At 30.7% G+C, this 114,095-nt stretch carries 114 protein-coding genes, 2 tRNA genes and 3 rRNA genes (1 of these 119 only partly in view); 56 read left to right on the top strand and 63 right to left on the bottom strand.

Translation table 11 applies throughout. The annotated features are described in order from the left end of the window. Nucleotides 1-188: 188 nt before the first annotated feature. From ruvC to lpdA, 10 genes are all read left to right on the top strand, one after another. Entirely contained in the window at nucleotides 189-656 is a 468-nt protein-coding gene (gene ruvC, locus AEBR_RS15455) for a crossover junction endodeoxyribonuclease RuvC (RefSeq protein WP_129085904.1), read from the top strand. Nucleotides 657-710: 54 nt separating this feature from the next. Further along, nucleotides 711-1,286: a phosphoribosylglycinamide formyltransferase gene (gene purN, locus AEBR_RS15450; protein ID WP_129085903.1), complete on the top strand. Its 576-nt coding sequence runs from the start codon at nucleotides 711-713 to the stop codon at nucleotides 1,284-1,286. 8 nt (nucleotides 1,287-1,294) lie between these two features. Then, nucleotides 1,295-2,155, top strand: a complete 861-nt coding sequence (locus AEBR_RS15445) for a sensor histidine kinase (RefSeq protein WP_129085902.1) — start codon at nucleotides 1,295-1,297, stop codon at nucleotides 2,153-2,155. Continuing rightward, a complete protein-coding gene (locus AEBR_RS15440; protein ID WP_129085901.1) occupies nucleotides 2,148-2,825 on the top strand; it encodes a response regulator transcription factor in 678 nt (225 codons plus the stop codon). Before AEBR_RS15445 ends, AEBR_RS15440 begins: the two co-directional genes overlap by 8 nt. Before the next feature lie 94 nt (nucleotides 2,826-2,919). Next, nucleotides 2,920-3,990 carry a glycine cleavage system aminomethyltransferase GcvT gene (gcvT, locus tag AEBR_RS15435; RefSeq protein ID WP_129085900.1) on the top strand — a complete coding sequence of 357 codons (1,071 nt, stop codon included), beginning with the start codon at nucleotides 2,920-2,922 and terminating at the stop codon, nucleotides 3,988-3,990. A 20-nt stretch (nucleotides 3,991-4,010) separates the two neighbouring features. Then, entirely contained in the window at nucleotides 4,011-4,376 is a 366-nt protein-coding gene (gcvH, locus tag AEBR_RS15430; protein WP_129085899.1) for a glycine cleavage system protein GcvH, read from the top strand. Between the two features lie 9 nt (nucleotides 4,377-4,385). After that, nucleotides 4,386-5,729 (top strand): aminomethyl-transferring glycine dehydrogenase subunit GcvPA, encoded by a 1,344-nt coding sequence (gene gcvPA / locus AEBR_RS15425; protein WP_129085898.1) that lies wholly within the window; start codon nucleotides 4,386-4,388, stop codon nucleotides 5,727-5,729. Further along, nucleotides 5,726-7,174, top strand: a complete 1,449-nt coding sequence (gcvPB, locus tag AEBR_RS15420) for an aminomethyl-transferring glycine dehydrogenase subunit GcvPB (RefSeq protein WP_129085897.1) — start codon at nucleotides 5,726-5,728, stop codon at nucleotides 7,172-7,174. The genes gcvPA and gcvPB overlap by 4 nt, the downstream gene beginning before the upstream one ends. A gap of 25 nt (nucleotides 7,175-7,199) precedes the next feature. Continuing rightward, the gene (lipA, locus tag AEBR_RS15415) at nucleotides 7,200-8,078 is read left to right on the top strand and encodes a lipoyl synthase (RefSeq protein ID WP_228712107.1); all 879 of its coding nucleotides are present in this window, start codon (nucleotides 7,200-7,202) and stop codon (nucleotides 8,076-8,078) included. 13 nt (nucleotides 8,079-8,091) lie between these two features. Further along, on the top strand, nucleotides 8,092-9,441 hold the full coding sequence (lpdA, locus tag AEBR_RS15410) for a dihydrolipoyl dehydrogenase (protein ID WP_164969429.1): 1,350 nt from the start codon (nucleotides 8,092-8,094) through the stop codon (nucleotides 9,439-9,441). On the opposite strand, the gene AEBR_RS15405 is transcribed toward lpdA, so the two are convergent. The 12 genes from AEBR_RS15405 to AEBR_RS15620 form a co-directional block, all read right to left on the bottom strand. Further along, on the bottom strand, nucleotides 9,438-10,046 hold the full coding sequence (locus AEBR_RS15405) for a trimeric intracellular cation channel family protein (protein WP_129085895.1): 609 nt from the start codon (nucleotides 10,044-10,046) through the stop codon (nucleotides 9,438-9,440). The genes lpdA and AEBR_RS15405 overlap by 4 nt on opposite strands. 12 nt (nucleotides 10,047-10,058) lie before the next feature. After that, complete coding sequence (gene thyX / locus AEBR_RS15400; protein WP_129085894.1) at nucleotides 10,059-10,694, bottom strand: FAD-dependent thymidylate synthase; 636 nt, start codon at nucleotides 10,692-10,694, stop codon at nucleotides 10,059-10,061. Nucleotides 10,695-10,747: 53 nt separating this feature from the next. Continuing rightward, nucleotides 10,748-11,878, bottom strand: coding sequence for a glycosyltransferase (locus AEBR_RS15395; RefSeq protein WP_129085893.1), 1,131 nt, complete (start codon nucleotides 11,876-11,878; stop codon nucleotides 10,748-10,750). 2 nt (nucleotides 11,879-11,880) lie between these two features. Continuing rightward, the gene (locus tag AEBR_RS15390) at nucleotides 11,881-12,726 is read right to left on the bottom strand and encodes a hypothetical protein (protein WP_129085892.1); all 846 of its coding nucleotides are present in this window, start codon (nucleotides 12,724-12,726) and stop codon (nucleotides 11,881-11,883) included. 43 nt (nucleotides 12,727-12,769) lie between these two features. Beyond that, nucleotides 12,770-13,963, bottom strand: a complete 1,194-nt coding sequence (locus AEBR_RS15385) for an ArsS family sensor histidine kinase (RefSeq protein ID WP_129085891.1) — start codon at nucleotides 13,961-13,963, stop codon at nucleotides 12,770-12,772. 1 nt (nucleotide 13,964) lies between these two features. After that, nucleotides 13,965-14,633 carry a response regulator transcription factor gene (locus tag AEBR_RS15380; RefSeq protein WP_129085890.1) on the bottom strand — a complete coding sequence of 223 codons (669 nt, stop codon included), beginning with the start codon at nucleotides 14,631-14,633 and terminating at the stop codon, nucleotides 13,965-13,967. Next, complete coding sequence (locus AEBR_RS15375; RefSeq protein WP_129085889.1) at nucleotides 14,626-15,042, bottom strand: Spy/CpxP family protein refolding chaperone; 417 nt, start codon at nucleotides 15,040-15,042, stop codon at nucleotides 14,626-14,628. Before AEBR_RS15375 ends, AEBR_RS15380 begins: the two co-directional genes overlap by 8 nt. Then, complete coding sequence (locus tag AEBR_RS15370; protein WP_237682621.1) at nucleotides 15,008-15,331, bottom strand: diheme cytochrome c; 324 nt, start codon at nucleotides 15,329-15,331, stop codon at nucleotides 15,008-15,010. Before AEBR_RS15370 ends, AEBR_RS15375 begins: the two co-directional genes overlap by 35 nt. Before the next feature lie 19 nt (nucleotides 15,332-15,350). After that, on the bottom strand, nucleotides 15,351-16,121 hold the full coding sequence (locus AEBR_RS15365; protein ID WP_129085887.1) for a cytochrome b/b6 domain-containing protein: 771 nt from the start codon (nucleotides 16,119-16,121) through the stop codon (nucleotides 15,351-15,353). A gap of 9 nt (nucleotides 16,122-16,130) precedes the next feature. Further along, nucleotides 16,131-16,643 (bottom strand): diheme cytochrome c, encoded by a 513-nt coding sequence (locus tag AEBR_RS15360; protein ID WP_129085886.1) that lies wholly within the window; start codon nucleotides 16,641-16,643, stop codon nucleotides 16,131-16,133. 9 nt (nucleotides 16,644-16,652) lie between these two features. Next, nucleotides 16,653-17,054, bottom strand: coding sequence for a DUF1924 domain-containing protein (locus tag AEBR_RS15355; RefSeq protein WP_129085885.1), 402 nt, complete (start codon nucleotides 17,052-17,054; stop codon nucleotides 16,653-16,655). A 79-nt stretch (nucleotides 17,055-17,133) separates the two neighbouring features. Further along, entirely contained in the window at nucleotides 17,134-18,711 is a 1,578-nt protein-coding gene (locus AEBR_RS15620; RefSeq protein ID WP_129085884.1) for an HD-GYP domain-containing protein, read from the bottom strand. Between the two features lie 163 nt (nucleotides 18,712-18,874). Between AEBR_RS15620 and AEBR_RS15345 the strand changes: the two genes are divergently transcribed. Together AEBR_RS15345 and AEBR_RS15340 are read left to right on the top strand one after the other, a co-directional pair. Beyond that, entirely contained in the window at nucleotides 18,875-19,840 is a 966-nt protein-coding gene (locus AEBR_RS15345; protein ID WP_228712105.1) for a multidrug resistance efflux transporter family protein, read from the top strand. 89 nt (nucleotides 19,841-19,929) lie between these two features. Continuing rightward, nucleotides 19,930-20,328 (top strand): hypothetical protein, encoded by a 399-nt coding sequence (locus AEBR_RS15340; RefSeq protein ID WP_129085883.1) that lies wholly within the window; start codon nucleotides 19,930-19,932, stop codon nucleotides 20,326-20,328. A gap of 27 nt (nucleotides 20,329-20,355) precedes the next feature. On the opposite strand, the gene AEBR_RS15335 is transcribed toward AEBR_RS15340, so the two are convergent. The 9 genes from AEBR_RS15335 to AEBR_RS15295 are packed head-to-tail and all read right to left on the bottom strand — an operon-like array spanning nucleotide 20,356 to nucleotide 28,758. Further along, nucleotides 20,356-21,567, bottom strand: coding sequence for an AMP-binding protein (locus AEBR_RS15335; protein ID WP_129085882.1), 1,212 nt, complete (start codon nucleotides 21,565-21,567; stop codon nucleotides 20,356-20,358). Then, complete coding sequence (locus AEBR_RS15330) at nucleotides 21,564-23,657, bottom strand: MMPL family transporter (RefSeq protein WP_164969428.1); 2,094 nt, start codon at nucleotides 23,655-23,657, stop codon at nucleotides 21,564-21,566. The genes AEBR_RS15335 and AEBR_RS15330 overlap by 4 nt, the downstream gene beginning before the upstream one ends. Then, on the bottom strand, nucleotides 23,650-24,126 hold the full coding sequence (locus AEBR_RS15325; protein WP_129085880.1) for a hypothetical protein: 477 nt from the start codon (nucleotides 24,124-24,126) through the stop codon (nucleotides 23,650-23,652). Before AEBR_RS15325 ends, AEBR_RS15330 begins: the two co-directional genes overlap by 8 nt. Next, nucleotides 24,126-24,656 (bottom strand): hypothetical protein, encoded by a 531-nt coding sequence (locus AEBR_RS15320; protein WP_129085879.1) that lies wholly within the window; start codon nucleotides 24,654-24,656, stop codon nucleotides 24,126-24,128. The genes AEBR_RS15325 and AEBR_RS15320 overlap by 1 nt, the downstream gene beginning before the upstream one ends. After that, nucleotides 24,657-25,358: a 3-oxoacyl-ACP reductase FabG gene (gene fabG, locus AEBR_RS15315; protein WP_129085878.1), complete on the bottom strand. Its 702-nt coding sequence runs from the start codon at nucleotides 25,356-25,358 to the stop codon at nucleotides 24,657-24,659. A gap of 10 nt (nucleotides 25,359-25,368) precedes the next feature. Beyond that, nucleotides 25,369-26,889 (bottom strand): HAL/PAL/TAL family ammonia-lyase, encoded by a 1,521-nt coding sequence (locus tag AEBR_RS15310; RefSeq protein ID WP_129085877.1) that lies wholly within the window; start codon nucleotides 26,887-26,889, stop codon nucleotides 25,369-25,371. Between the two features lies 1 nt (nucleotide 26,890). Further along, complete coding sequence (locus AEBR_RS15305; protein WP_129085876.1) at nucleotides 26,891-27,748, bottom strand: LpxL/LpxP family acyltransferase; 858 nt, start codon at nucleotides 27,746-27,748, stop codon at nucleotides 26,891-26,893. 1 nt (nucleotide 27,749) lies between these two features. Then, nucleotides 27,750-28,460 (bottom strand): glycosyltransferase family 2 protein, encoded by a 711-nt coding sequence (locus AEBR_RS15300; RefSeq protein WP_129085875.1) that lies wholly within the window; start codon nucleotides 28,458-28,460, stop codon nucleotides 27,750-27,752. Continuing rightward, nucleotides 28,453-28,758 (bottom strand): ApeI family dehydratase, encoded by a 306-nt coding sequence (locus AEBR_RS15295; protein WP_129085874.1) that lies wholly within the window; start codon nucleotides 28,756-28,758, stop codon nucleotides 28,453-28,455. The genes AEBR_RS15300 and AEBR_RS15295 overlap by 8 nt, the downstream gene beginning before the upstream one ends. A gap of 155 nt (nucleotides 28,759-28,913) precedes the next feature. On the opposite strand from AEBR_RS15295, the gene AEBR_RS15290 reads away from it, so the two are divergent. Genes AEBR_RS15290 through AEBR_RS15270 form a run of 5 tightly spaced genes read left to right on the top strand, consistent with a single transcriptional unit; the run spans nucleotide 28,914 to nucleotide 32,351 of the window. Beyond that, nucleotides 28,914-29,168 (top strand): phosphopantetheine-binding protein, encoded by a 255-nt coding sequence (locus tag AEBR_RS15290; protein ID WP_129085873.1) that lies wholly within the window; start codon nucleotides 28,914-28,916, stop codon nucleotides 29,166-29,168. Beyond that, nucleotides 29,155-30,267 carry a beta-ketoacyl-[acyl-carrier-protein] synthase family protein gene (locus AEBR_RS15285; protein ID WP_129085872.1) on the top strand — a complete coding sequence of 371 codons (1,113 nt, stop codon included), beginning with the start codon at nucleotides 29,155-29,157 and terminating at the stop codon, nucleotides 30,265-30,267. The genes AEBR_RS15290 and AEBR_RS15285 overlap by 14 nt, the downstream gene beginning before the upstream one ends. Nucleotides 30,268-30,270: 3 nt before the next feature. Continuing rightward, the gene (locus tag AEBR_RS15280) at nucleotides 30,271-30,912 is read left to right on the top strand and encodes a beta-ketoacyl synthase chain length factor (RefSeq protein ID WP_129085871.1); all 642 of its coding nucleotides are present in this window, start codon (nucleotides 30,271-30,273) and stop codon (nucleotides 30,910-30,912) included. After that, nucleotides 30,909-31,262, top strand: coding sequence for a hypothetical protein (locus AEBR_RS15275; RefSeq protein WP_129085870.1), 354 nt, complete (start codon nucleotides 30,909-30,911; stop codon nucleotides 31,260-31,262). The genes AEBR_RS15280 and AEBR_RS15275 overlap by 4 nt, the downstream gene beginning before the upstream one ends. A gap of 12 nt (nucleotides 31,263-31,274) precedes the next feature. After that, nucleotides 31,275-32,351: a class I SAM-dependent methyltransferase gene (locus tag AEBR_RS15270; protein ID WP_129085869.1), complete on the top strand. Its 1,077-nt coding sequence runs from the start codon at nucleotides 31,275-31,277 to the stop codon at nucleotides 32,349-32,351. On the opposite strand, the gene AEBR_RS15265 is transcribed toward AEBR_RS15270, so the two are convergent. From AEBR_RS15265 to AEBR_RS15220, 10 genes are read right to left on the bottom strand one after another with little or no spacing between them, the layout of a single operon-like run. Continuing rightward, nucleotides 32,341-33,003: a cytochrome b/b6 domain-containing protein gene (locus tag AEBR_RS15265; protein WP_129085868.1), complete on the bottom strand. Its 663-nt coding sequence runs from the start codon at nucleotides 33,001-33,003 to the stop codon at nucleotides 32,341-32,343. The genes AEBR_RS15270 and AEBR_RS15265 overlap by 11 nt on opposite strands. Next, the gene (locus tag AEBR_RS15260; RefSeq protein ID WP_129085867.1) at nucleotides 32,996-34,360 is read right to left on the bottom strand and encodes a sensor histidine kinase; all 1,365 of its coding nucleotides are present in this window, start codon (nucleotides 34,358-34,360) and stop codon (nucleotides 32,996-32,998) included. Before AEBR_RS15260 ends, AEBR_RS15265 begins: the two co-directional genes overlap by 8 nt. Beyond that, entirely contained in the window at nucleotides 34,353-35,021 is a 669-nt protein-coding gene (locus tag AEBR_RS15255; RefSeq protein WP_128983280.1) for a response regulator, read from the bottom strand. The genes AEBR_RS15260 and AEBR_RS15255 overlap by 8 nt, the downstream gene beginning before the upstream one ends. 9 nt (nucleotides 35,022-35,030) lie before the next feature. Then, nucleotides 35,031-35,738, bottom strand: a complete 708-nt coding sequence (locus AEBR_RS15250; protein ID WP_228712104.1) for a metallophosphoesterase — start codon at nucleotides 35,736-35,738, stop codon at nucleotides 35,031-35,033. Beyond that, complete coding sequence (locus AEBR_RS15245) at nucleotides 35,735-36,187, bottom strand: hypothetical protein (protein WP_129085866.1); 453 nt, start codon at nucleotides 36,185-36,187, stop codon at nucleotides 35,735-35,737. The genes AEBR_RS15250 and AEBR_RS15245 overlap by 4 nt, the downstream gene beginning before the upstream one ends. Before the next feature lie 2 nt (nucleotides 36,188-36,189). After that, nucleotides 36,190-36,711, bottom strand: coding sequence for a YceI family protein (locus AEBR_RS15240; RefSeq protein WP_129085865.1), 522 nt, complete (start codon nucleotides 36,709-36,711; stop codon nucleotides 36,190-36,192). After that, nucleotides 36,699-37,676, bottom strand: a complete 978-nt coding sequence (locus AEBR_RS15235) for a hypothetical protein (RefSeq protein ID WP_129085864.1) — start codon at nucleotides 37,674-37,676, stop codon at nucleotides 36,699-36,701. The genes AEBR_RS15240 and AEBR_RS15235 overlap by 13 nt, the downstream gene beginning before the upstream one ends. Beyond that, on the bottom strand, nucleotides 37,664-39,235 hold the full coding sequence (locus AEBR_RS15230) for a heme-copper oxidase family protein (protein ID WP_129085863.1): 1,572 nt from the start codon (nucleotides 39,233-39,235) through the stop codon (nucleotides 37,664-37,666). The genes AEBR_RS15235 and AEBR_RS15230 overlap by 13 nt, the downstream gene beginning before the upstream one ends. Continuing rightward, entirely contained in the window at nucleotides 39,219-39,842 is a 624-nt protein-coding gene (locus tag AEBR_RS15225; RefSeq protein ID WP_129085862.1) for an ABC transporter ATP-binding protein, read from the bottom strand. The genes AEBR_RS15230 and AEBR_RS15225 overlap by 17 nt, the downstream gene beginning before the upstream one ends. Continuing rightward, a complete protein-coding gene (locus tag AEBR_RS15220; RefSeq protein ID WP_129085861.1) occupies nucleotides 39,839-40,921 on the bottom strand; it encodes an ABC transporter permease in 1,083 nt (360 codons plus the stop codon). The genes AEBR_RS15225 and AEBR_RS15220 overlap by 4 nt, the downstream gene beginning before the upstream one ends. Before the next feature lie 180 nt (nucleotides 40,922-41,101). Here AEBR_RS15220 and typA point away from each other — a divergent pair, with 180 nt between their 5' ends. The 7 genes from typA (at nucleotide 41,102) to AEBR_RS15185 (ending at nucleotide 50,483) form a co-directional block, all read left to right on the top strand. Further along, a complete protein-coding gene (typA, locus tag AEBR_RS15215) occupies nucleotides 41,102-42,919 on the top strand; it encodes a translational GTPase TypA (protein ID WP_128983294.1) in 1,818 nt (605 codons plus the stop codon). Nucleotides 42,920-43,233: 314 nt separating this feature from the next. Then, on the top strand, nucleotides 43,234-44,202 hold the full coding sequence (locus tag AEBR_RS15210; protein ID WP_129085860.1) for an ABC transporter substrate-binding protein: 969 nt from the start codon (nucleotides 43,234-43,236) through the stop codon (nucleotides 44,200-44,202). After that, complete coding sequence (locus tag AEBR_RS15205; protein ID WP_129085859.1) at nucleotides 44,199-46,244, top strand: ATP-binding protein; 2,046 nt, start codon at nucleotides 44,199-44,201, stop codon at nucleotides 46,242-46,244. Before AEBR_RS15210 ends, AEBR_RS15205 begins: the two co-directional genes overlap by 4 nt. Nucleotides 46,245-46,576: 332 nt before the next feature. Beyond that, nucleotides 46,577-47,941, top strand: coding sequence for a circularly permuted type 2 ATP-grasp protein (locus AEBR_RS15200; RefSeq protein ID WP_129085858.1), 1,365 nt, complete (start codon nucleotides 46,577-46,579; stop codon nucleotides 47,939-47,941). A gap of 1 nt (nucleotide 47,942) precedes the next feature. Then, nucleotides 47,943-48,611, top strand: coding sequence for an alpha-E domain-containing protein (locus tag AEBR_RS15195; protein WP_129085857.1), 669 nt, complete (start codon nucleotides 47,943-47,945; stop codon nucleotides 48,609-48,611). After that, complete coding sequence (locus AEBR_RS15190) at nucleotides 48,608-49,564, top strand: M14 family metallopeptidase (RefSeq protein WP_129085856.1); 957 nt, start codon at nucleotides 48,608-48,610, stop codon at nucleotides 49,562-49,564. The genes AEBR_RS15195 and AEBR_RS15190 overlap by 4 nt, the downstream gene beginning before the upstream one ends. Further along, nucleotides 49,512-50,483, top strand: a complete 972-nt coding sequence (locus tag AEBR_RS15185) for a M14 family metallopeptidase (protein ID WP_172658921.1) — start codon at nucleotides 49,512-49,514, stop codon at nucleotides 50,481-50,483. The genes AEBR_RS15190 and AEBR_RS15185 overlap by 53 nt, the downstream gene beginning before the upstream one ends. Here the strand turns inward: AEBR_RS15185 and AEBR_RS15180 are convergent, their stop codons facing one another. Genes AEBR_RS15180 through AEBR_RS15170 form a run of 3 tightly spaced genes read right to left on the bottom strand, consistent with a single transcriptional unit; the run spans nucleotide 50,484 to nucleotide 57,239 of the window. Continuing rightward, nucleotides 50,484-51,377 carry a transglutaminase family protein gene (locus AEBR_RS15180; RefSeq protein WP_129085854.1) on the bottom strand — a complete coding sequence of 298 codons (894 nt, stop codon included), beginning with the start codon at nucleotides 51,375-51,377 and terminating at the stop codon, nucleotides 50,484-50,486. Between the two features lie 3 nt (nucleotides 51,378-51,380). Continuing rightward, nucleotides 51,381-53,873 (bottom strand): circularly permuted type 2 ATP-grasp protein, encoded by a 2,493-nt coding sequence (locus AEBR_RS15175; RefSeq protein ID WP_129085853.1) that lies wholly within the window; start codon nucleotides 53,871-53,873, stop codon nucleotides 51,381-51,383. Next, a complete protein-coding gene (locus tag AEBR_RS15170) occupies nucleotides 53,874-57,239 on the bottom strand; it encodes a transglutaminase family protein (RefSeq protein WP_129085852.1) in 3,366 nt (1,121 codons plus the stop codon). Between the two features lie 294 nt (nucleotides 57,240-57,533). Here AEBR_RS15170 and AEBR_RS15165 point away from each other — a divergent pair, with 294 nt between their 5' ends. Then, the gene (locus AEBR_RS15165; protein WP_128983314.1) at nucleotides 57,534-57,947 is read left to right on the top strand and encodes an Hsp20/alpha crystallin family protein; all 414 of its coding nucleotides are present in this window, start codon (nucleotides 57,534-57,536) and stop codon (nucleotides 57,945-57,947) included. Nucleotides 57,948-58,326: 379 nt separating this feature from the next. Next, a complete protein-coding gene (locus AEBR_RS15160; RefSeq protein ID WP_129085851.1) occupies nucleotides 58,327-58,962 on the top strand; it encodes a Crp/Fnr family transcriptional regulator in 636 nt (211 codons plus the stop codon). On the opposite strand, the gene AEBR_RS15155 is transcribed toward AEBR_RS15160, so the two are convergent. The 11 genes from AEBR_RS15155 to AEBR_RS15105 form a co-directional block, all read right to left on the bottom strand. Next, the gene (locus AEBR_RS15155) at nucleotides 58,955-60,067 is read right to left on the bottom strand and encodes a metallophosphoesterase (protein ID WP_129085850.1); all 1,113 of its coding nucleotides are present in this window, start codon (nucleotides 60,065-60,067) and stop codon (nucleotides 58,955-58,957) included. The genes AEBR_RS15160 and AEBR_RS15155 overlap by 8 nt on opposite strands. An 88-nt stretch (nucleotides 60,068-60,155) precedes the next feature. Beyond that, a complete protein-coding gene (locus AEBR_RS15150; RefSeq protein ID WP_129085849.1) occupies nucleotides 60,156-61,970 on the bottom strand; it encodes a PhoX family protein in 1,815 nt (604 codons plus the stop codon). Between the two features lie 68 nt (nucleotides 61,971-62,038). Further along, nucleotides 62,039-63,343 carry an aminotransferase class V-fold PLP-dependent enzyme gene (locus AEBR_RS15145; RefSeq protein ID WP_129086227.1) on the bottom strand — a complete coding sequence of 435 codons (1,305 nt, stop codon included), beginning with the start codon at nucleotides 63,341-63,343 and terminating at the stop codon, nucleotides 62,039-62,041. Between the two features lie 64 nt (nucleotides 63,344-63,407). Further along, nucleotides 63,408-64,982 carry a nitrite/sulfite reductase gene (locus AEBR_RS15140; RefSeq protein ID WP_129085848.1) on the bottom strand — a complete coding sequence of 525 codons (1,575 nt, stop codon included), beginning with the start codon at nucleotides 64,980-64,982 and terminating at the stop codon, nucleotides 63,408-63,410. Nucleotides 64,983-64,991: 9 nt separating this feature from the next. Next, nucleotides 64,992-66,404 (bottom strand): sulfate adenylyltransferase subunit CysN, encoded by a 1,413-nt coding sequence (gene cysN / locus AEBR_RS15135; RefSeq protein WP_129085847.1) that lies wholly within the window; start codon nucleotides 66,402-66,404, stop codon nucleotides 64,992-64,994. 1 nt (nucleotide 66,405) lies between these two features. Continuing rightward, nucleotides 66,406-67,317 (bottom strand): sulfate adenylyltransferase subunit CysD, encoded by a 912-nt coding sequence (gene cysD, locus AEBR_RS15130; protein ID WP_172658920.1) that lies wholly within the window; start codon nucleotides 67,315-67,317, stop codon nucleotides 66,406-66,408. Between the two features lie 107 nt (nucleotides 67,318-67,424). Beyond that, on the bottom strand, nucleotides 67,425-68,120 hold the full coding sequence (locus AEBR_RS15125) for a phosphoadenylyl-sulfate reductase (protein ID WP_129085846.1): 696 nt from the start codon (nucleotides 68,118-68,120) through the stop codon (nucleotides 67,425-67,427). Nucleotides 68,121-68,132: 12 nt separating this feature from the next. Next, the gene (locus AEBR_RS15120; protein ID WP_128983136.1) at nucleotides 68,133-68,357 is read right to left on the bottom strand and encodes a DUF2061 domain-containing protein; all 225 of its coding nucleotides are present in this window, start codon (nucleotides 68,355-68,357) and stop codon (nucleotides 68,133-68,135) included. A 35-nt stretch (nucleotides 68,358-68,392) separates the two neighbouring features. Next, on the bottom strand, nucleotides 68,393-69,319 hold the full coding sequence (cysK, locus tag AEBR_RS15115) for a cysteine synthase A (RefSeq protein ID WP_129085845.1): 927 nt from the start codon (nucleotides 69,317-69,319) through the stop codon (nucleotides 68,393-68,395). A gap of 14 nt (nucleotides 69,320-69,333) precedes the next feature. Then, complete coding sequence (locus AEBR_RS15110) at nucleotides 69,334-69,747, bottom strand: RrF2 family transcriptional regulator (protein WP_129085844.1); 414 nt, start codon at nucleotides 69,745-69,747, stop codon at nucleotides 69,334-69,336. 8 nt (nucleotides 69,748-69,755) lie between these two features. Further along, complete coding sequence (locus AEBR_RS15105) at nucleotides 69,756-71,024, bottom strand: O-acetylhomoserine aminocarboxypropyltransferase/cysteine synthase family protein (RefSeq protein WP_129085843.1); 1,269 nt, start codon at nucleotides 71,022-71,024, stop codon at nucleotides 69,756-69,758. Between the two features lie 266 nt (nucleotides 71,025-71,290). On the opposite strand from AEBR_RS15105, the gene AEBR_RS15100 reads away from it, so the two are divergent. From AEBR_RS15100 to AEBR_RS15075, 6 genes are all read left to right on the top strand, one after another. Next, entirely contained in the window at nucleotides 71,291-72,442 is a 1,152-nt protein-coding gene (locus AEBR_RS15100) for a multidrug effflux MFS transporter (protein WP_129085842.1), read from the top strand. 8 nt (nucleotides 72,443-72,450) lie between these two features. Continuing rightward, the gene (gene nhaD / locus AEBR_RS15095) at nucleotides 72,451-73,818 is read left to right on the top strand and encodes a sodium:proton antiporter NhaD (protein ID WP_129085841.1); all 1,368 of its coding nucleotides are present in this window, start codon (nucleotides 72,451-72,453) and stop codon (nucleotides 73,816-73,818) included. A gap of 102 nt (nucleotides 73,819-73,920) precedes the next feature. Then, a complete protein-coding gene (locus AEBR_RS15090) occupies nucleotides 73,921-75,153 on the top strand; it encodes a BaiN/RdsA family NAD(P)/FAD-dependent oxidoreductase (protein WP_129085840.1) in 1,233 nt (410 codons plus the stop codon). A 123-nt stretch (nucleotides 75,154-75,276) separates the two neighbouring features. Continuing rightward, nucleotides 75,277-75,888 (top strand): hypothetical protein, encoded by a 612-nt coding sequence (locus AEBR_RS15085; RefSeq protein WP_129085839.1) that lies wholly within the window; start codon nucleotides 75,277-75,279, stop codon nucleotides 75,886-75,888. A gap of 250 nt (nucleotides 75,889-76,138) precedes the next feature. Beyond that, nucleotides 76,139-76,507 (top strand): RNA polymerase-binding protein DksA, encoded by a 369-nt coding sequence (gene dksA / locus AEBR_RS15080; protein ID WP_129085838.1) that lies wholly within the window; start codon nucleotides 76,139-76,141, stop codon nucleotides 76,505-76,507. 65 nt (nucleotides 76,508-76,572) lie between these two features. Next, nucleotides 76,573-77,619, top strand: coding sequence for a CNNM domain-containing protein (locus AEBR_RS15075; protein WP_129085837.1), 1,047 nt, complete (start codon nucleotides 76,573-76,575; stop codon nucleotides 77,617-77,619). Between the two features lie 28 nt (nucleotides 77,620-77,647). On the opposite strand, the gene AEBR_RS15070 is transcribed toward AEBR_RS15075, so the two are convergent. Then, nucleotides 77,648-78,163, bottom strand: a complete 516-nt coding sequence (locus AEBR_RS15070; protein WP_129085836.1) for a rhodanese-like domain-containing protein — start codon at nucleotides 78,161-78,163, stop codon at nucleotides 77,648-77,650. A 207-nt stretch (nucleotides 78,164-78,370) separates the two neighbouring features. On the opposite strand from AEBR_RS15070, the gene AEBR_RS15065 reads away from it, so the two are divergent. Next, a complete protein-coding gene (locus tag AEBR_RS15065; protein WP_172658919.1) occupies nucleotides 78,371-78,754 on the top strand; it encodes a hypothetical protein in 384 nt (127 codons plus the stop codon). Nucleotides 78,755-78,871: 117 nt separating this feature from the next. Further along, nucleotides 78,872-79,681, top strand: a complete 810-nt coding sequence (locus AEBR_RS15060) for a DUF4405 domain-containing protein (RefSeq protein WP_129085835.1) — start codon at nucleotides 78,872-78,874, stop codon at nucleotides 79,679-79,681. 13 nt (nucleotides 79,682-79,694) lie between these two features. Here the strand turns inward: AEBR_RS15060 and AEBR_RS15055 are convergent, their stop codons facing one another. From AEBR_RS15055 to AEBR_RS15035, 5 genes are read right to left on the bottom strand one after another with little or no spacing between them, the layout of a single operon-like run. Next, entirely contained in the window at nucleotides 79,695-80,345 is a 651-nt protein-coding gene (locus AEBR_RS15055; RefSeq protein ID WP_129085834.1) for an HAD family hydrolase, read from the bottom strand. 8 nt (nucleotides 80,346-80,353) lie between these two features. Further along, nucleotides 80,354-81,532: an MFS transporter gene (locus AEBR_RS15050; RefSeq protein ID WP_129085833.1), complete on the bottom strand. Its 1,179-nt coding sequence runs from the start codon at nucleotides 81,530-81,532 to the stop codon at nucleotides 80,354-80,356. Beyond that, on the bottom strand, nucleotides 81,533-82,141 hold the full coding sequence (locus AEBR_RS15045; RefSeq protein ID WP_164969427.1) for a TPM domain-containing protein: 609 nt from the start codon (nucleotides 82,139-82,141) through the stop codon (nucleotides 81,533-81,535). It abuts the gene before it with no gap. Next, the gene (locus AEBR_RS15040) at nucleotides 82,141-83,046 is read right to left on the bottom strand and encodes a TPM domain-containing protein (RefSeq protein WP_129085831.1); all 906 of its coding nucleotides are present in this window, start codon (nucleotides 83,044-83,046) and stop codon (nucleotides 82,141-82,143) included. The genes AEBR_RS15045 and AEBR_RS15040 overlap by 1 nt, the downstream gene beginning before the upstream one ends. Nucleotides 83,047-83,049: 3 nt before the next feature. Next, complete coding sequence (locus tag AEBR_RS15035; RefSeq protein ID WP_129085830.1) at nucleotides 83,050-83,640, bottom strand: LemA family protein; 591 nt, start codon at nucleotides 83,638-83,640, stop codon at nucleotides 83,050-83,052. A 73-nt stretch (nucleotides 83,641-83,713) separates the two neighbouring features. Between AEBR_RS15035 and ung the strand changes: the two genes are divergently transcribed. Together ung and AEBR_RS15025 are read left to right on the top strand one after the other, a co-directional pair. Further along, the gene (ung, locus tag AEBR_RS15030) at nucleotides 83,714-84,364 is read left to right on the top strand and encodes a uracil-DNA glycosylase (RefSeq protein WP_129085829.1); all 651 of its coding nucleotides are present in this window, start codon (nucleotides 83,714-83,716) and stop codon (nucleotides 84,362-84,364) included. A 9-nt stretch (nucleotides 84,365-84,373) separates the two neighbouring features. Next, nucleotides 84,374-84,775, top strand: coding sequence for a DUF695 domain-containing protein (locus AEBR_RS15025; protein WP_129085828.1), 402 nt, complete (start codon nucleotides 84,374-84,376; stop codon nucleotides 84,773-84,775). Here the strand turns inward: AEBR_RS15025 and AEBR_RS15020 are convergent. Next, nucleotides 84,772-85,170, bottom strand: coding sequence for a hypothetical protein (locus tag AEBR_RS15020; RefSeq protein ID WP_129085827.1), 399 nt, complete (start codon nucleotides 85,168-85,170; stop codon nucleotides 84,772-84,774). The two genes, AEBR_RS15025 and AEBR_RS15020, sit on opposite strands and share 4 nt — an antisense overlap. Nucleotides 85,171-85,307: 137 nt before the next feature. Here AEBR_RS15020 and AEBR_RS15015 point away from each other — a divergent pair, with 137 nt between their 5' ends. The 4 genes from AEBR_RS15015 (at nucleotide 85,308) to AEBR_RS15000 (ending at nucleotide 87,513) form a co-directional block, all read left to right on the top strand. Beyond that, nucleotides 85,308-85,541, top strand: coding sequence for a ComEA family DNA-binding protein (locus tag AEBR_RS15015; RefSeq protein WP_129085826.1), 234 nt, complete (start codon nucleotides 85,308-85,310; stop codon nucleotides 85,539-85,541). An 82-nt stretch (nucleotides 85,542-85,623) separates the two neighbouring features. After that, the gene (locus AEBR_RS15010; protein WP_129085825.1) at nucleotides 85,624-86,037 is read left to right on the top strand and encodes a YchJ family protein; all 414 of its coding nucleotides are present in this window, start codon (nucleotides 85,624-85,626) and stop codon (nucleotides 86,035-86,037) included. After that, nucleotides 86,021-86,683: a small multi-drug export protein gene (locus tag AEBR_RS15005; protein WP_172658918.1), complete on the top strand. Its 663-nt coding sequence runs from the start codon at nucleotides 86,021-86,023 to the stop codon at nucleotides 86,681-86,683. Before AEBR_RS15010 ends, AEBR_RS15005 begins: the two co-directional genes overlap by 17 nt. An 89-nt stretch (nucleotides 86,684-86,772) precedes the next feature. After that, on the top strand, nucleotides 86,773-87,513 hold the full coding sequence (locus AEBR_RS15000; RefSeq protein WP_129085823.1) for a YaaA family protein: 741 nt from the start codon (nucleotides 86,773-86,775) through the stop codon (nucleotides 87,511-87,513). 81 nt (nucleotides 87,514-87,594) lie between these two features. Here the strand turns inward: AEBR_RS15000 and tcuB are convergent, their stop codons facing one another. Further along, entirely contained in the window at nucleotides 87,595-88,710 is a 1,116-nt protein-coding gene (gene tcuB / locus AEBR_RS14995) for a tricarballylate utilization 4Fe-4S protein TcuB (RefSeq protein ID WP_129085822.1), read from the bottom strand. Beyond that, the gene (tcuA, locus tag AEBR_RS14990; RefSeq protein WP_129085821.1) at nucleotides 88,703-90,076 is read right to left on the bottom strand and encodes an FAD-dependent tricarballylate dehydrogenase TcuA; all 1,374 of its coding nucleotides are present in this window, start codon (nucleotides 90,074-90,076) and stop codon (nucleotides 88,703-88,705) included. The genes tcuB and tcuA overlap by 8 nt, the downstream gene beginning before the upstream one ends. Before the next feature lie 111 nt (nucleotides 90,077-90,187). Between tcuA and AEBR_RS14985 the strand changes: the two genes are divergently transcribed. The 4 genes from AEBR_RS14985 to AEBR_RS14970 all read left to right on the top strand — a co-directional run bounded on the left by AEBR_RS14985 (nucleotide 90,188) and on the right by AEBR_RS14970 (nucleotide 95,221). Then, complete coding sequence (locus tag AEBR_RS14985; RefSeq protein ID WP_129085820.1) at nucleotides 90,188-91,087, top strand: LysR family transcriptional regulator; 900 nt, start codon at nucleotides 90,188-90,190, stop codon at nucleotides 91,085-91,087. Nucleotides 91,088-91,344: 257 nt separating this feature from the next. Further along, entirely contained in the window at nucleotides 91,345-93,882 is a 2,538-nt protein-coding gene (locus tag AEBR_RS14980) for a molybdopterin-dependent oxidoreductase (protein ID WP_228712103.1), read from the top strand. Continuing rightward, complete coding sequence (locus AEBR_RS14975; RefSeq protein ID WP_129085819.1) at nucleotides 93,883-94,446, top strand: hypothetical protein; 564 nt, start codon at nucleotides 93,883-93,885, stop codon at nucleotides 94,444-94,446. 133 nt (nucleotides 94,447-94,579) lie between these two features. Then, nucleotides 94,580-95,221 carry a response regulator transcription factor gene (locus AEBR_RS14970; RefSeq protein ID WP_129085818.1) on the top strand — a complete coding sequence of 214 codons (642 nt, stop codon included), beginning with the start codon at nucleotides 94,580-94,582 and terminating at the stop codon, nucleotides 95,219-95,221. 36 nt (nucleotides 95,222-95,257) lie between these two features. On the opposite strand, the gene hcp is transcribed toward AEBR_RS14970, so the two are convergent. Beyond that, nucleotides 95,258-96,583, bottom strand: a complete 1,326-nt coding sequence (hcp, locus tag AEBR_RS14965; RefSeq protein ID WP_129085817.1) for a hydroxylamine reductase — start codon at nucleotides 96,581-96,583, stop codon at nucleotides 95,258-95,260. Nucleotides 96,584-96,750: 167 nt separating this feature from the next. Between hcp and AEBR_RS14960 the strand changes: the two genes are divergently transcribed. Further along, complete coding sequence (locus AEBR_RS14960; RefSeq protein WP_129085816.1) at nucleotides 96,751-98,013, top strand: response regulator; 1,263 nt, start codon at nucleotides 96,751-96,753, stop codon at nucleotides 98,011-98,013. A 76-nt stretch (nucleotides 98,014-98,089) separates the two neighbouring features. Next, the gene (locus AEBR_RS14955) at nucleotides 98,090-98,818 is read left to right on the top strand and encodes a dienelactone hydrolase family protein (protein ID WP_129085815.1); all 729 of its coding nucleotides are present in this window, start codon (nucleotides 98,090-98,092) and stop codon (nucleotides 98,816-98,818) included. A 20-nt stretch (nucleotides 98,819-98,838) separates the two neighbouring features. Here the strand turns inward: AEBR_RS14955 and AEBR_RS14950 are convergent, their stop codons facing one another. The 5 genes from AEBR_RS14950 to secG form a co-directional block, all read right to left on the bottom strand. Further along, nucleotides 98,839-99,930 (bottom strand): MFS transporter, encoded by a 1,092-nt coding sequence (locus tag AEBR_RS14950; RefSeq protein WP_129085814.1) that lies wholly within the window; start codon nucleotides 99,928-99,930, stop codon nucleotides 98,839-98,841. Beyond that, nucleotides 99,930-100,406 carry an RDD family protein gene (locus AEBR_RS14945; RefSeq protein WP_129085813.1) on the bottom strand — a complete coding sequence of 159 codons (477 nt, stop codon included), beginning with the start codon at nucleotides 100,404-100,406 and terminating at the stop codon, nucleotides 99,930-99,932. The genes AEBR_RS14950 and AEBR_RS14945 overlap by 1 nt, the downstream gene beginning before the upstream one ends. A 5-nt stretch (nucleotides 100,407-100,411) precedes the next feature. Continuing rightward, on the bottom strand, nucleotides 100,412-101,020 hold the full coding sequence (gene pyrE, locus AEBR_RS14940; RefSeq protein WP_129085812.1) for an orotate phosphoribosyltransferase: 609 nt from the start codon (nucleotides 101,018-101,020) through the stop codon (nucleotides 100,412-100,414). 2 nt (nucleotides 101,021-101,022) lie between these two features. Further along, on the bottom strand, nucleotides 101,023-101,580 hold the full coding sequence (gene frr / locus AEBR_RS14935) for a ribosome recycling factor (protein WP_129085811.1): 558 nt from the start codon (nucleotides 101,578-101,580) through the stop codon (nucleotides 101,023-101,025). 117 nt (nucleotides 101,581-101,697) lie between these two features. Beyond that, complete coding sequence (secG, locus tag AEBR_RS14930) at nucleotides 101,698-102,054, bottom strand: preprotein translocase subunit SecG (RefSeq protein ID WP_129085810.1); 357 nt, start codon at nucleotides 102,052-102,054, stop codon at nucleotides 101,698-101,700. Nucleotides 102,055-102,126: 72 nt separating this feature from the next. Here secG and AEBR_RS14925 point away from each other — a divergent pair, with 72 nt between their 5' ends. Next, on the top strand, nucleotides 102,127-102,819 hold the full coding sequence (locus AEBR_RS14925; RefSeq protein ID WP_129085809.1) for a methyltransferase: 693 nt from the start codon (nucleotides 102,127-102,129) through the stop codon (nucleotides 102,817-102,819). Here AEBR_RS14925 and AEBR_RS14920 read toward each other — a convergent pair. Beyond that, complete coding sequence (locus AEBR_RS14920) at nucleotides 102,771-103,178, bottom strand: thiamine-phosphate pyrophosphorylase (RefSeq protein ID WP_129085808.1); 408 nt, start codon at nucleotides 103,176-103,178, stop codon at nucleotides 102,771-102,773. The two genes, AEBR_RS14925 and AEBR_RS14920, sit on opposite strands and share 49 nt — an antisense overlap. 36 nt (nucleotides 103,179-103,214) lie before the next feature. Further along, nucleotides 103,215-103,910 carry a Bax inhibitor-1/YccA family protein gene (locus AEBR_RS14915; RefSeq protein ID WP_129085807.1) on the bottom strand — a complete coding sequence of 232 codons (696 nt, stop codon included), beginning with the start codon at nucleotides 103,908-103,910 and terminating at the stop codon, nucleotides 103,215-103,217. A gap of 446 nt (nucleotides 103,911-104,356) precedes the next feature. Here AEBR_RS14915 and AEBR_RS14910 point away from each other — a divergent pair. From AEBR_RS14910 to AEBR_RS14885, 6 genes are all read left to right on the top strand, one after another. After that, nucleotides 104,357-105,874, top strand: a 16S ribosomal RNA gene (locus tag AEBR_RS14910). A 144-nt stretch (nucleotides 105,875-106,018) separates the two neighbouring features. After that, nucleotides 106,019-106,095 (top strand) — tRNA-Ile (locus AEBR_RS14905). A gap of 36 nt (nucleotides 106,096-106,131) precedes the next feature. Continuing rightward, nucleotides 106,132-106,207 (top strand) — tRNA-Ala (locus AEBR_RS14900). Nucleotides 106,208-106,578: 371 nt separating this feature from the next. Next, a 23S ribosomal RNA gene (locus AEBR_RS14895) occupies nucleotides 106,579-109,463 on the top strand. Nucleotides 109,464-109,619: 156 nt separating this feature from the next. Beyond that, nucleotides 109,620-109,735: ribosomal RNA gene (gene rrf, locus AEBR_RS14890) — 5S ribosomal RNA — on the top strand. The 16S, 23S and 5S rRNA genes sit together here with 2 tRNA genes alongside, the layout of an rRNA operon. A gap of 330 nt (nucleotides 109,736-110,065) precedes the next feature. Beyond that, complete coding sequence (locus tag AEBR_RS14885) at nucleotides 110,066-111,505, top strand: SLC13 family permease (protein WP_129087185.1); 1,440 nt, start codon at nucleotides 110,066-110,068, stop codon at nucleotides 111,503-111,505. Here AEBR_RS14885 and AEBR_RS14880 read toward each other — a convergent pair. Further along, nucleotides 111,502-111,837 (bottom strand): hypothetical protein, encoded by a 336-nt coding sequence (locus AEBR_RS14880; RefSeq protein WP_129087184.1) that lies wholly within the window; start codon nucleotides 111,835-111,837, stop codon nucleotides 111,502-111,504. The two genes, AEBR_RS14885 and AEBR_RS14880, sit on opposite strands and share 4 nt — an antisense overlap. A gap of 212 nt (nucleotides 111,838-112,049) precedes the next feature. Between AEBR_RS14880 and AEBR_RS14875 the strand changes: the two genes are divergently transcribed. The 3 genes in view from AEBR_RS14875 to AEBR_RS14865 are tightly spaced (at most 38 nt apart) and all read left to right on the top strand, a layout consistent with a single transcriptional unit that may run on beyond the window. Next, a complete protein-coding gene (locus AEBR_RS14875) occupies nucleotides 112,050-113,024 on the top strand; it encodes a tripartite tricarboxylate transporter substrate binding protein (RefSeq protein WP_129087183.1) in 975 nt (324 codons plus the stop codon). Between the two features lie 38 nt (nucleotides 113,025-113,062). Next, nucleotides 113,063-113,743, top strand: coding sequence for a response regulator transcription factor (locus AEBR_RS14870; RefSeq protein ID WP_129087182.1), 681 nt, complete (start codon nucleotides 113,063-113,065; stop codon nucleotides 113,741-113,743). A 1-nt stretch (nucleotide 113,744) separates the two neighbouring features. After that, a protein-coding gene (locus tag AEBR_RS14865) for a cache domain-containing protein (RefSeq protein WP_129087181.1) crosses the window boundary here: on the top strand, nucleotides 113,745-114,095 show its beginning. 1,809 nt of this gene lie beyond the right edge of the window; only the first 351 of its 2,160 coding nucleotides appear in the window; it begins with the start codon at nucleotides 113,745-113,747; its stop codon lies off the right edge, out of view.

The following is a 114,095-nucleotide window of genomic DNA, read 5'->3' as shown; positions in this document are numbered from 1 at the left end:
TAAATACGCACTCTTTATATATAAATTGGTAGATTATAGCCAAATAAAGATTAAATGTTATTCACAGGTGAAAAAAAATTTTTTAATATGTGAAAAACTTTTTTCTCTTAAGTGAATATTTATGAAAACTTTACCATTATTTGGAAGTTTCATTAGGTGAATAACAAAAAATTAGGAAATGTGAAAAGTTGAAAATATTAGGAATAGACCCAGGAACAAGAAATTGTGGTTATGCTATTGTTGAAAAGACGGGGAATAGTGTGAAATTAGTTGAAGCTGGGTTGATTAAAATAAAAACAAAAATCCTTCAAGAGCAGATTGTTGAGATGTGTGAAGGGCTTGATATGATATTTAAAAAGTATAAAATAGATGAAGTTGCAATAGAAGATATGTTTTATGCTTTTAATCCAAAAACTGTAATAAAACTTGCACAATTTAGAGGAGCTATTTCACTAAAAGTTTTACAAGAGTTTGGAAACTTTTCTGAGTATACTCCACTTCAAGTAAAACAAGCAGTAACAGGAAATGGAAAAGCTCAAAAAGAGCAAGTAGCTTTTATGGTAAAAAGACTTTTAGGAATAAAAAAAGAGATAAAACCTTTGGATATTACTGATGCAATAGCAATTGCCATTACTCACTCCCAAAGACTAAAATAGTCTTTTTTGGCTAAAAATTGTTATAATTTCTTCCATAAAAATATAGGGAAAATGATGAAAAGAGTTGGAATATTGGCTTCACACAATGGAAGTGGTTTTGAAACCATTTATAAAGCTTGTGAAGAAAAAAGTTTAGATGCGCAAGTGGTACTTGTAATTTCAAATAATAGTGAGGCTAATGTTTTAGAAAAAGCTTTTCAAAAAAATATCCCAAACTATGTAATAAATGCAAAAAAATATCCAAATGAAAGCTTAGATGAGAGAATAACTCTTATGATGAAAGAGTTTAAAGTGGATTATATTTTTCTCTCTGGATATATGAAAAAATTAGAGACAAAACTAATAACAACTTATAAAAATAGAATTATAAATTCCCATCCTGCACTTTTGCCCAAATTTGGTGGAAAAGGGATGTATGGAACAAATGTGCATAAAGCTGTAATAGAGGCAAAAGAGAAGATTTCTGGATGTACTATTCATTTTGTAAATGAAAACTATGATGAGGGTGAATATATTTTGCAAAAGAAACTTACTCTTGATGAAAATGAGAGTGTTGAATCTTTGGAAAAAAGAATTAAAGAACTAGAATCTAAAGCTATCGTAGAAGCTTTACAAAAAGTGATAAACTAGACAAAAAAATGTTTGAACAGGCTTTAGAAAATCAGCAATATATTTTTCTTTTTCTGCTTATTACTTTAGCTTTACTATTTTTTATTCTCTCTAAAATCAGTTATAACAAAAGATTAGAAAAAGAGGTTAATAAACAGCTAAATGAACTAAGAGAGAAAGATAAACTTCTAATAGCCCAATCAAAACTAGCAGCCGTTGGTGAGACTTTAGCTCACATAGCACACCAATGGAAACAACCATTATCTCAAATAAACTCAGTTGTTGCAAATATTGAAGCAGATTTTGAGGATAAAAAGTTAGATGATAAAAGATTAGAAGAGCATCTAAATGAGATAGAAAAACTAACCTTTTATATGTCAGATACAATTGAGAGTTTTAATAACTATTTGCAACCAAATGAAGAAAAAGAAAGTTTCTCCATAAAAGATGCTTTTGACAACGCTTTTGCTTTGGTTTATAAACTACTTGAATCAAAACAGATTGAGTGTAAATTTGAAATAGAAAAAGATTTTAGAGTAATTGGAGTGAAAAAAGAGTTTGTTCAAGCAATTTTAGTAATTTTAAATAATGCAAAAGATGTTTTAGTTGATAATAATATTGAAAAACCAAAAATTAATATTTTTATAGGTGAAGTTGACAACAAGGCATATTTGGAAATAAGTGATAATGGGGGAGGAATACCTAGTGAGTTATTTGAAAAAATCTTTGATCCATATTTTACAACTAAACCACACTCCCAAGGTACAGGTCATGGACTTTGTATGGCTAAGATGATAGTTGAAAAGAGTATGCATGGAAAGTTAAAAGTTGAAAATATTGGGCCTGGTGCAAAGTTTTCTATTCTTTTATCAAAGGATAGTAATGAATAGTTTAACTCTTTTATATGCTGAAGATGAAGTTGAAACTAGGGAAAACTACGAAAGATATCTAAAAAGATATTTTAAAGAGGTTTATGTGGCTTCAAATGGTTTAGATGCTTTGCAAATTTATAAAAAACATAAACCAAATATTTTGCTTCTTGATATAAATATGCCAGGACTAAATGGTTTAGAGTTAACTAAACAAATAAGAGAGCAAGACAAAACAACAAGGATAATAATCCTAACAGCACATTTAGAGCAAGATAAACTTCTTTTTGCAGCTGAATTAAACCTAACAAAATATCTTCCAAAACCAATTTCCAGATTGCATCTAAAAGAGGCTTTGAATGAAGCAACAAAACAGTTTAAAGAGCTTAATAAGAGTGGTTCAAAAGTTGAATTTAAAAATGGACTTATTTGGGATAAAGATGAGAAAAAAATCTATGAAAATGAAAAAGAGATTAAACTTACAAAATATGAGATTCTGTTCTTTGAACTTTTAGTTTCTAAAAAAAATAGAGTTTTTTCAAGTGATGAGATAGCCCTATATCTCTGGGATGATATTATAGAGTTAGAACATAGCTCAAAACTAAAAGATATAATTAAACGACTTAGAAAAAAACTTCCAAAAGATACCATAGAGAATATTTATGGAGCTGGGTATAAATTAATCAACTAAATTCTAAACAAAAAACTTTTTGATACTTTTCTGCCCCTTTTCTTTTTTAAAATATAGTTATAAAAATTTTAAAAGAGGTATAAAAAGGATTGAGATGGAAAACCTACAAAGAACACCGCTTTTTGAGAAACAGCAAGAGCTAAAATGCAAAATGGTTCCCTTTGCTGGATGGGAGATGCCCATACAGTTTGATGGGATTATAGCTGAGCATGGATATTGCAGAGATGATGTGGCAGTTTTTGATACTTCCCATATGGGAGAGTTTTTTTTTAAAGGGGATATACAAACCTCAGGGATAAATGAATCAACCTCAATAGATATATTCTCCCTTAAAATTGGCAAATGCAAATATGGTTTTTTGTTAAATGAAGAGGGTGGGGTTATAGATGATTTGATAATCTATAGATTAAGTGATGATGAACTTATGATTGTAGTAAATGCTTCAAGGGCTGCAATAGATTTTAAAACCCTAACAAGCAGACTTAAAACTGGAAGTTTAGATGACAGATCAAAGGATATAGCAAAGCTTGATATCCAAGGTCCAAACTCAAAAAAAACCTTACAAAAATATTTTGATATCAACCTTGATGATTTAGCTTTTTTCTCTTTTGTAAACACAAAAATTTTTGATGAAGAGTGTACGCTAAGCCGTACAGGTTATACAGGGGAGCTAGGCTTTGAACTATATGTTAGTGATAAAACAGCTTTAAAAGTTTGGGATGCACTATTAGAAAATGGAGTTAAACCTGCAGGTCTTGGAGCTAGGGATGCTTTGAGACTTGAGATGGGATATAGCCTATATGGAAACGATTTAACTGAAAGTATAACTCCTTTGGAAGCAAATTTAGGTTTCTTTTTAAATCTAAGCAGGGATTTTGTTGGAGCTAAAGCTTTAAAACAACAAAAAGAAGAGGGCTTAAAAAGATTATTAATCCCTTTTAAAACAACTTCAAGAAGAAGTGCTAGAAAAGATTTTGAAGCTTATCAGGATGGTAAAAAAATTGGTTTTGTAACCTCTGCTGCTTTTTCTCCCATATTAAGTGTTGGTATTGGTTTGGTTATGGTTGAGCTTGATAAGTTTGATGAAGAAAAAGCATTTGAATTAAGAGACAGTAGAGGAGCAATAGAAGCAAATAAAGCATCTTTGCCATTTATAAAAAAATAAAAATATTAGAAGGAAAAAATATGAAGAAGTTTAGTGTTGAACATGAGTGGATTGAAGTTGATGGTGAGATTGGAACTGTTGGTATCTCAGCGTATGCAATTGAACAGTTAGGAGATATTACTTTTTTTGAATTGCCAGAGCTTGATAGTGAAGTAAGTGCTGAAGATAGTGTTGCTTTTATTGAATCAGTAAAAGCTGCAAGTGATATTTATACTCCTATGTCTGGAACCATCATTGAAGTAAATGAAGCCTTACTTGATAAGCCTGAACTTCTTAATCAAGATCCATATAAAAATTGGATTTATAAAATGACAATAACAGATGAGAGTGAACTAGAAAGCCTTATGGATGAAGAGGCTTATAATGAATATATCCAATCTCTTTAGGAGCTAAAGATGCCATATACTCCCCATACAAAAGATGAAATAGAGTTAATGCTTCAAACCATTGGAATAAAAAGCGAAGAGGAGCTTTTTAGTTCAGTTCCAAGTAACTTAAGGGTTGATAGCCTAGATATAGAAGATGGTTTAGATGAGTACACTACTTTTGAGAAGTTTAAAGCATTGGCTTCAAAAAATGTTACAGATAAAACAATATTTTTAGGTGGTGGTTATTATGACCATATAGTTCCTAGTGCTGTTGATGCCCTATCAAGTAGAGCAGAGTTTTATACAGCCTATACCCCCTATCAAGCGGAAGCCTCTCAAGGAACCTTGCAAGTTCTATATGAGTATCAAAGTTTGGTTTGCAAACTAACAGGGATGGATGTCTCAAATGCTTCCATGTATGATGGGGCAACAGCTTTGGCTGAAGCTGCTCTTATGGCTGTTAGAATTAGTAAAAAGAACAAAATCCTAATAGATGCAGGAGTAAATCCAACCTATATAAAAGTTGTACAAACCTACCTTAGCTTTAGAGAAATCGAAGTAGAAATTGTTGATTTAAAAGGAGATATTAGTGATTTTGAAACAATTGAGTCAAAAATAGATGATAGTGTAGCTGGATATCTTTTCCAAAATCCAAACTTCTTAGGTTCAATTGCTAGTTTTGAAAAAATCATTGAAAAACTACATGAAAAAGGTGCCTTAGCAGTTAGTTCAGTATATGCAGTATCTTTAGGGGTTTTAAAAGAGCCTTCGTCAATGGGAGTTGATATAGTAACAGCAGATGGACAGTGCTTAGGAAACTACCTTAGTTTTGGTGGGCCATCTTTTGGACTAATTGCTACAAAACAAGAGTATATAAGAGATTTGCCTGGAAGAATTATTGGTAAGACTGTTGATAGGGATGGCAAAGAGATGTTTGTTTTAACTATGCAAGCTAGAGAACAACATATTAGAAGACACAGAGCCACCTCAAATATTTGCTCAAATCAAAACCTATTGGCTTTAAGAAGTACAATCTACCTTTCACTTTTAGGGAAAGAGGGCTTTGTAGAGTTAGCAAACTCTTGCCATAGTAAAAGTGAATACCTAAAAGAAAATCTATCCAAGATAAAAGGGGTGGAAATTTTTAACAGCTCAACTACTTTTAGTGAGTTTGTTATAAAAACCCCTTGTGATGCAAGTGATATTTTAGAGGCTATGAGTAGCAGAGGAATATATGCAGGAATAAATCTAGGAAATCTTTTTGAAGGGTTTGAAAACGCTATTTTAGTAAGTGTTACTGAGAAAAGAACAAAAGAGCAAATGGATAACTATGTAGAGAATTTGATTGAAGTTTTAGGAGGTGAGGCATGAGTGTTTTAACAATCTTTGATAAAAGCCAAAATGGACGAAAAGGTATAGCTTTGCCTAAACTTGATGTTCCAAGGCTTGAAATTCCAAAAGAGTTTAAAAGGGAACAAAAAGCACAACTTCCAGAGCTTAGTGAATTTGATGTGGTAAGACACTTTACAAATTTGTCAAGTAAAAATTTTGCTATTGATAAAAACTTTTATCCCCTTGGCTCTTGTACTATGAAATACAACCCTAAAATAGCTGAAAAGGTAGCAGGACTTGATGGTTTTATATCTTTGCATCCCCACTTGGTTACAAATCAAATGGGTGAAGAGGTTCAAGGGACTTTAGAAGTTGTTGATTTATTGGAGCAAAAACTTTGTGCAGTTACAGGTATGAGTGCCTTTACAACCACTCCACAAGCTGGAGCCCATGGAGAGATGCTTGGAATTATGATGATTCACAAATATCATGAAAGCAGAAACGATAAAAGAAAATATGTAATAGTTCCAGACTCTTCTCATGGAACAAATCCAGCTACAGCAGCAATGGTTGGATATGAGGTAATTACCATAAAATCAGATGAAAATGGTGCTATGGATTTTGAAGAGTTTAAAGCAAAAATGAGTGATGAGGTTGCAGCTGTTATGCTAACTGTTCCAAATACTTTGGGAATATATAATAAAAAAATCAAAGAGATATGTACTTTAGCCCATGAATATGGTGCTATGATGTATTATGATGGGGCAAATATGAATGCAATTATGGGAGTTGCAAGACCTGGAGATATTGGTTTTGATGTAATACATATAAATGTTCATAAAACCTTTGCAACACCCCATGGTGGTGGTGGTCCAGGTTCAGGTCCAGTTGGAGTAAATGAGAAACTAAAACCATTTTTACCTGATTTAGGAGTAAAAAAAGTAGATGGAAAGTATGAGTTTACAAATGGTGGAAGCAATAGTATAGGAAAAATCTCACCATTTTTTGGAAACTATGGAATATCTTTACGAGCCTTGGTTTATATGACAGTCTTAGGTGGAAATGGGATGAAAAATGCAAGTTCTAAAGCTGTTCTAAATGCAAACTACATAAGAGTAAAACTAAAAGATTATTTTGATATGCCATTTGATACCATGTGTATGCATGAGTGTGTACTATCAGCTAAAACCTTAGCAAAAGAGCATAAGGTTACAGCTATGGATATTGCAAAATATCTTTTAGATTTTGGAATGCATGCCCCAACTGTTTATTTCCCACTTATTGTAAAAGAAGCAATAATGATTGAGCCAACAGAGACAGAAAACAAACAGACCATAGATGAGTTTTGCCAAAAAATGATTGATGCTGTTAATCTGGCAAAAGAGGATGCAGAAGCTTTCAGAGAGTATCCAAAAACTTTAGGGGTTAGCAGACCAGATGATACAAGGGCTATAAAAGAGTTAGATGTTTGTTTCAACTGTTAAAAGATGAGATTTAAAAGGATTAGTAATGACAATGCGTGAGAATATAAAAAATAGTGAAAATGGAAGAAAACCCCAATGGCTTAGAAAAAAGCTTCAATTTGGTGCACAAAAACAGATGGACCAACTTCTAAAAAATGTTGGTATTCACACTATTTGTCAAGAGGCAAAATGTCCAAATATTAGTGAGTGTTTCTCTAAAAAAAATGCAACTTTTTTAATTTTGGGTGCCATTTGTACTAGAAGATGTTCTTACTGTAATGTCGCAACTGGAAAACCTCTTGGAGTAAATGAAAAAGAGATAGAGCAAGTCACAACTTCTGTTAAAGCCTTGGAGCTTAAATATGTGGTTATTACAAGTCCAGCAAGGGATGATTTAAAAGATGGGGGCGCAAAACAGTTCTCTTTGGTAACAAAAAATATTTTAAAAGAGTTACCAAATACTAAAGTTGAACTATTAATCCCAGATTTTCAAGGAAACCTTGACTCTTTAAAACTTGTAGCAAATAGCGGGGCAACTGTATTAGGGCACAATATAGAGACCGTCCCAAGGCTTTATAAAATAAGAAAGGCTGCAAACTACAAAAGATCTCTACAAGTTCTAAAAAAGCTAAAAGCTTTGGCTCCAAAGGAGACTAAGACAAAAACTGCTTTGATGGTGGGACTTGGTGAGAGCCAAGAAGAGATGATAGAGGTTATGAAAGATTTAAGAGAGGTTGGTTGCGACTACTTAAGTATTGGGCAATATCTAGCCCCTTCAAATGAGTATGAAAAGGTAGTTGAGTATGTGAGACCCTCGCAGTTTGAAAAGTACAAACAAATAGCTCTAGATATGGGCTTTGAGTTTGTTCACTCAAGCCCATACACAAGAAGTTCATATTTAGCCCATGAGTATGTAGGTGAATAATTAGGAGTTTATGATGTATGATGTAGTAGTACTTGGTGCAGGACCAGCAGGTTATGAGATTGCCACCCTTTTAGGTGAGGGTGGAAAATCTGTATGTCTAATTGATAAAGATGAAGAGAGTTTAGGTGGCACTTGCCTAAACTGGGGCTGTATCCCTGCTAAGAATTTTTTGGAAAGTGCAATCTATTTAAAAAAAGCTTCATACTTTAAAGAGTGTGGTGTTGATTTTGAGTTTAATGGTTTTGATTTACAAAAACTTAAAAACAATACTTGTCAACTTATTTGCGATACAAAAAGTGGTATTTTTAAAAAACTTCAAAAGGCAAAAGTAGAGATAAAGTATGGGTTTGCCTCTTTTATAGATGAAAAAAGAGTTTTAGTAGGAAATGAAGAGATTAGTGGTGAAGAGTTTATTATTGCAACTGGCTCAAAGCATAGGGAACACCCTTTGCTGAAAATAGATGGGGATAAAATTATCTCTTCAAAAGAGGTATTTACTTTGGATAAACTCCCTTCGTCTATTTTAATTGTTGGAGGTGGAGCTATTGGGTGTGAGTTTGCAACATTTTTTAACTGCTTTGGGGTTAAAACCCATATTGTAGAGTTTACATCAAAGCTTCTTCCAATAGAGGATGATGATGTTGGAAAAACTATAAAAAGGGAGTTTGAAAGGGATGGAATAAGAGTTGATGTTAAAGCAAATATAGTTGACTATAAAATAAAAGATGACAAAGTAGAAGTAAAAATTGATTTAGGGAAAAAAGAGGAGATTTTAGAGTTTGATAAAGTTCTAATCTCAATAGGAAGAGTTCCAAATACAAAAGGTTTAAACCTAGAAAAAGCTAATATTAATGTTAACAAAGATTTTGTAGAAGTGGATACAAACTTACAATCACTTAGCAATAAAAAAGTATATGCAATAGGTGATGTGATACAATCCCCAGCCTTAGCCCATGTGGCATATTATGAGGCAAAAAGGGTTGCCCACAAACTTCTAAATCTAGAGGCACTTCCTTTAACTGCAATTTTCCCTTCGGTTACCTTTTGTTCACCTCAGGTTGCCTCTATTGGGCAGAGTGAAAACTCTTTAAAAGAGCAAGATATAAAATTTAAAACAAAAAAAGTGTTTTTTAAATCAAGTGCCAAATCAAAAATCAAAGGGGATGATAGTGGTTTTATCAAAATCATCTATAATGAGAGTACCCAAGCTATTTTAGGGGTTTCTATTGTTGGAAATGAAGCAACTGAGTTAATACATCAGTTCTTAATTGCAATAAATGCAAAACTAACATTGGATGATCTGTCTAAAATGATATTTGCTCACCCAACTCTTAGTGAATCTGTTTTAGAGGCTTTGTCTTAAGAGAGAGTTGGCAAATGCCACTTTTTATAATAAGCGAAGAGTCTAAGGGCTATACCAAAGGCAAAGGTTATTAAAAGGGCGATTTTATTTACTTGTCCAAAGTAGTCTAAAGCAATAATTATAAAGCCTATAATTATTGCAATTGCCCCATAAAAATCACTCATTAAAACTGCTGGAATCCTATTTATAATTATATCCCTTAGGGTTCCTCCTCCAATAGCTGTTAAAAGCGAAAGAAGGATAATACCAATAAAATTAAAATCAGCATTTATAGCAATAATAGCCCCACTTATAGCAAAAGATACAAGTCCAATGGTATCAGTTACCACAAAGGCTGTTTTACCCTCTAAATCAGTTATCTTATGAAGTTTGAAAACTATAGAGAAAATTAAAGTTGATATTACAAGTATTATTGGAAGATTATTAGTAAAAATATATGGGGTTTGGTTTGCAATTACATCCCTTACCATTCCTCCTCCAAAGGCAGTTAAAAAAGAAGAGATAAAGATACCTAAGATATCCATTTTCATATGCACTGCAATTAGAAAACCACTAATAGTAAAGGAGATTATCCCTATTATATCAGCTATTTCTAATGCAGTCATTTTTTAGTTTTCTTAGTGTTCTAAATCATCTTGAGCATTGTAAACACAAGACTCAAATAGATATTTATGATCTTCAGGAAGGGATTCAAAAATAGCATTTGCTAAATCTCTAATCTCCCATAGGGCAGATTTTGAGCTTCTTAAAGCTATAAAGTTTTGAAGACTTCTAGCGTTGATTGTCCAAGTAAGAGAGGTTTTATAACTCTCTGGCAGGCAATATTTAGCCACATCATTCCCTATTTTTGTTTGAAGAACTTCCCTTAAATTTTCTAAAGCTTTTATAGACATCTCATTTACTAAGTCACTGCTTGTCATCACTAGATATTTTTCTGCTCTTTGTTTATCATCTGTTGTAAATGGTTCTTCATCTTTTAACTCTTTTAGAGTATATCTTGTAGATTTTACAGATGGACTAGCCATTCTGTGTCTAGCTAATTCTTGAAGTAGGGCTCTACTAATTCCTTCAATAAAAAAGGTATAAGTTAAATGCTCTAAAGTAGAAGCGTGTTTAAATTTATTTCCAACTCTATCAATAAGTTCTAAATCTTTTGGTCCCCCACAATCACTTTTATCATAAGATTGCCAGCAGGTTCTAATCGCATGGGCACAAACTTCTAATGAGCTATTTTGCATAAGAGTTACAGTCATATTTTAGCCTTAATTTTTATTAGGATTATACTTTATTCCTATATAAAAATCTCTTAATTTCTCTTAGTCACCTTTTTGTGGGTTTTTATAAAATACTCAAAACTTTTTATAATATCAAAACGCTTTTTCTTCTTTTTTGCAGCCTTTGACAAAGAGGTTCTTAGCTCTTTTTTCTCATATAGTTTTAGTATTGCCTTTTTCCATTTTTCCTTATCTATTTTTTTAACCAAACCACTCTTTGGCTCTTTTTTTACTATCTCTTTTGGTCCTCCAATATTTGAAACTAAGCAAGGAAGTCCTACTATTTGAGCCTCAATTACAACTTGTCCTAAAGTATCCGTAATCGAAGGAAATAAAAAAACATCACATAAAGGATAGATTCCCAAAAGTTCATCTTTTTTTAGCTCCCCTAAGTAATAGCCATTTTTAAGAGGGTAGTTTAGATATTTTCCACCTCCAACCATAATTAATGCGGCATCCAAATCGTGCTCACTTAGAAGTTCATTCCAAGTATCTATTAGAAACTTTACATTTTTTTCATCGGTTAGTCTTCCCACATACAAAAATTTTATTTTTTGTCTAATATCTTGAATTTTTTCTAAGTGTTCACTTTGTTGTAGGTTTTTAAATTTTTGTAGATTTATTCCTATTGGAATTTTTTTTATTTTTTTCTTCTTTATTGCAATATCACTTTTCATTAGTTTTTTATTCTCTTTAGAGCGTGTGAATACCAGCGAGAAATCTTTGTAGAAGTTTGATAAGATTTTTTTTGAGAGGTTTTCTAAAAATTTTGATTGGGTATTTTCATAGATATATGAGGGGTGATTTGTATGGTAAGTCCCAGCTATTTTAATACCAAGTTTTTTTGCAGCCCTCCTTGCACAAAACCCCAAAGGCCCTGGAGTTGAGATGTGAATAATATCTGGCATCTCTTCCCTTAGGATTTTTTTCACTTGGAAGTAGTCGGGAAAAATAAGTGAAAACTGTGGATAAAAGGGCATAGGTATTTTTGCTACTCTTTTTATTCTAGCTACATTTGTATAAAGAGTTGAGGGGATTTTTTTATTTGAGTAAAATACCCTTAAATCAACCCCATATTCCAAACTCATCCTTGCTATATCTTCAATAAAAGTTGAAGTACCATTTGTATCATAAAATGTATCTGTAAAGAGAAAGATCTTCATATCTAAACCTTATAGAAATAAAATATAACTGTTACAAAAATAATTGAAACAATTAAAATAGCATCCTTTTTTATAACTTTTTTATCTAAAATCATGGCAGAGATTAGTTGGGAAACCCTTTTAAAAATAGCTATAAACTCAACTGCGATAAGAGAAGCCGCAAGAAAGAAAAGAAGATAAATAAATGGCCATAAAAAATATAAAAAGAACCTCTTAAGCTCAATACTTTTTTCCTCTTTTTTACTTAAAACTAAAAAGTTAAAACCTATTAAGATCTGAATAAAAGTGTAAACTAAAAAGCCATTGTAGGTTTGCACAGTTTTAACTGAGAAATACATGGTATTAAGTAAAATAAATAGTAATAAAATTAGAAGTTTTAGGTTTTTTATCTCTTTGTTTTTTATTTTCCCCACATAATAAATCAAAGTTAAAACAAAAAGAGTAATACTAAAAATAAGTGCCTCTAAAAAGGAGTCATACTTTACATCCAAAGAGCTATTAAAATTAAAAATTGGGTTATAAAAAAATGCCAATAATGGCATTAGATAAATAGTTGAAAATACAAACATATTTATCATGGTGTAGTTATTTGAGTTTTGGTGATAGTTCTCCCTATAGAGGTAAAATACTAATAGCTCCAAAAGGGATAGAAGATAAAACTTCCACTCATACAAAAATGAGAAATCATCTATATTAAAGCCATAGATAAATAGATACATTGTAAACAAAATAGGAGCTGAGATTAGAAACATCAAAGATGATTGAAAATTTCTATTTGTTTGTCTATTTATCTCTTTATATAAAAAATTCTCTAAAAAAGCTGATAAAAACATATATAAAAAACTCATAAGATATTATTCCTAAAATAGGATATTAAATGATTACAAAAAGCTATTTTGTACAAATTGCAAAGATATTTGTGCCATCTTCATAGCTATATTCTAAGACAAAATTGTGCTTTTTTAAAATCTTAGTTACAATGCTAAGACCAAGACCAAATCCATCTCTATTTGAGCTCTCTTGGGTAAAGGGTTTTAGGTAGTAAGATATCTCTTTAGAAAGTTTTTTCCCCATATTTTTTACTACAATTTTATTTTTGTAGCTCTCTATTTTTATTGGATATTTGTTTGCATATTTAAGGGCATTGTCAATTAGATTTTTTAAAGCAATTGCTAGATACTCCAAATCTGCTTCTATTTTAAAGTTATCAATAATATCAATCTCTATATTTGACTCCTCTTTTAGATAGAGTTTATTTAGAGCTTCTAAAATTAGGGTTTCACACGTGAAAGTTGATAGTTGAAGTTTTGAGGAGTTTAATCTCTCTAACTCTATTAACTCATTTGTTAAAGATTCTAAATCCAAAAATATTTTTTTTAAAAGCTCTTTGTTATTACTATCTTCAAACTTCTCTATTACAAACCTTCCCTTTGCTATTGGTGTTCTTAATTCATGGCCTATATCTCTAAGTAAATCCTCTCTAGTTTTTATTAACTCCTCAAGATTTTTTGCCATTGTATTAAAGGTATTTGCTAGCGCTCCCATCTCATCCTTTGAAGAGATATTTACTCTAGTTGAAAGATTACCCTTTGAAAAATCATCAATCTCTTTGGTAATCTTTTTTAAAGGGGAAAGAAGTTTTAAAATATATAAAAAGATAGCAACAAGTACAAAAATATCTAAAAAGACTAAGATATTTAGGGTTAGTTTCTCATTTAGACTCCTCTCATCTTCGCTTTTTAGAATATATTCATCATCTAAATATTTTATATGAATAATAAACTCATCCCTAAAAGAGCTTTGTAAAATTAGGATAAATCCAAAGGTGTGTTTTTTTTGATATATGGGTTTAAAGTTTTTATCTTGTAGTTTATCAAGTTTTTGAAGTCTATATTTTTTTAATATTTGTTCTATATTCTCTTTATCATCAATACTAAGAAATATCTCATTTGAGATTTTAAGATACTTGTCTTTTACTAAATTTTCTATTCTTTGTGAGTTGATTTTATCTATCCATAAACCTATGGTTATCATTAAAATAAGACTTATTACAAATAGAATTGATACTTTTCTTCGAATACTCATCTTAACCTACAAATTTGTAACCAATACCCCAAACAGACTTGATATACTTTGACTCTTTTGCCTCATCTCCTATTTTATATCTTATATTGGAGATATGCATATCAATTGTTCTGTTTTTTGTATTTTCATCTAAAGAGGTTGCGTGAAGTATCTGCTCTCTAGATGAGACTTTATTAAGGTTCTCAATCAAAAAAATAAAAATCTCAAACTCAATTTTTGTAAACTCAATGGGATAATTGTCAAGTTTGACCTCATGGTTTGCCTTATTAATTTCAAAATCTCCTATTTTTAGAGAATTTGAGCTGTTTTTTCTTAAAATAGAGTTTATTCTAAGCACAAGCTCCCTTGGCTCATAGGGCTTAGCTAGATAGTCATCAGCTCCAAGCTCAAAACCATGGATTTTATTTCCTATATCTCCTCTGGCTGAAGAGATAATAACAGGAATATCTCTAATCTTTTTTACTCTTTTAAAGAGATCAAATCCATCCATATTTGGAAGCATCAAATCTAAAATCACAATGTCATACTCTAAACTATTTTTTTCAAAATCCTTTAAAGCTTCTTTTGGGTCTGCAAACCCTTTGCACTCAAACTCATACTCTTTTAGATACTCAATAATAAAGCTTTGCATTTGGGTATCATCCTCTATTAAAAGAACACTTTTACTCAACTCTCCACTCCTTTAGATAGTATGAGAACTTTTCCCTTTGTTTAGGGCTTAAGACAGAGTGAATTTTTTTTAGCATTTTTGTCTCTAACTCTATCTCATCCTCTATAATCTCTTCCAAAGCCTCTTCATACTCTTTCTCATCGAAGCTATCTTTTTTAAAAAGCTCTTTTAAACTACTCTCTTTTCTAGCTCTTTTTTGTGCGTAATGAGCATACTTTTTCCTATATTTTATTAGAATATTTTTTATCTCTTCTGTTTGTTGTGATGATAACTGTAGGTAGTCTAGATTTTTGTAAATATGGGTGCTATTATGCTCCTCATACTCATGTTCATATTTATGGTCACTTGCGAAAAGTTGGGTTAGTAAAAATAGACTACATAAAACTACTAATATCTTTAATCTTTTCATCTTCAATTAAACCTTTTTCTATATCACTATGGCAAGCTTTGCAGTTTGCCTTACTCTTTACTTGTGGATGTTCAAAAACCTCTTTTTTGATATTTTTATGCTCATTTTTCCAAAAAGGTGTTTGGGTTATAGCAATTATATCTTTATTTTCAATAGAGTTCAAAACCTTTACACTAACCTCTTTTGTACTATTTTCAGCACTGTTTTCCAAAAGAAAATATAGAATATTTTTTCTATCCTCTTCTTCAAGTGAAGCATCATCACCAAAGTGGTTTTTTAAATCTGACATCAAAATTTCCCATGATTTTTTAGGCAAAGTATGTGGAGGGATACAGAGTGTGGCACGATGCACACTCACTTACAAAAAGCTCATTTTGCTTTTTGTAATCTATGGGTTCATATTTTGAAACCAAAAGAGTATTATTTTGATTTGTAAAACTGAAAATCAAAAAAGTGATAAAAATTATGAAAAAGAGAAGAGCTATGATTTTTTGATAAATATCTGTTTTTATCCCTTTTTCATTATCAACAACTTTGTATCCTGTAATAATTGAGTTTAGAGTTTGCGTTTTTTTATTTAAAACTCTATCACTTACAATACCACCAAGATGGGCAACAATTAATACAATAAGAAGTGTTGATAGAACTTCGTGGATCTCTTTAAAGACTTTCATCTCTTTAAAATAGGAGTTATTTAAAAAAGATAAAAGACCTTTTCCTTCTTGAATACCAAAGGTTAAAACACCACTTACTATGGTTAAAAAAGTAACTATCAACATTGCTATCATCACATATGAAGCTGCTGGATTGTGTCCCACATACTCTTTGTGTGAGGTGAAAATAGTTGAGATAAATTCTTTTACTCTTTTGATTCCAAAAGGAAAATCACTAAATTTTGAGTGTTTTGGTCCAATCATTCCCCATACAACCCGAAAAACAAGAAGGATAAAAATTGAATAACCAATAATAGCATGGTAGGTTAAAAGATTATCCTCATCTGTTACAAAAGCCAAAAGAATAAAAGTAGCAAAAAGCATATGGAATATTCTAGTTGGCAAACTCCAAATATAAGTTTTCATACTCTCTCCTTAATCATCCCATCTTCCATAATTTGGTATTAGAATATCTCTTTCTGAATAGATTCCTTTTTGTGCAGTAGTATGGCAAGCTATACAGTTAAATAGACCTTTTACACTCTCTTGTTCAATATACTTTTTTGGTATTCCTTTGTGCTCTTTTATAAAATATGGTGTTTTACTAATGGCAATAATAGTTCCGTCATCTCTCATGCTATTTGCAATTTTATAGCTTCTTTTATAAGCATATGCCTTCTCTGCACTATTTTGTTCCAAGTATTGCGAAATGGCAACAAAGTCTTCTTGTGCTAAAGTTGCATCTGCACCAAAATGGCTCTCTAAATTTGACATCATTTTTTTCCAAGAGTTGCTTGGAAGAAGTCCTGGTTGATAGGCAAAATGACAAGCTCCACACTCTTTTATATAAAGAGAATTATTTACAGGAGCAACTCCTGCAACTTTAGATTTGTATTCACTTGCAACAAGGCTTGAGATAAGAAGTATAAATATAAATATTGTTTTCATTTTTCTCTCCTATTTGCTCATAATAAAACTTAGGACATCACCTTTTTCTTTAGGTGTTCCTTCTCTATTATAAACATCATTGAAGTTTCTTTTTAACCATTTGTCAATCTCTTTTTTTTGAGTTAGTCTCTTTTTATTTGTATTTGGTGAAAGTGGTTCAATAACTTTAGCTGTAAAGAAATTCTCATGTGATTTTGTTAAATCTACTCCATGACAAGAGCTACAAGAGATCTCTTTGCCCTTTTTACCAATATGTTTTGAAGTGAAAATCTCTTCCCCTCTTTTTATATCAAAGCTTTTAAAATTTGGCTTTTCTTTTATAACTTCGTTTTTTAAATCTGTAAGATAATTTTCGATTACACTACCAAAAGATAGACTAGCTATTATTGCAGGTATAAGTAAGTTTTTCATCCCTTCTCCTTTTATATTTCATAATAGAAGTATAAAAGAAGAGTTTCAAGTATTGGTGAAATTGTTCTTGACAATTTCTTTACATTTTGTCTTTGAAAGTTTCTCTGATTTTTAAGAATTCATCTAAATGTTCAAAAAAGATATCTACAAGTTTTGGATCAAAGTGTTTTCCTCTCTCCTCTTTGAAAAGATTAAAAATTTTTTCATCATCCCAGGCTTTTTTATAACATCTATCGCTTCCTAATGCATCAAAAACATCGGCTAATGCAGTTATTCTTCCATAAATATGAATATCTTCACCCTTTAATCCTCTTGGATAACCTGTGCCATCCCACTTTTCATGATGTTCGTAAGCAACTGTTGCTGCACATTTTAAAAGAGATCTCTTTGAGTGTTTTAACATCTCATAACCTAATAGTGCATGGGTATTCATTATTCCTCTCTCTTTCTCATCAAATCTACCTGGTTTATTTAAAATTGAGTCAGGAATCGCAACTTTTCCTATATCGTGCATTGGGCTAGCTTGTTTTAACATTTCTGCCTCTTCTTTAGCTAATCCATAATATAAAGCAAAAACTTTTGAATATTCTGCAACTCTTTTTACATGATTCCCTGTTTCTTTACTTCTACTCTCACCAATTGCACCCATTGTAAAAACAACTTCTCTTTGGGTCTCTTCTATCTCATTATTTAAATGTTTTATTGTGCTTAATCCCTCTTGAACTTTTTGTTCTACTTGATTAAAACTAAGTGCAACATTTTTGTTTACTTTTATTGCCAATAAGATTATGATAAGAATAGTAACTAAAAGTAATAGGATCATAAAAGTAAAAGTATTTGTAATAAAAGATGAAGTGATAGCTTCTATTTCCGCTTCAATTTTAAGATTTAGTTCTTTATTCCTATTTATTATTTCATAGATATTATTTTGTAAAGATTCCTCTTCTATCTCTAAAACATTGAGTTTTATTACATAATCTCCAAGGGTTTTCACCGTATCTAAATATTTAGATAGTTTTTTATTATTATAAACTTCACTTAATGCTTGAATTTTTTCAATCCATGTATCCAAATATTTTTTTTCTTTATATTGGAAAAGAACCTCTTTACTATAATATTTAATATCTGAGAAATTTTTAATCAAAAATATATCTTCAGTTTTTAATATATCTTTTTCAATATTCTCTCTAAGAAGGTTCTCTTTAGGATAATTTTCAGAGAATAGAGATTTTAGTCTAATTTGTTGTGATTGTAGATTATGAATCTTTTCAAAACCCTCTTCTATCTCAACTTCTGATTTAGAGAGTAAAATTAAGTGCTTTAATATTTTTGGATTTTTATGAATATCTTTTATAAAAAAATCTAAAAAATCATCTTTGTCTCTTATCATTAAACTATTTTTTAACTCTTCAAAACTTTTTTCATATTTTGAAAACTCATTATTTATATATTTTAATCTCTCTTGGTTATTAGTTGTAGTTGTATCTTTTATTAAAAGGTTCATATTCTCTTGCATTAAAACAAGTTTTGAAATCTCTTTTCTTGAATCATTATTCTCTTTTAGTTTATTTAAAATTATTCCGTTTAAAAAAAAGGTTGCCAAAATAAGAACTACAATAGTTGTAAAGGTGTATTTAACTACTTTTTTTATATTCATAAGCTGCCTTATTGTATCCATTTTGGATAATTATACTTTAAAAATGTCAAATTCTTTGAATTTAATTTTACAAAATTGTTTAATGGATATATTTTAATAATATTAAATTATTGTTTAGTTAAATTTTATAGTATAATCCAAACTTTATTTAATAGGATATATTTTGAATGAGTTAAAAAATAGAATAGAAAAATTTCAATCAAACCCTTCTTTTTTACTAATAATTGGACTTTTAGCGGCCGCTTTTTTTTCTGCAACTTTTTTAATAAATAGAGCCATTTCTCTTGAGGGTGGACACTGGTATTGGAGTGCAGCACTTAGATTTGTATTCACAGTACTTTTTATAGGCTTTGGTTTTGTTCTTTTTAGAGGGCTTTCATATTTAAAATATGTTTTAAAAGAGTATATAGATAACTTTAGATTTTGGACAATATCAGGCACTATTGGGTTTGGATTTTTTTATTCACTTCTATGTTATGCAGCTGATTTTTCACCAGCTTGGGTTGTGGCAACAACTTGGCAGATGACAATTTTGGCTTCACTATTTGTTTTGGCTTTTTTTGGTAAAAAACTATCAAAAAAGATTTGGTTTTTCACCTTTATAATTTTTATAGGGGTATCTTTGGTAAATCTAAGCCATATAGATACAAATAACTTAGAAGCTCTATTTTTAGGATTTTTCCCAGTTTTGATTGCAGCTTTTTCGTACCCAACAGGAAACCAAATGGTTTGGGAACAAAAGGTAAAAAGGGAGCAAAATGGTGGAGATACAAAAATATTTAAAAATGCCTTTATAAAAGTATTTTTGCTCACCCTTGGAAGTTTCCCTTTTTGGGTTATTCTATTTTTTGTAACAAACCCAGGGGTTCCTAGCTCTGGGCAGTATATAAGTGTAGCTATGGTTTCTCTTTTATCAGGAGTAATTGCAACTTCACTATTTTTATATGCCAGACACCATGCAAACACAACAAGTAAACTAATACTTGTGGATGCAACCCAATCAGGAGAGGTGTTTTTTGCTCTATTTGGTGAAGTTCTATTTTTAGGAGCACTTTTACCAAACCTTTTAGGATGGCTTGGACTTCTTCTTACACTTTTTGGTTTATACTTTCTTACTAAGTTAAAATAATTTTTTTTAAAATGTGTGTGAGCACTAAAAAACAATTTAATAATATGTATGATAATATTATATAAATTATTTTTAGGAGAAGAATAAGAATGAAAAGTACATTCAAAGTTTTAGCAATTATTTCTGTTGCATTATTATTATTTACAGGTTGTAGAACTGCAGCTGTTTACAATGTTGTTGAGCAACCAACTCGAGTGAAAAATGATGTAACTAACGATAAAATCTTTAAAGCTATTAAAACAGCTGGGTTAAGTTTAGGATGGCAAGTAAGAAAAGTAAAAGATGGATTGGCTGAGGCTCAATTAAATATTAGAACTCATATGGCTTTGGTTGAAATTCCATATACACATGATAGTTTTTCAATTAACTATAAAAATAGTGCTAACTTAAACTATGATGCTACAAAAGGTACAATTCATAACAATTATAATGGATGGGTTCAAAACCTAAGAAATGCTATTACATTACAAATCTCTGCATTAGAGTAATATTTTAGTTAATTTAGTACTTTTGTACTAAATTAACAACTTTTTCCCTATACTAGAAACTTTTATTTTATCCACATACTTTAATTCAATTGCAAAGTTTTGATTTGTAAACTCTTTTTTTAGAATATTTTTTATCTCTTTTAAACTAAACTCTTTTTTAGCTTCTAAAGTTATACAAAGTAGCTCTTCTTTTAGATGGTTACTCTCTCTTTTTACATTTACTAGAGCTTTTTCAATCTCCTCTACTTCTTCTAGAATATTTTCAATTTGAATTGTAGAGTATCTTTTCCCTGCAATTTTTAGTATTTGAGAACTTCTTCCCAAAAGCCTAAATTTGCCATTTTCTATCTCTATGTAATCAAACATTTGTATTTGATGATTTGTTGTTTTAAAATCATTTTCATAGAGTAAATTTGAGATAAAAGGGGAGTCTACTTTTAACTCTTCCTTCTCATTTTTAGAGATTTCTACTTTTTGCATAGGAGTCCAAAAAGAGTCATCATTGTATTTATAAGCTACCCCTCCTGTCTCTGTTGAACCAAAAATTTGTATTATATCTGTATTAAATTTTTCATTAAACTCTTTTGCAATATCAGGCATTAAAGGGGCAGTTGAAGTTACAAAAATTGAACCACTTAAATCTTTGTTCTCTAAAACTCTATTTAATGATTTTATATATAGTGGAGTGGTTATAACCAAAGAGTCCTTTTCTATAATATCTAATAAATCATTTGGTAAAAAATGCTCTTTTATAATAATCTCAATGTTATTTAAAAGAGGATACAAAAGTCCAAAAAGTGTTCCATAAAGGTGCACAAAAGGTACTGTTACAATAACTCTTTTTATATTATATTGGTTTAAAAATTTTGTAGTTACTTCAATCTCTGAGAGTAAATTTTCTTTTGTTTTAAGAGCACCAACAGGAAATCCTGTTGAACCAGAGGTGAAATATAAAAAAGAGAAATCTTTGTCATTAAAGATATTTTCACTTCTATTATTATTATCAAACTCTGGAATATTTAGACTCTCCAATTTATTTTTTATGGCAAGGTTACTACTATCAAAAAGAATAGATTTTGCTTCACTAAAATAGGATTTAAAAAAATTAAGGGCATTAATCTCTTTTTTTGGTGAGCCTATATATGAGACTCTATGTTTTAAATCTTTATCATAAAAGAGTTCTTTTTCTATTTTGTGTCTATTTATAGAACCATCATCATTAAAAACATTAAATGTCATTTTTTACCTTTTTGAAATAGTATTAAAGTAACTATAGCACCAATACCAAGGGTTGCTACAATTCCCATAGAGAATAGTGAAGGTATATCTGAAAATACCAAAACAGCAAATCCAGCAAAGCTACTTAAAGCAGAAAAAAAGATGGCTTTTTTTGTAGATTCACTTTGATTTTTTGTAAAATATATTGCATAGTCTATACTAATTCCCACAATAATAAAACTCATAAATAGATGTAGAATATTTATCTGAATCATACTTAAATAAAGCATGATTACACATAGGGGGAAAAGTAAAAAGCTTAAGGTATAGATAAATTGTTTTTTTGCAAAAATAAGAAAAACAAAAAGAATTAAAAAGAGAGAAACCAGACCAAGATAAGTGGTTTTTTTCATATCTGTTTTTAACTGTTGTTCAAACATATCTTTTATACTTAAAGAGTGAACATACTCTTTTTTTAGTATCTCATCTCTTTTATCTTTTGAGATAAAAATATAGCTAATAAAACTATTATCAACTCTTTTTATATCAATTCCCATCTTTAGTAAAGTATTATAGGTATATATGGTTGGAGTTGTTTTATAGTTGTAACAATCTTCAAAATAGCCTTTTTTAAAACCAAGAATATTTGCCTCTATATTTAGCTCTTTTTGAATATCTTTTAATTTTATAGACTCTAAGAAGGCTAGTTTCTCTTTAAATTTTTTATGGCTTATAAGATTATCTAAAGGGGAGTTTGAACTTGTATCAACTCTTTTTATCTCTTCATTTTGTTCAAGAAGTTTCTCTATAGTATTTGCTTTTATTAAAACAACTGTTTTTTCTTCTATCAAAAGAGCTTTTCTAAAAAAATCCTCTTGTTTTTTTAGAGTTTTATTATCATAATCCAAAGCTTTTATATCAAAATTGAAGTTTAAAGAGTTAATAGAATAAGTAAAAACTACAATAGAAAAAACTAAAAAATATCTATAATCTATTGAAGGAAGTTTTAGTTTTAAACTCTTTACCTCTTTAAACTCAAAACCAATTTTTGGGAAAACAAAAGAGAAAATTAGGTACGAATAAAGAAGTGAAAGAATAGAAAAATATGAGATTTGAGTAAGCAGAGTAAAACCACTAAAACTTAAAATAAAAAATACAGTTATAGTTGTAAAAAATCCTAAAAAAACCTCTTTATTAAAAACTTTTTTTTCATTGTAGTTTTTGTGAAAGTAGTGATGAAACATATAATCAATGGCAATGGTGCTAATTGATATTCCAAAAACCAAAACAAAAATAGAGAGCTCTTTGAATATTGTCATTAAAACTATTGAGGCAAAAAAAGAAGAGGAAACTAAAACCAAAAGAGTATTAATTAGTAATTTGATATTTTTTAAGATGAGAAGATATAAAACAAGAAGTAAAGAAGTTGCAACTAAAGCTATTTTTGAAGCATCATTTTTTATATATTGAGAGTTTTCAACAAAATAAAAAATAGGAGAAAAACTTTTTAGTTCTTCATACTTCTCTTCAAGTTTTTTAATCTCTTTATATATCTTTTTATATTGGTCTAGTGAAGAGATATTTTTATTTAAAGTATAACTTAGAAGGTACCCATACTCTTTTTTATAAACTCGTGCATTTTTTAATTCAAGGTCAAAGTTTTGTTTTTTTACAATATTTAGGGGATCATTTTTATCAAAATTGCTTACTAAAAAAGAGTTTGTAAGCTCTTGGTAATACTCTGTAAGAGCTTTTTTTATATTAAGATTTAAAATTCTATTTTCATCAAACTCTTGGAAATATGTTTTGTACTCTTCTTTAAATTTCTCAAGCTCAATATTTTTTTTAAATTGAACTTTTTCTATAGAGTCTATTTTTTCTATTGACTCTTCAATTTTGCGGATCTCCTCTAAAGATAACTTTTTTTTGTCATCTAAAATAAAGTAGATTTTTTTATTTGCATTAAGCTCTAAAAACTCTTTTAAAAGCTCTTTATTTTGAGAGTTTGGAAGGATACTCTCCATATTTGTGGAAATTTTTTTGTTAAAATCAAAAGAGAAAAATACCAAAAAAAGTAAAATAAAAAAGAGGTAATTTAAATATCTAATCATCACTTTGCTCTATTGTTATGGTATCTTGGTTTTTCATAACTATAGTTATGAAATCTAACTTTTTACTCTTCTTAAACTCCACATACTCAATATAATCATTTAAAAGAGTTTTTGGAGTTAATCTATGGATGTTCTCTTTAAAATCATCAGTAAAAAACTCATCTAAAAGTGTAAAATTGTCTTTGTAAATAGTGTTTATTAAAAGAAAAACAACTTTAAGAATCTCTTTATTTGAAGAGTCTAGTTTTTGAATGGTTTTCCCCTCTTTTACAAAAAGTTCTCCCTCTTTTTCAATTAAACTTTTTTGGAAGTTATTGTATGAAAGAATAGTTTGATTCTCTAAAAATTCTATTTTGCCTTTTTTTAAAATTGTTTGACCTATGGCATCAATATATCTTTTCTCTTGGAAGTTTATGGTATTTGCATTCAAAAGAAGAATTGAGAAAAAAAGTAAAATAAAAACCTTCACTATATACCTTTAAAAAAAAGTTTTCTATGTAAAAACTGTAGAAATGCCGCAATAAAAAATAGGAAATACCAACCAATAGATGAGTAAAACATCCAGTAATTATCATTTTTTGTATATAAAATAATGTAGTGGCAAATACTATTTATTATAGAAAACAAAAACCAAAAAAGTGTTGATTTATGAATATATATTTTTTCATTTTCAGCTACTTCTATTTTAAGTTTTTTTAGAAAAATAAAGATAAATGACTCTTTTATCAAATAGCTATAGAGTATAAAAAAGCTAATTAGAAGAGAGAAGAGCAAAGGGGTCAGTTTTAGGCTAAAACTACTATTTAAAAAATAAGTAACAAGACCTATAATAAGGTATAAAACAGGAAAAACCAACTCTTTTTTTTCCGCTTTTTTTATTATAAAAACAAACCACAAAAAGGAGAAAAAAGAGATAAATAGAGCAGATTTCTTTATATCAAAATTGTTTAATAAATAGATTACAATAGGGGCATAAACAATTGAGATTAAAAGGTTCAACTATCTTACCATCCCACCACTAATATTTAAAACTTCACCGCTAATATATGTTGCATCAACTCCTAAAAAATATGCCGCTTTTGCAACCTCTTGAGATGTACCAAATCTATTTAAAGGGATACTTTTTTTTAACTCTTTTAGATTTGGAATATTTTCAACCATCTGTGAGTCTATAATACCTGGGGCTAAAGCATTTACTCTAATGTTGTATCTTCCAAGCTCTAAACATAAGGTTTTTGTAAAAGCAATTACACCACCTTTACTTGCACTATAGTTTGTTTGCCCGCTATTTCCACAAACCCCTGAGATTGAGGCTATATTTACAATACTACCTTTTTTGTTTTTTATCATTTCCCTTGAGATAGTTTTAGTAACATAATAAAGTCCAGTTAGGTTTGTATTAATAACATCTTCCCACTGCTCATCTTCCATAAAGAAAAACAGAGAATCTTTTATAATCCCAGCATTGTTTACAAGAACATCAACTTCAAGATTTTCCAAAGTAGATTTAATGCTTTGTTTATTTTTCATATCAAAGCTTATAAGTTCACCTTGGTTATTTATATCTTCTAAGATTTGTTTAGCTTTTTCTTGATTACTGTTATAGTGAATATATACAAAGAAACCATTTTTGGCAAACTCTTTTACTATTGCTTCACCAATATTCCCCGTTGCTCCTGTTACTAATACTTTTTTGTCCATTTTCTTCTCTTTATATAAACTTTTTCTTCTCTAATAAAGTTACAACTTTTTTTATCTCTTTATCCATTCTTCTATCTTTAAAAAGTGGTTCAACCTCTTCTCTTATATTACTATGGATATTTTTCAGATGGAGTGAAACCTCTTTTACTCCTCTAATATCAACTGCTTGAGCCATACCTATAAAGGCAATTCCTAACATATTGTTTAAATCTGGAATCATTTTTGCAAAATCGTTTGCAGCAGTTGTTCCCATAGATACTTTATCTTGATTTAAAGACTCAGTTGGTCTTGAGTGAATTGAAGCTGCTGTTGTATTTTTTATAACATCAGCGCTCAGTGAACTTAGAGTTATTTGCATAGCTTTAAAGCCGTGATAAAAAGGTTCTTTTGAGAGTTTTAAATTCTCTCCCAAACCTCGATTGAATTTATGGTCAACCAAAAGTGCAAACTCTTTATCTAACAGATCTGCCAAATTTGCCGCACATATTTTAAGAGTATCCATAGCATGAGCCACATAACCTCCATAGAAATTACCTGAAGTATAGATTTTCTCATTTTCACCATCAATTAGAGGATTATCATTTACAGAGTTTATCTCTGTCTCTACCCATTTTTTTGAGATAAGAAGGTTGTCCCTAACCACTCCTAAAACTTGTGGGGCACATCTCATAGAGTAGGTATCTTGAATATTTAAGTCATTATCTGCAAAGAATTTGTCATATCTATCATCTCTTCCATGGGTTAACTTAGAACCTTCTATTTTTTCTCTTATATTTTTTGCACACTCTATTTGTCCACTAAAAGGTTTTGAGTCATGTACAAAAGGTGCAACAGGAGTATCATCTCCTAAAAGGACTTCAAACATTCCTGCAACAAAAGACTCCATTGAATCTAAGATTGTCTCAAACTTCTCAATAGCATCTAATGCAATAGCACTCATTACAGTTGTACCATTCATTATTGCCAAAGCCTCTTTGGGTTTAAAAACATAGGCAGGTATTTTTAACTCCTCATAAACCTCTTTTGTCTCCTTTATTTCACCTTTAAAGTAAACTTCTCTATGACCAGCAATAACAGCTGCAATATATGAAAGAGGGGTTAAATCTCCACTTGCTCCAACAGAGCCTTGACTTGGAATCACAGGAATAATATCCTCTTGAATTAAAAGCTCAAGTCTTTTAAGTAGCTCAAAACTAACAGCAGATCTTGCTTTTGACAAAGAGATAGTTCTCATAATTACTGCATATCTACAAACTTCATAGGATAAATCTTTACCTACTCCACAACCATGAAAACTAAAAAGATTCTCTTGAAGTTTCATACTATCTTCATATGTTACATAGTTTTTCCCACTTGCTCCATATCCTGTAGTAATACCATAAATAGGTTTACCATCTCGTATTTGCTGCATTAAAAAAGTGTGTGTTTTTTCAATATGCTCAACAAAATCTTTAGCTTCAGAAATCTTTATTTTAGAGGCTTTTGAAATCTCCTCTAAACTTATATATCTTGTATCAACAATTAACTGCAATTTACTCTCTCCAAAAATTATAAAAATTAAACCATTGGTTTGGATTTTTCTTTAGTATTCTTTCAAATACTTGTACATACTCTTCCATAGCTTTAGTTATAGCCTCTTCCTCTTTTAAAGTCTTATCAAGTTCAAGTTTTAAATATTCAACTCTATACTTTTGTAAGCCTTCATTTATTACAAAAAAGAGAATAATAGGTTTAGCCATTTTATAGGCAATTTGAAATGGGTTTTTATTAAAAGAGGCACTTTTTTTAAAGAACTCCATACTCTTTGTATGTTTCTTATCATTTGCCCTGTCTGCCATCATTGCAACCACTTCTTCATTTAGTAAGGCATTAGCTATTTGTATTGAAGAGCTAAGGCCTCCTTCATTTAAGTCAATAATATTGATATTCTCTACTTCGTTGCTTATAGACTCTTCTATAGATTTTATCTCTTTTAATAAAACCTCTTTCATTACAATATTAAGCTTGTTTGCTACTTTTGCCGAATTTGATGAGGTTGCCCAACCTCCATAGTGAGATAGAAGCATTATTAAACCACTTCTTAAACTCTTTTCAAGCTCATCTCTTTTTTCAATTATAAAAGTATAAGAGTTAGGAGATACTTTTGAAATAAATCTATCCACCATACAAATGGCAAACATTCTTAAATGATTGAAATATATCCAGTTATTAAAGGGCAAAGAGAGGTTTGCATAGTAGATTCTTAGAGCATTTTTAACATTTCCTGCAAAGATAAAATAGAAAAAAGTTACGGGATACATAAGATAATATATAAACTTGTATCCAAATAGTCTATATAGATTATAGACTAATTTTATACTCCATCCGCTGCCTCTTTGTTTTGTATGCATTTTATCTTTGAAATGTGATTTTTTTGAAAATAGTTTTTAACCATTTAAAAGGCAACATTTGAACATGAACCCATACAATAGCCATTGTATCTCCAAACTTTTTAAAGTGGCTAACCCTCTCTTCAGGTTTTGGATAGTAACACTCTACAATAACCTCTTTTATCCTTTTTTTTGCCCAAGCATGTTTTACAAGAACTTCCATCTCCCAATCAAATCTAGAGGTTTTAATATCTAAGTTTAGTATTGAAGTAGGGTAGATTCTAAATCCTGACAGGGAGTCAGTAATTATTTGATCTGTATCCCAACAGGCCCATAAATTACTAAACCATCTACCAAACTTTGAGCCATTTGGAACATTTGAGATATCAAAATTTCTAGCGCCTATAATAATAGTATCTTCGCTATAGTTATCAACAAGTAACTTAATTTGATTGGCTAAGTGTTGACCATCTCCATCCATAGTAACTACATACTCATATCCCAACTCTTTTGCTTTTTGAACACCGGTTGTAATTGCGGCACCTTTTCCTCTATTTATCTCATGTCTTAGTAAAATGAGGTTTTCATCATTGGGTAAAATCTCTTTTAAATTAGTAGATGAACCATCATCTACAACAATAGCTAAATAACCAAATTTTAAAATATCTTTTATAACATCATTAATAGTATTAAAGTTGTTATATGTTGGCACAACAACGGCAATTTTATTCATAAATAAACTCTGACACCTTTTTAGAATTTTTTATTAGTTCGACTCTTTTTTTCTCTTTATATAGATTTATTACTACGCTATCATTAGGCAATAAAGTATCCAAAAATTTTGCTTTTTTTATTTTTGTAAAGTTTAGATTAAATAGATAGCTTGAGATATCAATTTGAATAAAACCAGGTAAAATTGGATTTTTTGGGAAGTGGGCTTTAAATATTGGATGACACTCGTCACACAGCATAATTTCGAATGAAAATTCATTATTGTTTTTTATTATTTTAAATAAATCACTAAATAGCATAATACTCTTTTTCTTTGAATAATAAAAAATTATATTTAATATATACTAAATAATACCTAAAAAAAGCCCATATATGCCTATATAAATATCTTATAAGCATTGCAATTATATAATTTGGCTCTTAAATAATAATCACACATCAAGGTATAACATTTATGAAAATGGATATTAACAGTTTTAAACAGATATTAATCGAAGGATTAAATTTAGAAGACACCACACCAGAAGATATTGAAAATGACTCTACACTTTTTGGTGATGAAGGTTTAGGACTGGACTCTGTTGACTCAATTGAGTTAGTACTTATTATAGAAAAAGAGTATGGTGTTAAGATAAATAATCCAGCAGAGTATAATACAATTTTTGCTTCTGTAAACAATCTATTTAAATATATAAATGACAATAAATAAAAAAGCATATATAAATAGTTTTGCTTCAATCTCTTGTGCTGGAAAAAATTCCCAAGAGCTTTTTGAAAGTATTTGTAAAAAAAAAGAGACAATTACTATAGATAAAACCTATATCAAAGACAAAGAGCTTGCCCTTGGTAAAATAGATTCTTCAAAAAGTTTTAAAGAGTTGTTAATACAAAAGTGTCAAAAAGTTTTAAATAACTCAAATTTAGAGGATTTTAAAAATACTTTTTTGGTAGTTGGCTCTTCTGTTGGTGGAATGAAAACTTCAGAAGAACAGTTTTTCAAAGATAAAAGTTATGAAAATATTGACCCCAAATATCATGGCATAGATACCATTGCAACTTGGATAAAAGAGGAGTTTGATTTTTATGATGATATCTCTTTTTCAACCGCATGTACTTCAAGTGCAAATGCAGTTGGTTATGCAAAAGAGGTTATCTCAAAAGGTATTTACAAAAATGTTTTAGTAGTGGGAGCTGACTCTTTATCTTATACAACCGTATGTGGTTTTAATGCCCTTAGTGTACTCTCTTCAAAACCTTGTACCCCTTTTGATAAAGATAGAGAGGGAATGAATGTTTCTGAAGCAATTGCAGTTTTATTAATTCAAGATAATAGAAGTAATAGTAACAGTGTAGAGGTTTGTGGCGTTGGATACAGTTCCGATGCACACCATATGACTCAGCCTCATCCAGAAGGCATAGGGGCTATGAAAGCTATGCAAAATGCTTTATTGGATGCAAAAATTACAGAAGATAAGATAGATTATATAAATGCACATGGAACTGGTACTTTAGCAAATGATTCCTCTGAACTAATTGCAATATCAAAACTATTTAAAGAGAAAAAACCTTTGGTCTCTTCTACCAAATCTATTACAGGACACTCTTTAGGAGCAGCTGGCGCATTGGAAGCTATTATCTCGACTCTTATTTTACAAAAACAGATTGTTCCATCGAATAAGGGATTGAAAAGAGTAGATATTGAAGGGGTGAATTACTCAAAAGAGGTAAAAGAATCAAAAATATCTTATATTCTTAGTAACTCTTTTGCCTTTGGCGGAAACAATACCTCTATAATTTTTGGAATATAAAAGATGAAAGTAAATTTAGAGATATTAGAAGCTGCATACTTATTTGGGAAAGAGTCTATTGAGAATCTTTCAACAAAAGAGTTGGTTCCTAAAATGGTTATAAGAAGAAGATTAACTCCTGCAGCTAAAATTGTAGTGGAGTTATTAAACAAAATTGAGTTTAATAATCATCGAGTCTTTTATGGTACAAATTATGGAGAGCTAAATGCTAGCTCAAAAATTTTAAATTCCATATTATATGAAGATATTTTATCTCCAACAGATTTTCAAAACTCAGTTTATAACACAGCTGTCTCATATGCCTCTATTTTAAACAAAAATTATAGTGAGATTTTAACTACTTCTTCAGGAGATGAGACCTCTCAAAAGCTTCTAAAACTAGGTGCAATTAAGGCTTTAGATAAAGATGAAGTTGTACTTATATGCACAGAAACAATAAATATAAAAAATATAAATCAAATCAACAAGTGTATTGATTATCTGGAATCAGGTGTTGTTCTAAAACTGAAAATTAGCGAAGAAGAAGCCTCTATAAAATATGAAGGCATAAGAAATAAAGGATTTCCAAAATCAATAGATGAGATGCTAACAATTGCAAAGGCTTTTGATAAAGATAAAAAAAATATCATAGAAGTCAAATTATGATTAATTTACCGCACCAAGAGCCAATTAGATTTGTAAAAGAACTTTTGTCAAAAGATGAAAACTTTTTAACTGCTACTTGTATTTTCCCATATATCCCAACACTAGCTATGGTTTGTGAAGCCTCTGCTCAAGCAACAGCAGGATTTGACACAGATTCTAAACAGGCAAAAATAGGCTTTTTAGTATCTTTAAAAGAGATTGAGAAGTTAAAAGAGTTTGATAAAAAAGAGTATTTGGTAAAGATTGAAAAAAGTTTTGCTTTTGGACAAATGCAAGAGTATAAATTTGAGCTAAAAAGTGATACAGATGTTTATGCCAAAGGGTTTATAACTATCTCTATACAAAATTAATAAAGGTAATAAATGAGAAATGATTTTTTTGAAAACAATGATAAATTGAATGCTTTAGAAGCACAATATGAGGCTCAAAAAATTGCATTTTCTCCTATCGTTTTTCAAGTAGCAAGAACAATGAGAGACTTAAATCTTTTAGAGATTTTATCAAAAAATAAAAATGGTTTAACCTATGAAGAGTTGGCCAAAGAGTCTACTCTTTCAAAATATGCTGTTCAAGTTCTCTGTGAAACAGCCCTAAGTGCAAATATAGTCTCTTTAAAAGATGAAAAGGTATTTTTAACAAAAATAGGATTTTTTATAAATAGCGATAAGATGACTATTACAAATATGAACTACAATCATCACGTGAACTATTTGGGACTCTTTTATTTAGATGAAGCTATCAAAAATGAAAAGGCAGAAGGCTTAAAAGTATTTGGAGACTGGGAAACAATCTATCCTGCACTATCAACACTTCCTAATGATGCAAAAAAATCATGGTTTGAGTTTGACCATATGTACTCAGATTCAGGATTTAAAGAAGCAATAAAAATACTAAAAGAGTTAAAGCCTGAAAAAATTTTAGATATAGGTGGAAATACAGGTAAATTTGCAATGCTTTTTGCCCAATCTAATCCAGAGATAGAGATTACAATTATGGATTTACCACAACAAATAAAACTGGCAAAACAAAATATTTATGAAAAAGATATAAAGAGTATATCAACATATGAAGCAAATATTTTATTAGAGGATACAACTATTCCAAAAGGGTTTGATATTATTTGGATGAGTCAGTTTTTAGACTGTTTTAAAGAGGAACAGATTGTAAAAATATTGGAAAAAATCTATGCATCTATGGATAACAATAGTGAAATCTGTATTATGGAGCCTTTTTGGGATAGACAAAACAATGAAACAGCAGCTTTTTGCGTAATTAACACCTCTCCATATTTTACAGCTATGGCAAATGGGTATAGTAAAATGTTTAAGTATACTGATTTTGAGAAGCTACTAAAAAAAGCAAATCTAAAAGTGGTTGAAATTATTGATAATATAGGTTTGTGTCAAACAATTATAAGATGTGAAAAAATTAGTAGATAAAAGGGTTTGTTTTATCTACTATTAAATAGATTAAAAAACTAAAAAATATAATCAAAAATAAAAAAGCAAAAAGTTTTTGAAAAATATTTAGTTTTATATTCTCTTTCTCTTTGCTATATTTAAAACCATTAAAAATAGATTTTAGTGTTTGATTCTCTTTATGTAAAACTCTATCAATAAAAATTCCACAAAGATGTAGAAAAATAAGCAGGTACAAAAAGTTTGCAAAAAATTCATGGATATGTTTATATACTTTGTCTTTGACTAAAAAACTAAAAAATCCTTTTGCTTCTTGAGAACCATAAGCTAATGTTCCTGTAAAGATTATAATAGCAACAACAATTAAAATTGCAAGCATTACATAAGAAGCCATAGGGTTATGTCCTAGAAACTCCTCTTTTGGATTTAAGATATTTTTTGCAAAATCTTTGGCTCTTTTTATTCCCAAAGGAAAGTCTCTAAACTTAGAGTATTTAGGTCCAAAAACTCCCCATGAAAATCTAAAAAGCAGAGCTATAACTAAAAGATAGCCACTTATTGTATGAATAAGAATTGTATCTTTGTCTGCACTTAAAAAAGCAATTATGATAAGAAGAACAAATCCCCAGTGAAAAACCCTTGAAGGTAAACTCCAAATATAGTTTTTATTCATTTATATCCCTTTTAAAGATTAGTTTTACAGTTGTGCCTACTTTTTCTTGACTCTCTAATTCTATCTTTGCTCCATGAAGTTTTGCAATTTTTTCAACAATAGACATTCCAAGTCCAGTTCCCCCTGACTCTTTATTTCTACTTTTGTCTGTTCTATAGAATTTCTCAAAGATTTTTGTTTGATCCTCTTTTGAGATACCTATTCCTTTATCTTCAATGGTAATTACAAAATTGTCATTTTCAATGGAGTTTTTAACAGTTACACTTGATGCCTCATGGCTATAAATAATGGCATTTTTAAGAATATTTTTAATACCAATTTTTAGAAGTTTATTGTGCCCTTCTATTTGAAAAATATCATTAATTTGAATTTTTATTTCAATATTTTTTATTTTTGCAAAGGGCTTTAGCTCTTTAGCTGCTTCAAGGGTAAGTTCATCCACATATATTGTCTCATGTATACTTTTTTCTGATGACTCCTCTTTTGCTAAAAAGAGCAAATCATCAATAGTTTGTTGTATTATTAAAACTTCATCAAGGCAAGATTGAAGAGTTGTTTTATACTCCTCTTTTTCTCTATCTTTTCTAAGTGCTATCTCTATTTCACCTCTTATTATTGTAAGGGGAGTTTTTAATTCATGGGATGCATCAGAACTAAATTGGTTAATCTTGTCAAAAGAGATTTCAAGTCTCTCCAAAAGAGAGTTTATCTCCTTTGCGAGCATATCAATTTCATCTTCTCTTTTTGAATAAAGAAGCCTTTTTGAAAGGGTTGTGGAGTTAATCTCTCTTAAATTTTCAAGTATCTCTTCTATTGGATTAAAGGATTTATAAATAAGAAAATATCCACCTGTTATAGAGAAGATAAGAATAATAGGAATAATAAAGATTAAGATATAAAAGAGATTTTGCATTGTCTCATTTAGTATTTTATAGTTTGTTGCCACTTGGAGAATATAGGGATTATTTAACATAGAGAATTTAATCTCTCCTACTATAAAGTTTTCATACTCTTGAAAATCAATTATCTCTAGTTTTATATTTTTATGGTTTATTGGAATCTCATCTGGAAAAGTTGTGCTTTTTACAATTTTTAGATTTTTATCAATAAGTCTTACATACAAAGGTTTAAATTTATACTCTTTCTCTTCATCAAAATCTATCTCACTTAAGTTATCTTGATGCTCTGAAATATCATCAACAATATCCAAAATAATAACCTTTAGTGAAGTCTCTATTTTATCCAAAGTAGAGATATGAAGAGTTTTATAAATAGACAAGGAGAGTACAACCAAAATAATAGTTTGGATAAGTATATTGTAAATTAGAAGTTTTCTTTTAATACTTAGTTTATTCATCGCTTATTCTAAATCCCATTCCTCTAACAGTTTTTATTAATTTCTTCTCATAGGGTTTGTCTATTTTATTTCTTAATCTATAGATATACACATTTACAACATTGCTTATATTTACTTCATCCATGTTATTAAGCATTGAACCAAGTAGAGTCTCTGATAAAACCTTGTCTTGATTTTTTATTAAATACTCCAAAAGAGCAAACTCTTTTGCTGTTAGAGTAATATTGTCTTCCCCTCTTTTTGCTGTTTTTGAAAGTAAATCAAGTTCTAAATCGGCAAGTTTTAGTTTTGTTTGTTGATTTGGAGTTGCTCTTAGTTGAACTCTAATTCTAGCAAGCAGTTCAGAAAAAGAGAAAGGTTTTGAGAGGTAATCATTTGCCCCTATATCAAGACCTTGTATTGTATCTTCTATACTATCTTTTGCTGTTAGCATTATAATTGGAGTGAAAATTTGTGAGGCTCTTAGTTTTTTGCATACTTCTATCCCACTCATTAGTGGAAGCATTATGTCTAAAAGAATCAAATCATAGTTATTTACACTTGCTAAATAAAGTCCCTCTTCTCCATTTTGTGAAGAGTCTATACTATAAGATTCCTCTTCTAATCCCTTTTTTAGGAAGTTTATAATTTTTTCATCATCTTCAATAATCAATATTTTCATAAAAATATTCTACCTTAATTTTAATAAACTGATTTCATTATTGGCTTTGAATCTAAAATTTATCCCCCAATAACCCAAACCTTTGTTTACATAAATGGCCGTTTGATCTCTATAATGAAGTCCCTTTAAAAAGGGTTGAGAAAGTTTTACAACATAGTGAAAAGGATAAATTTGTCCCCCATGGGTATGTCCACATAAAAAGAGTTTGCAATTACTTTTTAAAGCAAAAGTATAATCTTTTGGCTGATGGGCTAAAAGAATTGCATACTCATAATTTTGTAAAAATTTTAAAACTTTTTGCTCTTCCCTTTTTATACCAAAAAATTTAGAGAATCTGTCACTAAACCCACCAATGGCAATTTTTTTATTTTGATATTCAAAGATTTCCGTTTTATTATCTAGGCAGATTAAGTTTTTTAGACAATTTTTTAAAGGTTCAAATCCATAAAAGAGATCATGGTTTCCACTTATATAGTAGGTTTGTTTTTCTATTTTGTTAAGAATTTCAAGTTTCTCTTTTATAAATTTGACTTTACAATCTATTATATCCCCTGTTATTACAACAAATTGTGCACTACTTTTGTTGCATAAAGATACAAGCTCTTTTATAGAATCAACAGAGCTTTTTTTATTTATATGAAGGTCACTTAGATGAAGGATTGATAAACCCTTCATCTCTTGTTCAATTGTTATCTCTTCAACTTTTGGAAGTGTCACTCAAAAACCTTTTCAAGTTCATCTGCTGTTACATAAGAGATTGATTTAATAACTCCATTTTCAAGTTTGTATATAGTTGTTTTTTCATCCTCTTTTACAAATCTGTCATCCTCTTCATCATAAATTAATAAAATTGAGTGTTTATATTCTCTCATTTTAGGCATAGCAAAAAGTTTTGTAATAATAGAGGGCATACCAGAAATATTAGCTATAAAAACTGCATTATGCAGAGCTAAAAACTCTTTTGGTTTTGAAGCTAAAAAGGTATTAACCTCTTTGCCTGTATCCTTTTCAAAAGAGACAAGAATAAGTTTAACATCACTATTGATACTCTTTTTTTCATCAAATTGGTTTGGTAGAGAAAAAGTACCAATATTTTCCCCAACTTTAAAGCTATTAGCAAAGAGAAGAGTTGAAAACATAAAGATTGATAGTAGAGTCTTTTTCATAACTATTCCTTTAAGTTAAAACTATATTTAATATCAATTTGGTCTCTAACAGTTAGAAAAAACATTGTTGGTGGCTCCAAATTAAAATCTGTAAGGTTAATAGAAAAATTACCAGATAGTTTTATAAGATTTGCAACCTCATTTATAGTTGCATCTGTTGATATAGGTCTTTGGACATGGTTTAGATTTAGAATACCATTAATTTTGTACCCCTCTTCAACTTTACTAACTGAGTTGATTTTAAATGAGATTTTAGGTGAATCTACCACATTTAAAACCTTGTACATATGTTGATCTCTATCTTTGTTATCACTAATTAATGATAAAGCCTCTATCTCAAAATTTCCATTAATAGATTCTAGTGAATCCTCTTTTGTAACTTGTGCAACTATTTTTTCAGTTTTAGGATCTATTGTACTATCTCCAAAAACCTCCGTGTGTGCATTTATTTCACCATCAACTAAAGTTAACTCTTTAGCATTTACAAAAAGTGCCAATAGGCAAACTAAAACTAATTTATACATTTTTTCTCCTTTGATTGAATATTTTTTTGTGTATAAAGTACTTGAATAATAACTGTACAGAAAATGATTGGGACAAAAAGAATTAAATCTTCTAAAGCTACAAATAGTCCTGCTCCAGAAGCTAACCAACCTATAACTATCATATATATTGAGAGTTTACTAAGGGGAATGTTTCTTAATGTTTTTAAGATATTTACATTGTAATATGAGATTACAAAAGGGTAAACAATAGATAATAAAAGTGGCTCTCTTAAGAAATAGAAGAGGTAACTTAGTGCAAAAAGTATTATTATAAATAATTCATTCTCTACCTTTTGTAAATTTATTTTAAAAGCAAGTATTACACCTAGAATATGGAAAGCAACAATCTCTAAAGTAAAACCACCTCTCCAGATTGATACTGTTAAATCTCTTGATAGGGTTTCAAATAGAGCAGAGTCTAAAAATATCCATAAGACCATTACTAAAAATGAGTGAGAAGCCAATGACGATTCTTTTATTTTTTTAGGATTTTTTGGTAAATAGAATGAAGCAAATAGAACAATTAGAGTAAATAAAATTGCAATATATTCTCTTTTTGCTGGTTCATAGTTAAATAGCAAAGTTCCCACACTATATGAAAGGCATAATGCAAATCCTAACTCTACCATTGAAGCTTTTTTTAGCTCATTTATAATAAGTGGCGCTAAAGCCCCTACACTAATTCCTAAAATAAATAATCCAATTGCATTGTAGTTTGGATAAAAGAGAGTCATAAGTAGTTGAATTACTAAAAATACTCTTATTTTAATCTCATCTTTTGTTTTTATTTTATAACTTAAAATAGAACCAATAATACCACCAATTGCAAGTGGAGCAATTAAAACAATATCTGAAGAGAAATACTCCACAATACCAGTTTGAGCAATAAGCAAGTAGTAGCAAAGCTCAAAACCTATAAAAAATATTAGAGCTATTTTTGACATAAAATATCCTTTTTATAAAAAAATAGAAGGTAAATTGAAGCGTAAGTAATATCAAATAGTGAGATTAAAAGAGCTTCAATACCCAAAGTTTTGTTGTAAAAAAGAGCAAAAAATATTGAACTTATTAATACTCTTGTGATTACAGTCAATTTTGTTAAAATCTTTTGGCTTTGTTTATATATAAGTGCAAAAAAGTGAATAATTCCAGTTACACTTACAAAGGCAAAAACAATGTACTCATAACTTCCACTAAATTTGAAACCAAAAATTGGGTACAAAAAACTTGCAAGAAGTATTAAAAACACTCCCCCTAAACCATCAGCTAAAACTCCAAATAAGTTATACTTTTGCAAAGGGGTATATGAGAACTTAAATGAGATAAAACTAAAAATACTAAACATGGTAATAAAACCAAAAACAGTTCTTAAAGCCCAAAGTGTTGTAATATCTCCAGAAAGAACTCCAGCTTGAATAAATCCAGAAATACTTAAAACTGCAAAAATTCCTAAAAGACCACCTATATAAAAGGCATAAAAAGAGAATTTTTTAAGCTCTTTTACATACTTAACAAACATTGCAATTACCATAAAAAATACTCCAATTCCCATTGCTACATGGGCGTGAGCAACTATTAAATCATTTCTATGAAAAAGCCATCTAAACTCTGGAATAAACAGAATATTTCCCTCAATATCAACAAACAAAAATGCCAAAATTGAAACAAGTAGTGCTTTTTTTGCAAAGGTTTCTATATCTGCATCTTTGTACCATCTATATAAAATTGGGATATAAAGAAGAGTTAACCATTGGCAAAACCACTCCATCTCATATGTCAAATGACCAATAAAACTTCTATATAAAACCGATGAGAAATAGAAAAAAGTAGGAATCATCCAAAGTATATTCCATCTAGCTACAAATGGGGTTTTATTTAAAAGTTTGATTATTAGATAATAGATTGGAATCAAAGCTAAACTCATTCCTAAAGTGTTGTCCCCATGTGGTCCTGAGATTGTACTTTCAACTTGTCCAATAGTTGGATTCATAAGTATTAAAAGAGCAATTGGAGCTATTATTGTTATTCTTAGACAAACTTTTATCCATAAAGGAACTTTTTCATAGGCTTTTATATATTTATACAAAGCCAAAATATAAAATACTCCAGAGATTGCAAGTATAAAGTTTAACTCATAAGGGAAATCATAAAAAGCAAGACCTCTTGTATTTCCAAATAGAAGTGAGCTAATCATAAAAACTAAAAATATATACCAAAATATTGTGTATAGACTTAGGTATCTAAGTCCTTGCGCGCTTTTGACACCCTCTTTATTTATCAATAGAAATGGCAAGTATGAAAGCATTAAAGGAACAAAACCATAAAGCATTAAACTTATATGAAGTGATCTTATATTTGCGGGATTTAGGGTTTGTGAATCTATATAAAAACCAAGCAAATTTGTTGAATATAAAATACCAAATACAAATGCTAAAAATAGAAAAATAAGTGATATTTTAAAGTGTTTGTTTACAAAATTTTCAAAACTATTTAAGTTGTCCATCTTTTACCTCATAAATTTTATTTGCCATTGTTGCAAGCTCTTTGTTGTGAGTTGCCACAATAACTGTAGTACCTTTTGCAGATAGGTTTTTAAGTAGTTCAAATACAATTTGAGCATTTTTAGAGTCCAAATTTCCTGTTGGTTCATCTGCAAATATGACTTTTGGATTGTTTATTAAAGCTCTTGCTATCGCTGCTCTTTGTCTTTGTCCTCCTGAAATTTCAGTTGGAAATTTAGATTTTAAATCCTCAATATTTAGAAGTTTGAAAACCTTTAAAATCTCTTCATCTTTACACTCCTCATTTGCAAGTTTTACATTTTCAAAGAGTGTTAGATAATTTATTAAATGGTGAAATTGAAAAATAAAACCAATATTTTTTTGTCTAAATTCATCTAGATTTTTTATATCTTTGTAATTTTGTTTATTAAAAGAAAGCTGCCCTTCTTTTGGTTTTAAAAGGGTTGATAAAATAGAAAGAAGAGTAGTTTTACCGCTACCACTTTCCCCAACAAGGCAAATAAATTCACCCCTTTTTATTTCAAGATTTATATCTCTTAGGGCAATATCTCCATTGTAGTCATGTGATAAATTAATAGCTTTTATCATATTTTATCCCCTTGAATTAAGATAATAGGATCAGTTTTAGAAGCGTTTATTGCAGGGATTATTGAACCTAAAACTGCCATAAGCAAAGAACAAATAAAAAGATAAAAAGCAAGAGTTGAAGATATCTCACCATTTACATAACCATGGAAAAGTTCAGAGTTTTTAATAAAATATAGGGCAATATTTGAGATTATAAGTGAAGAAATAAATGCAAAAACACCTAGGATTGAACTCTCTAAAATGGTTTGAAAAACTATTTTTTTTGTAGAAATCCCTAAAGCTCTTTTTATTCCAAATTCACTTTTTCTTTGATTTATAGTTATTGTCATGATGCTTACAATTCCAAGAAGTCCTAAAAAAAACGAGATAAAACCAATTAGATTTGATGAGGTCTTAATTATTTTAAACTGATTATAGTTATCCACAAAGTTTTGAGTTGATTTTGCTTCTATATCAGGATTTAAAGACTCTATCTCTTTTGTTAGATTATTTATATTTCCCCCAAAATTGGTATTTACCATAAGCATTGAGGCACTTTTATTAAAAATACTACTTGCATCTTTTATATTTAAAACAACTCCACCATTTTCAAAACCAATATCACTTTTGAAAACACCTGAGATTGTAAATGTTTTATCTGCTATTTGAATTGTATTTTTGTTTTTAAGTGAGTTATAAATAGAGTTTCCAACTAATACCTCTTTTATTTCTGGATAAGAACCTTTTTCTAAGTGGTAATTTAAAAATCTATTTTTTGTAACCCCATAAACTGCAACAATAGGTAAAGATTCAACGGGACTTGCTCCAACAATAATAGCTGAAGCTTTAGTTACGCCTTTTAATTTATCTATTTTTTCAAGTAGTTTTATATCTACATTTGAAAAAAATGTATCAGAGATTTTTGCTTGAGTTATAATTATATCCCCATCACTTTTAAGCAAATTTGAATACATAGAGATAATTCCATTTGATATTGAGCTTATTAGAAATATAGAACTTATAGAGAAAATTAAGCTAATAAGTATTAATATGGTTTTTAATCTGTTTGCCTTTAAAGCCTTTAATGCGTAAATTAACAATACAATCCTTTCATTTAATTTTCATAAATTTACACTTTTTCTATGAATAGATTATGAATTGAATATGAAAAAAAATTCATAATTGTCACAATTGTAGGATTTTAAGCATTCTTAAGGTATAATCGCGCAAATTATTAGAAGAGATAGATTCTTTTCTTAACATTAAAATAGAGAGATTAAATGAAAGATATTAGAAATATTGCGGTAATAGCGCACGTTGACCATGGTAAAACAACATTAGTTGATGAGCTATTAAAGCAATCAGGGACTTTTGCAGCGCATACTCATGTTGATGAAAGAGTTATGGATAGTAATGATATCGAAAAAGAGAGAGGTATTACTATTCTTTCTAAAAATACAGCTATTGATTATGAAGGTGTAAGAATTAACATCATTGACACTCCAGGACACGCCGATTTTGGTGGAGAAGTTGAGAGGGTTTTAAAAATGGTTGACTCAGTTTTACTTCTTGTGGATGCACAAGAGGGAGTTATGCCTCAAACAAAATTCGTTGTTAAAAAAGCACTATCATTAGGTCACAGACCAATCGTTGTTGTTAATAAAATCGATAAACCTGCAGCTGAACCAGATAGAGTTGTTGATGAAGTGTTTGACCTGTTCGCACAAATGGATGCAACTGATGAACAGCTTGAGTTCCCTGTAATATATGCAGCAGCAAGAGATGGTTATTCAATCTATAATCTTGAAGATGAAAAGAAAGATTTACAACCATTATTCCAAACAATCTTAAAAGAGGTTCCAAAACCAAACGGAAGTGATGAGGCGGGATTACAGCTACAAGTATTTACACTTGATTACGATAACTTCATTGGAAAAATTGGTATTGCAAGAATCTTTAATGGGAAAATCTCTCAAGGTGAAACAGTACTTTTATGTAAAGCAAATGGTGAAAGAGTAAAAGGAAGAGTAACTAAACTTATTGGATTTAAAGGTCTTGATAGAATTGAAGTAAAAGAGGCAGGTGCAGGTGATATTGTTGCAGTTGCAGGATTTGAAACTATTGATGTTGGAGATTCACTCTGTGATCCAGCAAACCCAATGCCGTTGGATCCAATGCATATTGAAGAACCAACACTGTCTGTAACATTTGCAGTTAATGATTCTCCATTAGCTGGAACTGAAGGAAAGTTTGTTACCTCAAACAAAGTTGATGAGAGATTAAAAGCTGAAATGAACACTAATATTGCGATGAACTACTCGCAAGTTGGTGAGGGAAAATTTAAAGTTAACGGAAGAGGTGAGCTTCAAATTACTATTTTGGCAGAAAATATGAGAAGAGAAGGTTTTGAGTTCTCTATTGGAAGACCAGAAGTTATTACAAAAGTTGAAAATGGTGTAACAATGGAGCCATTTGAACATCTTGTAATAGATACTCCAACTGAGTATTCAGGAACTATTATAGAAAAGCTTGGAAAGAAAAAAGCCAATATGACCAATATGGTACCTATGGGAGCAGGCTTTACAAGGTTAGAGTTTGAGATTCCGGCAAGGGGACTTATTGGTATAAGAACAGAGTTCTTAACGGATACTAAGGGAGAGGGTATTATGAACCACTCCTTTTTAGAGTTTAGACCGTACTCGGGTACAGTTGAAAGTAGAAAAAATGGTGCATTAGTATCCATGGAATCGGGAGAGGCGTTAGGTTACTCAATCTTTAACCTACAAGAGAGAGGAATCATGTATATCAAGCCTCAAGATAAGGTCTACGTAGGTATGGTAATTGGAGAACACGCGAAGTCAAATGACTTAGATGTTAACCCAATTAAAGGAAAGCAGCTAACGAACGTTAGGGCTTCGGGAAGTGATGATGCAATTAAGTTGATTCCACCAAGAGTGATGTCTTTAGAGAATGCTTTAGAGTGGATCGAAGAGGATGAACTGGTCGAAGTTACACCTAAGAGTGTAAGAATTAGAAAGAGAGAGCTTGACCCTACAGCTAGGAAAAGAACTGCTAAGAAGGCAAAATTTGCTGACTAGCAGTCAACCTAGTAAACAAGCGTTAAAGGGGAAGAGCTTTTGCTCTTCCCCTTTTTTTATTTCAAAAAAAAGGAAAAATTTGAGGTCCGACGACATTTTTGTGAGGATAAACAAAAAAATGTAGGAGATTTTTTCTCCTACAACAAGGAGAAAAAAATGGAAATTAAAGAGATAAACACAACAAAAAAAGATTATTTAATAGTAATTGGAATATATTTTATTACTGTTGTTACAAGTTATATAATCATTACTAATTAAAATATCTTTTAGCAATTATGTATAAGATATGTTATAATAAATAAAAAGTATTTATTATGAAAAAGATTTTTAGTATTTTCTTTTCATTATTATTGTTTTTTATCTTTATTAAAGCAGAAAATATTAGTGCAAAAAAAAGAGTTTTTTATATCAATTCTTATCACTCTGGTCTTTATTGGAGTGATGGGATTGAAAAAAGTATAAAGAAAGTACTTTTCAAATCTAACTTACCCCTTGAATTTAAAAGAGTTGAAATGGACTCAAAAAGAAATAATGATGAGCCTTACAAAATAAAAATAGCCAAAAAAATCAAGAATCAAATTGAAAACTTTAAACCTGATGTGATTATAACTTCCGATGACAATGCTTTTAAATATATAATTTTGCCTTACTTTAAAAATAGTACTATTCCTGTTATTTTTTGTGGGATAAATGGTTCTAGTAAAAAGTATGGATTACCAATATCTAATATTACAGGTATGGAAGAGGTGCAATTAGTTCCTCAAACTGTTGAAATCTTAAGCAAATATGCAAAAGGTAATAGAGTAGGTTTTTTAAAAGATGATTCCTTGACCACAAGAATTGAGTTAGACTATTTTCAAAAACAGTTAAATAAAAAAATGGATGCAAGATTAGTCTCTTCTGTTGAAGAGTGGAAAAAAGGATTTATTGAATTACAAAATAATGTGGATATTCTTATCATTGGATATGGGGGGTCTATAAAAGATTGGGAGAAAAATAGAAAAGAGATAAAAAACTTTACACTTCAAAATACTATTATTCCAACGGGAACAGGTGATGGAAATTTAATTGAATATGCTCTTTTGTCTCTACCTCTTAAACCAGAAGAGCAAGGTGAGTGGACAGCAAATACAGTTCTTAGAGTTCTAAAAGGTGAAACTATAAAAAACATTCCTATTGTTGTAAATAAAAAATCAAATATTTTTATAAATACAACTTTAGCAAAAAAGTTTAATATAGTTTTCCCTTTTGAACTCATTGATAATGCGGTATTAATAAAATGATAAAAAACAGATCTTTAAAAACAGAACTTTTAATCTCAAGTCTTCTAGTTATAAGTCTTGGTATTAGTTCTATTTTTTATTTTACATATCATTATTTAAAAAAAGAGATCAATATATCACAAGAGAAAATATATAACGAAAAGATTGATAATATAATCTATCTTATAAATCAAAAATATGAAACACTTTTAAAAACGCAAATGGAAAAATCCTATGAAGAGTCGTTTAAGAAAGGGACTTTAGATATTGTAAAAAAAGTTTTTGATAAAAACAAAAAAGAGATTTTCCCTTTTATTATAGATGAAAATGGTTTTGTAATATTGCATAGAAAATATAATAAACAAAATGCTCATTTATATAAAAATAAAGAAGAGTATAAAAATATATTAAAAATTAGAAATGGTAATTTTGATATTTTAAATAAAAGCAATGACAGATGGATTATTTTTAAATATTATGAACCTTGGAATTGGATTATAGGTTATAGGGTTAGTAAAGATGTTAAATATGAACAATTATATATATTTAGAGAAATATTTTTAACTATATCCTTAATAATTATTCTTGTGATTTCAGCAATTATTATATTGATAGTTAGAAATGTGTTAAAACCCATTGATATGTTAAGTACAGTCACAAAAACAATTGCATCTGGAAATCTAAATGCAGAGATTACAGTTTCAGGAGTAAAAGAGTTAAGAATTCTATCATTAAATTTTGCAAAAATGAGAGATAAAATTGTTCAAGATATTGAGCAGTTAAAAGATCAAGAAGAAAAAATATTAACATTTAATAATAAACTTCAAGAAAAAGTGAAATTAAGAACAAAAGAGTTAGAAGAAGAAAAAAAAGTTTTTGAAACACTATTTAATGATAGCTCTGATGGTATAAGTTTATTAAAAGATGGTAAGTTTATTGATTGTAATCTTGCTCTTTTAAAATTGTTAGAGATAAAACAAAAAGATGAATTTTTAAATTTAAATCCAAATATGATATCTCCAGAGATTCAACCAAATGGTATATCTTCAGATATTTTGGTAAAAGAGAATATAAACAAATGTTTAGAAAAAGGTAGTATACGATTTGAATGGCTTCATAGAAAAATAACAGGCACAGAGTTTTGGTGTGAAATTGTACTTACTAAAATAGTTATAAATGGTGAAATTGTAGTTCATGGAGTTTGGAGAGATATTCAAGATAAAAAGATCTTAGAGATAGAATTAGAAAATAAAAATCTTGATTTACAAGAATCAAATGATGAACTAGAAGCTTCTATGGAAAATCTAATAATAACTCAAAATAAACTTATTGAGTCCGAAAAATTAGCTGGACTTGGTAGTTTGGTTTCGGGTGTTGCAAATGAAATTAGTGCACCAATTGGTCTTGGAGTTACAGGGGCGTCACATTTAGAGTATATTTTAGAAGAGATAATTTCAAAATATGAAAGTGGTGCAATCTTAACTGAAGAATGGAAAAGTTATTTAGAAAATTCAAATAACTTAATTAAAGTTATTGTAACAAGTTTGCAAAAAACAGAAGAGATTATAAAAAACTTTAAACAAGTGGCAGTGGATCAAACTAGTGAAATAAAAAGAGTTTTTAACGTTAAAGAGTATATGAGAGGTATTTTAATAAGCATGGATAGCTTATTGAGCAATCGAAATATTGAGTTTAAAATAGAGTGTGATGAGATGCTTCAAATCGACTCTTTCCCAGGTCTTTTTGCACAAATTATTCATCATTTGATTTCAAATTCTTTAGAACATGCATATAAAGATAACGAAAAAGGAGTTATCTCTTTAAATGCTAAGATTAAAAATAAAGAGTTTATTTTTGAATATCGCGATTATGGGAAAGGGATATCAAAAGAAAACTTATCGAAAATATATGAGCCTTTTTTTACAACAAATAGAAAAAATGGTTCAATTGGATTAGGGTTAAATATTGTTTATAATCTAGTAACAATTAATTTAGGTGGTAAAATTGATTGTATTAGTGAAGAAAATAAAGGTGCTTCTTTTACCATAAAAATTCCACTTTAGTATTTGTCCCATAAAATTTATATTTAAATAATTTAAAAAAATAAAATAAAATACACTATCTATTTAGAGATTCACAAAGGTGTATAAAAAATCCCATATAAACAAAAAATAAATAAAGAGATTATTATAAATATACACAGCTTTTGGTAGAATCTAAAAAGTTTTATTTTTTCAGCAGAGTCAAATATTGGGAATATGGAAACATTTGGAAAAAAAATGATTTAATTAAAATAGTATACTTTTTATGCAACTTTATGATGAAAATAAAAAATAATTTATAACCTTTTTATATTAATAGTATTAAAATTTAATATAGACCTAGGAGGTGTAAATTGTTAGATACAAAAAATGTAGCTACGGAAATATTTTGGGAGATATTTTCAAACCAAGATAGGCAAAAAGTAAAAGAGTTTAAAAAATATATGGATAAGTTTGCAATCAACTTTAATCTATATAAAGATGGGAATTTTATTGAAAGATCCTTACCTTTTGATGTGATCCCAAGAATAATGACAACTAAAGAATTTGATAAGATTGAAAGGGGTCTTAGTCAAAGAATAATAGCATTAAATCTGTTTTTAGAAGATCTATACACAAAAAAAAGAATAATAAAAGAAAAAATTATTCCAGAAGAGTTTATTTATAAAGCAAAAGGCTTTTTAAAAGAACTTGATGGATTTTCACCTCCTAAAAAATTAAGAACCCATATAAATGGTATAGATTTAGTAAAAGATACAGTAACAAATGAATGGGTTATTTTAGAGGATAATTTAAGGGTACCAAGTGGAGCTAGTTATCCCTTATCTATAAGAAATACCTTTAGAAAAATTTACCCCGATTTTTTTGAAAAGATGGATATAAAACCCATAAAAGACTATGCAGATATTTTAAAAGAATCTATGGATTATGTAAACAATGAGGGGATAAATGTAGTTTTAACTCCAGGAAGATTTAATTCAGCATATTATGAACATGCCTATTTAGCAGAGATAACAGGTTCAAAACTTGTAAGAAATAATGAACTTTTGGTTGAAAATAAAGTTTTATATTTTAAAAATTATAATGGGAAAAAGATTAGAGTAGGGGCAGTTTATAGAAGACTTGATGATGAATTTTTAGATCCAAAGTTTTTCAATAAAGAGAGTTTAATAGGCGTGCCAGATATTATGGAGGTTTATTTAGCAGGTAATGTGGCAATTTTAAATGCACCAGGAAATGGTGTTGCAGATGATAAAGGTATCTATTATTTTGTTCCTAAGATGATTAAATATTATCTAAATGAGGAGCCTATATTATACAATGCTCCAACCTATTTACCATATTTTGAAAAAGATAAAAAATATATCTATGATAATATTGAAAAACTTGTAATAAAAGATGTTGCAGAAGCAGGTGGATATGGAGTGATGTTTGGACACTCTATGTCAAAAATCCAATTACAAGATTTAAAAACAATTATTGAAGCAAATCCAAGGAGATTTATAGCCCAAGAGTTGGTTGAATTTTATGATGAGAATTGTTTTATAAATGATGAGATAGTTCCTAGAAAAGCAGATTTTAGGGCCTATGTAATAATGGCAGAAAAACCAAAAGTTTGGAACTGCGGTTTAACAAGATATGCCGTTGAAGCAGGTAACTATTTAGTTAACTCCTCTCAAGGTGGTGGTTTTAAAGATACATGGGTTGTAGGAGAATAAAATGGATCAATTATTAACTGCAAATATGGCAAGTAATTTATATTGGCTTGGAAGATATTTGGAACGACTTGAAGCAATGCTCATTGAGATTGTTGAAACCTTTGATGAGATAATTGATGTTGATAAAAATGCAGGTAAAAAACTTTTTAAACGCCTTGAAATAGAGATAAAATATAAAAATGCAAATGATTTTTTATATGAGGCTTGTTTTGGTGAACATGAATCAAATATCTATGCAATCATAAACTATATAAGAGAAAATGCAATAATTACAAGGGCTTACATTGATGCAAATGCATTTGGTTCTATTATTGAGCTTTCAGAACTTTTAAAGCAGGCTCAAAATGATCATTTTAATATTGATTGTTCTTTCGTGGAAAAAATCTCATCAAGAATAAGTGAGATATGGGGAGAACTTTCAAGAAAACAAGAGAGAAATACAAGTGATTATTTTATTAGACTTGGAAAACTTGTTGAAAAAGTTGATATACATCTACGACTAAAAAGAGACAAAGGATTTTCGCTGCTTATTATGAATGAGATTGATACTATAGTATTGCGATTAAATCCAAATGCTGTTTTTGTTCCCCATAGGGAGAGAGAATCTTATGATACAATTTTAAATTCTATTAATGCAAAGATAAATAAAATAATTGTTGAGGATCAATGAAAACAACAGAAATTTTTACATCACAACTTCCTGTTGGTGAAAAACTTACAATAAAAAGAACTAGATTTGAGCCCAAAAAAACTAAAAAAGGTAAAAAACTAAAAAGAATCAGTATAGTAAGTGGAATCCATGGGGATGAATTGGAAGGACAATTGGTAATATATCTATTGGCCCAATGGTTAAATAAAAATATAGATACTTTAAATGCAATTGTGGATATCTATCCTGCTGCAAATCCTTTAGGAATTGATACTATTACAAGAAGTTTCCCTAACTACAATGTGGATCTAAACAGAGCTTTCCCTGGAAGTGTAAATGATTTTCTCCCTGGACAAGTTGTTCACGCTTTAACTGAGGATATAAAAGGTAGTGATATTGCAATTGATATCCACTCAAGTAATATTTTTTTAAGGGAGATACCTCAAATTAGAATAAATAAAGAGTTCTCTAAAAATACACTTCATTTAGCAAAAGAGTTAAATTGTGATTTTATTTGGATTCATGATGCGGTAACTGTTTTAGAAGCAACATTTTCCCATACTTTAAACTCTTTAGGAACAAATACTTTAGTTGTTGAGATGGGAGTTGGTATGAGGCTTACAAAGGAGTATGGAGAGCAACTTCTAATAGGAATTTTAAATCTTCTAAAAAAACAAAAAATGATTAATACAAAACAGGAATTTGAAGTAAGGGAACCTTTTAGCTCTGAAATAGGGGATGTATATTATATAAATGCTCCAACAAGTGGACTTTTTGTCCCTTCCCTTGATCACTGTGAAATTATAAAAAAAGGGGATAAGATTGGTGAGATTGTATCCCCTTTAACAGGGGAGATTTTAAGTGAACTTTTTGCACCAAATTGTGGAATTTTATTTACCCTAAGGGAGTATCCAGTAGTTTATGAAGGCTCACTACTTGCAAGAATCTTTGGAGAAAAAAGTGAAGAGAATTGAGATTTTAAAAATTGAATCTTTAAGTAGAGAACCCCTTATTATTGAAGGTTTTTTATTTAAAGGAAAGAGTAAAAAAGCTCCTAAGATTGCCATTGTTGGAGCAATGGAAGGGGAGGGAATTCTCCCTTTATATTGTGCTTCAAAACTTGTAGATTTTTTTAAAAACAAAATTGATGCAAAAAGGATAAAAGGTGATGTTTTAATTATCCCTTCAGTTAATCATTATGCCTTTAATTCAGGGAAAAGATTTTGGCCTTTGGATAATACTGATATTAATATGATGTTCCCTGGATATGGTTTGGGTGAAACAACCCAACGGATTGCAAAAAAAGTTTTTGATGTTTTAAATGGATACACTTTTGGTGTGATTTTAGAGAAAAGACAAGACCCTGTAAATTGTATTCCTTACATTAAACTTTTAGAGAGTGAATTTGAAGATTTAGAGGGTGCGAAAAAGTTTGGTTTTAAATTTATTCATCATAAAAATATGAAATCAATAGATAGTGTGACTTTACAATATAATTGGCAACTTTGGGGAACAAAGGCTTATTCTATCGTTTGTCCCACTTTAAGTCATATTGATAATAAAATCTCAAGCCAGATAAATCAAGCTATTTTAAGATTTATGAATAAAAATGAAATCATCGATTTTTCAATTTTTAATGCCTATGATTCAACGGTTATTAAAACAGAAGAGATAAGGGTAATTAAAAGTTTAAAAAGTGGTATTTTTATACCAAAAGAGTTCCCTGGAAGTTATGTTGTAAAAGAGCAAATAATGGGAGAGATAATTGATTCATTAGAGGGAAATGTGATTTATGAGTTCAAATCACCTTGTGATGGGATGATTACTTGTAACTACAACAGTTCTCTTATATATGAAAATGCTGTTGCTTTTAGGGTAGCTAAAGTTGGATAATTAAACTTCCAACTTTAGCACATTTACCCGTACACTTAGTTTACTCTCTCCACTACTTTTTACTACACCTTTTAAAGGAGAGATATCCATATAATCCCTTCCAAATCCTAAAATAACATACTCTTCATTTGGTAGTTTATTATTAGTTGGATCAAAATCAACCCAACCAAAATCTGGAATATAGATAGAAAACCACGCATGGGAAGCATCTGAACCAAAGAGTTTTTTCTCACCCTCTTTGGGGTATGTTTGAATATATCCACTCATATATCTAGTTGGAATACCTATACTTCTAAGTGCTGCAATTGCAAACTGTGCAAAATCTTGGCAAACCCCTTTTTTTTCTCTAAAAATATCTTCAATAGGAGTTGTAATATCTGTAAATCCTGAGACAAATTTAAAATCTGTGAAGATTCTTTGCATAAACTCATTTGTAGCTTCAAAAAGAGTTCTATTTGGACTAAAAGATTGTAAAACATACTCTTTTATCTCCTTTGATGGCACAGCAATTGAGTCAGTTTCAAAAAGGTATTGAAAAGCCAAAGCATCTGTACTTTTATGAGCTTCTAATCTCTCTCTCATTTGTTCATAGGTAATGGTTGTCTGTTTTGCTTTTTCATTGTACTCAAAGATTCTATCTTCAATTAGTTCAACTTTTGATTTTGAGATTACACTTAGACTCTTATGGGCTTCTCTTATTAACATAAAGGTATTTTGATTTCCAAAATAATCTTCAAAAAGAGTTGTTTCAAAGGGTTTTGGTGTAATTTCAAGGGTGTGTTCTAAAAGTTTTTGTCTATGACAACTTTTAGGAGTAAGCCTAGCTATATTGTGACTAAAGGTTACAAGGGCAGGATAGTGGAATTTTGTTTCGTGAAATACTTCATATACCATTTTTTACTCGTTATAGTGTGCAAAATATGTTTTTGTAATCTCTTCAGAGGTTTGGGCTAATAGCTCAGAAATCTCTGAAAGAAAACCATCAAGGGTTAAATAGACAAAATCTTTCTCTTTTGTTCTTAATAATCTTTTAGCATTTGTAAGTTTAAGCATAGTATAGACTTTAAATACAGGCTCTTCAAAATTATTTAAGTGGGAAGAGTGAGAACTATTTGGTAACTCTTTTAGACTTCTTAAAAGTTCTTCAATTATAAATATCAAGGATTTTTGATATTTGGTGTTAAAGAGTAAAAATTCAACTACATTCTCTAACTCTAAGGTTGATTTGTAGTGTGCTCTATAGGCATTATAACTCTCATAGGTATTTAACATTGAATCAAGAATATCATACTCAAGAAGTTTGTCAAGTTTTGTTGTTAATAAAGATCTCATTTTAGAGATAAGAAGTAGTGAAATCTCCAGTTTACAGCCAATATCATAAAGAATTAACCCTTGATCATTTGAGATACTCTCATCAATAAGCTCTTTATATGCCATAAGATAGATAAGAAGTCTATCAAGTTCCCCTATATGTTCTCTGTTTGAGATAATCTTTCTTTTATTATATGAGTACCATCTCTTTTTCATTCTATCATAAACTCTCCAAGCATCAATAGTTAGAAGATTTTTGATATTTGCATTTATATTGCTTAACATTGAAAGGGTAAAACTAAGAGTTCCTACTCTTGTAACATCTTGTATTACAGAGGTTATTTCAACAATAGGTTTAACCTCTTTTTCTTCTTCTAAAAAGCCAGGATAGGTCATTGTAAGATGGGTTAAACATCTATTTAAAATCTCCGCACTGCTTTTTGAAATATTTCTATCTTCATATCTGTTTAGATTTAAAACTGCTTTTAGATTAAATCTTAACATCCTTGTTGTAATAACAGCTCTGCTTAGATATCTTCCAAGCCAAAAGAGGTTTTCTGCTCTTTTTGTAGAGATATTTCCCAATCTGGTATCTAAGAAATCTCTATGGCTAGAAATAGCACTAAACTTCTCACTATTATCCTCTCCTAATATCCATAAATCTTTACTTGTTCCTCCCCTTTGATTTGAAACAACAAGGGAATCTTTCTCTTTTGATACTCTCACCAAACCACTTGGCATAACTTCATATTTATCCTCATTAAGGAATGAAAATGATCTAATTACAGCATTTCTTGGTTCAATATTGTTACCAACATAAGAGGGAACAGTTGAAAAATCAATAATCTCTTGTCCAACATAATATGAAGGTGTAGATAAGATTTTGTCTATTAAGATATTTTTCTCTTCAAAGCTTAGTTTGTTTCCAAAATGAACCTCTATTCTATCGGTTTTGTCAATTTTTTTAATAATAAGATTATCAATGTTTTCAATAACAAATTCAAGTTCATGTTTTTGTCCACACCACCAAGTTGCAATTTGAGGAAGTATTAAATCCTCATTTAGGAAAAATTTTGCAATGTTTTTCATAAAAGGGTTAAGTCCAACATTCTCTAAAATACCAATTCCTATTGGATTTATCATTGATAAATGGTCATTTCTTAAAACATTTATTAATCCTGCAACCCCAAGATGAGAGCTGTTTTCTAACTCTAACGGGTCACAATATTTAGAGTCAACTCTTCTTAAAACAGTGTCAACTTTTTTTAAGCCACTGAGCGTTTTTAGCCAAAGTTGATTATTTTTTGTTAATAGATCTTCCCCTTGAACTAAAGTAAGATTAAAAAAAGAGCTTAGGTATGAGTGCTCAAAATAGGTCTCATTGTGAGGACCTGGGGTTAAAAGTACTATTAATGGATCTTCACTTCTATTTTTTGCAGTACTTAAAAGCATATTTTTATACCCTTCTAAAAAGCCTGCAATCTTTTTAAACTTGATATTTGAGTATAAATCAGAGAGGGAAGAGTTCATTGTAAGACGATTCTCAATTGCATACCCAAGTCCAGATGGAGACTGGGTTCTATCATTTATAACCCAAAATTTTCCATCTGGACCTCTGCTTATGTCAGCTGCATAAAATCGCATTGTGTAGTAATCTTTGTTTTTAAAGTTAAAGAGTTCAGGTAAAAAACTTTTATGGGCAAAGATAATCTCTGCTGGAATAATCCCCTCTTTTATCAATCTTTGTTCTGTGTATAAATCTCTGAAAATCAGGTTTAAAAGTTTTGCTCTTTGCTGTAAACCTTTCGTAACCTCTTCCCACTCTTTTTCATTTAAAACAAAAGGAATTGGATCAAGATTCCATCTTCTATTTGTCCCTTCAGGGTCATTATAGACATTATAAGTAACTCCGTTATCCTCTAATCTCCAATCAATCTCCGTTTGCTTTTGTTCAAGCTTTTCCATCCCAGATTTTTCTAGGGATTCTTTTATCTCATTCCAATGCTCTTTTACATTGCAACTTTTGTCAAACATCTCATCAAATGATGAGTCAAGTTTACAACTTTCAAATATATCCATCTAATTTCTTGTCCATCTTTGTCTTAAGTCTAAAGTGTGTGGGAACTCTTTATTTTTTGACATTTTATGAAAATATAGCTTTTCTAAACCTTTTTTCTCCACAACTGCCCTTTTTGCACCATTTGCAAAGATTGCATTTTTGCTAGAATTTATTATTGGATCATAATTTACAACTTCCCCTTGGCTATGGTTAAAATCCCAATATCTGTTTATTCTTCTTGATTCTGCTTCATAAGAGTTTACTGGAAAAGTATCATAACTTCTTCCTCCTGGATGGGAAACAAAGTAGTTGAATCCTCCTATTGAACGCTCATTCCAATTATCAATAATATCAAAAGTTAGAGGAGTGTCAACACCAATTGTTGGATGAAGTGCTGACCAAGGTTGCCAAGCTTTATATCTAACCCCATTTACATATTCCCCTTCAATATTTGTTTTACTAAGTGGTATTTGAATCCCATTACAAGCAAGGGTATATCTCTCTTCATTAAAGTTATCAATTTTTATTTGAAGCCTCTCCACAGAAGAGTCCACATATCTTGAAGTTCCTTGGGAAGTTGCTTCCTCCCCTAAAACATTCCAAGGCTCTATGGCTGCTCTTATCTCCACATGCATATTTTCAATTGTTGTCATTCCATAAAGTGGAAATCTAAACTCAAAGAAAGGGTCAAACCAATCCAGTTTGAAACCATAACCATTTTCATTTAGATACTCAACAACCTCTTTTATATCCTCTTTTACATAGTGTTCAAGCAAAAATTTATCGTGAAGTCGTGTTCCCCAACGTACAAGTTTATGTTTATATGGATTTTTCCAAAAACAAGCAACTAAGGCACGCACAAGAAGCATTTGAAGTAGTGCCATTTGTGAGTGTGGTGGCATATCAAAAGCTCGCAGTTCTAAAATACCAAGTCTTCCAGAACTTGAATCAGGTGAGTAGAGTTTATCTATACAAAACTCACTTCTATGGGTATTGCCTGTAATATCTGTTAACATATGTCTAAAGAGTCTATCTGTTAACCAAAATGGAATATTACCATCTTCTGGAATTTGAGAAAAAGCAATCTCCAACTCATATAGGTTCTCTAATCTTCCCTCATCTACTCTTGGAGCTTGTGAAGTTGGTCCTATAAAAGCTCCACTAAAAAGATATGAAAGTCCTGGATGGTGTTGCCAAAAGGTTATAAGACTTCTTAATAGATTTGGATCTCTAAGAAGTGGAGAATCACTTGGAGTTGCTGCACCAATTGTTACATGATTTCCTCCTCCTGTTCCTGTGTGTCTTCCATCAACCATAAACTTTTCAGTTCCAAGTCTACAAATCCTTGCATCTTCATATAGTTTTAAAAGGTTATCACTTAACTCTTTCCAAGATGAAGCTGGTTGAATATTTACCTCTATTACTCCTGGATCTGGAGTTACTTTTATTCTATCTGTTCTGCTATCTTGTGGAGGTTCATACCCTTCAATTATTACAGCCAAATTTAATATCTGCGCTGTTTGTTCAATAGAGGCTATTAAATCAAGAAAAGCCTCTGTATTATCTATTGGAGGTAAAAAGATACAAAGTTTCTCATCTCTTATCTCTGCACTAATAGCTGTTCTAACAAATACACTATAAGAGTTTTGTTCTGTGGTTTTGGCATTAATATTTTTAGCTCTTTTCTCAACTTCTGTAATATAATCTCCCAAAGCAGGATATGAAGCAAAAAGATCTGGTTCAAAGCTTTTTTCAAGTTCAATTTGTGGTTTTACAATTAATGATTCTAAAGGGAGTCTAAGTCCCAATGGAGAGTTCCCTGCACCAAGGAACATATATCCTCTTCTAAACTCCCATTGTGAAGTAATCCATTTTGTTCTCCCAAAATTAAGTGGTAGAACATATCCAACCTCACTATTTAAACCTTGTTGAAGTTTTTGTGCTATGGTTCTTCTCTCTAAAGAATCTTTTAAATTAGCTTTCATTGGGTCAATATCAAGGGGAAGTTCAAACTCTTTCATAATGTAATAAACTGGATCTTCAAAAGCTGGAACTATATTCTTATCACTTACTCCTAAGACTAGAGCTAAAGTTGAAAGAAACTCTTTCGCATCTTTGGTTTTATAAGGGTAAGTCTTATTCATATTTGCTAAAAGTTCTGGGTTTCTCCAAACTGGTTTTCCATCTTTTCGCCAATAAATAGTTGTTTGCCATCTAGGAAGAGGTTCCCCTGGATACCATTTACCTTGTGCATGATGAAGAAGTCCACCATTGGTAGTTGAATCTAAAATTTTTCTTGAAAGATTATTTGCAAGCTCTCTTTTATGTGCTCCATCGGCTTCATTATTCCATTGTGCTGATTCCATATCATCAATAGAGACAAAAGTTGGCTCTCCTCCCATAGTAAGTCTAACATCATGGGTGGTTAAATCTTCATCAACTTTGAAACCTAAATTATATATATCTTCCCACTGCTTTTGTTTATAGGGTTTGGTAACCCTTGGAGATTCAAAAATTCTTGTAACTTTGTTTTCATAATTAAATTTTGTCTCACAAACATCTGTAAGCCCTTCAATTGCATGGGCACTAGTGTAGTTTGGAGTACAAGCAAGAGGGATATGTCCTTCCCCTGCAAAAAGTCCACTTGTACTATCAAGTCCAATCCAACCAGCTCCTGGAACATAAACTTCAGTCCAAGCGTGAAGGTCTGTAAAATCCTTTTCAGGACCACTTGGTCCATCTAATGATTTAACATCTGCTGTTAGTTGAACTAAATATCCAGAGACAAACCTACTTGCAAGTCCAAGATGTCTTAATACTTGAACAAAAAGCCAAGCAAAGTCTCTACAGCTTCCAAGTTTTTTATCTAAAGTCTCTTTTGGAGTTTGAACTCCAGGTTCCATTCTAACAGTATAGTTTAGAGTATTATGTATTTTTTGGTTCACTTCAACCAAAAAATCAATTATTGATTTTTTACTTTTATTTATACTATCTACAAACTCTTCTAGCTCTTTACTTGTTTCTTCAATTTCTAAATATGGAGCAAGCTCTTTTTTCAAATCTTTTTTATAGGTAAATGGAAACTCTTTTGAGCCATCTTCCACAAAAAAATCAAAGGGATTCATGGTAATCATATCTGCAATTATCTCTACATCAACACTAAAGATATCAGTTTTCTCTAGGAACACAAGTCTTGCAAGGTAGTTTCCAAAGGGATCTTGTTGCCAATTTATAAAGTGATTTTCAGGTTTTATTTTTAATGAATAAGCTTCAATTGGTGTTCTACTATGGGGTGCTGGTCTTAATCTTATAATATGTGGTGACATTGAAACTTTTTTACTATATTTATACTCAGTTTTATGGGAAATTACAACTTTAAGAGCCATTTTAAATCCTAGTATTTAATTATATAAGATTATACAAAAATAATAAGACTATTGGGTAAAAAGATATTTTTATTTGGGAAAATGGTAAAAAAATAAAAAATGTATTTTATAATAAGCACACAAACAATATAAGTGCTAGATTAGATAAAGAGCTTATTTATAGGATTTATAGAATAAAAAAATATAAATTCAATATGAAAATTAGCAATTAGTATTGACAAGTGCTAAAAAAATTGTTATAATTTCATTAACTTGATAGGATAAATATCAAGAATTGATTTTAAGGAGGAAAAAATGTTAATAACAAAATTTGACCCTTTTAGACAATTTAGAGATTTAGAAAAAAGTTTTTATAACTATCCAAAAGATGAAGGATTAAATGGTTTTGTTCCCGTGGTAAATACAAGAGAAGGTGAAAATGCATATCACATTGATGTTGATTTACCAGGAGTAAAAAAAGATGATATAAGTGTTGATATTGATAAAAATATCCTAACAATTTCAGGTGAGAGAAAAACAAAAGATGAGGTAAAAGAGGAAGATTATTATAAAGTAGAAACATCATTTGGTAAATTTTCAAGAAGTTTTACAGTTCCTGAAAATGTTGATGTGGAAAATATTCAAGCACGAAGTGAAGATGGTGTTTTGGAAGTTATTATTCCAAAACTTGCTGAAACAAAAACAAAAAAATCAATAGCGATTAAATAAGAAGGATGATTCTCCTTCTTATTTTAAGGAGAAAAAATGGATAAATTAATAGAGTATAAAAAAGATTATTTAATAATTGCAATGATTTATTTTACTACAGTTTTAGTAAGTTTTATATATCTATTTAGATAAAAAGCAGTAGTAATACTGCTTTTTTTTTATAAAAGAATCTTCAATTTAAGCAAAATTTAGATTTTGGTAAAAAAAGATTTAATAAATTTTTTTAAATGTAATATTTAAAAACCCCTTATTTATGGGATTTTATTATTTTAATAATAAAATTCATTTTTATTACTAAAAAAAACTTTAATGAAAATAATTGTATTCTTCTAGTTCTTAGTTGTATAGTTAACTAATATCTTTAAAATTTGGAAAAGCAATGAACCTAAAAGATTATTATGTTTTTAAATCTCTTAATGAGCAAGAGATTAAAAAATTAGAGAGTATATCATTTGTTAAAAAGTTTTCAAGGGGAGATATCCTCTTTTATCAAGGGGAACAATCTAAATATCTGCATCTTTTAGTTGATGGAATTGTAAAGATATATAAACACGATTTCAAAGATAATGAGATAGTTATTCACAATATAAATGCTCTCTCTTTTATAGCTGAGATTGCAAACTATGAAGAGATTCCTTTTCCTGCAAATTGCTCATTTGAAACAAAAGGTGAAGTTGTTTTTATAGATTATGAAAAGTTTAGAGATGAATTTTTATATAAAAAAGATATATCTATGCTTTTTATTAAATCACTTACCCAAAAAATAAAATATTTGGAGAGTTTTATTAACAACAGTGTTAGTATTGATGTAAATGCAAAAGTAGCTAAATTTATCTATGATAATGAAAAAACAATAAATGGAATGAAACAGATAAAAATAGCAGAGATTTTAAATATAAGAGAGGAGACTCTCTCTAGAAAAATAGCAAATTTGATAAAGAAAAAGATAATAGAGAAAGAGAAGAGGAATATAAAGATTATCGACTATAAAAACCTTCTTGAAGAGTTTATGTAAGTTTTAATAAAGTAATCTCTGAACTAGAGCCAAGTCTCATTGGTGGTCCCCAAAATCCTGTCCCTTTGTTAACATATATTTGTGTTTTTACATTGTATTTATGAAGACCTTTTATATATGGTTGTTGAAGTTTAACCAAAAAATTAAATGGAAAAATCTGTCCCCCGTGGGTGTGTCCACTTAAAACTAAATCAACACTATCTTTAACCTCTTCAATAAATTTTGGTTGGTGGGCAAGTAAAATGGTTGGTTCCTCTTTTATATTTTCCAATGCCTTTTTTAGGTCTGGTTTATAAGCATCAACTCTATTTCCCATTAGATCATACACTCCAGCTAAATAGAAGCCTTGATTTTTCTCTCCAATATATATATTTTCATTCTCTAAAGTTTTTATTCCCAATGAGTTTACATATTTTATAATAGATTGAACCCCATGAAAATACTCATGATTTCCTACTATAAAATAGGTTCCATAGGTTGATTTTAGATTTTTAAGTTCTTCAAGGGCAGCTTGTGCATATTTTATATTTGTATCAACCAAATCTCCTGTTATTACAACAATATCGGCATTTAAACTATTAACTCTTTTTACAATACTTGCAATAAACTCTTTATCAATAAGTCCTCCAATGTGAATATCACTTAGTTGTACAATATTGTAAGGTTTTTTAAGATTTTTAATCTTTACATCAACCTCTTCAACCTGATAGTTTCTTGCATTGTACATCGCTTTTGCATTTACAGCTGTTGCCAAACTCAAAGCTCCTATGTCAAGACTCTTTTTAAAAAAACCTCTTCTTTTTTCATCTATTGGGGCTCTATTTACTATTACACAGAGTAAATCATAAAAAATTGTAGTAATAAATAGAAGAAAAATAATTCCAATGGGCACTGAAAGAAGGAAATATATCCAGTTTGGTACACTTGGATTATATCTTGCTAACATATATGCTAACACTCCTAAAAGGTTTATTGCTAAAAAAGTATTTATTAGATGTTTGATTTTTTTTGAGAAGTGAAGCTTCTTTACAAATCTTTTAGAAACATATAGGCTAAAAAGGGACATAACAATAAAAAAAATAGTTGCAAATATAATAAATCTCATAAAAAGATTATATACACAGAGGTTTAATGGAAAATTAATTGACTAATTTAATAGGGTATTAACAGTGCAAAAGCACTGTTAATTTTTGTTATTTTGAGATAACTGGAAGTGGTCCAATATATCCTGTATAAGCTTTCATATCAGAAACATTATAAGCTTTATTTGGCATATCCTCTTCTTTTGTTGTTGCATCACCTTCTCCATAAGGGTGTTGAACAACTGACATAAGATATCCATGCCCACCAATATTGTTATAGTAATATGCAGAAGTTGTTTCACTTCCATAAGGTGTTGTTTGGATTCTTGTTAATTTATCAGTTTTAGTATTATATGACCAGATATAATCATTTTGATGTCCACTACCTGTATCTTCTCCAATTATTAGAGTGTCTGTATTTGGAATATATGTAATATTATCTGGATTTGCCAAAGAGGTAACAGAACATTTGTTTTGTTCAACTGATTTATCTGCAAAACCAGAAACCAATCCGCTCATAGCTCTTGGAACAAATTGTGAGTTAATCTCATTACCTTTTGAGTCAAAAGCTTTTGTAATAAAAGTAGTCAAATCTAATTTGTAAACTGTACCACATTTATTCTCTTCTAGTTTAATATCATTGTTTCCACCAATATCATATTTACCTTTTTTAGCATTATCTTCCATCCCTTTTGCAACTTCTGACATAGAGAGATAAACAACATTTTCATTTGGATTATAGGTAATACCTTCCATTTTTCTAAACTCAGTTGTAGCACCTAATATTGCAGCATATCTTCTTGCTTCCATTCTTGAAGCAAGCTCCTCTTTACCCTCTTTGACTTTTAGACACTCAGCACCTGTTGTAGTATTAACTGTACTAAATGAAGAGCTAGAACATGAACCATCCTTGTTCATCTCAATTTTGTCAAAAATATCACTGAATTTAATTTTTGCATCTAAAGCTTTTTTGATATTTGCATCGCTTGAGTGACCTAAATTTATCCATTGTAAGTCTGCTTTTCCTGCACCTTTGTCATTTGTTTGTATCCATTTTGCAGCATAAAGTGTACCAGAACTTAAATCTTTTGCTTTATCGGCAATAAACATATATATAGCTACATTTGTTCCATCATCAGATAAAAATACTGTTTTTTCATCTGGCATTACATAAGATAACTCGTGGGCAAATCTTCCCATTGAGTAGTGTTTTACTACATTAACATCACCCTTTTCATTTAAAACTTTTACTTCAGGAGTCCATCCATAATCATAAGGATTTAAAGCCTTTAAATCTCCATTATAGTACTCTCCCATTTGGTCATAATAATCATTAATTGACCCATTCTCTTTTACAGCAGATGCGTCTGGCTCGTACTCTTCTGAACTTAAGTGTGTATTCCAAGGAGTTACAGACCCAGCACATGGAACCCAAACACCATTTATATGTGAAAGATCAATATTTTTTGTATTAAGAGCTTTTAGTTGACCATTTTCTGTTTGTTCTAACTCTGTAATATACATAGCTGCTGGTCTTGTTTCAAATTGTGAGATCATAAAAAGTTTATCTCCCACAGGTATTAAAGAAGAGAAGTCATTTGAGTTAGAGATTTTTGGTGCTCCATCTTCACCAACTAATGGCTCTCCTTTGCTATCAAATAGTTGTCCAAAAACACCCTCTCCAACTTGATCTCCTGATCTTAAGATAGTGTTATACCCAATTTTATGTTTTTTACCATCTACACTTATAGATGAAGATACCATTATTTTTCTTTTTTCATACTCTTTTGAAGGCACTTTTACTTCAGAAAACTCTACATTGTGTGCTTGTGTTTTAAATTCAGTTTTTGTAGGTTGGTTTGTTGTACAACCAGAGAAAAGAACTGTTGCTGTTACAACAGAGGCAGAGATAATACTCTTTTTCATATTATTCCTTTAAATATTAATTTAAGGGAGTTTAATACTTAAAGGTTACAATAAGATAACATAATTTATTAGTAGATTGATTGTTTTATAGCCTCAACTAAATTGTCAATCTCTTCAAGGGTTTGGGAATAGTGAATAGAGATTCTAAGCCAACCTGGTTTTTGTTGCAACTCCTCTTTTGAGTGAAAACCTAATAAATCGTGTCCATATGGTCCAGCGCAAGAGCAACCAGCTCTGGTTTGTATGCCTTCTTCCGAAGAGAGTCTTCTACAAATATCATAGGGATTTATATCTTTTATATTAAAAGAGATTATTCCAATATTTTTGCAAGTTTTATTTCCATAGATTTTAATATTAGGAATTTTTTCAAGCTCTTTTATTAGGTGACATAAGAGCTCTTGTTTTCTTTGCATTATAAACTCAAAACCTATTTCGTTTCTTAGTTGATAGGCTAGGGCACTTCTAATAAGTTGTAAAATACCTGGAGTTCCAGCAGTCTCTCTAACACTTAACTCTTTTTCATACTCTTGGATTTGAGAGTTTACATAAGAGACAGTTCCACCACCTGCAAAAGTAGGGGATAAAGAGGTGTCTACAATACTATCTTTTATAATCAAAAGTCCACAACTTCCTGGACCACCTAGAAGTTTGTGTGGAGAGATAAACATAGCATCATAGTAGTCACAATCAACATTCATATAGGGTGAACTTGCTGCTGCATCAAAACAAACTATTGCTTTATATTTTCTTAAGATTGTTGAGATATCTTTATAGCAAGTGATAATTCCTGTTACATTTGAAGCTATACAAAAACTTCCAACTATCTCTCTGTGTTGATTGTTTTTTAAAATCTCTTCTAACTCCTCTTTATCAATAAGTCCATCTTTTGTAAGTCCTACTCTTTTTATTTCACAAAGGGCTTCTCTATAGCTTACTTCGTTTGAGTGGTGCTCATAGGGACCAACAATTACTAAAGGAAGTTTCTCTTTTGGGATATTTAAAGAGTATCTTTTTTTTGTTGCTGGTGGGATATATAGACCAAGTAACTCTTGAAATTTTTTAATAGCAGCAGTTGAACCACATCCAGCTGGTAATATGGAAAAACCCTCTTTTAGTTCAAGGCTTTTTTTTAAAGAGAGGATTGCATTATTATAATAGTCACTTGTAATATTTGCATTAGAAGACTCTTTTGAGTGAGTATTTGCATAGGTTTCAAGTACATCTCTTATACGGTTTTCTATCTGTCTAAAAGCTAAACCCGTAGCCGTATAATCAAAATACTCTTTTTTACTCTTCCCAATGGTGTTGTATCTAACAAAATCTAGAATATTTGTATGTTTATCAAAAAATGGTCTATAGATATCTTTAATCATGGGCATAATTATAGCTTATTTTAATTATAGGTTCAATTAATAGAAAAGAGAATTTATCTCTTTTCTACTTGGTTGATTTAGTAAGTAAATACTCTCTTAAACTCTTAAAATCAGAAGTTAAATATTCTGTAATTAGATTCTCAATATTTTCATTTAGTTCCTCTTGAGGAAATTTAATATTAGTTTTTTTACTAAATTGAGTGTTAACTCCTTCTAAAAAACCACCAACAAAAAGATCATATCCAACTACAGATTGCCCCTCTTTGTTTTTAACTTTTGTTCCAATAAGACCAATATCAACAATATGGGCATGGGCACAAGAGTTTGGACAACCATTTATTGAAATAGATACTCTCTCTCCAAAATCTGGAAACTTCTTCTCTAGGTGTTCAACAAGATTTTTTGCTGCACCTTTTGTCTCAGATATGGCAAATTTACAAAAATTTAGTCCTGTACAAGCTTGGATTTTTGCTTTAAAATTTGAAGGAATTGGTGAAATACCAACTTCTTCCAACTCTTGCGCTAAAGCTTGTGCATTTTTTGTAGGAACTTGTGTTATAACAATATTTTGTGTAACAGTTGCTTTTAAAGCCTTTGCATCATATTTTTCAAAAAGTAAAACAAGCTTTTCTAAACCTTCAAGTCCAATATGACCTGAGTTTAGAGCACAGCCTATAAAACTGCTATTTTTAACTTTGCTTTTATGAATTCCAAAGTGATCCCTATGTTTAGAGTTTATATACTCTATCTCATTTGGATCTTTTATTCTAAAAGTAAGGTTGCTTTGTAAAATCTCCCTAAACTTTGAAATTCCCCACTCTTCAATTATATGTCCTAATCTTGCTTTTCTTCTATTATCTCTATTTCCATTGTCCCTATATATTTTTATTACAGCTTTTGTCAAAGGAAGAACTTGTGAAGGAGTTACATACCCTATATGATCTGCAACTCTTCTATTTGAAGCCAAACCTCCCCCTACACTTACAGCAAAGTGGATTTTTCCATTCTCTTGTTTTACTGCATTAAAACTTAAGTCTTGCATCTCATGGTTTATACAGTTACAAGAACAACCATTTACTCCAATTTTAAATTTTCTTGGAAGGTTAGAGAAAGCTCTATTCCCTTTTAATGCTTCATTAATTTTATCAACCACATCTCTTACATCTGCAATCTCATCTTCATCTATCCCATTTACTGGACATGAAACAACATTTCTAGGAACATCTCCTGCTGCAAAAATAGTAGATAACCCAACACTATCTAGAAGTCTAAAAATCTCAGGTAAATCTACAACTCTTATGTAGTGAAACTGTAAATCTTGTCTTGTTGTAAAATCGGCAGTTCCTCTTGCATATCTTTTAGAGATATCGGCAATAGTTTTCAATTGCTCTAAATTTAACTCTCCACCAATTAATTTTACCCTTAACATAAAATATAGTGTTTCATCATTCTCATCTTGAAGGTTTCTATTTTGGGTATATAATCCATACCACTTTAATCTATCTATATCTTCAGGATCAACTGCTTCACCAGTTATGGCATAAAGATAGATGTCTTGAAGTACATCAAGACCATCTTTCTCTTTTTTTATTCTTTCAACTCTTGCTGCTTTACTCTCTTTTTTAGGAGCTGTTATCATCTTTTTCTCCTATAAGATCTCTTTTGCTTCCCAATGTGGAAAGTGTTTTCTAATTAGAGCATTTAGCTCAACTTCAAAGGCACTAAATTCCCCTGTTGCAGTTGCTTTTGATTTTTCACTTTTTTGAATAATCATTCCTGCTCCAACAGTATTGTTTGAAATTCTATCTATAACAATAAAAGAACCCATAGGTTTATTTTGATTATATGGATCAAAGGCAATACTTTGATTTAAAGATAGTTTTACCCTTGCAATCTCATTTAGCTCTAAACTATCTGTTTGTTCTTGTTCTAAAGTATTTACATCTGTTTTATAATAAAATGACTCTATATTTCCAACTACAGTTGTAGAGGCTCTTTTTATATAATACGATTTTCCTTTTATTAAAGGCTCTTCATTCATCCAAACAATATCCACATCTAAACTATCTGAAAGTTCTGGTTGCTCTTCACTTTTTACAAGGATATCCCCTCTACTTATATCAATCTCATCGTTTAAAGTTATAGTTATTGCTTGTTGTGCGTATGCATACTCTAAATTTCCATCATAGGTTATTATCTCTTTTACAGTTGAACTTTTTTTTGAAGGAAGAACTGTAATTGAGTCTCCAACTTTGATAATTCCACTTGAAACTGTTCCACAAAATCCTCTAAAATTTAGATTTGGTCTATTTACATATTGTACAGGCATTCTAAAATGAATTAAATCTCTATCTTGTGAAATCTCAATATTCTCTAATGTATTCATTAAAGTTTCACCTTTGTACCAAGGTGATTTCTCACTTAAATTTACAACATTGTCTCCATTTAATGCAGACAAAGGAATAAGTGTTAAATCAGATGTAAGATTTAACTCTTTTGCAAACTCTAAATAATCTTTTTTTATCTCTTCAAATCTTTCTTGGCTAAAATCAACTAAGTCCATCTTGTTTATTGCAATTATTAGGTGTTTAATCCCTAAAAGTTTTGTAATAAACGAGTGTCTTTTTGTTTGGGTTTGTACCCCATATCTTGCATCAATCAAGATAATTGCTAAATCTGCTGTTGAAGCACCTGTTGCCATATTTCTTGTATACTGCTCATGCCCAGGAGTATCTGCAATGATAAATTTTCTTTTGTCTGTTGCAAAATATCTATAAGCAACATCAATAGTAATCCCTTGCTCTCTCTCACTTTGAAGTCCATCAACAAGCAAAGATAAGTCAAACTCATTATCTGTTGTATTTGTTTTTTTAGAGTCGTTTTTAATAGCTGCTAATTGATCTTCAAAAATCATCTTTGAGTCGTGTAAAAGTCTTCCAATTAGGGTAGATTTTCCGTCATCAACACTTCCACAAGTGATAAATCTTAATAACTGTTTATTTTCGTGTTCTTTTAAATAGCTCTCTATATCATTTGCTATTTTTACTTCTTGTATTGACATCTTAAAAGTACCCCTCTATTTTTTTCTTTTCCATTGAACCTGCTGAGTCATTATCAATAACTCTTCCTTGTCTCTCACTTGTTTTTGTTAAAAGCATCTCTTGAATAATCTCTGGCAATGTTGTTGCAGAACTTTCAACAGCTCCTGTTAATGGGTAGCAACCTAAAGTTCTAAATCTAACCATCTCCTCTTTTACAACATCATCTGGTCCAATAGGCATTCTTTTATCATCAACCATGATTTTTACACCATCTTTCTCTACAACTGGTCTTTTTGCAGCAAAATATAGTGGTACAATTGGTATCTCTTCAAGATAGATATATTGCCAAATATCAAGCTCAGTCCAGTTTGATAGGGGGAATACTCTAATTGATTCACCTTTTTTTACCTTTGAATTATAGATATTCCAAAGTTCTGGTCTTTGATTTTTTGGATCCCATCTATGCTTTTCATCTCTAAATGAGTAGATTCTCTCTTTAGCACGACTTTTCTCTTCATCTCTTCTTGCTCCACCAAAAACTGCATCAAATTTGTATTTATTTAGAGCTTGTTTTAAACCTTCTGTTTTCATCACATCTGTATGAACTGCACTTCCGTGAGTAAAAGGTCCTATTCCTTGAGCTATTCCATCAGGATTTGTATGAACTAATAGTTCAAAACCTAACTCTTTTGCTCTTTGGTCTCTAAATTGAATCATCTCTTTAAATTTCCAAGTTGTATCCACATGAAGTAGTGGAAATGGAAGTTTTGCCGGGTGGAAAGCCTTTAGGGCAAGGTGAAGCATCACCGCAGAGTCTTTTCCAACAGAGTACAGCATTGCAGGGTTTTCAAACTCAGCAATTACCTCTCTCATAATATGTATAGATTCAGCCTCTAGCTGTTTTAAATGTGTTAATCTTTCAGTAGTAATCATTTATCATTCCATTAATTTATTTTTTTAGAATATTTCAAATTAAAAGTTTGAGTTCTTCTATTAAATTGAATCTTTCAAATTAAAAGTTTGATTTCATCAGTTGTTTTTTATTTGGCGTGTAGTCCACACTCCTTATGTTCTGGGTTCTCCCACCACCATCTACCGGCTCTTATATCTTCACCCTCTTTAATGGCTCTTGTACAGGGAGCACAGCCAATACTAGGGAAACCTTTATCGTGAAGTTTGTTATATGGAACAGAATTTTTCTTAATATAGTCCCAAACATCCTCTTCGCTCCAATTTATAAGTGGATTTACTTTTATAACTTGAAAGTTTTCATCCCACTCAACTACTGGCATATCAACTCTTGTAATACTTTGAGAAGCTCTTAGTCCAGTAATCCAAACTTTTAGAGGTTTTAAGGCTCTTTTTAGAGGCTCAATTTTTCTAATATTACAGCATCTTTTTCTATTTTCAATACTTTCAAAATGCCCATTTATCCCTTGTGTTTGATAAAGCTCTTCAACTTTTGTCTTATCAGGGAAAAAAACATTTAGTTTTACACCATACTTTAGATTTGTTGCATCCATCACATCATAAGTTTCTGGATGTAATCTTCCTGTATCCAAAGTAAAAATATTTGACTCTTTGTTAATCTTAAAAATCATATCCGTTAGGACTTGATCCTCAGCACCTAAACTGCTTGAAAGTGCAGCCTCTTTTCCATACTCTTTTAAAAAGTATTCTAAAACCTCTGTTGCCTCTGCTTTGGCAAATCTTTCGTTTAATCTCTTAATTTCCATGCATATCTTCTTTTAAATTTGATAATCTGGCTCTTTTACTTTTCCAAAAGAGATCTTATTCCAAGCTCTTTCGTGGAAGTAATATAGTGCCATTTTTGTGAATAACTCTATTGAACCTATAGAGGCAGCCATAGTTAAATTACCAGTAACAAAATAGGAGATGATCATTGTGTCAAGAGTTCCGACAGTTCGCCAAGAGACAGATTTGGCTACAGATCTGTAAGCCTTCTCTGCCATGTTTTCCTCTTTATAATAGGGAAGAAGATGAGTTTTTACTCATCGTCATATAATCCCGAACTTAGATATCTCTCTCCTGTATCACATAAAATTGTAACAACAACTTTACCTTTGTTTTCAGGTCTTGCCGCAATTTTTTCTGCTACGAAAATATTAGCTCCCGCACTAATACCAACTAAAAGCCCTTCATCTTTTGCCAAGTTTTTAGATGTCTCAATAGCATCTTCATTGCTAACTGTTACAATCTCACTGAAAAGTTTTGTATTTAAAACATCAGGAACAAACCCTGCTCCAATACCTTGAATTCTATGTGGTCCTGGTTTTCCACCACTTAAAACAGGAGATGCTTCTGGCTCAACAGCAATAATCTGAATATCTGGATTATGCTCTTTTAAAATTTCACCAGTTCCTGTAATTGTTCCACCTGTTCCAATTGCAGCAACAAAAATATCAACTTTTCCATCTGTATCTTTTAAAATCTCTTGGGCAGTTGTTTTTCTGTGAATCTCTGGATTCGCTTCATTTGCAAACTGTTGAGGAATAAAAGAATTTGGTGTATTATCAGCAAGTTCATTTGCTTTGTCAATAGCACCTTTCATACCTTTTTCAGGTTCAGTTAATACAAGTTCAGCGCCTAAAGCTTTTAAAAGTTTTCTTCTTTCAATACTCATTGATGAAGGCATTGTAAGAATAAGTTTTATTCCAAGTCCTGCACAAACAGAAGCTAATGCAATACCAGTATTTCCACTTGTAGGTTCAATTACTGTAGTGTTTTCATTGATTAGCCCTTTATCAAGTGCTGCTTTGATCATATTTGTTCCAATTCTATCTTTAACTGAGTGAGTTGGGTTCATAAACTCACATTTTCCTAAAATTGTAGCTCCTGTTTTGTCACTTGCTTTTTGTAATCTAACAAGCGGTGTATTTCCAATTAACTCTGTAACATTTTGTGCAAATTTCATTTTATATCCTTTCTTTATATACTGTAGTGTAACACTTCGTTGTATCTATCTTGATACTCATCCAACTGACTTAGAGTTATCTCAAAGATTTTTTGAGTATCACTTTTCGCTTCTGAAAAAAACATATTTAGTATAGGATTATCTGTCTTATTATCTATAATTTTTAAATCACCCTCTAAAGCGATTAAAATATCCTTTACTAAAATATCTTTTGGCTCTTTTGCCAAAATATATCCACCTTTTGCCCCTCTTATACTTTTAACTAAAGAAGCATGTCTTAGTTTACTTAAAAGTTGCTCCAGGTAGTTTTGTGGAATGTTTGCATTTGAAGAGATCTCCTTTATTTGTAAAGGGGTATCACTATTATGCTTACTTAACTCATACATGGCAGTTAAACCATATACTCCTTTAGTCGATATAAGTGGCATCTTAATCCTTATTTTAACGCTAATTTTAAATCTTCTATTAAATCAAGAGGATTTTCCAATCCAATTGATAACCTAATTGTTGTAGGATTTACACCAGCTTTTTTTAGCTCAGTTTCACTTAGTTGTGAGTGAGTAGTTGAAGCAGGGTGAACAATCAAAGATTTACTATCTCCAATATTTACAACAACACTGAATAGTTTTGCACTATCAATAACTTTTTTAGCTGTATCATAATCTTCTACTTCAAAAGAGATAAGACCAGAAGCTTTACCATCTTTGAAATATTTTTGAGCTTTTTTATAATATGGACTTGATTCTAATCCTGGGTAATTAACAGCTTTTACCTTTGGATGAGTCTCTAAAAATTTTGCAACTTCAAGGGCACTTTTAGAGTGTTTTTCCATTCTAATATCTAAAGTCTCAATAGTTTGTAAAAGTAACCAAGAGTTATATGGAGATTGTGTTGCTCCAATATCTCTTAAAAGAGCTAATCTAATTCTTAGACAAAAGTTAGGTAATGGAACTTCTGTATAAACTAGACCATGATATGATTCATCAGGCTCATTAAAGTGATAATATCTTTTACTATTTTGTTTAAAGAAATCTGCTAAACCATCTCTTTCAACAACAATTCCACCAATTGCACTTCCTTGACCATTTGTATATTTTGAAGTTGAATGAACAACAACATCTACTCCAAATTTTATTGGATTAAACAAAGCCGCACTTGCAACAGTATTATCACAAACAGTTAAAACACCTTTTCTTTTTGCAATCTCTACAATCTTGTCAATATCAGCAATTGCAATTTGTGGATTAGATAATGATTCAAAAAAGATAGCTTTTGTTTTATCATCAATTTGCTCTTCTAAATTTGAAGCATCATCACTTTTAAATATTTTTGCACTAATTCCAAATCTTTTTATAGTGTGGGTAAGAAGTGTTACAGCCCCACCATAAAGTTTATCTGAAATTAAAATATTGTCTCCAGCCTCTGCCACATTAACAATTGCATAAAAAATTGCAGATTGTCCACTTGCAACACAAATAGCTCCTGCTCCACCTTCAAGTTGTGCAAATCTTTGTTCTAAAACATCTGTTGTAGGATTTGTCAATCTTGTATAAATTGATCCTAACTCTTTTAGAGCAAAAAGATTTGCTGCATGTTCAGCATCTCTAAAGGCATACGCAGTTGTTTGAGCAATAGGAACATTCATTGTTCCCCATCCCTCTTTATTATTGTATCCTGCATGAACTGCAATAGTATCTTTTTGCATATATTTTCCTTTTGATTAATTTCAAATATCTTATCTGTAGTGAAATTGTATATGATTTTTTTATAAATGTCAAGTATTTTAATCATTATTTTAAATAATGCCTATAAATAGGTACTTATATAATCTATAGTATATTAATCAAGATTATATAATTTATGATTTTTTTGGAAAAATCTAATTTTAAAGAAAGATTTTAATGGGGAAATAAGCTCTCATATGCAATAGTTGTATATACAATTAATTGTTAAATTATCTCTTGAGGTTCTATGAAAAAAGCTATCAATCATATCTATTTGATAATTTTATTATCAATTCTCTCATCTGTTGCACCAATTGCAACTGATACTTATATCCCTTCAATTCCTGTTATTGCAACAGATTTTAATGTAAGCATTGAGAAAATTGAGTTAACTTTGTCTATCTTTTTGATAGGTTTTTCAATTGGTCAAATCTTTGGTGGACCCCTTTCAGATAGAATAGGAAGAAGAAAGAGTTCTATTTATGGACTTTTAGGTTTTGCTCTTTTTAGTTTTATGATGATTTATAGTACAACAGTTTATGAACTTTGGATTTTTAGATTTATTGAGGCCTTTTTTGGTGGAATTGTTGTTGTTAATGCAATGGCAGTTGTTAGGGATAAATTTCATGGAACAGAGGCTGCAAAAGTCTTTTCTCTAATTGGTACTATAAGAAGTATAGCTCCACTTATTGCTCCTGCTATTGGTTCATTTATTATTCACTTTTTCTCTTGGCATGCTGTATTTTTATATTTAACTTTTTATGCACTATTTACAGCATTTTTAATATATAAAGATTTAGATGAGAGTTATACCTATGTAAAACAGAGTGTTTACCACTCTTATAAAATGGTACTTACTCACAAAAAAGCAATGAAAGCAATGCTTACCTTAGCTTTAGGTTTTTCAGGCTTTTTTATCTTTATTGCCAAATCATCATTTATCTTTATTGAGCACTATAATGTCTCAACAGATCTCTTTCCACTTTTTTTTGGTTTTAATTTCATAATACTAATTGCAATGATAAAAATGAATATTCAGTTTCTTAAAAAATATAAACCAATTGATTTGGTAAAATATAGTATTATTATGCAAATTATTGCAGGTATTTTATGGATGATAAACTATAAAGAGCCCTCATTAATAGAGACCATGGCTGTGATGGCACTTTATATGAGTATGATGGCTTTTGTTTTTGGTAACTGCATGGCTCTTGCCCTTGAACACTTTCCAAAAAATGCGGGAGTGGCTTCTGGCGTTGTTGGAGTATTGCAGTTTGGTTTAGGTGCTGTTATTTCATCAATGGCACTTATGTTTCATAGTGAATCGTTTTTACCAATTGGAGTAAGTGTGACACTTATTTCAGTTGTTTCATATTTGATTATTAGAACTTATAGATAGGAGAAAGGATGTTTAAGTCTTTGTTTTTTTTGGCATTTGGGAGCTTGAGTGCCTGTTTTGCCAACGAATTTGAGAATCCAGATTTAACTACAACCTGGGTAGGAATTGCTACATTAATCATTTTTGTAGTAGGTTATTTCATAATTGCAAATGAGGAAAAATATCATATAGATAAATCTGTTCCAGCTTTGTTTATTGGAATTTTTACTTTTCTATTAATTGCAGTATATTATGCAATGAATAATATTGATATACATTTAGTTCATGATGAAGCAGAGAGAGTTATCTTAGAGATTGCAGAGATTTTCTTTTTCCTTTTTGTTGCCATGACCTATATTGAATCGCTTATTCATATGGGTGTTTTTGATAGATTGAAATATAATCTTATTTCAAAAGGTTATACCTATAGAAAACTTTTTTGGGCAACGGGATTTTTGGCGTTTTTCATTTCGCCAATTGCTGATAACTTAACAACAGCTCTTATTTTGTCAACTGTATTAATTACAATTGATAAATCTAAAAAAGAGTTTTTAGTTCCAGGAGCTATTAATATTGTTGTTGCTGCAAATGCAGGTGGGGCTTGGTCACCCTTTGGAGATATTACAACTTTAATGGCATGGACATCAGGAAAAGGGCATTTTATTGATTTTATATATCTTTTCCCTGCATCTATTTTAGGTTACTTTGTAACTGCATTTTTATTATCTAAAGTTGTTCCAACTACAAAACCGGATTTTCATGCTGATACTGAAAAACCTGAGATGAAAGAGGGAGCAAAAGCTGTAATTTTCTTAGGTATTATTACTATTGTAACAGCAGTTCTTTCTCATCAAGTTTTAGATTTCCCTGCTATGTGGGGGATGATGTTTGGGCTTGTTTTATTAAAAGTTCACTCATTTAAACTTAGTAAAAAATTTGGTAAAGACCACTTCAATGTATTTGAATCGATGTCAAAAATAGAGAACAATACTCTTCTTTTCTTCTTTGGTATTTTAGCAGCGGTTGGAGCATTGTATTTTGTTGGTTGGCTAACTTTAGCTTCTGTTGTTTATCATCCCGATTATTTAGGTCCAACATTATCAAATATTGCTGTTGGATTTTTATCTGCTATTGTTGACAACGTTCCTGTAATGTCTGCAATACTTAAAGCAAATCCTGATATGGATCTTTCAAACTGGATGCTTGTAACATTAACAGCTGGTATTGGAGGTTCTTTAATCTCTTTTGGTAGTGCGGCTGGTGTTGGAGTTATGGGAAAACTAAAAGGTATTTATACTTTTAATACTCATATGAAATATGCTTGGACAATTTTGCTTGGATATTTTGTCTCAATTGCAGTTTGGTATTTCCAATTTGAGATGTTAGGTTTTAATTAAAAAACAATCTATTAGGAGGAGGGATCCCTCCTTCTCTCTTTTTATTTGCAATAATCACATCAAATTGGCTAAAATTCATTTTTATAAAATAAATGGACAGATATGAAAATAGCAATTATTGGAGCTGGAGCTGCTGGAATCATGGCAGCACTTACAGCTAAAAAAGAGAACAAAAATTTAGAGATTGAGCTTTTTGATATAAATGATGCAATAGGTAAAAAGATACTTGCAAGTGGAAATGGAAGATGCAATATCTCAAATGAAAAGTGTCAAGTCTCAAACTATATAGGGGAGAACCCAAACTTTGTGGAGTATGCCCTAAAGCAATTTGATTTTAACTCTTTTAAAAAATTTTGCAAAACTATAGGTTTGTATCTGGATATAAAAGAAGAGGGCAAAGTTTACCCTCTCTCAAATGAGGCAAAATCAGTTACAACTCTGCTTCAAAGTGAACTAAATAGTTTGGGAATAAAACTAATTTTAGAGACAAAAATAATTGCGATAAAAAAAGAGAATGGTAAATTTATAGTTGTATCAGAAGATAAAGAGTTTAAAGATTATGACAAAGTTCTAATAAGCTCAGGTTTAGCCGCAGCTCCACAGTTAAATGCCACAGAAGATGGAGTTGATATTGCCTCAAGTTTTGGGCACTCTTTTAATCCTACATACCCTTCACTTGTGGGACTTCATACAAATTTTGAGTATAACAGTAGATTACAAGGTGTAAAAAAAGAGGCTAATGTAACACTTTTTATTGATGGACAAAAGGAGCAAGAGATAACAGGAGATGTGCTTTTTACAAAGTATGGACTCTCAGGTTTTGCTATTTTGGATATTTCCCAATATGCAGTACCACCTCTTCTTTTTTATCAAGATGTACAAGTTTCAATAAATCTTTTTCCAAACTATAGTAGAAATGAGGTTTTAGGAATGCTTGAATCTCTGTTTAACTCTTCAAAAGATAAAGAGGCAGTGGAACTTTTAGTGGGAATTGTCTCAAATAAACTAGCTCCTATTATCTTTGATATTTGCAAAATTGAAAAAAATTTGAAGGCTAATGAAATAAATGCAAAACAAATTAGAGCAATAGTAAATACCCTTACAAATAACAGATTTAAAGTTACTGATACTCAAGGTTTTAAACACGCTGAGGCTAGTGGTGGTGGCATTAGAACTGATGAGGTGGATAATAAAACTTATGAGAGCAAAAAGTGTGAAGGGCTTTATTTTGCAGGTGAGGTTTTGGATATTGTAGGAAATCGTGGGGGATATAATCTACAGTTTGCTTGGGCTAGTGGGTTTTTAGCTGGAAAGTCACTTGCAAAAGGAAAATAGCCACTTTTGCTAAATTTCTGCGTTATCGTCGAAATTTAGCTAGTCATTTACTAGAGTAAACTCCTAGCAAAAGTTCTCCTCTGGCCTTGAACTTTAACAAAACTGACTATTTTAGGAGAAGAAATGGAAGAAATAATTGTTTGTATTAAAGATGTGGTTTTAATGAGTACAGCTATAACTGCATCAGTAGTTGCTGTTAAAGGTTTATCTACTTGGAAAAAACAATTAAAAGGTAAAGATGAATATGAATTGTGCAAAAGAATTTTAATTGATTTATATAAATATCAAAATGGAATTAGAATTGTAAGAAACCCTGCAATGTTTCAATATGAATATCCTGAGGAAATTGATAGAAAAAAGTGGAATGATAAAGAAAAAAAATATAAAAAATTAGTATATGCTTATGAAAAAAGATGGCAACATATACAAGATAATAGGATTAAATTAAATTTATCTATTATTGAAAGTAAAGTTTATTGGGAAAATGAACTAGAAAAATTATTTAAACCAATATTTGAATTTGAAAATAAACTGTTTAATTCTGTTCAAGATATTTTATTGACTAATAATCCTGATCAAGATGATGAATATAAAAAAGTTGTCCAAAAAAATTTTTATGAAGAGAAAAAAAGTAAAATATTATATTTCCTTGGGGAGAAGGATGAATTTGATAATAAATTAGAAGATAATATAAAAGAAATAGAAAATTTTATTAGGGCGAAGTTAAAAAAATAAGAATGTAAATTTTTGGATAACCTATGAACGCTTTTCTTTTTGCTACTTTTTCTTTATTAAAAAGAAAAAGTTGAGTTAGTATATATTCTTATATATAAAGAAGTAGCTATCTTTTATACTGCATAAACATGCCATATATTCCCCATCCTGTATAGCTTCTATACAATAATATCCATATAACTATTATTTGATTAAAATGCAAATAAGTCGCGTTATGATAATATCTCATGCAAATTTGTAGGGAGTGACTATGGCAAGAGAGTTAAATCAAAAACATATTGATGAGATATATGAACTTTTACTAGATAGTAAAAGAAAAATAGAGAATACTCTAAATACGATCTCAAGGGAACATGATGGTTTAAGTGATATGGACTTAAGTGATGATGGTGATTTTGCAGCGGCAAGTAGAGACTATGACAATGATATTCATATAAAAGTTCAGCAACAAGAGGAGCTGTCTCTTATAAATCATGCAATTTCAAAAATAGAAAAAGGTGTTTATACAGGTCTTTGTGAGATGTGTGACTCAGAAATTGGTATGAAAAGATTAAGAGTAAAACCTTATGCAAAATATTGTATTGATTGCAGAAACTATATAGATGGAAATAAAAAGTAGAAATTTTTGAGTTTATGAGTTAAATACTATATAATAGTTATTTTTAAATAGATTTAGGAATTAGTATGTTAATGCTTCTATTTTTTTTAATAGCTGTTGGTATCTCTTTTTTATGCTCAATTTTAGAAGCTGTATTGTTATCAATCACAGCTTCATATATAGAGTTAACAAAAGAGAGTAATATGAAATTGGGACTTTTAATGGAGTCTCAAAAGAAAAACATTGACTTTTCAATTGCAGCTATATTGACTTTAAATACTTTTGCTCATACTTTGGGAGCTGCAGGTGTTGGTGCAGAAGCAGCTTTGATGTTTGGCGAAGAGTATATGTTTTATATCTCAGCAGTTTTAACTATTTTGATTCTTGTTTTTTCTGAGATTATTCCAAAAACAATTGGTGCTTTTTATTGGAAAAATTTAGCAAATTTCTCAACTAGAGTTATTAAATTTTTAATAATAATAACCTATCCTCTTCTAATTATTTTAAATAGGATTACTATTTTTATTGCTCCTAAAAGAACTAAAAGTATTACAAAAGAGGAGATAATAGCAACTGCAAATATAGCTGAAGAAGAGGGACTTCTAAGAGAAAAAGAGAGTTTGATAATAGAAAATCTTTTTCAACTTCGTGAAACAAAGGTGAGTGATATTCTAACTCCAAGAAGTGTAATGTTTGCCATAAAAGAAGAGGAACTCTTAAAAGGTTTAAGAGGAGAGATTCATCTTGATATGGAGAAGTTCAAAGAGTATTCAAGGGTTCCTGTATATGGAGACAATATTGATGATATAAAAGGTTTGGTTATCTCAAAAGAGCTTTTTTATGAGATGATAGAGAATAAGTTTGAAGATAAAAGTAAAATCATAAAAAATGTTAGTGTTGTAAATGAGAATATTCCTATTTCAAAACTTCTTGATATGTTTTTAGCCAAGAAAGAGCACCTTTTTGTAGTCTCTGATAACTACGGACAAACTGAAGGAGTAGTTACTTTAGAAGATGCTGTTGAGACTCTCCTTGGAATGGAAATTGTTGATGAACTTGATTCAAATGTAGATATGCGAGAGGTTGCCAAAGCAAAAACTTTGGAACACAGAATGAGAAAACTTGGGGTGTAAAAGGAAAACTCCTTTTAACCCCTTTATTCTATTTTTTACAGTGTTCTGCGTAGAAGTTACCAAAAGATAAGCCTGTTCCAGCCTTATCTTTTTTAACAGTATATTTAGTAACTACTGGATTACACTTATCAATCCAAGAGTACAAATCAAAAACTTTTACGGTTTTAAATCCCATCATTTTTAGTGTTTGTGCCTCTATTGACGCTCTTGCTGCTGAATTACAGATGATAATAAGATTTTGTTTAATAAACTTTCCTTCATCATCTAAAGCAAAAAGTTCAAGACCTTTTTCTGGTGCTTGTCTTCCTATTCTAACACTACCTTTAATATGAGCAGCTGCCCACTCCTCCATTGTTCTTACATCTGCAACAATCCAATCTTTTGATTCTAATGCATTTTTTACCTCCTCAATTGTTGCATAGTTACCCTCTTTTTTCATTTGCTCTTTTAGCTTCTTTGAAAGTGCTTCATAATTTACAAACTCATTTGCAAAAAGTACACTTGCAGTAAATAAGATCCCTAGTCCTACTGTTTTCAATTTCATGCTTTCTCCTTAATGTGGGTAATAAATTATAAATAAAACTTATTATTCAAAGCTTAAAAATAACTTATAACTTTACTATATTAAATATAAGTTTTATTTATATATTAAGATTTTTAACTCTCAAATTTTTAAATAACTATTTATTTTTTAGCTATCCTTGTATAGATATTTATTATAATTACCCAATAAACTTTTATAGGAATTCTCATGGAAAAGACAAATATAATAGAGATAGCAAAAACAAAATATGAAAAAATGCTAGTACAAGAGAAATATAATGTGAATGTGGCTTTTTATATCCATTTAAAAGCTTATCACAATGGAGTTAGAGAAGAGCTATTAGAGCGAATTGAAGAGGTTTTCTTCTATGCTAAAGGTGTAGATTGGAAGTTTGATAGTTTTGGTATTGAAAAATCTGGTTCAAGAGGTAAAGATGTTTTAGGATATTTTATTTTTAGAACATCAAATGTTTCAGAATTAAAAAAACTATTTCTTGATTACTTTAGTGATTATGAAAATGCTTTGAAAATAACTTGTTCTATAGCAGAGTATCAAAAGATAAATGAGAAGTTTTTTGAACTTGATGTATAAAATTTTTTGTTAAGATAGTTTTCTATCTTAACTTCTGCTTTATAAATTCTTTTAATATTACTATCAAAATACAGCAAACTTGATGTAAAATTTACAATAATAGAAAAAGGATTTACAATGAATCTCAAAAAAATAACTTCACTTACAATGCTTTTGTCAATGTTTTTTATGACATTTACAGGACTTATTCTTTTTATTGCACCTCCTGGTAGAGTTGCAAACTGGTCAAACTGGCAGATTTTAGGTTTGAGTAAACATGACTATGCTTATATTCACTCAACTTTTATGGTGCTATTTATAATAATGACAATTCTGCATCTATTTTATAACTGGAAACCAATAACAAGTTATATGAGAAATAGTCTAAAACAGATGGTGGTTTTTACAAAAGATATGTTAGTAGCAGTTGTATTAACTCTACTTTTTTTAATTGGTTCAATTGTTCAATTTCCTCCTTTTTCAAACTTTTTATCTTTTGGAGATAGCCTTAAAAACTCTTGGGAGAAAGATTATGGAACAGCTCCATATTCACATGCAGAACTCTCATCTTTAAAAAATTTTGCAAAACAACAAGGGTATGATTTGACAAAATGTGAAGAGATATTAAAAACAAATAATTTTAAATATGAAACTTCACAAAGCCTAGCACAAATTGCAGCAATAAATGCGGTAAGTCCACAATATCTCTTTGATCTTTTAAGTAAAAGTTTCCAAAAAGAGGGTGAAAAGACCATACCTCTAACAGGACTTGGAAGAAAAACTATAACAGAGGTTGCCCAAACACTTCAAATAACTCCAGAAGAGTTTATTTTGCAATTAAAAAGTATTGGAATAGAAGCCCAAGAGGATGAAAAATTTAAAAGTGTAGTTGAAAAATATGATTTGAGTCCAATGGATGTAATGACAAAACTAGGGTATAAAAAATAGGAGTAAGAGAACCTTACTCCAAAAGGTTTAGAATATCATTTGGAGTTTTTACTATATGGTTGGCACCATGTTCTATCAACTCTTCTATTCCTCTAAATCCCCAAGCTACTCCAACACTTATCATTCCAGCAGCTTTGGCTGTTTGCATATCCACATCACTATCTCCCACAAAGAGTATTTGTGAAGGCTCTAAGTTAAAACTTTTTGCAATAAGTGTTGCTCCCATTGGGTGGGGTTTTTTAGGAATATGACTTTTTTGTCCATGTACCTCTTGCATATTAAAATCCATAAAAAACTTTTCATAATATTTAAGGGTAAAATCGTGCATTTTATTTGATAAAATACCCATTTTTATCTCTCTTCTTTTTAGCTCTTTTAGAAGTTCATATATCCCTTCATAGGGTTTAGTTCTGTTATGAACATTGTTTTCATAAACCTCTTTAAATCTTTCAAAGACTTTTTTATACAACTCTTGTGATATATCTTTTGGTGTACAGTTGTCAAGTAATATTTGAACACCTCCACCAACAAAATTTTTATAATCCTCTATTTTATGTGTTGGAAGATTAAACTCTTTTAAGACTATATTTGAGCTAATGGCAATATCTTCTAGGGAGTTTAAAATAGTGCCATCCATATCAAAAATTACTGCTTTTGCTTTCATTTTATTTCCTAATGAATCTGTTTTATTTTTTGCCGTGAAAATATTATTGATAATATTGTAGCAGTTAAAGCCATTAAAGAGGTTAACAAAAATATAAGAGAAAAACTACCTGTTATATCATGCAAATATCCAGCAACAACTGGTCCAAAGGCTTGGCATAGGGCAAAAAGTATAGTTACCAATGAGATAATCTGTGCGGCTCTTTTAACATCAAAATGAATAGAAGTTAGAAGAATAATAAGTGAAGGAATACACCAAACAGAGATCCCTAACATTACTGCGCTAAACCATATGATATAACTATCAACATTTATTGTTAAAGTAAAGTGGGCAAGTGTTTGTAAAATAAATACAAAAATTAGAGCTTTATAGGCTCCGAATTTATCTGCAACTATTCCAAAAAGAAAGCCTGAAAAAATACTTGTAAATCCCAAAAGAGCCCAAAAATCACCAGATAGGGAACTTGTAATATGATATTGAGTGATAACAGTTTTTACAGCATAAGTTACATAAATAGAGTTGGTAAATCCAAATATCATATATAAAGAGCTGATTTTCCAAAAAGAGGGAATAAAAAAGTATTTTTTAGATGAAACTTTTATCTCAGGAAGTTCATGTTTTGTATGTTTTTTTATTCCTGGTTGTGAAAAAAAGGCAATGAAGATTAAAACAATTGAGAAAATTAACCAAGCAGTTCTCCATGGGGCATTATCTACAAACTGCTCTACAAAAGGGGTAATTTGTCCAGATATAATAATTGCTAAACCATTTCCTCCAACAACTATTCCTAAAGCTTTTCCTCTAATATTTTTGGGAATAACATTTGCCATATGAGCCATAATAGCAATATTTGCAATAGCAGAGAAAAATCCACTAAAGGTATATAAAAATGAGATAATAAGATAGTTATTAAAAACAACCATCAAAGCCATTGAGACTGCTTGTAAAACTAAAGTTATAAATACCAGTTTGTATGTGCTATATTTTGTATATAGATGATTTGCAAAAAAGATACCTGCAAAGTATCCAATAAAGTTTGCAGTTCCAATAAAACCAACTTGAGTAGTTGATAAAGCTAAAGACTCTTGCATATTTGGCAAAATCATTCCAAAAGCAAATCTTCCAAGCCCTAAACAAGCTAGAATAACTAGAAAAGATGAGATTATTACTTTGCTGTACTCTCTCAACTACAACTCAATTACTTCATTGCTTAATTCATTTTTATCATCTTTTTGTATAGGAAACTCTTTTATTAAAAGTTTACTACAAGAGTCTATAGCTTTCATATAACCCTTTGAAAAATCTCTGTTTTTCACATCAAGAATGAACTCATCAACTATATTTTGCCAATAGTTATCTTCTATCTTTTCTTTAATATTTTTATCTGTAATTATTTGCACAAACTTTTCTTCAACTGAGACAAAAAACATAATAGCTTCTTTTGTTTCCGTTCTGTCAAGTCCTAATTTTATAAACTCTTCATGGGCTTTTTTTGATGCTATTTTATATTTATACTCTTTTGGAAGAAGGTATAAAATAGGTGTTTTAAATCTACTTAATAGAAAAAAGCTTGCAAAAAATGATAAAAACTCTATTTGAAAAAGTTTTATTGCATTTGGATTGAAAGGCATAGCAATAATAGTTGCAATAATTGCAATAAAAAGAGAAAAAGTAATTATATAAAATAGATATGATGAACTACTTCTAGCTATAACTGCAACTAACTCGGCAGAACTTCTATCTTCAACTTTTTTTATCTTTTGTGAGATCTGTTTTTTTTCTTTTTTAGTTAACATTACCATCCTCCACTTGCGCCACCGCCGCCGAAGCCACCGCCTCCGCCACTAAATCCACCACCAAAGCTGCCACTACTAAAACCTCCACTGCTAAATCCACCACCAAAACCACCAGAGTGGTTTGAACTTCCCCAATAGATACTCTCATTTGAAGAAGAGTGTGTAGCTCCCAAAGATTGGTTACTTAAAAAGATAATTACCCAAAGCAAGAAAAAGATTATAAGTGAGATTATTAGGCTGTCAAGAACTCCAATTGCAAAACTTGCTCCAAAGGCAGAAAGCATAAGTGCATGGAAAAATCTAGCCACTTTATTTGCACGTTTTTTAAATATTCCCATAAAAATAGGAGAGATAAAAAAGATGGCAAAATATATAAGAATCCAAGAGTGATTACTCTTTTTTGGAATATGATAATCTTCTGCTTTGTACTCCCCTTTTACTGAAGCTATAATTGCTTTTGTACCTTTTAAAATACCCTCATAAAAATTTCCGTTTCTAAAGTTTGGTTTTATTATATATTCAATAATTTCATGGGAAGTTTTGTCTGTTAAAGCTCCCTCTAAACCATAACCTACTTCTATTCGTAACTTTTTTTCAGCCATTGAAACAATTAATAAAACACCATTGTTTTTATCTTTTTGTCCAATACCCCAATGTCGCCCTAACTGATACCCATAGTCTGCAATATCATATCCATGAAGAGACTCCAAAGTTACAACTATAATCTGGTTTGAACTGTTTTTCTCTTCCTCTTTTAGAAGTTTTGTTAGAGTCTGTTTTTGAGAAGAGTTTAAAATCTTTGCATCATCAACTACTCTTCCTGTTAGTTCTGGAAAAGTAGGTGTTGCAAAAAGCAGAGTTTGAAGAAAAAGCAGAGATAAAAGAGTATAAAAAAGTCTTTTCATTTTCTAAAATTGTACTTTTGGTACTTCTTGTTCACTAGGTGCTGCACTAAATGTCTCTTTTACTTTTGCTTCAGGGTAAAGTATTGATGCAACTATTTTCCCTGGGAAAGTTCTAAGCTCCAAATTGTAAACTTTTACTGTTTCAATATAATCTCTTCTTGCAACAGAGATTCTGTTTTCAGTCCCTTCTAGTTGGCTTTGTAGGGCTAAAAAGTTTTTATCTGCTTTTAGTTCAGGATATTTTTCAACAACAACCATAAGTCTTGAAAGTGCAGAACTTAGTGCTCTTTGAGCTTTTTCAAATTGTTGAAAAAGTTCAGGGTTTGATAACATCTCAGGAGTTATATTTATTTTTCCAACATTTGCTCTTGCATTAGTTACCTCTGTTAGGGTTGAGTTTTCATGCTCCGCATAACCTTTTACTGTTGCAACTAAATTTGGGATTAAATCAGCTCTTCTTTTATATTGATTTTGAACCTGCGCCCATGAAGCTTTTACATTTTCATCAAGGGTTGGAACATTGTTTATATTTGTAAAAAGCAGACCTATAAATGCCACAATAATTAGGGCAACTACTATCAAAAATGCTCTCATTTTAAAACCTTTGTTTTTAAAGTTATGGTATAGTAGTTAAATTTTAATTAACAACAATTTAATAAGGTCTTAGATGAATTCATGGAATAAAATAATAGAAGAAGAGAAGAGCAAAGAGTATTATAAAAACTTAAAAAATGAGATTGATATAAGATATGAAAACTCTACAGTTTTCCCTCCAAAAAATAAAATCTTTAATGCCTTTTCAAAAACACCCCTTGAGAATCTAAAAGTAGTGATTTTAGGACAAGATCCATATCATGGGAAAGGACAAGCGCAAGGACTCTCTTTTTCTACTCCAAAAGAGATAAAAAATCCCCCTTCAATGCAAAATATTTTAAAAGAGATTTATGATGATTTGGGAAAAACTTCCATTTGTCTTGATGGAGATTTAACTCCTTGGGCAGAACAAGGAGTTTTGCTTTTAAATACTATTTTAACTGTTCAAGAGGCTTTACCAAAATCACATCATAACTTGGGTTGGGAGATTTTTACAGACAATATAATCAAATATATCTCACAAAATTGTAATAATGTAGTTTTTATACTCTGGGGTGGTCCAGCAATTGCAAAGAGCAAAATCATTGATAAAAAGAGACATCATATTTTAACTGCACCACATCCTAGTCCTCTTTCATCATACAGAGGATTTTTTGGATCTAAGCATTTTAGTAAAACAAATGAAATTTTAAAAAGTGTTGGCAAAGAGCCAATTTCTTGGTAAGGAGAGTTAATGGAAGAGAAGTGGTATTTAGAAAATACAGGAAATATAAATCAGATGTTAAGAGTAAGAGATGATATTGATTTGCCCCAAACAATGAGAGAGTTTCCCCACTTGGTTTTAATAAATCATGATTTTCATGCTTCAGATGATATTATGTTTCCAGATGCTTCTTGTATAGCTTTTTTCACAGTTTTTGAAAATAATCATCTTGAAGCTTTGGAAGAGGAGAATAGTGCTGCACTGCTTGCAGTTGATATTTGTGAAGGACTTATGCAGTTTTATTTATATTCAAAAGATCCAGAAAAAACAATTTATGATTGCATAGAGTTTTTAAAATCAAATGAGCTTTATAAATGTAGTTTTGAAATTATAAAAAATGACAAAGGGGAGAGATTAAATAATTTAATCTAATCCTCTTGTAACTCTTTTAAAAAAGCTTCAAAATTTTTATTATGTATTTTTATTATTTGTAAGTAGATATATGAGACAATAAGTACATTTATGTAAATTACTACTTCCCCTAAAGGTAAAAAAGCTAATAAAACCCCTGCAATAAGGATAAAAAGTGGATATATCAATTTGATACGCTCTTCATCTTTTTTTAATGTCTCTTTGTACTCTTTGTGATTGTTTTTAATAAAATCTCTATCTTTTGGAGTTAAAAGATTTTGTTCTTTAAGTTTGTTTAACTTTTTTAGAACCTCAAGTTTCTTTTTATATTGATAATATCTAAAAAATATAGCCAAAAGTATCACAATAGATAAAAAACTTGTAAGCAGTTGAAAATAGATACTTATATCTTCCATAATGAACCTTTGTTTTATTTGATTTTATAATATAAGAAATTAGAAAAGTATAACAAAATATTTCATTTATAAAAAATTTTTGAAAAATATATATTTTTAAGATATAATTTTAGACATTATTTTTAAAAGGGGATTATATGAAAAATGTTTTGTTTATTTTGTTTATGTTGGTTGCATTTCTTTTTGGCGCAGTTGATTTTAATAGTGCTACAAAAGAGGAGTTGATGGATATAAAAGGTATTGGTGAAAAAAAAGCTGAAGCAATAATTGAGTATAGAAAAACCAATAAAATCAATAGTGTTGAAGATTTAGAAGCTATAAAGGGATTTGGTCCAGGACTTATTGAAAAGATTAAAAATAGCAATAAATAGCATATCAGGTATTATTTAAAATACCTGATTTTTTAATTATAACTTTTTTTGATATAATAAAAAAAAGTTTAAGGTTGCTATTATGAAAGTTTCGGGAAATGCGTTTTGTCCCTGTGGCAGTCAAAAAAAATTTAAAAAATGCTGTAGGGTTTTCCATGAAGGGGAATCTCCCTCTTCTGCACTAGAACTGATGAAATCAAGGTATAGTGCTTATGCTGCTAGCAATTCAGATTATATTATAAATACAACCCATCGGGATAATAAAGATTATACAACTGACATTAATAGTTGGAAAAAACAGATTTATGATTTTTTTAATCATACAGAGTTTAAGGGCTTAGAGATATTAGAATTTATCGATGGGGATAATGAAGCTTTTGTTACCTTTAAAGCAATCCTTTTTCAAGGAGCTATAGATACCTCTTTTATAGAAAAAAGTAAATTTGTAAAAGTTAATAATATGTGGTTATACCATAGTGGTGAATTTATTCAATAAAGAGCTTCAAAAGAGGCTTTTTAGTACCCAAGAGGGATTGATTTTAATCCTCTCTTTTTCCCTTATATTTTTTACAACTTTTAGTCTTGTTTTTTTCTATTTTTATGATGCAGTTTTTGCTAGTAAAATAACGACTATGATATTTACAAATATTTTTATTGGAAGGGTTCCTGCAATATCTTTTGGTTATGCCTCAAATCTTTCCCATATTGTAGTTATTGTTTTTAATATAATTGCAGAGATGATCCTTGTAACTTTGATTTATTCAATTTTTGTTTTTAGTTTTAAAGGAGTGGTAAGGGTCAAAGGATTAGAAGATTTTTTTAATAAAGTTAAAGAGAAAAAAGAAAAACATAAAAATATTTTTTTGAAATATGGAAGATTAGGACTTTTTATTTTTGTATTTATCCCTTTTTGGATGACTGGACCAATTGTTGGTTCAATTATAGGTTTTTTAATTGGGATGAAACACTTTACTATTATATTCATAGTTTTTTTAGCAACTATTATATCTATGACACTTTGGGGATTGTTCCTACAAGAGATAGTTGGCTTTTTAGGGGAATTTGATATAAGGTTTATCTGGATTCTTATTTTAATAGCTGTTGTTTCTGTAATAATTTTTAAATTAAAAAGAAGAAAATAATTTAATAGTTTAACCTAAAACAATTTAGGATATTATCCCTTTACAAATTTTAAAAACACTAGATAATAAACAAAAACCGGAGTATAAATATGAAAATACTTTTTTCCCCAAGTGAGACAAAATTTAAAGGTGGTGAAAATAAAAAATTAGATAAAAAAGATTTTATATTTCCAGAACTTTTTGATAAAAGAATCGAAGCTATCAATGAATATCAAAGATTTATAAATAATGCTTCAAATGAACAATTAGCAAAACTATTTGGTACAAAAAAACAAGATGTGATTGATTACTATAAAGGAGATCTTTTAAAAAAAGAACTTATGAAAGTGATTGAGCGATATGATGGGGTTGCTTTTGATTATCTAAAATATAAAGAGTTAAAAGATAAAGAGAAAGAGTATATTGATAAAAATGTTATGATTTTTTCCAATCTTTTTGGCCCTGTAAATGCAGGGGACTTTGGTTTGCCAGATTATAAATTGAAACAGGGTGAAAAAGTAGGAGAACTTGCTTTAGAAAAATTTTATAATGAAAACTTTACAAAAAAAATTGATGAATATTTAAAAGGTGAAGAGATTATTGATTTAAGAGCTGGTTTCTATGAAAAATTTTACAAACTAAATCAACCCTATTTAACAATGAAATTTATAAAAGATAAAAAAGTGGTAAGCCATTGGGCAAAAGCATATAGAGGGATTATTTTAAATTTAATGGCAAAAAATAATATCCAAAATATAGATGAACTTATGAATATGGAAGTTGAAAATTTATTGATAAGTGAAATAAAAAAACAAAAATTTAAAACTGAAATTATTTATGAGATAAAATAGATTAAGTTTACAATTTGTCATTAAATTTACAATAAAATAAAAAAACCACTATCAAAAAGATAGTGGTTAATAAAGTTTCTTTTAGTTGTTTTTTACATATTTTGCGTATTTAAGTAAGGCACCTAATCTATATAATAAGTGTACAAACTTACTATAAGGCATAATTAAAAAGAAAGCCAATACAAAACCTAAATGAATACATAATAAAGATGGCATATAGATTCCGTCTCTAAATACTAATAGTAATAAACCTGTGATATTTACCAAGGCTAATATAGCTATAAATGAATAATCCATCCCAAGAAGTTTTTGCGATATAGGTATAGGATCAGCTTTGATTTTAATGTATGTTAAACCAACACATCCAATTACCATTAAAATACCACCTAATGCTCCTGTAATCACCACTAAAGAATCAAAATCATAAGGAGCTTGAAGTCCTAAAAAGTGATGATAAATTGCTGCAAGTGTTGTAGAGATTAAAGTTAAAATAAATCCATACATAACTGCATGATGATACCATTTTCTTGAGTGGGTAAATCTATCATCCATATGATTACATCCATGCCCATTATCTCCACCATCAAGGTGTTTTAGTGTTGCTACTGCACCCATTGCATATTTCCATAGGGATAAATCAGTTAATTCAGACATCTTATCGCCATTTTCTGTCCAAAACCTTCTAAAACCAACAATAAAAGCAATAATCACATGAAGGAAAATCAAAGCTGAAACTAAAGTCATAACTTCATATGGGATTACTTTAAAAAAAGAACCTTTCCCATCATAAGCTGTAAAAAGTGAATCTGCACTGTTAAAATAACTTCCAGCTATAAACAACAAAGCTATACAAAGTGCAATTATAATACTTACAACTGTTCCATTTTTTGCAAATAATTTTCCTAAAATATTAGGAAATGCATATTTAATATAACTATCAACTCTTAGTTCTGAAAATGTTTTTGGAATATTTAAATTAAACTCATGGGGCGGAGCGTATTGACAACTGTGGTAACACCCTTTGCAGTTATGACAAAGATTTGATAGATAATTTAGTGTTGCTTCATCAAAGGTTCTAAACTGTGTAATTTGAGGAAATACTGGACATAAAGTTTCACAATATCTACAGGCATTGCATATCTCCATAGCTCTACTTGCATCTTTTAATCTTAAAAGATTATCTTCTTTATTAAACATTTGCTGCTCCTTCTCCTGCAATTCTTCCAAAAACTCCTCCAATAGTCATCCCTATACCTGCAAGGTAACCTTGACTTAAAATATTTCCTGCCACCATCTCTCCTGTTGCAAATAGATTTGTCATAGGTTTTCCATCTTCCATATAGACTCTGGCATTTTTATCAATTTTTACACCAAGATAAGTAAAAGTAACACCAGGTCTTAAAGTATAACCATAATATGGAGGAGTATCAATTCTTCTAGCCCAGTGGGTTTTATTTATATCTAATCCTTCCGTCTTACAATTATCAAGTTTAGTTAAATCAAACTCTCCATCAACAACGGCACCATTAAACTCATCTATGGTTTTAATAACTTGTTCTATTGGCAAACCTAATTTTTGAGCTAACTCCTCTAAAGTATCTGCTTTAGTTGGTTCAAATACTGACGGCATAAACAGATCAAAACTTTTGCTATCAATTATCACATGTCCCACTTGATTTGGCTGAGATGCAACTAATCTTCCCCAAATTGCATATCTTTTTGGCCAGAAATCTTCACCCTCATTATAAAACCTTTTTCCCTCTTCATTTAAAACAATACCAAAGGGAACACAATCAAGTCTGGTTACAATTCCTCCATCATATAAAGGCGCTCTTCCATCAACTGCAACCGCATGACCTTGCTCCTCTTTTCCAACTTTTTGAACTCCTTGCTCTAAAAGTGATTTTAAAACTTTCCCTTGATTAAATTTTGTACCTCTGATTAAAAAGTTTTTAGCGTGTTCTCCCCAAGCTTCTTTTAACCATTCTCTATTTGATTCAAAACCTCCACTAGCAGCTATATATACATCTGCTTTAAAGATTTCAATATTTGAATTTGGAAGTTTTACCTCTAAATATGAAACTTCATTATTACTAAGTTTTATATTTAAAACCTCATGTTCATATAAAACTTCAACTCCTAAATCTTCAGCAATTTGATATTCTCTGTTTACTAAAGTCTTCCCACCACCTAAAAAGAAAGCATTTGTTCTTGATAAGCTAAGTGTTCCTTTTAAACTTGGTTGAAAATTTATGCCAAGACTTTCCATCCAATAATACAAATCAACAGAACTTTTTATGGCCAAAGTTGCTAACTCTTCATTTGTTTCACCTTTGGTTACTTTAAGTAAATCTTCATAATACTCCTCAAAAGGGTAGTTTTCAACCAATGTTTTTGTTGGTTTAGGATGGTAAGTTCTCATATTTCTAGTGTGTTGAGAGTTCCCTCCTCTCAACTCTTTTGGAGCAGATTCAAGTATAATTACTTTTGCTCCATGTTGTGCTGCTGTAATTGCTGCACAAAGTGCAGCATTTCCACCACCAATTACTATGATTTTTTTCATAGCAAATCTCCTTAATATTTTATGAAAGAATTTTAGCCTAAAGCTATATATAAGTCAAATTCATATATATTATTGATTAATAAGTTTTTTGCATAAATAAAGGGTTAAAAAATGAAAATTACAATTGATGATTTAGAAGCTTTTATAGCTGTTGCCGATTTTGAGAGTTTTAATTTGGCTGCCAATGAGCTTGGTATAACCCAACCAGCTCTATCAAGAAGAATAAAAAAACTTGAAGATACTTTGGGAGCTAAACTTTTGGATAGAACAACAAGAAAAATAAGTGTAAGTATTGTTGGGGAAGAGTTTATTATAGAAGCAAGAAGAATGCTTGAAGAGTTTAATAAATCAATTGATGATGTACAAGAGTTAATAAAAACAAGAACAGGTTCTATTTCATTAACCACAAATATGACAATTGCAAATTCTATTTTACCTGATATTGTTTGTGATTTTAAAAACGCAAATCCAAATATTCGTCTAAGAATTAGTCAAGACTCTAGCCCTGAAGCAATAAAAAAAGTTTTAAGACGTGAATGTGAATTTGCCATTGCACAGTTTAGTCAAGATGATCCAAATATAGAGTTTGAACCACTAATAAATGATAGTTTTGTAATGATTTGTAATAAAAATCATCCTTTAGCAAAAAAGAAAAAAATAGAATGGGAAGATTTTGAATCATATAATTTTTTAAAGTTAGGTTCAAATAGTAGAACAATGAATATTTTAAAAAATGAGTTAGGAGAAAAAATAAATTACCTAAAAGGGGATATTGAAGTTGAACAATTTAGTGCCCTAATAGGATTAGTAGAAAAAAATCTAGGGGTTTCCGCAATACCCTCTTTAGCAAAATTTAAAAGACCTGAAATTGATATAATAACACGTCCAATTGATAATCCAACTGTAAGTAGAATGCTTGGAATAATTACTTATAAAGGTCGTTCTTTATCCCCTGCAAGTAAAGTTTTCTGTAGCTTAATAAAAGAAAAAATTAAAAATTTAAAACGATAAATAGGGTAATTTAATATTTTTTTAGTTTAAAAATCTTTTTACTTCCATTAGATTTGAAATCTTGATATTAAGTTTATTTTTAAAAAAATAATAAAAACATATTTAAAAAATAGAATAAAAAAATTCTAAAATAATATTCTTCAATTCCATTTTTGACATATTTTTGCCACAATCTTTTTTTATAATTTTATTAAACCAAAAAATTAAAAATTAATCTTAATAAAAATTTATGGATTAATTTAAAAAAGGAGATTGAGATGAAAAGTAACATGGACAGAAGAACATTTCTGAAAACAAGTTCTATTGCAGCAGCTGCAGTGGCACAAGCTCAGGCGATACCTTTGGTGGGAGAATCTCTATTTAATGACAAGAAGGGAAGTTTCAGTGCTTCTCACTTTGGTGCTTTTACGGCTGATGTAAGAAATTCTCGATTTGAAGGAGTAAATGCATTTGAAGGAGATGATTATCCATCTTCTTTAGTTAATGCACTTCCTGCTCGTACATATGCAGAAGATAGAATCCTTTATCCTTGTGTTAGAGAGGATTATCTTAAAAATGGTTATAAAAGTGATAAATCAAAAAGAGGGAAAGATAAATTTGTAAGAGTTAGTTGGGACAAAGCATTAGAACTTGTTGCCAATGAGATAAAAAGAACTCATAAAGAGTACGGAGATGAGGCTATTTATGGTGGAAGTTATGGATGGTATTGTGTTGGATCTTTAAATAACCCTCAAGCATTACTTGGAAGAATGCTTCATATTACAGGTGGATATACATCAAGAACATGCACATATTCAACCCATGCAATTAGACAAATTACTCCATATATTACAGGTACAGATGAATCAACAGCAAAACCAACTGCATATCCAGTATTGATAAAAAGTGCCGAATGTATTGTTTTTTGGGGTGCAGATGTAGTTAATACAAACCAAATTGCTTGGGGTGTTCCTGATCATAAAACATACAAATATTTAAAAGAACTCAAAGAAGAGGCTAAAAAAAGAGGTATAAAATTTTATATCATTGATCCAGTGTATAACAATACAGGAATCTATTTTGATGCAGAACATATTAAAATAAATCCTACAACTGATGTTGCTTTAATGTTAGGGATTGCACACTATTTATATACAAATAAACTGCATGATGAAAAATTCTTACGAAAATGTACATATGGATTTAAACAATTCAAAGAGTATCTATTAGGTAATACAGAAGATAAAATTGAAAAAACTCCAAAATGGGCATCAAAAATTTGTGGAGTAGATGAAGAAGTTATTGAGATGTTAGCTAAAGAGTTCTCTTCTAAACGAACTATGTTAATGGGTGGTTGGGCTACTCAAAGGGCACACCATGGAGAACAACCAAACTGGATGTTAATTACTTTAGCTAGTATGTTAGGACAAATTGGACTTCCTGGTGGAGGTTATAGTTGTAGTTATCACTATTCTGGTGGTGGTGTTCCTATGCCAGCAGCTGCAACAGGAAATGCACAAAGTGAAAAATCTATAAATGGTTCAACTGGACCAACAGCAGAAAAAGGTGCTTTATCTGCATCTCCTGGACTTTCAGGAATGGGTAGAAAAACAAAAATTGATGGGCCATGGAAAAACAATAAAGTGCCAGTTATTCCTGTATCAAGAATTGTTGAGTGTTTAGAAAATCCTGGAAAAGAGATTAATTTTGATGGTAATATCATTAAATATCCGGATATAAGAATGGCATATTGGGCAGGAGGAAATCCTTTCCATCATCATCAAGACAGAAATAGAATGATTAAAGCATACCAAAAACTTGAAACTTTTGTTATTCAAGATGCTTTCTGGACTGCTACAGCTAGAATGGCAGATATTATTCTTCCCACTACATTAGAACAAGAGAGAAATGATATTACAAAAGCGCACTCAAACAGTTATATTTTTGCCATGAAACAAGCCTCTGAACCTTATGGAGAAGCAAAAGATGATTACGATATTTTTGTAGAGTTGTTAAAACACTTCTCAGAGGAACATGTACATGGTTTTACCGAAGGAAGAAGTAAAATGGATTGGATAAAATATTTTTATAATACTTCATATGAAAAAGCAAAAAATTCAAATGTAAAAATGCCTACATTTGATGAGTTCTGGGAAAAAGGTTATTGTGAATTTAAAACACCAGAAGTTGCAAAAAAATTTGTTAGATTTGAAGATTTTAGAAAAAATCCAATAGTTAATAGACTTGGTACACCATCAGGAAAAATCGAAATTTTCTCTAAAAAAATTGCAAGTTACAACTACGATAATTGTAAAGGTCACCCAATGTGGTTTGAACCAATGGAGTGGTTAGGGTCTGAAAAAGTTGATAAATATCCATTGAATCTTGTCTCTCCACACCCAAAATATAGACTTCACTCACAATTAAATAATACGTGGTTAAGACACCTTGAAGAGGTTAATGGAAGAGAACCTATTTGGATTAACTCTAATGATGCTAAAAAACGAAATATAAAAAATGGAGATGTGGTTAGAATCTTCAATGATAGAGGACAAATCTTAGGTGGAGCTGTTGTTACTGATTATATAAAAGAGGGAGCTGTTAGAATGCAAGAGGGAGCTTGGTATGATCCAAGTGAAGCTGGAGAACCAGGAACACTTTGTAGACACGGAGATGTTAATGTGCTTATTCCAGATGTAGGTACGTCAAATCTTGCTCAAGGAAATCAAGCGACTGCCTTAGTTGAGATTGAAAAATTTGAAGGAGAAGTGCCAGAAATTGGTATCTTTAAATCTCCTGTTATTAAAGGAGCTTAAATGTTAAAAATAAAGCAGATGCTTATACTTTTTGTATTAGCTGTTATATTTAGTGTAACAGCTCATGCAGAGTATATCAATAAAAATGCAGTGCTTTATAAAGATCAAAATCAAAAAGAGAGCCTAGGTAAAATCTATGTGGCTTCACAAGTAAAAGTGCTTTCACAAAAAGGAAACGTTAGTGAAGTTGAATTTACCGGTTTTGCTCCTGAAGATAGTCCAATTGTCTATGAAAAAGCTGGAGTTTTAGTTTTAGGATATGAGGGAAGTGATTTTGCTGATTATAAAGTTATTAGTAAACAAGTTGATGAATATGATACAGAGTGGTTTGAAGTGGTTATTAAAGGTTATATTTCAACCGATTTATTGACTCAAGATAAATCAAAAATCTTACAAGATGGAAAAACTTTATTTGAAGCACGATGCGGAGCTTGTCATGATATCCATCATAAAGAGGAGTTTGTTCCAAATGTATGGCCAAGTATTTTAGAAAATATGGCACCGCAGGCGGGATTGTCTGAAGATGAAAAAATGCTCATTGAGAAGTTTCTTCAAGAGCAATGATTTTAAGGGTTCCATTTTTTTAATGGAACCCTTTTTTATTCTATTTTGAAACATATATCACATTTATCTAATAGAAAAAAAATATAAAATTAATATAAAGCTACTCTTAATTAAAGAGAAGTGAAAATAAAATATGAAAGTTTTAATATTAGAAGATGATGAAAGCCTATTAGACTTGATAAAAGAGATATTAGAAGATAAAGGCCTTGAAGTAGCGTGTTTTAAAGATGGACTAGAGGCTTATAAAAACTGCTTTAATGGGTTTGACTGTTTCATATTGGATATTAATGTTCCAAATATGGATGGACTTACTCTCTTAAAAAAAATTAGACTAACTGATAAATGGACTCCTGCTATTATTATTAGTGCAAATAGTGAATTGGAAAATCTAAAAAAAGCATATTCAAGTGGATGCAATGATTTTATAAAAAAACCTTTTTATATGTATGAATTAGAACAAAAAATACAGCAGTGGGCTCCTTTAGAAAAGAGCAAAAAACTTATTAATGGCTTTACTTATGATATTCAAACTGATACTTTGTTTAATGAACAAAAAGAGGCTTTAAAGCTTACACAAAAAGAGAGACGATTTTTATTTTTGTTAATTAAAAATGAAAATAGAATAACTTCTAGTGAATCTATAGAAAACTATGTTTGGGAAGGAGAAAAAATTAGTTCAATGGCACTTCGCTCAATGGTGAAGCGCCTTCGAACAAAACTTCCTGAAGGGATGATTATTTCACATAATTTCGGTTATGAGATTAAAACATTCTAAGAAAAGAATCTAAAAGCCAACTAAGAGTTGGCTTTTTTATGCAACTTTTTTAATCAAAAGTTTTTCTAAATCCTCTTTAGCTTCTCCTGTTAGATGTAAGTTAAAATTTTCAGCAAGGAAATTGAAAATATCTTCATTTACAAATTGTGGAGGTTTTGGTCCAAGATAGATATTTTTAATACCTAAACTAAATAGAGCAAGAAGTATAATAACAGCCTTTTGTTCCATCCATGAAAGTACAATTGAGATTGGTAAATCATTAATTGGTGTATTTAGTGCGGCACTTACTGCTTTTGCAATTTCAACGGCACCATTACTATCATTACATTGCCCTAAGTCTAAATATCTTGGGATTCCAGTTCCCTCAATCTCTCCAAAATCAATATCATTAAATCTAAATTTACCACAACTTGATGTAATAATTACACAATCTTTTGGAAGATTTTCTGCCAAATCTCTATAATAGTTTCCAGCTTTTCCAGGAGCATCACACCCAGCTATTACAAAAAACTGACTTATTTTTCCATCTTGAACAGCTTTTAGTATTTGTGGTGCAAGAGTTAGTATAGTTTTATAATGGTGTCCCGTTGTAAGAAACAGATTTTCATTCATATTTGTATCTTCACATTGAAGAGTTTTTTCTATTAACTCATCAAAATTATCATCGATAATTTGGGTTGCACCCTCAATTCCTACAATTTTGTAAGTAAAAACTCTATTTAGATAATCTGCACTCTTTTTAGGTGGAACAATACAGTTTGTATTTACAACAAATGTACCTTTAAATTTTTTCATTAAATCAACTTGATCAAACCAAGATTTTCCAACATTACCTTTTAAATGTGAATATTTTCTAAGTTGTGGATAACCATGAGCTGGAAGCATTTCAGAGTGAGTATAGATATTTATACCTCTGTTTTCTGTAGCAATTAGAAGTTTTTCCAACATCTCCAAGTTATGACCACTAACTAAAATGGCTTTACCTTCAACATTGTTTTGATTCACTTTCACAGGAGTAGGAACTCCAAATTTATTTGTGTGAGCATTTGATAGTTTATCCATAACTTCTACACCAGCCCTTCCAACTTTCATTAGTTGATTGATATGGTCTTGAAAATTAAAATTTACATTTGTAAGGGTAAAGTATAGGGTTTCACTAATAACATCATCAACACTTTTTGTTTCATTTGGTTTTAACTCATTTAAATGCTCTCTATAAGCACTAAGACCTTTTAATCCAAATATCATTATATCTTGCAGTCTAGATAGATTTTCATCTTTTCCACAGGTTCCCATATTTGCCCCTGTACTTCCACAGCCGTTTGGTGCACTCATTTCACATTGATAACAAAACATACTCATTTTTATTCCTCTTTAATTATTTTGAATTTGAATTGTATTAAAAAGTAAGAGATGATTCATTGATTACAATCAATGATCAGAGAAGTATATATATTAAAATTTTTTTTTTAAACTTTTGTTTTTTTTATTTAATATATAATTTATTTATTTCCAAAATAGGGTTGGATATGAAAGAGAACTTTTTAAAAGAGCTGACAATTATTTGTGCAGAAGATTCAAATACAATTCGTAGCTTTATGCAAGAACACATGGGAAAAGCATTTAAAAACTTTTATGCTTTAAAGGATGGGCAAAAAGCTTTGGAATTTTATAAAATCCTTAGATTGAAAAATATAAAAATCGATGCAATAATTAGTGATATTCATATGCCAAATATGGATGGAATAGAATTATTAAAAGAGATTAGGAAATTAGATGAAAAGATCCCTTTTATTTTCACAACTGCATATCTTGAGAAAGAGTACCTTTTAGAGGCAATTAAACTACAAGCTACCGAATATATTATAAAACCAATTGATATAGATAGTGCAATAAAAAAAATTGAAAAAGAGTGTAGATTTATCAAACAACAAGAAACAATTGAAAAACAAAAAAAAGAGTTGGAAAGATATTTAGAAGTTATAGATACTGTTGCAAATATTTCAAAAACAGATTTGCATGGGAATATTACCTATGTAAATGAAAATTTTTGTAATGTATCCAAATACAAAAAAGAGGAATTAATAGGTAAACCACATAGTATAGTAAGACATCCAGATACTCCAATAGAGGTGTTTAAAGAGATGTGGCATACAATCTCATTGGGGAAAGTTTGGAAAGGGAAAATAAAAAACAGAGCAAAAGATGATTCCTCTTATTTTGTTAATACAACAATAATACCCCAATACGATGAGGATGGAGAAAATATAGTTGAATATATTGCAATAAGATTTGTAATTACTGATGAGGAAAATGAAAGACGAGAATTTAAAAAAAGAGTAATGCATAATATGTCCGAAAGTCGTAAAGAGAAAAAGAAACATGAGGAGTATATAAAAGAGTTAGAAAGTAAAATAGAAAATCAAAATAGGGAAAAAGGGAATAAAATTCTTGAAAATAAATTATCTAGTGAAAAAAGAAAAATTGAAAAACTAAATTCACAAATTCTATTTTATGAAGAAGAGATGAAAATCCTTAATGAAAAAACAGAAAATATAATTGCAATTTCAAATGAAAAACTTAAAGAGACTTATTCTTATGCAAAAGATCTAAAAAACACAAACCTTCAATTAAATTTTGATATTAAAAAAGTTTCAATGGAATTAAAAGATAAAAATCGTGAATTGATAAAAATACAAAATAGAGTTGTAGAACAAAACAAAATTATTGAAAATCTAAGGGATGTTATAGAACACAGGGAAGCTCAATTATCAGAGAAAAAGAAGAGTTAACTTTTATTGCTAATTGATAGTTAAGTTTAAATAGATAATATTTATTTAAAAAAAAATTATTTTTAAAGGCTATTTCATGAAAAAAATCTTATCAACAATTGGTTTTTCTGCAATTTTACTTTTTGCAAATGATGGGTTTGTAACTTATGAGGTTAATGGAAAAAAATATGAAGGTTATATGAGTTCCCCTTCAAAAAATGCTCCATTGGTTTTCCTTGTACATGATTGGGATGGGATAACTGATTATGAGGTAAAAAGAGCAAAAATGTTAAATGAGATGGGGTATGCAACTTTTGCAGTTGATCTGTATGGAAAAGGAATTAGACCTGAAAAGCTTGAAGATAAAAAGAGATTGACAAATGATCTTTATCAAGATAGAGCAAAAATGAGAGAGCTTTTGTTTGCTGGATTTGAAGAGGCAAAAAAAGAGGGATTAAATGTAAATAATGCAGTTGGTATTGGATATTGTTTTGGTGGAGCGGCAATTTTGGAGTTTGCAAGAGCGGGAGTTGAACTTAAAAAATTTATACCTTTTCATGGTGGACTTGCAACACCTAAAGGTGAAGATTATTCAAAAACTAAAGGTGAGATTGTAGTATTTCATGGAACAGCGGATAAAGTTGTAAGTATGCAGGATTTTGCCTCTTTGGCAATGCAACTTGAAGAAGCAGGAATAAAACATGAGATGTTAACTTATAGTGGGGCACCACATGCTTTTACAGTATTTGGTGCAAAAAGTTATAATGAAAATGCAGATAAAGCCTCATGGAAAAGATTTTCTGAGATTTTAGAAGATACTTTTTAATCTAAAAGGGGATACTCTTTTTATATTGTATTTGGAAGTCTTTTATTAGAAATTGAGATAAGAGCAAAAAGAGCGAAAATAGCACTATATAAAAAGAGATACTCTCCATATAACCAACCTGCAATTAATGCACCCATAAATCCTCCTAAACCATAAGCAACTCCATACATAAACTGTTGAGCAAGTTTTTTATTTTCATATAGAGAATACAAATAGATAATAACAGCGCTATGAAAAAGTCCAAAAGAGAAAGCGTGAATACTTTGCGTAAAAAATGTAATTATAATATTTTCTGGATATACAAAAAGCAGAAACCATCTAAGGATAGTTAAACTCAAACAAAACTTGATGATATGTAAAAGATTTCTTTTTAGAAGTGGAGCTTGGGAATAGAATAGAATTATTTCACAGATTACTCCAAACGACCACATAAATGAAGCCATTTGTAATGATACCCCATGTTCTGTCTCATATATGGTAAAAAAGTTGTAAAAGCCTCCAAAACTTAGTTGCATAAAAAATATTGCTACCCAAAAAGGCCAATATTTAAAAAAAGAAAAAGGTTCAGAAGACAAACTTTCATCATGTTTTACATCATCATATTTTAGAAGTAATAGAGCAAAAACAACTGTTAAAACATTTACAAAGAGATAGTAGTGTAATGCCACAAAAGGATGAGTTAGGAACTGTCCTAAAAGTATTGCAACAAGAATAAATCCAATTGAACCAAATAGTCTTGATCTGCCGTATTTATCTTTTCCCAATATCTTAATTGCATTAACTTCTAAGTATGGCAAGATAAGTGATAAAGATGCACCTAATATTGCATTATTTACCATAAAAAAATAGAAGTTTTCTATTGTTAGATAAAAAGATATAGAACAAAATATTGATAAAAAAAGTGCAGCTTTAAAGACATTTTGATTTAACTTTATATGTTTTAAAAACAGAAAAGGAGTAATAAAACGCATAAGTGGAGCTAAAGCAAAAACAATACCAATTTGCATTGCTGTATACTCTAAATCGTGTAAAACTTTTGGTAAAAATATAACATAAACACCAACCGCTGCAAAATAGAAAAAGTAAAAGGCTGATAGTTTAAAAAAGAGCATTATTTCTCTTCAGAAACAACTGTTGAATTTGTTAATATATCCTGTACACATTTTTTATCTTTTCTAAAAAATGGAACAAAAGCTAAAATTATTGTTGTTGCAGAGATTAGAAAAAGAAAATATCTAAAAGTTGATTTTAAAAAAGAGACTCTCTTTTTTGTATTATTATCAAGTAGTTTTAAAGAGTAGGCTTTATATCCAGGAGTTTGTCCCTTAATGCTCCAAAAAAGAATTATAATAAGTCCAAAAACACAAGCTGTTATCCATCTGGCATCTTCACTTCCTTGGAAATCATCTTTACCATCCATAATTAGATATGTAGTTACATACATAATAGGCATCATAATCATAAACATATCAACAAGAAAGGATTTAATTCTTGTAACCAGTGGTGCAGATTTTAAAGAGTTATCATTTTCATCTTTTGAAGTATCTTTTTTGATATTTCCTTGTTTGATATCTCTCCATCTGCTCATAGAGATTAGTTTCCTCTACTTCCTGGTTTGTAAGCTACACTACCTGCTTTGCAAAGGGGACAGTCATCTGGAGAATACATTTCAAATGTGAAGTCCTCAAGTGCAAAAAGTGGTTTATCTAATGGAAGTTTGCAGTTATCTTTTGCTTTGATATCACTACCAACTCTACTACAAAATCCTCTATTTGCTAAAGCAGCATAAGCAACTATATTTCCACCAGCATTTTCAACTTGTTTTGCTGCTTCTAAAGCAGAACCACCAGTTGTAATAATATCTTCACAGATAATATAGTTTTCATTCTCTTTAACTTCAAAGCCTCTTCTAATAGTCATTTGACCATCAACTCTCTCTGCAAAGATAAATCTTACATCAAGAGCAGTTGCAAGAGCAAAACCTGCAATAAGACCACCAAGAGCTGGAGAGCAAATTGCATCTACTTTAATACCAGAGCTTTTTATCATTTTTGCAAGTTCATCAGCTAATATTTTAGCAGTCTTTGGGTCTTCTAAAACTTTTGCAGATTGTAAATAAAACTTAGAGTGGTTTCCGCTACTTAATTTAAAGTGTCCCTCTAAGAGTGCATCTGCATCTTTATAAATTTGTTCTATATTCATAATTAAACCGTTAAAATTTCTTTCTCTTTAGCTTTTAAAATCTCATCTGCTTTTGCAACATATGAATCAGTAATTTTTTGAATTTCATCTAATGCTTTTTTATTTTCATCATCAGTAATTGCTTTATCTTTATGAAGATTTTTTACTTTATCATTTGAGTGTTTTCTTACATTTCTAATTGCAACTTTTGCATTATCAGTCATAACTTTTGCATGTTTTGCACTCTCTTGTCTTTGATCAACTGTCATTGGAGGGAAAAATAGTTTGATAAGCTCACCATCATTATTTGGATTAACACCAATATTAGCTGCATTGATTGCTTGTTCAATGTCACTTAAAAGGTTTTTTTCCCATGGGTTTATTACAATTGTAGTTGCATCTGCAGCAAGCACTGAACCAACTTGGTTTAAATCAGTTGGTGTTCCATAATAGTTAACTTTAACCCCATCAAGAATAGTAGTTGTAACTTTTCCTGTTCTTAATGTTTTATAGTCTCTTTTTAATGACTCAAGAGATTTTTCCATATTCTCTTTTGTTTCTGAGTAGATTTCATTTAACATTTGTATTCTCCTTATTTAAAATTTGTAGCTTAAAACGAAAAAGATTATACCATTATAATCATTTATAAAGGTATTTAAAAATGCCTATGAGTTTTGTATCATAGGCAAATATTTTATTTATTTACCTGCAGGTTCAGTAGGTAATACAGGAGCTACAGGTGCAATAGGTGCCGCTGGAGCTTTCTCTTTTTCTGGAGTTGCAGGAATTAAACTCTCAGTTTTTACATTATCAACTGCACTCTCTAATTTATTTTGATTATAGATGTACCCAAGATATATTGTGTTTATAACAAAAAGTAGTCCTAAAATCATTGTAGCTTTGCTTAGGAAGTTTCCTGGTCCTTTTGCCCCAAATAGTGACTCATTACTTCCACTGTATGCACCAAGCCCTATACTTGAACTCTTTTGTAGCAAAACAGTGATTGTTATTATAATTGCTAAAACGAACTGAACTATTAAAAGTGTAGATGTCATTTTGCTTATCCTTTTAAAAAAATGGTAGCTATTTTATCTAATTTTCATTAAATTAAGGTTAAAATAGCCCTTATGTCCGTAAAGAAACAGTTTTCACAATATGCTTATCAGTATAATAATTTTAATATAATTCAGCAAATTGCTGCAAAAGCTCTTGTAAGAGATATTAAAGCTACACCTAAAAAAATACTTGAAATTGGTTGTGGTTCAGGTCAAGTTTTCAAATATATAAATTGGGATTTTGATGAATACGTTGCAATTGATTTTTCAGCTTCAATGTGTGAACTTCATCCAAAAGCAACAAATGTGCATGTGGAGTGTTATGATTTTGACTCAGAGGATTTTGGTACATTCTTAAATAATAAAGAGTTTGACATCATTGTTTCATCTTCTGCATTACAATGGTCAAAAGATTTAACTAAACTTGTTGAAAAGCTTTCAAAAAGTTCAGACAAGATTGTTGCTGCCCTTTTTACTTCAAATACTTTTAAATCAATACAAATGTTATCTAAAAGTGCTTCTCCCATCCTTTCACAAGATAAGATAAAAGAGGCATTTTCTAAATATTTTTCTTGTGAATTTGAAGTTCATAACTATAATTTAGAGTTTGAAAATAAAAAAGATATGTTTGATTATATTAAAAAATCGGGTGTAAGTGGTGAATCAAATTTAGATTTTACAACAGCAAAAAAAGTTTATAAAGATTATGATTTAAACTATTTAGAGTTTGAAGTAATTTTTGTTAAAACAATTTCCAAATTGTAGAGTTCGTATCTAATATATTTAAAGTTTTCACTCTCTTTTATAGAGATTAATTTACAGAACTCTTCTAATACTCTAGCACTCTCTTGTGCTCTTTTAAAGTTTGCAATCAAGATTGAATATAAATCAGCTCTATTTTGTTCACTCTTTATTGACTCTCTTAAAACATCATTTTTAATATCTCTAGTTTCAAGTATCTCTTTGTAGTTTTCAAGTCTTGATAGATGTCTTAACTCTTTTAGTTTTGAAGAGATCTCTTTATTGTCATATACATATCTAAAAATATCTTCAACAACACGAATACCTTCTCTAAGTCTATTTAAGTTTGCGTCAATAAGTCGTAGGTTTTTTTTATCAGTCATTGTTTGTAAGGTGTAGCTTCCAAAAGGAAGCTACTATTAGTCATCACTATTTAATATACCAAAAATTTGTAGTAATGAAATAAATAGGTTAAGGAAATCTAAGTATAGAGCAATAGCTGCTTCTATAGGAGTTGAAAACCCACCTTTAATTATTTGTTGTGTATCATAAAGAATAAACGCTGAAAATAATAGCGCTCCAATACTTGCTACTGCTAGTTGTAAAAGTGGTGATTGGAAAAAAATATTTGAAATTGAAGCAACAATTAAGATTATCAAAGCAATGAATAACATTTTACCCATACTTGAAAAATCTCTTTTCGTTGTCATAGCAAACATAGAAATCCCACCAAAAGCAACTGCAGTCATTAAAAATGCTTGTGCTACAATTGAAGCACCTGCAGGCATTGCTAGTATTGTACTTAATAACGGTGTTAAAGTTAAACCAGTCATAAAAGTAAATCCAAATAATACCGCTAAATTAACTCCTGGTTTATTTTTAACTGCATATAGTGCAAATAATAAAACAAACTCTAAAATAACTAATCCCCAATACCAACTTGCAATTGTTGAAACCATATCAAGACCGATATATGCCCCCGCAGTTGCTGCTAGTAATGATCCAGCAAACAATTGGTAAGTAGCTTTTAAAAAGCTCATCAACTCTGATCTTGAAGAGTCAACAGAAGTTCTGTACTGAGATGATTCTTGTGAAAGATAATCTCTGTTATACATTTTCGTCCTTTCTAATTTTTTGTAGCATTTTATAATGTTACTCTTAATATTTACTTTAAACTTAGAAATTACCTTTTTTAAATAAACTTAAAAGCTATATATATTAATGTTAAAACTAAGAAAAAGCTTACAAAATGGCAAATTTTGTAGAAACCCAAAAATTTTCAAAATTTAAGGTTTAATTTAGTTTAAACTCTTGACAAAGGTAAAAAATTTGTCTATAATTCCCGTCCAATTTCAGAGGAACGACACAAAGTTCTAAAGGGATACGATCTTTAAAAACTCAGGTTTGTTAAGAGAGAAATAATCTTTATAAACCGAATATGAAATGACAAAAAAAATACAAGAGAATATGTGAATAACATATCCTTGTCTATTAACACGAGATTTGATTTTGTTACAATAGTAATAGAATTAAAGTCAAGATTAAATAATCTATAAATATTTTTATGGAGAGTTTGATCCTGGCTCAGAGTGAACGCTGGCGGCGTGCCTAACACATGCAAGTCGAACGAGAACGGGGTAAAGCTTGCTTTACTTGTCAGCTAAGTGGCGCACGGGTGAGTAATGTATAGTTAACCTGCCCTCAAGAAAGGAATAACAGATGGAAACGTCTGCTAATGCCCTATATGCCCATAATACAAAAGTATGCTGGGGAAACGCTTTAGTGCTTGAGGATGGGACTGTATTGTATCAGTTAGTTGGTGAGGTAATGGCTCACCAAGACAATGACGCATAACTGGTTTGAGAGGATGATCAGTCACACTGGAACTGAGACACGGTCCAGACTCCTACGGGAGGCAGCAGTGGGGAATATTGCACAATGGAGGAAACTCTGATGCAGCAACGCCGCGTGGAGGATGACACTTTTCGGAGCGTAAACTCCTTTTATATAGGAAGATAATGACGGTACTATATGAATAAGCACCGGCTAACTCCGTGCCAGCAGCCGCGGTAATACGGAGGGTGCAAGCGTTACTCGGAATCACTGGGCGTAAAGAGCGTGTAGGCGGATAGATAAGTCAGAAGTGAAATCCAATAGCTCAACTATTGAACTGCTTTTGAAACTGTCTATCTAGAGTATGGGAGAGGTAGATGGAATTTCTGGTGTAGGGGTAAAATCCGTAGAGATCAGAAGGAATACCGATTGCGAAGGCGATCTACTGGAACATTACTGACGCTGAGACGCGAAAGCGTGGGGAGCAAACAGGATTAGATACCCTGGTAGTCCACGCCCTAAACGATGTGCACTAGTTGTTGCGATGCTAGACATTGCAGTAATGCAGTAAACACATTAAGTGCACCGCCTGGGGAGTACGGTCGCAAGATTAAAACTCAAAGGAATAGACGGGGACCCGCACAAGCGGTGGAGCATGTGGTTTAATTCGACGATACGCGAAGAACCTTACCTGGACTTGACATTTACAGAACTTTCTAGAGATAGATTGGTGTCTGCTTGCAGAAACTGTAGGACAGGTGCTGCACGGCTGTCGTCAGCTCGTGTCGTGAGATGTTGGGTTAAGTCCCGCAACGAGCGCAACCCACGTCGTTAGTTGCTAACAGTTCGGCTGAGAACTCTAACGAGACTGCCTACGCAAGTAGGAGGAAGGTGTGGACGACGTCAAGTCATCATGGCCCTTACGTCCAGGGCTACACACGTGCTACAATGGGGCATACAAAGAGCTGCAATATCGTGAGGTGGAGCAAATCTCAAAAATGCCTCCCAGTTCGGATTGTAGTCTGCAACTCGACTACATGAAGTTGGAATCGCTAGTAATCGTAGATCAGCTATGCTACGGTGAATACGTTCCCGGGTCTTGTACTCACCGCCCGTCACACCATGGGAGTTGAACTCATTCGAAGCGGGGATGCTAAAGTAGCTACCCTCCACAGTGGATTCAGCGACTGGGGTGAAGTCGTAACAAGGTAACCGTAGGAGAACCTGCGGTTGGATCACCTCCTTTCAGAGATTATGTACCTTATTAAGATTCGTTTCTTAATAAGCATAAGAGAAGAGAAGATAAACAATTATCTTCTCAAAAAGCTACATAAGTAGCAAGTCATTCATGTTCGGTTTATAAAGATTATTTAAATAAATAGGTGAAGATGGGCCTATAGCTCAGCTGGCTAGAGCGCTCGACTGATAATCGTGAGGTCCCAGGTTCAAGTCCTGGTAGGCCCACCATGATTTAGATAATCTAAAGATTATAGAATAATAGTTGGGGATATAGCTCAGCTGGGAGAGCGCCTGCCTTGCACGCAGGAGGTCAGCGGTTCGATCCCGCTTATCTCCACCATCTATTAGAAGCAAATCAAGAGAAGAGTTTATAAAAACTAAATATAAGTCTTAAAATAGATAAGATTTATATTTGGTTTTAAAAGAACCAAAGCGTTACCTTGAAAAAACTTGTTTTTTTAAGTTAGCATGATATTTAAAAACATAATGTTAAAGTCTTTAATTTTTTTCGTTTAAATTGTCTTTCGTATGAAGATGATTTAAAAAAATAAAATTTCATATCTAAAAAAAAGTTGACTTGAAAGAACAATAGTTTTTTTAAGAAAATAAATAGATAGACACAACTGTTTTGTTGAATTGTTAAATTCAATAAGATAGTAGCCAAGGAATAATTATTCAAAAAAGGTAAGATAACGAAAGTTATTTTATTCTCAATAAGCTATAAAGGGCTAATGGTGGATGCCTTGACTGTAAGAGGCGATGAAGGACGTACTAGACTGCGATAAGCATTGGGGAGCCGTCAAGAGGCTTTGATCCAGTGATTTCCGAATGGGACAACCCAGTATGTTATGCATACTATCCTTTTTAAAGGAAGCGAACCTGGTGAAGTGAAACATCTCAGTAGCCAGAGGAAAAGAAATCAATTGAGATTCCCAAAGTAGCGGCGAGCGAAATGGGATTAGGGCGCTTAGTGATAGCATTTTAAATAGTAGAATTACCTGGAAAGGTAAACCATAGAGAGTGAAAGTCTCGTATGCGAAATTTTTAATGTGGTACTAGACTAAGGAACGAGTAGGGCGGAACACGTGATATTTTGTCTGAATATGGGAGGACCACCTTCCAACCCTAAATACTACTTACAGATCGATAGTGAACAAGTACCGTGAGGGAAAGGTGAAAAGTACCCCAGTGAGGGGAGTGAAATAGAACCTGAAACCATTAGCTTACAATCATTCAGAGCCCTATGATTTATCAGGGTGATGGACTGCCTTTTGCATAATGAGCCTGCGAGTTGTGGTATCTGGCAAGGTTAAGCCAAGTGTGAAGCCGTAGCGAAAGCGAGTCTTAATAGGGCGAATTAGTCAGATGCTGCAGACCCGAAACGAAGTGATCTATCCATGAGCAGGTTGAAGCTGGTGTAAGAGCTAGTGGAGGACCGAACCGACGGACGTTGAAAAGTCTCCGGATGACTTGTGGATAGGGGTGAAAGGCCAATCAAACTTCGTGATAGCTGGTTCTCTCCGAAATATATTTAGGTATAGCCTCTAGTAGTAGCGTATAGGGGTAGAGCACTGAATGGGCTAGGGCTGCTTACCGCGGTACCAAACCCTATCAAACTTCGAATACTATACGTGTAATCTAGGGAGTCAGGCGGTGGGTGATAAAATCAATCGTCGAGAGGGGAACAACCCAGACTAACAGCTAAGGTCCCAAAGTTACATCTAAGTGGAAAACGATGTGGAGTTACTGTGACAACCAGGAGGTTGGCTTAGAAGCAGCCACCCTTTAAAGAAAGCGTAACAGCTCACTGGTCTAGTGATTCTGCGCGGAAAATATAACGGGGCTAAGATGTACACCGAAGCTTTAGATTCATAATTTATTATGAGTGGTAGGAGAGCGTTCTATTCAGCGTTGAAGATGTACCGGTAAGGAGCGTTGGAGCGGATAGAAGTGAGCATGCAGGCATGAGTAGCGAGAAAAGAGGTGAGAATCCTCTTCGCCGAAAACCCAAGGTTTCCTACGCGATGCTCGTCATCGTAGGGTTAGTCGGGTCCTAAGTCGAGTCCGAAAGGGGTAGACGATGGCAAATTGGTTAATATTCCAATACCAATATATAAGCGCGATGTGGGGACGCATAGAGTTAATCGAGGTCACGGATGGAAGTGTGGCTCGAAGGATGTAGGTTGTAATTTAGGCAAATCCGGATTACGTTAGACCGAGATCTTACAGGCTCTTGACACTCTTCGGAGGAGATAGAGAATCGATGATACTGTCGTGCCAAGAAAAGCCACTAAGTATATTATATATTGCCCGTACCGTAAACCGACACAGGTGGGTGGGATGAGTATTCTAAGGCGCGTGGAAGAACCCTGGTTAAGGAACTCTGCAAACTAGCACCGTATCTTCGGTATAAGGTGTGCCTACTTTGGTATATGGACTTGCTCCAAAAAGCTAAAGAGGTTGCAACAAAGAGTCCCTCCCGACTGTTTACCAAAAACACAGCACTTTGCTAACACGTAAGTGGATGTATAAGGTGTGACGCCTGCCCGGTGCTCGAAGGTTAATTGATGATGTTAGCTCTGCGAAGCATTTGATCGAAGCCCGAGTAAACGGCGGCCGTAACTATAACGGTCCTAAGGTAGCGAAATTCCTTGTCGGTTAAATACCGACCTGCATGAATGGCGTAACGAGATGGGAGCTGTCTCAACCAGGGATCCAGTGAAATTGTAGTGGAGGTGAAAATTCCTCCTACCCGCGGAAAGACGGAAAGACCCCGTGCACCTTTACTACAGCTTGACACTGTAGCTTGGATATTCATGTGCAGGATAGGTGGGAGGCTTTGAAACGTAGACGCCAGTATACGTGGAGCCATCCTTGAGATACCACCCTTGAATATTTGAGTTACTAACTGCGATAGGTTATCCCTATTCAGGACAATGTCTGGTGGGTAGTTTGACTGGGGCGGTCGCCTCCTAAAAAGTAACGGAGGCTTACAAAGGTTAGTTCATGGCGGATGGAAATCGCCAGTTGAGTATAATGGCATAAACTAGCTTGACTGTGAGAGAGACAACTCGAACAGAGACGAAAGTCGGTCATAGTGATCCGGTGGTTCTGTGTGGAAGGGCCATCGCTCAAAGGATAAAAGGTACGCCGGGGATAACAGGCTGATCTCCCCCAAGAGCTCACATCGACGGGGAGGTTTGGCACCTCGATGTCGGCTCATCGCATCCTGGGGCTGGAGCAGGTCCCAAGGGTATGGCTGTTCGCCATTTAAAGCGGTACGCGAGCTGGGTTCAGAACGTCGTGAGACAGTTCGGTCCCTATCTTCCGTGGGCGTAGGAAAGTTGAAGAGATTTGTCCCTAGTACGAGAGGACCGGGATGAACGTACCACTAGTGTACCAATTGTTCTGCCAAGAGCATCGTTGGGTAGCTACGTACGGATGTGATAAGAGCTGAAAGCATCTAAGCTCGAAGCCAACTCTAAGATGAACTTTCCCTGAAGATCCCAGCAAGACTAGCTGGTTGATAGGCTAGATGTGTAAGTGATGAAAGTCATTTAGCTGACTAGTACTAATAGATCGTTTGGCTTATTTTTAATTTCTTGGTTTACTATCTTATTGAGTTTAACTCGTAAGCGTGTATATCTAAATGATATGAATAAAAGAAAACAATAAAGACATTTAACATTTAAACTCATTATATAATGTGAGTAAAGAGATATATTTTTTAAAATACTTTCTTTACTCATATTGCTGGTGGTTATAGCGAGGTGGAAATACCCAGCTCCATTCCGAACCTGGAAGTCAAGCACCTCTGCGCTGATAATACTGCCCCCTACGGGGGTGGAAACGTAAGCCACTGCCAGCTCTTGAGTATTTATGCTTAAAAAGATTTGCATCTTTTTCAGGGACAAAATATTTTTAATCAAGCTTTTAGCTTAATCATTACCTTCATGATTTAGCTAAGAGCTTTTTTTTTATCTAAATTTTATCTCTCCTCTCTCTTTATTATTTGTTTTATTACATCTTTGTTTAACTTTTACCAAATATAGACTTTTATGATGTCATTCTTTTTATTTTTGCTCTTATTAAGCATATTTATATTGCTTTATTTCTTTTTTCTTTTTGGAATAAAAAAAGTCACGATTATATAAGTTTTATATTATATAATCATTAATTCTTTATTGGGAAAAGGCAAATGATAAATATAAATAGGTTAAAGAGTAAAAAAATAAAATTTTCTCTAAGGCACTCTGTTACTAAATTTTTATTCTCTTTACTTATGGCTCTTTTAATCTCTATATTTCCAGATTATATAGGTTTGAGTAAGGATGCAAGTTTAATGCTCTTTATTTTGTGCTTTTCTGCTTTTTTATGGATGAGTGAGGCTATTCCTGCCTTTGCTGTCTCTTTTCTGATAATTGTCCTTGAAATATTTCTTTTAAGTTATCATGATTTTAACTTCGATAGTAATTCAAAAGAGTGGATTTTTTATCTTAAATCCTGGTCATCACCTTTAATATTTTTATTCCTCTCAGGTTTTATTTTAGCAATAGCTGCATCTAAAACTAAACTTGATTTGTGGTTGGCAAAAAGTGTACTTTTTTATTTTGGCAAGGCTCCACATAATATTTTAACAGGTGTAATGCTTATTACTTTTGTTTTTTCAATGTTTATATCAAATACTGCAACTACAGCTATGATGATGACAATACTAATTCCTATGATAAAAAGTATGGAAGATCATAATCCTTTTCAAAAAGGTATGTTATTAGGCGTTGTAGTTGCTGCAAATATTGGAGGTATGGGAACAATAATTGGAACACCTCCCAATGCAATTGCAGTTGGAATATTAGGAAACAGTGCCCCATCATTTTTAGAGTGGATGGTTATGGCTTTACCTCCTGCAATATTAATTGCAATTATTTTCAGGTGGGTTATTTTAAAAATGTATAAATCAACTGAAGAACTTATTGATATTGACAAAATTAAAAGAGTAAACCATTACGATGATTCAACTACAACTTTCACAAAAATCCCCACAATACCAAGCTGGAAAAAAATATTAGTAATTTTTGTTTTTTCTATTACTGTATTACTTTGGCTTACAGGACCCTTTCATCATATTCCAACACCAGTTGTATCTTTACTTCCTATTGTAATTTTTACAATATTTGGAATTATTGATACAAATGATATAAATGAAATTAGATGGGATGTAATTATATTAATAATAGGTGGATTGTCTTTAGGTGCAGGAGTAACAAAAACTGGTTTAGATGTGTGGATAGGCACAATCTTTGATATAGGCGGATTAAACCCATTTTTGATTGCTACCATATTTGCTTTGATTGTTATTCTTATCTCAAATTTTATGAGTAATACAGCAGCAACAAATATAATGCTTCCTTTGGTTGTTGCTCTTGTAAGTAGTCTTGGCTCATCAATGGTAGAATTTATGGTAATAAGTATTGCTCTTTGTGCATCATGTGCAATGATTCTTCCAGTATCAACACCTCCTAATGCAATAGCTTATTCCTCAGGTAAATTAAATTCAAAAGATTTTCTACTAATTGGAGTTGTTGCTGTAGTTGTGGGTCCACTATTTATATTAAGTCTACTTAGCTTTTATGCCTAATCAATTATCTCTTCAATAATAGTTTTCCCGCATACTTCTCTAATTTCTCCTACTCTAAAAAGAGTTTTTTGATCTCTATCTTCTATATAGATATTAAACTTCATACTCTTCATTGTAAAGTATCTGCATCTATCTTCTTTATATTTAAATATCATTTTAGAGTTACAACTTTTTTGAAACTCTTTTTTTGTATTAAAACGGGTAAGTCCTAATATTTTTTGTTCTTTTGTTTCAACAACGCAGAAGCCCTCTTTTGTAAAATAATCAGGTGTAATTGTTGCAAATAGAGATAAAAAAAGAGTATGTAATAAAAAGATAGTTTTCATTGGCATAAAAAGCTAGATGATTAGCTTTATTTATTTCCTTTAATCAAAATTATTAAAAGATATTATCTAAATATTACTATGAATACAAAATTAGAGTCAAAGTGTGTATATAAATATTCATAATTAATAAATAATAGTAAATTTATTGTTTGATTTTATTTTATTTTAATTTTTTTACTTTATTATCATGACAATGGCCATATTTATAGAGGATAGCTATGAAGTTAATAACAATACTTAAAAAACTTGCTGTAGCTTGTATGTTTGCTACTAATATAATTAACGCTTCAAATACAAATACAATTGATAATATACATTTTTTAATTCCAGGAGGTATTGGAGGAGGTTGGGATAGTACAGCTAGAAGTGTAGGTGAAGTTTTACTTAAAGCTAAACTTGCAAACTCTGTATCTTTTGAAAATATGTCAGGTTATGGTGGAGGTAAAGCTCTATCTTACCTTATTGAAACATTAAAAAAACAGAATAATACAATGATGATAAATTCAACACCAATTGTAATTAAGTCTTTACAAAATTATTTCCCACAATCTTTTCGTGATCTTACATTAATTGCTTCAATCATTACAGATTATCAAGTATTAGCAGTAAGAGAAGATTCTTCACTTAAAAGCTGGAATGATATTTTAATAAAATTTAAAAAAAATCCACGAAAACTAAAAATTGGTGGTGGATCAAGCAGAGGAAGTTTGGATCATATAGTCTCTGCACAAATTTTTAAAGCTGCAGGATATGATCCTAAACTGGTAAAATATATATCCTATGATGCAGGTGGAAAGGCATTTAATGCTTTGATTTCTGGAGAGATTGATGTACTTTCAACAGGGCTTGGTGAGGTTTTAGAAAAATATAGATTAGGAAAAGTAAAAATAATAGCTGTAACATCTTTAGAACCAATAAAAGGGATTGAAGATATTCCAACTTTTAAATCCCTTGGAGTAGATATGAGTTTTGCAAACTGGAGAGGGTTTTTTGCTGCTCCTGGAATGAGTGAAAAACAAGTTGACAAATTTGCAAATATTTTAAAAGAGATGTATGATACTACACAATGGAAAGAAGTTAGAAAGAAAAATGGATGGTCTGATCTTTATCAGCCCAAAAAAGAGTTTAGGCAATTTTTGGAAGAGCAAGAGAAGAGTATAAGTTCTCTTATGAAAGAGTTGGGTTTTTTATAATTATATGGCAAAAGAAAAATCTTTTAGAAGGAAAAATTATGACAATTAATAAAGAATTCTCTCATTTAAGACTCCTTTATATTGAAGATGATGAAGGTATTAGAAGTGTAAATAGCAGAATTTTAAATAGAATGTTTCAAACTGTTTATGAAGCAACTAATGGACTAGATGGTCTTGAAAAGCATGAAAAGTTTCATCCAGATATAATTATTACAGACTTAAAAATGCCACTTCTTGATGGTATCTCTATGGTTAAGAAAATTAGAGAAAAAGATAAAAAGACTAGAATAATAATAACTACTGCATTTACTGAAGAGCAAAATCTAATAGATGCAATTGAACTTGATATTGTAAGATATATTGTTAAACCTTTAAATCAAAGAAACTTGATACCTGCTTTAGAAAAAGCAATAGAGCAGTTTGGAAATACCAAAAAACTTTCCCTTGGAAAAAATATTACCCTTGATGTTGAAAATAGTATTTTGATTAATAAGGATAAAGAGTTTCATCTTACAAAAAAAGAGTTTTTATTTTTAGAATTACTTACAAAAAATGCTCATAGGGTGGTAAAATATGAAGAGATTGAATCTCATATATGGTACGATGAACCAATGAGTATCTACTCTTTAAGAACACTTGTTGGAAATATCCGTAAAAAATTTAATTTAGAAGAATCCATCCAAAATATTTCTGGTATGGGGTATAAAATGGAAAACTAATATGAAAGAGACTGGTCTTAAGCGTATTCTCCTTTTTAGTTCAACTATTGTAATTATTACAGTTACTTCAATTGTAAGTTATTTTTTAATAGTTATTGAAAATAGAAATTTTAAACAAGAGATGAAAAGAGTTGAAAAAGAGCTAATTGATAATAAAAAGAGATATCTAGATAATAGTTTAAAAATGATTTTAAATGAGATTAGTTTTGATCAATCTTTTATAAAAAAATCTGAGTTAGAAAAAGTAAATAATTTTGTTGAATCTATCTCTAAAACACTAAATATAATAAATACTAAAAATCAAAAAGAGATTAAAGAGATTTTGAAAAAATATAATTCAAATAAAAATATA

The sequence above is a fragment of the Halarcobacter ebronensis genome (assembly GCF_013201825.1).
Classification (GTDB): Bacteria; Campylobacterota; Campylobacteria; order Campylobacterales; family Arcobacteraceae; genus Halarcobacter; species Halarcobacter ebronensis.
Note: the sequence above shows the minus strand (reverse complement) of the source record. Positions and strands in the feature narration are given on the sequence as shown.

What these genes read in the sequence shown, in the direction of transcription:
- purN (WP_129085903.1), top strand. Translation starts at nt 711, where the DNA reads ATGAAAAGAGTTGGAATATTGGCTTCACACAATGGAAGTGGTTTTGAA.
- AEBR_RS15065 (WP_172658919.1), top strand. Translation starts at nt 78,371, where the DNA reads ATGGAAAAGACAAATATAATAGAGATAGCAAAAACAAAATATGAAAAA.
- AEBR_RS15620 (WP_129085884.1), bottom strand. Translation starts at nt 18,711, where the DNA reads ATGAATATAAAAAAAGTAGTTAAATACACCTTTACAACTATTGTAGTT.
- AEBR_RS15370 (WP_237682621.1), bottom strand. Translation starts at nt 15,331, where the DNA reads ATGTCAGATTTAAAAAACCACTTTGGTGATGATGCTTCACTTGAAGAA.
- AEBR_RS15110 (WP_129085844.1), bottom strand. Translation starts at nt 69,747, where the DNA reads ATGCCACTTATATCGACTAAAGGAGTATATGGTTTAACTGCCATGTAT.
- AEBR_RS15275 (WP_129085870.1), top strand. Translation starts at nt 30,909, where the DNA reads ATGATTAATTTACCGCACCAAGAGCCAATTAGATTTGTAAAAGAACTT.
- AEBR_RS15170 (WP_129085852.1), bottom strand. Translation starts at nt 57,239, where the DNA reads ATGGCTCTTAAAGTTGTAATTTCCCATAAAACTGAGTATAAATATAGT.
- AEBR_RS15235 (WP_129085864.1), bottom strand. Translation starts at nt 37,676, where the DNA reads ATGTCAAAAATAGCTCTAATATTTTTTATAGGTTTTGAGCTTTGCTAC.
- AEBR_RS15265 (WP_129085868.1), bottom strand. Translation starts at nt 33,003, where the DNA reads ATGAATAAAAACTATATTTGGAGTTTACCTTCAAGGGTTTTTCACTGG.
- AEBR_RS15330 (WP_164969428.1), bottom strand. Translation starts at nt 23,657, where the DNA reads ATGATTAGATATTTAAATTACCTCTTTTTTATTTTACTTTTTTTGGTA.
- AEBR_RS15010 (WP_129085825.1), top strand. Translation starts at nt 85,624, where the DNA reads ATGAAAGTTTCGGGAAATGCGTTTTGTCCCTGTGGCAGTCAAAAAAAA.
- AEBR_RS15085 (WP_129085839.1), top strand. Translation starts at nt 75,277, where the DNA reads ATGGAAGAAATAATTGTTTGTATTAAAGATGTGGTTTTAATGAGTACA.
- cysD (WP_172658920.1), bottom strand. Translation starts at nt 67,317, where the DNA reads ATGATTACTACTGAAAGATTAACACATTTAAAACAGCTAGAGGCTGAA.
- AEBR_RS15305 (WP_129085876.1), bottom strand. Translation starts at nt 27,748, where the DNA reads ATGCATACAAAACAAAGAGGCAGCGGATGGAGTATAAAATTAGTCTAT.
- AEBR_RS14970 (WP_129085818.1), top strand. Translation starts at nt 94,580, where the DNA reads ATGAAAGTTTTAATATTAGAAGATGATGAAAGCCTATTAGACTTGATA.
- AEBR_RS15225 (WP_129085862.1), bottom strand. Translation starts at nt 39,842, where the DNA reads ATGATAAAAGCTATTAATTTATCACATGACTACAATGGAGATATTGCC.
- AEBR_RS15190 (WP_129085856.1), top strand. Translation starts at nt 48,608, where the DNA reads ATGAAAACAACAGAAATTTTTACATCACAACTTCCTGTTGGTGAAAAA.
- AEBR_RS15340 (WP_129085883.1), top strand. Translation starts at nt 19,930, where the DNA reads ATGAAAAGTACATTCAAAGTTTTAGCAATTATTTCTGTTGCATTATTA.
- AEBR_RS15260 (WP_129085867.1), bottom strand. Translation starts at nt 34,360, where the DNA reads ATGAATAAACTAAGTATTAAAAGAAAACTTCTAATTTACAATATACTT.
- AEBR_RS15185 (WP_172658921.1), top strand. Translation starts at nt 49,512, where the DNA reads ATGAAGGCTCACTACTTGCAAGAATCTTTGGAGAAAAAAGTGAAGAGA.
- AEBR_RS15090 (WP_129085840.1), top strand. Translation starts at nt 73,921, where the DNA reads ATGAAAATAGCAATTATTGGAGCTGGAGCTGCTGGAATCATGGCAGCA.
- lpdA (WP_164969429.1), top strand. Translation starts at nt 8,092, where the DNA reads ATGTATGATGTAGTAGTACTTGGTGCAGGACCAGCAGGTTATGAGATT.
- AEBR_RS15175 (WP_129085853.1), bottom strand. Translation starts at nt 53,873, where the DNA reads ATGGATATATTTGAAAGTTGTAAACTTGACTCATCATTTGATGAGATG.
- AEBR_RS14915 (WP_129085807.1), bottom strand. Translation starts at nt 103,910, where the DNA reads ATGTATAACAGAGATTATCTTTCACAAGAATCATCTCAGTACAGAACT.
- frr (WP_129085811.1), bottom strand. Translation starts at nt 101,580, where the DNA reads ATGTTAAATGAAATCTACTCAGAAACAAAAGAGAATATGGAAAAATCT.
- AEBR_RS15025 (WP_129085828.1), top strand. Translation starts at nt 84,374, where the DNA reads ATGGAAGAGAAGTGGTATTTAGAAAATACAGGAAATATAAATCAGATG.
- AEBR_RS15165 (WP_128983314.1), top strand. Translation starts at nt 57,534, where the DNA reads ATGTTAATAACAAAATTTGACCCTTTTAGACAATTTAGAGATTTAGAA.
- AEBR_RS15355 (WP_129085885.1), bottom strand. Translation starts at nt 17,054, where the DNA reads ATGAAAAACTTACTTATACCTGCAATAATAGCTAGTCTATCTTTTGGT.
- AEBR_RS15100 (WP_129085842.1), top strand. Translation starts at nt 71,291, where the DNA reads ATGAAAAAAGCTATCAATCATATCTATTTGATAATTTTATTATCAATT.
- pyrE (WP_129085812.1), bottom strand. Translation starts at nt 101,020, where the DNA reads ATGAATATAGAACAAATTTATAAAGATGCAGATGCACTCTTAGAGGGA.
- AEBR_RS15290 (WP_129085873.1), top strand. Translation starts at nt 28,914, where the DNA reads ATGAAAATGGATATTAACAGTTTTAAACAGATATTAATCGAAGGATTA.
- lipA (WP_228712107.1), top strand. Translation starts at nt 7,200, where the DNA reads ATGACAATGCGTGAGAATATAAAAAATAGTGAAAATGGAAGAAAACCC.
- AEBR_RS15120 (WP_128983136.1), bottom strand. Translation starts at nt 68,357, where the DNA reads ATGGCAGAGAAGGCTTACAGATCTGTAGCCAAATCTGTCTCTTGGCGA.
- AEBR_RS14920 (WP_129085808.1), bottom strand. Translation starts at nt 103,178, where the DNA reads ATGACTGATAAAAAAAACCTACGACTTATTGACGCAAACTTAAATAGA.
- cysN (WP_129085847.1), bottom strand. Translation starts at nt 66,404, where the DNA reads ATGTCAATACAAGAAGTAAAAATAGCAAATGATATAGAGAGCTATTTA.
- AEBR_RS15385 (WP_129085891.1), bottom strand. Translation starts at nt 13,963, where the DNA reads ATGAGTATTCGAAGAAAAGTATCAATTCTATTTGTAATAAGTCTTATT.
- AEBR_RS15060 (WP_129085835.1), top strand. Translation starts at nt 78,872, where the DNA reads ATGAATCTCAAAAAAATAACTTCACTTACAATGCTTTTGTCAATGTTT.
- tcuA (WP_129085821.1), bottom strand. Translation starts at nt 90,076, where the DNA reads ATGAAAAAAATCATAGTAATTGGTGGTGGAAATGCTGCACTTTGTGCA.
- AEBR_RS15395 (WP_129085893.1), bottom strand. Translation starts at nt 11,878, where the DNA reads ATGAAGATCTTTCTCTTTACAGATACATTTTATGATACAAATGGTACT.
- AEBR_RS15140 (WP_129085848.1), bottom strand. Translation starts at nt 64,982, where the DNA reads ATGATAACAGCTCCTAAAAAAGAGAGTAAAGCAGCAAGAGTTGAAAGA.
- AEBR_RS14975 (WP_129085819.1), top strand. Translation starts at nt 93,883, where the DNA reads ATGTTAAAAATAAAGCAGATGCTTATACTTTTTGTATTAGCTGTTATA.
- AEBR_RS15145 (WP_129086227.1), bottom strand. Translation starts at nt 63,343, where the DNA reads ATGATTAAAGATATCTATAGACCATTTTTTGATAAACATACAAATATT.
- AEBR_RS15280 (WP_129085871.1), top strand. Translation starts at nt 30,271, where the DNA reads ATGAAAGTAAATTTAGAGATATTAGAAGCTGCATACTTATTTGGGAAA.
- AEBR_RS14955 (WP_129085815.1), top strand. Translation starts at nt 98,090, where the DNA reads ATGAAAAAAATCTTATCAACAATTGGTTTTTCTGCAATTTTACTTTTT.
- AEBR_RS15020 (WP_129085827.1), bottom strand. Translation starts at nt 85,170, where the DNA reads ATGGAAGATATAAGTATCTATTTTCAACTGCTTACAAGTTTTTTATCT.
- typA (WP_128983294.1), top strand. Translation starts at nt 41,102, where the DNA reads ATGAAAGATATTAGAAATATTGCGGTAATAGCGCACGTTGACCATGGT.
- AEBR_RS15270 (WP_129085869.1), top strand. Translation starts at nt 31,275, where the DNA reads ATGAGAAATGATTTTTTTGAAAACAATGATAAATTGAATGCTTTAGAA.
- AEBR_RS15155 (WP_129085850.1), bottom strand. Translation starts at nt 60,067, where the DNA reads ATGAGATTTATTATATTTGCAACTATTTTTTTTATTGTTATGTCCCTT.
- AEBR_RS15440 (WP_129085901.1), top strand. Translation starts at nt 2,148, where the DNA reads ATGAATAGTTTAACTCTTTTATATGCTGAAGATGAAGTTGAAACTAGG.
- AEBR_RS14980 (WP_228712103.1), top strand. Translation starts at nt 91,345, where the DNA reads ATGAAAAGTAACATGGACAGAAGAACATTTCTGAAAACAAGTTCTATT.
- AEBR_RS15285 (WP_129085872.1), top strand. Translation starts at nt 29,155, where the DNA reads ATGACAATAAATAAAAAAGCATATATAAATAGTTTTGCTTCAATCTCT.
- secG (WP_129085810.1), bottom strand. Translation starts at nt 102,054, where the DNA reads ATGACATCTACACTTTTAATAGTTCAGTTCGTTTTAGCAATTATAATA.
- AEBR_RS15055 (WP_129085834.1), bottom strand. Translation starts at nt 80,345, where the DNA reads ATGAAAGCAAAAGCAGTAATTTTTGATATGGATGGCACTATTTTAAAC.
- AEBR_RS14875 (WP_129087183.1), top strand. Translation starts at nt 112,050, where the DNA reads ATGAAGTTAATAACAATACTTAAAAAACTTGCTGTAGCTTGTATGTTT.
- AEBR_RS15075 (WP_129085837.1), top strand. Translation starts at nt 76,573, where the DNA reads ATGTTAATGCTTCTATTTTTTTTAATAGCTGTTGGTATCTCTTTTTTA.
- AEBR_RS15000 (WP_129085823.1), top strand. Translation starts at nt 86,773, where the DNA reads ATGAAAATACTTTTTTCCCCAAGTGAGACAAAATTTAAAGGTGGTGAA.
- AEBR_RS15445 (WP_129085902.1), top strand. Translation starts at nt 1,295, where the DNA reads ATGTTTGAACAGGCTTTAGAAAATCAGCAATATATTTTTCTTTTTCTG.
- AEBR_RS15040 (WP_129085831.1), bottom strand. Translation starts at nt 83,046, where the DNA reads ATGAAAAGACTTTTTTATACTCTTTTATCTCTGCTTTTTCTTCAAACT.
- AEBR_RS15070 (WP_129085836.1), bottom strand. Translation starts at nt 78,163, where the DNA reads ATGAAATTGAAAACAGTAGGACTAGGGATCTTATTTACTGCAAGTGTA.
- gcvT (WP_129085900.1), top strand. Translation starts at nt 2,920, where the DNA reads ATGGAAAACCTACAAAGAACACCGCTTTTTGAGAAACAGCAAGAGCTA.
- AEBR_RS14985 (WP_129085820.1), top strand. Translation starts at nt 90,188, where the DNA reads ATGAAAATTACAATTGATGATTTAGAAGCTTTTATAGCTGTTGCCGAT.
- AEBR_RS15365 (WP_129085887.1), bottom strand. Translation starts at nt 16,121, where the DNA reads ATGAAAACTTATATTTGGAGTTTGCCAACTAGAATATTCCATATGCTT.
- cysK (WP_129085845.1), bottom strand. Translation starts at nt 69,319, where the DNA reads ATGAAATTTGCACAAAATGTTACAGAGTTAATTGGAAATACACCGCTT.
- AEBR_RS15150 (WP_129085849.1), bottom strand. Translation starts at nt 61,970, where the DNA reads ATGAAAAAGAGTATTATCTCTGCCTCTGTTGTAACAGCAACAGTTCTT.
- fabG (WP_129085878.1), bottom strand. Translation starts at nt 25,358, where the DNA reads ATGGACAAAAAAGTATTAGTAACAGGAGCAACGGGGAATATTGGTGAA.
- AEBR_RS15405 (WP_129085895.1), bottom strand. Translation starts at nt 10,046, where the DNA reads ATGACTGCATTAGAAATAGCTGATATAATAGGGATAATCTCCTTTACT.
- AEBR_RS15360 (WP_129085886.1), bottom strand. Translation starts at nt 16,643, where the DNA reads ATGAAAACAATATTTATATTTATACTTCTTATCTCAAGCCTTGTTGCA.
- AEBR_RS15160 (WP_129085851.1), top strand. Translation starts at nt 58,327, where the DNA reads ATGAACCTAAAAGATTATTATGTTTTTAAATCTCTTAATGAGCAAGAG.
- AEBR_RS15035 (WP_129085830.1), bottom strand. Translation starts at nt 83,640, where the DNA reads ATGAGAGCATTTTTGATAGTAGTTGCCCTAATTATTGTGGCATTTATA.
- AEBR_RS15045 (WP_164969427.1), bottom strand. Translation starts at nt 82,141, where the DNA reads ATGTTAACTAAAAAAGAAAAAAAACAGATCTCACAAAAGATAAAAAAA.
- AEBR_RS14880 (WP_129087184.1), bottom strand. Translation starts at nt 111,837, where the DNA reads ATGCCAATGAAAACTATCTTTTTATTACATACTCTTTTTTTATCTCTA.
- gcvH (WP_129085899.1), top strand. Translation starts at nt 4,011, where the DNA reads ATGAAGAAGTTTAGTGTTGAACATGAGTGGATTGAAGTTGATGGTGAG.
- AEBR_RS15125 (WP_129085846.1), bottom strand. Translation starts at nt 68,120, where the DNA reads ATGGAAATTAAGAGATTAAACGAAAGATTTGCCAAAGCAGAGGCAACA.
- AEBR_RS15375 (WP_129085889.1), bottom strand. Translation starts at nt 15,042, where the DNA reads ATGAAAAGATTAAAGATATTAGTAGTTTTATGTAGTCTATTTTTACTA.
- AEBR_RS14950 (WP_129085814.1), bottom strand. Translation starts at nt 99,930, where the DNA reads ATGCTCTTTTTTAAACTATCAGCCTTTTACTTTTTCTATTTTGCAGCG.
- AEBR_RS15255 (WP_128983280.1), bottom strand. Translation starts at nt 35,021, where the DNA reads ATGAAAATATTGATTATTGAAGATGATGAAAAAATTATAAACTTCCTA.
- AEBR_RS15180 (WP_129085854.1), bottom strand. Translation starts at nt 51,377, where the DNA reads ATGGTATATGAAGTATTTCACGAAACAAAATTCCACTATCCTGCCCTT.
- AEBR_RS14960 (WP_129085816.1), top strand. Translation starts at nt 96,751, where the DNA reads ATGAAAGAGAACTTTTTAAAAGAGCTGACAATTATTTGTGCAGAAGAT.
- AEBR_RS14870 (WP_129087182.1), top strand. Translation starts at nt 113,063, where the DNA reads ATGACAATTAATAAAGAATTCTCTCATTTAAGACTCCTTTATATTGAA.
- gcvPA (WP_129085898.1), top strand. Translation starts at nt 4,386, where the DNA reads ATGCCATATACTCCCCATACAAAAGATGAAATAGAGTTAATGCTTCAA.
- AEBR_RS14885 (WP_129087185.1), top strand. Translation starts at nt 110,066, where the DNA reads ATGATAAATATAAATAGGTTAAAGAGTAAAAAAATAAAATTTTCTCTA.
- dksA (WP_129085838.1), top strand. Translation starts at nt 76,139, where the DNA reads ATGGCAAGAGAGTTAAATCAAAAACATATTGATGAGATATATGAACTT.
- AEBR_RS15015 (WP_129085826.1), top strand. Translation starts at nt 85,308, where the DNA reads ATGAAAAATGTTTTGTTTATTTTGTTTATGTTGGTTGCATTTCTTTTT.
- AEBR_RS15205 (WP_129085859.1), top strand. Translation starts at nt 44,199, where the DNA reads ATGATAAAAAACAGATCTTTAAAAACAGAACTTTTAATCTCAAGTCTT.
- AEBR_RS14925 (WP_129085809.1), top strand. Translation starts at nt 102,127, where the DNA reads ATGTCCGTAAAGAAACAGTTTTCACAATATGCTTATCAGTATAATAAT.
- nhaD (WP_129085841.1), top strand. Translation starts at nt 72,451, where the DNA reads ATGTTTAAGTCTTTGTTTTTTTTGGCATTTGGGAGCTTGAGTGCCTGT.
- AEBR_RS15295 (WP_129085874.1), bottom strand. Translation starts at nt 28,758, where the DNA reads ATGCTATTTAGTGATTTATTTAAAATAATAAAAAACAATAATGAATTT.
- AEBR_RS15300 (WP_129085875.1), bottom strand. Translation starts at nt 28,460, where the DNA reads ATGAATAAAATTGCCGTTGTTGTGCCAACATATAACAACTTTAATACT.
- AEBR_RS15105 (WP_129085843.1), bottom strand. Translation starts at nt 71,024, where the DNA reads ATGCAAAAAGATACTATTGCAGTTCATGCAGGATACAATAATAAAGAG.
- AEBR_RS15390 (WP_129085892.1), bottom strand. Translation starts at nt 12,726, where the DNA reads ATGAGTTTTTTATATATGTTTTTATCAGCTTTTTTAGAGAATTTTTTA.
- AEBR_RS15210 (WP_129085860.1), top strand. Translation starts at nt 43,234, where the DNA reads ATGAAAAAGATTTTTAGTATTTTCTTTTCATTATTATTGTTTTTTATC.
- AEBR_RS15335 (WP_129085882.1), bottom strand. Translation starts at nt 21,567, where the DNA reads ATGACATTTAATGTTTTTAATGATGATGGTTCTATAAATAGACACAAA.
- AEBR_RS15245 (WP_129085866.1), bottom strand. Translation starts at nt 36,187, where the DNA reads ATGAAAAAGACTCTACTATCAATCTTTATGTTTTCAACTCTTCTCTTT.
- AEBR_RS14945 (WP_129085813.1), bottom strand. Translation starts at nt 100,406, where the DNA reads ATGAGCAGATGGAGAGATATCAAACAAGGAAATATCAAAAAAGATACT.
- AEBR_RS15240 (WP_129085865.1), bottom strand. Translation starts at nt 36,711, where the DNA reads ATGTATAAATTAGTTTTAGTTTGCCTATTGGCACTTTTTGTAAATGCT.
- gcvPB (WP_129085897.1), top strand. Translation starts at nt 5,726, where the DNA reads ATGAGTGTTTTAACAATCTTTGATAAAAGCCAAAATGGACGAAAAGGT.
- hcp (WP_129085817.1), bottom strand. Translation starts at nt 96,583, where the DNA reads ATGAGTATGTTTTGTTATCAATGTGAAATGAGTGCACCAAACGGCTGT.
- AEBR_RS15195 (WP_129085857.1), top strand. Translation starts at nt 47,943, where the DNA reads ATGGATCAATTATTAACTGCAAATATGGCAAGTAATTTATATTGGCTT.
- AEBR_RS15230 (WP_129085863.1), bottom strand. Translation starts at nt 39,235, where the DNA reads ATGGACAACTTAAATAGTTTTGAAAATTTTGTAAACAAACACTTTAAA.
- tcuB (WP_129085822.1), bottom strand. Translation starts at nt 88,710, where the DNA reads ATGTTTAATAAAGAAGATAATCTTTTAAGATTAAAAGATGCAAGTAGA.
- thyX (WP_129085894.1), bottom strand. Translation starts at nt 10,694, where the DNA reads ATGACTGTAACTCTTATGCAAAATAGCTCATTAGAAGTTTGTGCCCAT.
- ung (WP_129085829.1), top strand. Translation starts at nt 83,714, where the DNA reads ATGAATTCATGGAATAAAATAATAGAAGAAGAGAAGAGCAAAGAGTAT.